We start from the raw sequence: 113,292 nt of genomic DNA, 5'->3' as shown, positions 1-113,292 counted from the left end.
GCGCTGTTGCAGCAACAGGCTGTGCGCGCCACTTTGCTGCCAGGTGTTGGATTGGCCGAGGTCGAGCAGCATCTGCTGCAGTGCGGCCAGTTCGGTATCGCTCACCGGCTTGAACAGCGCCACCAGCAGCACGCCTTGCAACCAATCCACGGTGATCTGTTCCAGCCCCGGCCAGCAGCGGCCTCTGCCGTGAAACAGCCGGCGAGTTTCACTGGGCGGCGCAGTTAGGGCGTCGAGCAGGTGTTGCTGGAGGGTCATGAGTGCGGCTGGTGTCATGGGCTGTGGTCAATTTGGCGAGGCGGCGATTTTAGCAGGCGGCCGCCTAGAATCGTCTGTGTCGATCATTGTTATCGGTAAAGGCGTTTGGCGTTACGCCCGGCAAGTGCCTAGCATTGCTCTCTTTCACACCTGCATATAAGGATCCCCCATGCATATCGACGAAGCCATCCGCAGCCGCCGCGCCGTCAAAGGCTATGACCCGGCATTTACCCTGAGTGATGCCGAGAAGGATGAGCTGCTGCAACTGGCGTTGCTCGCACCTTCAGCGTTCAACCTGCAGCACGTGCGTTTGGTTGAAGTCAGCGATCCCGCACTGCGCCAGCAGCTGCGTGACGTGGCTTGGGGCCAGGCGCAGGTGACTGACGCCTCAATGCTGGTGGTGGTCTGCGCCAAACTCGACAGCTGGCAGCAGGATGTCGGCCGCGTCTGGGAAGGCGCTCCGCAAGAAGTGCAGGCCTATATGGCCGGTGCCATCGACACCTATTACCGCGACAAACCGCAGGTGCAGCGCGATGAAACCATGCGCAGCTGTGGCCTGATGGCGCAGACCCTGATGCTCGCCGCGCGCGGCAAGGGTCTGGATTCCTGCCCGATGGACGGCTTTGATTTCGATGCGGTGGGCAAGTTGATCAACCTGCCTGAAAACCATGTGATCGCTCTGATGGTCGCCGTCGGCAAGAAGACCATCGAGCCCAAGCCGCGTATCGGCAAACTGCCGTACAACGAAGTGGTGTTGCGCGACCGTTTCTGATCGCTGGGCAGGTTGTTGAGCGCTCTGGTCATTCTTCAGCCATAACTGTGGTCAGCCTGCGCCTGATCACACCACTAAAGGTTGGATGACAAACGCGCTATTGGGGGTGAATCTGGCGGGCATTACGGGTCGATCTATCGACCTGCAGCCATAACAAGAAGCCTGAGGAGCCCCCATGTCTGTCGAACACCTGGATGTCTTGATCATTGGTGCCGGCCTGTCCGGCATTGGTGCGGCCTATCACCTGATGAAGCATTGCCCCGGCAAGCGCTTCGCCATCCTCGAAGGCCGGGAAGCGCTGGGCGGTACCTGGGATCTGTTCCGTTACCCGGGCATCCGTTCCGACTCGGACATGTTCACCCTTGGCTACAACTTCAAACCCTGGACCAACCCGCTGGCGATCGCCGACGGTCCGTCGATCCGCAGCTATATCGCAGAAACGGCCGAGGAAAACGGCATCCAGCAGCACATCCGCTTCCAGCACAAGGTACTCAAGGCCGACTGGTGCAGCGAGCGCGCCACCTGGACGCTGCAGGTACAGCGCGGCGATGAGTCCGAACCGATCAAACTGAGCTGTCAGCACCTGCTGATGTGCACCGGCTATTACCGCTATGAGGCGGGCTACACCCCCGAGTTCAAAGGCCGTGAACTGTTCCAGGGCGAATTTATCCACCCGCAGCTGTGGCCGGAAAACTTCGATTACAGCGGCAAGAATGTGGTGGTGATCGGCAGCGGCGCGACAGCTGTCACCCTGGTGCCGGCAATGGCCGATAAGGCCAAGCACGTGACCATGTTGCAACGCTCGCCCACCTATGTGGTGAGCCTGCCGCAGGGCGATCCGATTTCCGACGTGCTGCGTAAGTTCCTGCCGGAAACCTGGGTCTACCGCCTGGCGCGCACGCGCAATGTGGCGGTGCAACTGGGCTTCTACAAACTGTCCAAGGCCTTCCCCAACCTGGTGCGCAAGGCGTTGCTCGGGTTGGCGCGTCATCAGTTGGGCAAGGGCTTCGACATGCGTCACTTCAGCCCGCGCTACAAACCGTGGGACGAGCGTGTGTGCGCAGTGCCCAATGGCGACCTGTTCAAGGTGCTACGCCAGGGCAAGGCCTCGGTGGTGACTGAATTTATCGACGGGTTCACCGCCAAGGGCATCCGCCTAAAGTCGGGCCAGGAGCTGCCAGCGGATGTGATCATCAGTGCCACCGGCCTGGATTTGCAGCTGTTTGGCGGCATGCAAGTGGTGGTGGATGGGCAGCCCTTCGATGCGGCCAAGAGCATGGGTTATCGCGGCATCATGCTGCGTGATCTGCCCAATGCTGCAGTGGTACTGGGGTACACCAATGCCAGCTGGACGCTCAAGGCGGACCTCTCCAGCGAATACTTCTGCCGCCTGATCAACCATATGGATGCCACCGGCATGCGTCAGTGCACCCCGCGTGACAGTAAGCGGCAGGTTAAAGAAGCGCCCTTCCTTGATCTGGCGTCCGGCTATATCCAGCGCGCCGCCGACAAGATTCCCACCCAGGGTGATCGCGCGCCATGGAAGCTCTATCAGAATTATCTGCTGGACTTGGCGCTGCTGCGTTACGGCAAGGTTGAGGACGGTTACCTGGAGTTCAGCTCACCGCATGTCGGCGAAACTGCCGCTGCGGCCACAGCGGTCTAGACTGCACAGTGATGTAAGCCAAACGCTATAGCTGCTTGCTGCGTTATGCCTACAGAGATGTGGCCGTTTGCCGCTTTAGAGACAGGCATTAGGCCACTATGCTTTTGTGACAGCTTTCACGGATGAACGGGCCGGTATACCTGGCTGCTGTCGCAAAGGAGTCCTCTAGAGGATGAAAAGAATGGAATCGCTTCAGCAAGAGCAACGTTACCTGCCAGAGCTGCGGGCGCACATCGACAAACTGCTGGCCAAAGGCTGGGTGATCGCTGAGCGCAGCCCGCTGACTCTGCAGTCCGGGCGTAAGACCTACATGGTTGTGCACGGCATGTTGATTGGCGATAACGCGTTTTAACCTGCGCCCCCACCGTTTTCCCGGGCCGCTGCTGATCAAGATGATCAGCAGCGGCCTTTTTTGTGCGTGTTGCATTGTTCAGGCGCTTACTGGCGACAGGTATGCCTGTATCGCAGCGCTGTTGGCAACGGGCCAAGGCGGGCTATGCCTGAATCTGTAATAACGCCGGACAATCAGACTCTACTGGCCGGATCACTGGAAAAGTCTAAGGGAGCTGTGCATGCGTGCTTTGCTGGGTGTGTTTTTTTTAGCCGCGTTGTTGAGTGGTTGTAGCCGGTCGCACGTTACTCATATGAGCCTGCCGGTGTTGCCGGGTTGGTACAACGGTGAGCAGGTTTACTACCTGACCACCGATATTTCGGACGCGCAGATGGCGACAGTGATGCAGGCCAATTATGTGCCGAGACTGGCCAATGCACTGCCCGATGAGCCCGGCCCGCACCCGTTGGCTACTTATGATCGGGTCTACAAGTTCATGGATGACAGCCAGGCCAGCGTGTTCCCGTCTATCCCGCTGCCGCTCGGAGGGGGTAACCAGGACACGGCCTACAGCCCGTTGTGGCATGTCTATGAGGTGCGTTGGTTGAGTGGCACGCCAGGCGCCACCTTACGTTCGGCCGACGCCGTATTGCAGGCGCAGGAGCAAGGACTGGTCAGTCTGCGAGCCAGCGGAATTATTGTTAACTGCCCGGTAGTCAGGGTTGCTGAGCAGCGCCTTCAGTAGCCATACGCTACGTCTCGTTGTGCCGTGGCAATTGCCACTGGCAGTTTTCCAGCCAGCTGGCAAACGCGGCGGGTGGCAGCGGTTTGCTCAGCAAGTAGCCCTGGGCGATATCGCAACCGAGCTGATCCAGACGGTCGAGAATGGCCTCGGTTTCCACCCCTTCGGCGACGATCTTCAGGCCCATGTTGTGGCCCAACTCGATGGTCGAACGGACGATGATGTCGTCATCGGGGTTGCTCAACAGGTCGAGGACGAAGGACTTGTCGATCTTCAGCTCATGTACCGGCAGGCGCTTGAGTTGGGCCATGCTTGAGTAACCCGTGCCGTAATCGTCGATCGACAGTTTCACGCCCAGTTCGCACAACTCCTGCAATTGCCCCATGGCCAGTTCCGGGTCGGCCATCACCGCGCTTTCAGTGATTTCTACAATCAGGGCGGATGGCGGCACACCATGCGCGGCCAGTTGCGCGGCGATAAAGCCAGCAAAGCCGGGATCAGCCAGATCCAGTGCGGAGATATTGATCGCGGTCTTCAGCGCCAGCCCCTGTTCCTGCCAGGCGCGACTCTGCGCCACGGCGGTATGCACCACCCAGCGGGTCAGGGCGCAAACGTTGCCGGTCTGTTCGGCCAGGGGGATAAATTCGTCCGGCGGAATAAACCCATGCACCGGGTGAATCCAGCGCACCAGGCATTCAACGCCATACAGGCTGCGCGTACGGATATTCAGTTTCGGTTGGAAATACAGGCTGAGTTGGCCGCCTTCCACCGCGCCTTTCAATTCGCTCATCAATGCCAGGCGCAGCAGGCTGTGGCGGTCCAGTTCTGGACGGTATAGGGCATAGGGCGAGCGCTGCTGCTTGCCCAGGTACATCGCCACTTCGGCATGCTGCAGCAGGCTGCCGGCGCTTTCACCGTGATCCGGATACAGGGCGATGCCAACCGTGGCGTTGAGGGTCATGCTGATCCCGCGCACGGCGAATGGCTCGTGCAGAGCGGCGCGGTAATGCTCGGCGGCAGGGATCAGCCAGCCCGGCTGACAGGGGCTGATCAGCAGCGCAAACTCGTCACCACCGAGACGCGCCAGTTGCTCGCCGGGGCGTAGCAGCGCCTGCAGGCGGGCGGCGAGCTGGCAGAGCAGCTGGTCACCGGCGTCGTGGCCGAGGGTGTCGTTAAGGTCTTTGAAGTTGTCCAGGTCCATCAGCAGCACGGCGACGCCTGCGCCTGGCGGACACTGCGTCAGTGCCTGTTGCAGTTCGGCGACAAAACGGTTGCGGTTGGCCAGTTCGGTCAGCGGGTCGCGGTAAGCGAGAAAACTGATTGTGGTTTCGCGCTCGGCAATGCCTTGCTGCATGGCGACGAATTCGCGGGCGAGTAAGCCGACTTCGCCGCTCGCCTGCGTTTCCATTGGTACCTGATAGTCGCCGCTGGCGATGCGCCGCACGTTGTCGACCATCTGACTCAGCGGCCGGCTGACGGTGTTGGCAATCCACAGTGCGCCGAGCCCGGCCAGCAGCAGGGCGATGGTAAAGATGCTTGCCAGCTGCCATTGCAGCGGTTGGTAATCAGCCAGCTCGGCGGCCAGCGAGCGCATCAGCAGCACCTGCAGTTCGCTACTGGTATCCACTAGAGGTGCGCGCAGGGCCACCTGCTCCAGGCCCTGTAAGTCGAAGCGGAACACGCCCTCAGCATTTGGCAGCAGCTGGCTGGCCAGCTCGGCCCGAGGCAACGCCTGCAGGTTGCTGGCCAGTACCCGGTATTGCCCAGGGCGGCCGTCGAGCAGCGCGACGTCGGCGCCGCTGAGACGAGCCAGGTGCGCGGTCGCCTGATCGTCCAGTTCAAAAGCCATCAGCAGCCAGCCCATCAGGTTGGGCCGTGGGGCGAAGATTGGCGTGGCGTTGATATGCAGTACCCGCTCACCGAACACCACCAGGCGTTCTTTGCTCTGGGCATCGTCTGTGTCGAGCAGGTCATTCCAGGGTAATTGCGCGCCCGGCAACAGTTCGCCACTGGTGCCCGCCAGGATCAGCCCCTCGGGCGCACTGACCAGGGCAAAGCTGGCCTGGCTGCGCGAGGCAAACGATTCCAGGGCTGCGGACAGTGATTGCGCTTCCTGCTGGGGGCTGGCGATCAGGTCGGCGATTTCGCCGAGCAGGGTGAAGTCCTTGGCGATCAGATCGGCCATGGCGCTTTGCGCCTGGCGGCGGCTTTGCAGCTCGTTACTCAGCACTGCATGGGCGAAGTTCAGCTGCCCGGCCACCTGGCTCAGGGTGTGTTGATACGTGGAGCGATAAACCAGTGCCAATAGCAGCACCATGACCGCCAGCAGCAACAGCAGGAAGAAGCCGAGAATCTTGCCGCGCAGGGTCATGAGGCGTAGTCATCTTTGGCCATGGGTCGGGCTTTCGGCTCTTTCGGCCGAGGGTCGCGCTTCAGCGCGCCGGTGAGTTGCCAGGTCAACGTGCCGTCGCTGGGTACGGCGCGGCTCATGGCTTCCTGCGGATCGGCGATGCGTGGGTGCCAGATGTGCAGGGTTTGTCCGGCGGCGGCATCGAAGTCCAGGTGGGTTTTGCCCTGGCTGTCGGTCTGGGCGAACCAGGGGGTGTCGAGCACGAGGATAAAGCCGAGCATCCAGTCATGGATATTGCAGCCCAGGGTGACCAGGCCAGGCTGGTCGAAACGCATCTCCTGCGGTGCGGCCTTCTGCTGGTGCAGGCGCAGCTCGAAACGTTTGGCCGGCGAGAAGGAGTAAACGTGATGGTTGATCGGGTCGGCGTTGGGGAAGCTCACCGTAGTGCCGACCTGTACTGGCAGAACATAGGGGGTGAACTGGCGCTTCTGCTGGTCCATCACTGCAGTGGCGGGTTGGCTTTGCGCCGGACCGGGTTCGATCCACAGCACGGCGTCACTCAGCGGTTTGCCCTGATTATCGAGCAGCACGATCTCCAGATTCTGGGCCTGCGCCAGTGTGCCCAGCAGCACCAACAGCAGTGCCAACGCCGATTTCAGCATGATTGATCCCCCACGACCGCACGACAGTAGCCGTCAGTATAGGAAGGCTTTGTCCGACTGCCGGGTGATCAGCGCTGATCGATCTGCTGGATCTGCTCAATCAGCCAATGCAGCGCCGGGTCACGTTGGCGCTGGGCCAGGCTGACGATTTCCAGGTGAAAAGGGCCGAGGGAGAACGGCAGCTCGAACAGTTGCAGCGGCAGCAGGCGGGCAAAGTGGCGCGCCAGCTGGGTCGGCAGCACGGCAGCCAGTTCACTGCTGGCGACGATATGCGCGGCCTGCAGGTAATTGGGCGTTGTATAGCGAATCTCCCTGCACAGGCCCTGTTCGCCCAGCCATTGGTCGACCATGCCGCGCGTCTGACCGCCGTGTACCCACAGGTGGCGCAGCTGCAGAAAGGTCGGCAGGTCCATCGGTTGGTTGCCCAGCGGATGGTCGCGGCGCAGCGCCAGTTGCAGGGTTTCACTCATCCAGTGCTGGCGGGCAAAGCGCGCGGGGATGTCCTCGAAACGCCCCAGCACCAGGTCCAGCTCGCCCTTGTCCAGCGCTTCGGCCGGCAGGCTGGGGCTCAGGTGGCGGATGTCGATGCGCATGCCGGGTGCCTGCTGGCTGAGTTGTTCAAGCAGCCGTGGCATGCAGATCAGCTCGACATAGTCGGTGACGGCGATGCTGAAGTGCTGACGGCTGCTGGCCGGGTCGAACACGTCGCCGGCACTGAGACTCTGTTCCAGTTGCTGCAGGGCCGCGCGGATCGGCGTTTCCAACGCCTGGGCGCGCGGCGTGGGCTGCATGCTGCGGCCCACCCGCATCAGCAGCGGGTCATCGAGCAGTTCGCGCAGGCGATTCAGTGCGTTGCTGACTGCCGGCTGGCTCAGGGCCAGGCGCTCGGCCGCGCGGGAAACGTTCTGCTCGCGCATCAGTGCATCGAACACGCGCAGCAGGTTGAGGTCGAAGGTGGAGAAATTCATCTGCTGAATACGACTTATCACAAGACTAAATTTCAAAAATAGTAGCGCCTTGCTTAAGGTGGCTGGCGAATTTTCTTTGCAGCACAGGCATTTCGTTCGGCACTAATCAGAGGAGTGGGCATGAGCAAGGCATTCGAGGTTCGACAGGCCGCCGTGATCGGCGCGGGCACCATGGGGCGCGGTATCGTCATGAGCCTGGCCAACGCCGGCATTCAAGTGCTGTGGCTGGACAACAACCCGCAGATGCTCGAGCAGGCCATGAAGGTGGTGGCCGAGACCAATGCCCACAACCTCAAACTGGGGCGGATCAGCGCCGAGCAGTCGGACGCGCGACTGGCTTGCGTCACACCGGTGGGCGACTATGCCGCGCTGGCAGATGCCGATCTGGTGATCGAAGCGGTGTACGAGAACCTGGAACTCAAGCAGCAGATTTTCCGCACGCTCGACGCCACCCTGAAGCCAGGCGCCATTCTCGCCAGTAACACCTCGGCGCTGGATATCGACGCCATTGCCGCCGTGACCAAACGCCCGGAGGACGTGCTCGGCCTGCACTTCTTCAGCCCTGCGCACATCATGAAACTGCTGGAAATCGTGCGTGGCGCCAAAACCGCGCCGGCGGTATTGGACGTGGCACTGGCCCTGGGTCAGCGTATCGGCAAGGTCAGCGTGGTGGCGGGTAACTGCGACGGTTTTATCGGCAACCGCATGCTGCACACCTATGTCCGCGAGGCGCGCATGCTGTTGCTCGAAGGGGCTTATCCGCATCAGGTCGATGCCGCACTGCAGGGCTTTGGTTTCGCCATGGGCCCGTTCCGCATGTACGACGTGGTCGGCATTGATCTGGAATGGCGCGCTCGCGAGCTGGCCGGCAAGGGCCAGGATGATCCGGCGGTGCAGGTGGACAACCGCCTCTGCGGCCTCGGCCGTTTCGGCCAGAAGGCGCGCATGGGTTATTACCGCTACGCCGAGGGCAGCCGCCAGGCCGAGCATGACCCTGAAGTGGATGCGCTGGTGCTACAGGTATCCGAGCAGCTGGGCTTCACGCGCCGCGAGATCGGCCCCGAGGAAATCCTCGAACGCTGCCTGCTGGCGCTGGTCAACGAGGGCGCGAAGATTCTCGAAGAGAATATCGCTGCCAATAGTCATGACATCGATCTGGTCTACCTCAACGGCTACGGCTTCCCCGCCGACAAGGGTGGACCGATGAACTGGGCCGATGGCCAGGGTGTGGCGGCGATTCATGATCGTTTGAAAGCGCTGCAGGCGGCGTTCGGTGAGCACTGGTTGCCGGCACGCCTGATTGAAAAACTGGCCAGCAGCGGCCAGCGCTTCGCCGACGTGCGGGTATCCGACGTGCAGGAGGGCCGGGTATGAGTTATCAGGCTCCGCTGCGCGATATGCGCTTTGTGCTGCACGAACTGTTCGATATCAGCGGCCACTGTGAGCTGCTCGGCAACGGCCTTGATCGCGAGCTGATCGACGGCGTGCTGGAGGAGGGCGCACGTTACGCCGCCGAGGTGGTGGCGCCGCTGAATCGCAACAGTGATGAGCAAGGTTGCCAGCTGAGCGAAGGCCAGGTGCGCACGCCGGATGGCTTTGCCGAGGCTTATCAGCAGTATGTCGATAACGGCTGGGCAAGTATGACCGGGCCCAGCGAATACGGCGGCCAGGCGCTGCCGCAGATGCTTGCGTGCAACTTTCACGAGATGCTGATGGGTGCCTCGTTGTCGTTTCGCGTGTATTCCGGGCTGACCGAAGGCGCGGTGCTGGCGCTGTACAAGCACGGCAGCGAGTCGCTGAAAAACACCTACCTGCACAAACTGGTCAGTGGCCAATGGGCCGGCACCATGTGCCTCACCGAGCCGCAGGCCGGTACCGACCTGGCCCTGCTGCGCACCAAGGCTGAGCCGCAGGCGGACGGCAGCTTCAAGGTCAGCGGCAGCAAGATATTTATCAGCGGCGGCGAGCAGGACCTATCGGAAAACATCATCCACTTGGTGCTCGCCCGTCTGCCGGATGCGCCAGCCGGGGTGAAGGGCATCAGCCTGCTGCTGGTGCCGAAATTTATCGCTGCCGCCGATGGCACGCCCGGCGAGCGTAATGCGCTGTCCTGCGGTGCCATCGAGCACAAGATGGGCATCAAGGGTGCGTCCACCTGCGTGATGAACTTCGACGGCGCCACTGGCTGGCTGATCGGTGAAGCCAACCAGGGCCTGGCCTGCATGTTCACCATGATGAACGACGCGCGTTTCCAGGTCGGTTTGCAGGGCCTGGGCATCGGCGAAGCGGCGTTTCAGGGCGCGCTGCGTTATGCCCGCGAGCGCTTGCAGTCGCGCGCGCTGAGCGGCGCGGCCGAGCCGGGCAAGGCGGCCGATCCGATCATCGTGCATCCCGATGTGCGGCGCATGCTGCTGACGCAGAAGAGCCTGGTCGAAGGCAGCCGTATGCTCGCCGTCTACTGCGCGCGCCAGCTCGACCTTGAGCACGGCCATCCGGACGCCGCCGCGCGCAAGGCCGCCGGCAAGCGCGCGGCGCTGCTGATTCCGATCGTCAAAGCCTTCTTTACCGATATGGGCCAGGAAGTCGCCAGCCATGCAGTACAGGTGTACGGCGGCCACGGTTTTATCCGCGAGTGGGGCATCGAGCAGTTGATGCGCGACAGCCGCATTACCCAGCTGTATGAGGGCACCAACGGCATTCAGGCGCTGGACTATATCCGCCGCAAGGTGCTCGGTGACGGCGGTGCCGAACTGTCGGCGTTGCAGGCCGAGTTCAGCGAGCTGTGCGACGCTCAGGTTGGCCGTCCGGCATTGGCCGAGATGGCCAAGAGCGTGCAAGCGCGCCTGGGCGAGTGGCGCGAGCTGAGCAGCGCAGTGATTGCGGCCAGTCAGCGTGATGTGCAGGAGATCGGCGCGGTTTCGGTGGATTTCCTCCAGTATTCAGCCTATGTGCTGCTGGCCGGTTTCTGGCTGCAGGCGGCGGCGCGGGCGCAGGATGCCCTGGAGGCGGGCAGCGGCGAAGCCGCGTTCTACCAAGCCAAGCTGCAGTCCGCCGACTTCTACCTGCGCCGGGTGTTGCCACGGGCCAGCGCCCATCGCGAGTCCCTGCTGGGCGGTGCCGACTGCCTGATGGCCATGGATGAGGCGAGTTTCGCCTTCTGACCGAAGCGCGTAGCGTGGGTGCAAGCCACGCTGCGGCGCGCGCCAATCACTACAACAAGAGGATCACCCCATGCTGCCCTTTAGCTTTGCCACCACGGCGCAGATTCTGTGTGAGATCGGCGCTTCCCGGCGTTTGGCCGAGCTGTGCCGCGAGCGCGGCGCGCAGCGGGTACTGATCGTCACCGATCCGGGCATCAGCAAGCTCGGCATGCTGGATGAGGTGCTGCCAGGTTTTGCCCGTGCCGAGCTGACCGTCGAGGTCTTCGATCAGGTGGTCGCCGACCCGCCCGAGGCCATTCTGCTGGCAGCGGTCGAGCAGGCCCGCGCGCTCAAGGCGCAGCTGATCGTCGGCTTTGGCGGCGGCAGTTCAATGGATGTGGCCAAGCTGGTGGCGCTGCTGGCGCATCCCGAGTGCGGCCAGGAGCTGGCGCAGATTTACGGCGTCGGCAATGCCCGGGGTCAGCGTTTGCCGCTGATTCTGGTGCCGACCACCGCCGGCACCGGTTCGGAAGTCACGCAGATTTCCATCATCACCACCGGCGAAACCACCAAGATGGGCGTGGTCTCGCCGCTGCTGCTGCCGGATCTGGCGCTGCTCGATGCCGAGCTGACCCTTGGCCTGCCGCCGGCTGTGACCGCCGCCACCGGAATCGACGCTATGGTGCATGCCATCGAGGCCTACACCAGCGCGCTGAAAAAGAATCCGTTATCCGACCTGCTGGCCCGCGAAGCGTTGAGCCTGCTGGCGGCGAATCTGGATGAAGTGGTGCATAACGGCGGCAACCGCGAGGCGCGTCAGGCCATGTTGCTGGGCTCCTGTCTGGCCGGCCAGGCATTTGCCAATGCGCCGGTGGCGGCGGTGCATGCGCTGGCTTATCCGCTGGGCGGGCATTTCCATATTCCCCACGGCCTGAGTAACGCCTTGGTGCTGCCACATGTGTTGGGCTTCAACGGCAATGCGGCCGCGCCGTTGTATGCCGAGCTGGCGCCGCTGGTGCTGGGCGATCAGCTGCGCGCCGGCAGTGTTTTGCAGCAGACCGAGCAGTTTATTGGCGCACTGGCCGATTTCAGCGTGCGCAGCGGCCTGCCTACGCGCCTGCGTGATGCCGGTGTGCCGCAAGACATGCTGCCGACCCTGGCCCGCGACGCCATGCAGCAACAGCGCCTACTGGTGAACAACCCACGGGAAATGACCGAGGCCCATGCCCTGGCCATCTACCAGGTGGCCTATTAAGCCGCCTCGCCAACCTCAAGGATTTCCGATGAGCCAACCCCAACACTTGCGCAGCGATTACCGGCACTTCCAGCCGATCACCACGCGCTGGCATGACAACGATGTCTACGGTCACGTCAACAACGTCACCTACTACAGCTTCTTCGACAGCGCGGTGAACACCTACCTGATCGAGGTTGGTGGCCTGGATATCCATCACGGCGAGGTGGTCGGTTTTGTGGTCAGCTCCAGCTGCGATTACTTCGCCTCCATCGCCTTCCCCGAACGCATCGAGATCGGCCTGCGGGTCGGCAAGCTGGGCAATAGTTCGGTGCAGTACGAGCTGGCGGTGTTCAAAGCGGATGAAGACGAGGCCTGTGCGGCCGGGCGCTTTGTGCATGTCTTCGTCGATCGCAGCAGTAACCGCCCGGTGAGCATTCCCGAGAACCTGCGGGCGGCGCTGACGGTGCTACTGATGGAACCGGCTGCGTAGCGGCGCTTGAGCAGCGCGCCGCCAGGCTGGCGTCGCGGCTAAGGCGTTACCACACACAAAAAAAAGCCGCTGATAGGCGGCTTTTTGTTGTCAGCACTCGGCACTTAGTGATGTTTGTGCTTTTTATGCTTCTTGTGTTTCTTGCCGTTGTAGTGGCCGCGATCACGTTCGCTGCCGCCGGCGTATTCATTAGCCAATGCGCCACCGGCCGCGCCGCCCAGGCCGGCGCCGATGGTTGAACCGGTGCTGCCGCCGACCTTGTTACCCAGTACCGAGCCACCGGCTGCGCCCAGGCCGCCGCCCAATGCGGCTTCGGTCTTGTTACCGTCGCGTGCGGTAATGACGCCGCCTGCCGCGCCACCCAGGCCTGCACCAATCGCCGCGCCGGTGCTGCCACCGACTTGTTGACCGATTACGTTGCCCAGGGCGCCACCAATACCGCCGCCGATGGCGACCTTGCCGGTATCGCCCGCCAGGGCCAGGGGTGAAGCCAGGGCGCTGAATACCAGCGCAGAAAATAATGTACGCATACGGCAGACCTTCTCGATTGAACAGGGTGCGGACCTAGGCCTTTGTTTTTAAAGGATGATTACTCCGCGCACAGTCTTAGAGGGCGGTTTGCCGAAAAATTCCCTGCCGCTGGTCGCCGCTGTGATCGCCGCCACAGATTCACTTAAAGAATGCGCGCGCTGGCCTGATGGGCCTGCAAGCGGATGGCTACGTATTTCGAGGTCGGGGTAAAGCTGTCCGCGCCAAAACTCTGCAGCGGCACCAACGGGTTGGCCTCCGGGTAGTAGGCGGCGGCTTGGCCGGCGGGAATGTCGAAAGCCAGCAGGGTAAAGCCAACAACCTTGCGCTCAATGCCGTCATCCCAGATGGACTGGATATCGACCTGCTGTCCCGGCTGGAAACCTAAGCGCAGAATGTCCGCTTCATTGACGAACAGCACCTGGCGCTGGCCTTTGACCCCACGGTAGCGGTCATCCAGACCATAGATGGTGGTGTTGTACTGATCGTGGGAACGCAGCGTCTGCAGGATCAGATCCGGCGTTTTCCCGCTGCTGCGCACCTGCGGTGGCAGCAGATCGGCGGGCAGCGGGTTGGCCTTGAAGTTGGCTTTGTGGCTGGCGGTCAGCCAGCGCCGTTCGGCAGCGGCGTTGCCCAGGTAGAAGCCACCGGGATGTTGCAGGCGCTGGTTGAAGTCACTGAAGCCGGGAATGGTGTCGGCAATCAGCTCGCGGATGCGCCGGTAATCGGCAATCAGCGCGTCCCAGTCCACCGGATGGTTACCCAGCGTAGCCTTGGCGATACCGGCGATGATCGCCGGCTCCGAACGCATTTGCGCCGACAGTGGTTCGAGTTGGCCGTAAGAGGCGTGGATCATGCTGAACGAGTCTTCCACGGTCACCGCCTGCGGGCCGCCGGCCTGGTGGTCGATATCGGTGCGGCCCAGGCACGGCAGAATCAGCGCGTCGGCTCCGGTGGTCAGGTGGCTGCGGTTGAGCTTGGTGCTGATCTGCACGGTCAGTGCACAGCGGCTCAGCGCGGCATGGCTGCGCGGGCTGTCCGGAGTGGCCTGGGCAAAGTTACCGCCCAGGCCGATAAACACCTTGGCCTGACCATCGAGCATGGCGTTGATCGCCTCGACGGTGTTGTGGCCCTGCGCGCGCGGCACTTGGAAGTTAAAGCGTTGTTCAAGCGCATCAAGAAAGGCCGCCGACGGGCGCTCATTGATGCCCATAGTGCGGTCGCCCTGCACGTTGCTGTGGCCGCGCACTGGGCACAGGCCTGCGCCGGGGCGGCCGAGGTTGCCGCGCAGCAGCTGTAGGTTGACGATCTCCTGAATGGTCGCCACCGAGTTGTGGTGCTGGGTGATGCCCATGGCCCAGCAGATGATCACCCGCTCGGCGCGGCGGTAGAGCAGGGCGGCATGCTTAAGCTCGCCAAGGCTCAGGCCGGATTGCTCGACCAGCGAATCCCAACTGCTGGCATCCAGCAGCGCTAAATAGTCGTCCACGCCGTGGGTGTGTTCCGCGATAAAGGCCAAGTCGAACACCGCCGGCTCGCCATTAGTCAGTGCTTCGCGGTGCCATTGCAGGAGGAACTTGGCCATGCCGCGTAGGGCGGCTAAATCGCCGCCCAAGGCCGGGCGGAAGAACGCGGTGTTGAGCGGTTCGGAGCCGTTGCTAAGCATCTCCAGCGCATGTTGCGGGTGCTGAAAACGCTCCAGGCCGCGCTCCTTCAGCGGGTTGAAGCACACCACCTGCGCGCCGCGCTTCACCGCCTCGCGCAGCGGTTCAAGCATGCGCGGGTGGTTGGTGCCGGGGTTCTGCCCGAGCACGAAGATCGCATCGCTGTGCTCGAAGTCGGCGAAGGTCACACTGCCCTTGCCGACGCCCACGCTTTGCCCGAGGGCCACGCCGCTGGCTTCGTGGCACATGTTCGAGCAGTCGGGAAAGTTGTTGCTGCCAAAGGCGCGGACGAACAGCTGATACAGGTAGGCCGCTTCGTTGCTGGCGCGACCGGAGGTGTAGAACTCGGCCTGATTGGGGCTTTGCAGCGCATTCAGGTGCTCGGCGATCAGGGCGAAGGCGGCGTCCCAACTGATCGGTTGGTAATGATCGCTGGCGGCGTCATAGCGCATCGGTTCGGTCAGGCGGCCCTGGTATTCGAGCCAGTAATCGCTTTGCTCGCGCAGCTGGCTGACGCTGTAACGGGCGAAGAAGGCAGCATCCACGCGGCGCTTGGTGGCTTCCCAGTTGACCGCCTTGGCGCCGTTTTCGCAGAACTTGATGCGGCCGTCTTCCGGTGAATCGCCCCAGGCGCAGCCGGGGCAGTCAAAGCCGCCGTGCTGGTTAGTCTTGAGCAGGGCACGCAGGTTCTTGAACGGTTGCTTACTGTCCAGCCAGAAGCGCGTCACGCTGCGCAGCGCGCCCCAACCGGCGGCCGGCCCGCTGTAGGGTTGGTAGCGCGGATTGATCGGTTGCAGGCTCATGGCTGGGCGACTCCGGGGGCGGCCGGGCTGTAAACCCGTGGCGCGCTGTGCTGGGGCAGGTGGATCAGATTGAGGTTGTGCTGGCGCGCCCACTGCACGCTGAGGGTGGTCGGTGCGGACAGGCTGACCAGGGTGCCGATGCCGGCGCGCAGCGCCTTGTGGATCAGCTCCAGGCTGCAACGGCTGGTGACCACGGCAAAGCCCTGGTGCGGGCTTCCCCCTTCGCGATGCAGGGCGCCGAGCAGCTTGTCGAGGGCGTTATGCCGGCCGATATCTTCGCGGCACAGGCGGATCTGCCCCTGGCCATCAACAAACAGCGCGGCATGCACCGCACCGCTGTGGCGGGCCATGGTCTGTACGGTCTGAATGCGCTGACGCAGGCCCTGCAGATGGGCGGCAGCAGGTAGCGGACTGGGCGTGAGGCTGGGCAATTGCGGCAGTGCTTGTTCCAGCGCCTCCACCCCACACAGGCCGCAGCCGCTGTTGCCGGCCAGGGTGCGACGCTGCTGCTTGAGCGCCCAAAAGGCGCGGTTGCTGACCTGCACCTCGGCGCTGATGGCGCTGGCCTGTTGCTGAAGGCGGATATCGTAGATCTCATCGAAGCTATCGATCAGGCCGGCACTCAGGCTGAAACCGTAGATAAAGTCCTCAAGGTCGCTGGGCGAGACCATCATCACGCTGTGGCTGATGCCGTTGTAGCTGATCGCCAGAGCCGTCTCGCTGGCCAGCGCAGCGGCGCCATCTTGCGGTGTATCCGCCAGTTCGACATAGCTGTAGGTGGGCGCTGGCAGCAGTATCGGCGCGGAATCTTTAGCGATGGTCGGGGCGTGACGTGGCATGAGCAGGCTTCCCGGCAGCGAGGCAATAGCGCCAGCCTAGGCCGCTCTAACGGGTGCGTCTAATCGCTGTTGCCGATCTCGTGATCGACAGCATCTATCAAGGCTTCAAGCTTGGGCCTTTCAGCCTGTCGCGCCCGGTAAAAGTTTCTGCGCTTCGGCAAAGCAGGCTTCGGCCAGGGCCGAGCGCGGTGCGCTGCGGCGCAGTATCAGGCCCAGCGGGGCGAGGGTGTGGGCATCCTCAATCGGCGTCAGCGCCAGGTGCTCGGTGAACTCGGCCAGGCCGCTGTTGAGCGGCATGATCGCACAGCACAGCCCAGCGCTGACCGCTTGCAGCAGTTGATGCACGGCATCGGTTTCCAACCGTGGGCTGGGCGTCAGGCCACGGGAGCGAAAGCTGTGGTCGATCGACTGGCGAAAATGCATGCCGGCCGAGAGCAGGCCCAGCGGCAGGTCGATCAGGCTTTCCCAGCGCAGGGCTGGCCGGGTGAACTGAAAGTGCCGGCGGTCATACAGCAGGCCCATGCGCGTTTCCGCCAGCTCCAGGCTGTCAAAATGTTCCGGGTTGAGGCGGTCGAGATACGACAGGCCAAGGTCGAGTTGATTACGCCCCAGGCGCTCGAGAATTTCCTCGCTGCTCAGGGCGAACAACTGAAAGCGCAGCCCGGCATGCTGCTCAGCAAAGAACTGCACCAAGCGCATGGGGTCAAAGCCAGCCAGTGGCACCACGCCCAAACGCAAGGTGCCGACCAGCTGGCCACGGCAGGCCGCTGCTTCGGCATACAGGCCATCGTGGGCGGCCATCAGGCTGCGCGCCCAGGCCAGAATGCGCTCACCCTCGGCACTGAAGCCCTCAAAGCGTTGGCCACGGCGCACCAGCTCCAGGCCCAGTTCGTCTTCCAACTGACGCAGGCGCATCGACAGGGTGGGCTGGGTGATATGGCAACGCGCGGCGGCCTGACCGAAGTGACGGGTTTCATCCAGGGCGATGAGGAACTTCAGCTGTTTAATGTCCATGATGCGTCCTCAACGTCCTGGGGCGGCCAACGGGTGCGAGGTTAAAGCCCCTGCACCAGTGCGCGGTAGTCCTCGACGGCAGCAAATTCCTCGGTGTCCTTCGGCCCCGCCTGACTATCGGGCTGGCGCACGGCGAGCAGGTGGCCGATGCCAAAACGCCCGGCGCTGCGCAGGATTGGCAGGCTGTCATCGATAAACAAACTACGCGCCGGCGTGAAGCTGATGTCCTGCTGCAGGGCGTGCCAGAACTGCTGGTCTTCCTTGGGGAAGCCATAGTCGTGGGAGCTGATCAGCCGGTCGAAGTAGGGCGCCAGCTCGATGCGTTCCAGCTTCAGCGACAGCGAGTCGCGGTGCGCGTTGGTAATCATGACCACCTGCTTACCGGCCTGGCGCAGCGCTTGGATAAAGGTGTCGGCGTCCGGGCGCAGGGCGATCAGGTGCGCGACTTCGCGTTTGAGGTCGCGGATCGACAGGTTCAGCTCGCGGCTCCAGAAATCCGTGCAGTACCAGTTGAGCGTACCGGCATGCTCGCGAAACAGCGGCAGCAGTTCAGCTTCGGCCAGCGCGCGGCTAACGCCGTGGTGCTCGGCATAGCGCTGCGGCAGGTGCTGCAACCAGAAGTGGTTGTCGAAGTGCAGGTCGAGCAGGGTGCCGTCCATATCCAGCAGGACGGTGTCGATGGTGTTCCAGGGCAAGGCAGGCATGCGCAGTTCTTCTGGTAGATGCGCAGGCGGTCGCGATTTGCGCCGCAGGCGTCGTGATCGCGCAATCTCCTACGCAGATAATAGGAAAAGCCGCGCTATGATAACCCGCTATGTCCTGCCCAGGAGCCGCCCCATGCGTCAGAAACCCACCGTACTCGCTCGCGAAATTGTCGCCAGCAGCCGCCTGTTCCGCGTTGAGGAGCTGCAACTGCGCTTCAGCAACGGCGTGGAGCGCACCTATGAGCGGTTGGTGGGCAAGGGGTCCGGCTATGGTGCGGTGATGGTGGTGGCGATGGTCGATGCCGAACACGCACTGCTGGTCGAGGAATACTGCGGCGGCACCGATGATTATCAGCTGTCGCTGCCCAAAGGGCTGATCGAACCGGGTGAGGACGTGCTGGACGCGGCCAACCGCGAGCTGAAAGAAGAAGCTGGCTTTGGCGCGCACAAGCTTGAGTTGCTGGCCGAGCTGAGCCTTTCGCCGGGTTATATGAGCCAGAAGATTCAGGTGGTGCTGGCCTCGGATCTCTATGAAGAACGCCTGCCGGGCGATGAGCCCGAGCCGATGCGCGTCGACCAGACCAGCCTGCGCGAACTGTCGAGCCTGATTCAACACCCGCAATTCACCGAAGGTCGCGCCCTGGCGGCGTTGTACCTGGCCCGTGATGTACTGACTCAGCGTGGGGTCTTTAAGCCATGAGCCATCCGCTGATCCCCGCTGTGATTGAGCTGGTGCGCCAGGCTGGCGCGGCAACATTGCCGCATTGGCGCGCCGATGTAACGGTGAATGAAAAAGCCGATGCGTCGCCGGTCACGGCTGCCGACATGGCCGCGCACCATATTCTGAATGACGGCCTGCTGGCCTTGGCGGCTGACATTCCGGTGCTCTCCGAAGAAGCGGCCGATATTGCCCTGAGCACCCGTACGCAGTGGTCGCGCTGGTGGCTGGTTGACCCGCTGGATGGCACCAAGGAATTTATCGCGGGCTCCGAAGAGTTCACCGTCAACGTCGCGTTGATCGAACAGGGCCGCGTGGTGTTTGGCGTGGTGGGTATTCCGGCCACCGGCCAGTGTTATTACGGTGGTGCAGGCATGGGCGCTTGGCGCGCCGATGCGGCGGGCCAGGCTGAGCCGATTCGTGTGCGTCTGGCCCCGCAGGAGGCGTTTACTCTGGTGGCCAGCCGCCGCCATTCCAGCCCAGCGCAGGAAGCGTTGTTGACCGGGCTGAGCGAGCGCTTTGGTGATCTGCAACTGGCCAATGTCGGCAGCTCGCTGAAGTTCTGCCAGCTGGCAGAAGGCAACGCCGATTGTTACCCGCGTCTGGCCCCCACCTCGCAGTGGGACACCGCGGCGGCGCAGGGCGTGCTGGAAGGTGCGGGTGGTGAAGTGCTGACGCTTAAGGGCGAGGCACTGACCTATGAGGCGCGTGAGTCGCTGCTGAATCCGTATTTTCTGGCGCTGCCGGCCGCCGCCCCCTGGCGCGCCGAGCTGATTCAGCTGGCCCGCGCGCTGGATTAAGCCAAGGCCGTAGGATGGGTTAGCCGCAGGCGTAACCCATCACTGACGTTCAGTCGAGCATATCGCCGTAGCGTTCGTCCTTCTTGAACACCAGCGGCTGGGCAAAGCCCGGCACCTTGATCTGCTCGGCGCTGATCTCGATCTGCTTATCGTCGATCAGGTCGTTGCCGAAGTTGTAGATAATCCCCAAATCCCCCAGCAGCGCCTGCGCGTCGTAGGCCTGAGCGGCGTGGCGCGTGGCTTCGCGTCGCTGCAGGTAGGCGGCAAAGGCCGCTTCGCCATGGCGCTTGCGCAACATACGTTCGGCCACATGCGGCGCCAGCAGCAGGGCGCTGGCGTTGTTGCCGCCAAAACCCTTGGAGTTGATTACGCACAGATCCAGCTGCTCGGGTGCGCGTGAACGATCCTGGGTGGCGAAGCTTAGGTGCTGCTGGTGCACGTCGTCGGCCACGGCGTCGATGGTCTTGATGCCAGGGATGATGCCGTACTTGAAGCTGCCCAGGGCGGAGATCACCTGATCACCACTGGCGGTGGCCAGGGAGTGGCCGACAAAGGCTTTCACTGCGGTGACCGGCCACTGTTTGATGGCGAAGGCGCCGGCGATGCGATCGAGGATTTCTGATTCGGTAACGCGGTTGGCCGGCGTGCTGGAGCCGTGGGCATGCACGAAGCTGCGCTCGCGCACCGCGTCGATGCCCAGCAGTTGCACGGCGCTGGCCACTGCCTTGGCCACGGTCAGGTAGTTGCCAGGGCCGGGGGCGGAAATGGATTTCTTGAAACCGTCGGCGTTGATAAACACATCCGGCACCGCGCCATGGATGTCCGCGCCCAGCTCCAGAGCCAGGGCGTCGTCCATCAGCACCACGAACTGGCAGGCTTCGGCCAGGGTAAAGCCGCAGTTTTCGCCAAACGGGCGGCTGGCGCGGCGGAAGTCGACCGAATCCTTACCTTCGATCTGGCGCAGGCCGTCTTCGGTGGCCAGCGCGCCCATGGCGCCGTAACCCTCGATGCATTCCTGATTGATCGGCGCTTCGCTGTTGCCAACGATGGCCACCCGCGCTTTGCCCGAACTGATCAGCTCGATGCCTTTCTGCAGGTTATAAAGGAAGGTGGCGCAGGCGCCGGTGACGCTGCCGGTGGTGCCGACGCTGCCCAGTACATAGGCGTTGATAAAGTCCGCCGGCATGGTGTTCAGGCCCAGGGCCAGCTGTTTGGCGGTGACGCGACCACCCTTGAGGCGCGACTGCATCAGGCCGCCGAAGCCGTTTTCGTCGAGCTGACTCATGATGCTGCCGGCAAACACCGCGACTTCGTCCGGTGCCACGTGCTGCATGATGGTCTGCCAGTCGATGCCGGTGGCGCGTAGGGCATCGGTGACGCCGACGATGGTCATGGCCAGACCGCGCGGATGGAAGCGTGCGTTGTACAGCTCGCTCGGTTCGAAGCCGCTGGGCAGCTGCCCGGCGGATTTCACCGGCAGGGCGCGGTAGCTGTCGACCTTGAATTCGCAGTTGTCGTGCAGGGTCACCAGTACTTCGCTGGCGTTCAACTCGTCCACCGTCCAGTCGGATGGCAGCGGCTCGGGCAGGTGCTTGCGCAGGGTGATAAAGCTCAGCGGCTGACCGGCTGTGGCACTGATGTCGATGGTCTTCTGCCAGTGCGCCGCGTCGACATCCAGGTGCTGCTTCTCGATACGGCGCACCAAGGTCGAGGCGAGAATCTGCTCGGCGAAGCGGCTGTCGATCTCGGCCAGGCTCAGGGTGTTGCCGGCGTCATCCTGATAGTTGCCATCAACCACCTTGACCAGTTTCATCATCACCGCCAGGCCGGCAAGGGTCTGCTGGCGCGCAGGCGTGTCCATGGACTCGATCACGGTGCGGCGGAAACCATGGTGGAAGGAGCTGCGCCCAGCCGCGTTATAGCCACCAAAACCAACGATCACAGGTAAGCGTGAGGTCACTCGATAACTCCTTGAAAAGATAACGCCAGACAAACCGAGATAAGGCTATGGAGGCTTGTCACTCAGTCTGGAACGCTCTGCGGCGGTTATTGCGCCGCGATCAAGCGCCCAGCATGGCTGTTCGGATGCCTATGCTGACGTGATTGCTGACTTGCGAGTCACGGTTTCGACCAAGGTCGCGCATCGCAAAAACCTTACGGCTGCTATGGTCTCTGCGCACAACGCCCAGCTGGAGAACAACAATGCACAGCGTCAATCCCTACGAATACGGCATGCCCCGTGATGCGGCAAATTTTCAGGCGCTCAGCCCGCTGAGCTTTCTTGAGCGCGCCGCCAGCGTCTACCCGCAGCGCCTGGCGCTGATTAACGGCAGCCTGCGGCAGACCTGGGGCGAAACCTATAGCCGCAGTATTCGTTTGGCCTCGGCCTTGGCTCAGCGCGGCATCGGTTTGGGCGATACCGTGGCAGTGATTGCGCCCAACGGCCCGGCGATGTTCGAGGCGCATTTTGGTGTGCCGATGTGCGGTGCCGTGCTGAATGCCATCAATACCCGCCTGGATGCCGAAGCCATCGCCTTTATCCTGCAGCACGGCGAAGCCAAGGTGTTGCTGGTGGACAAGGAGTTCGGCGAGCTGGCCCAGCGCGTGGTCGGCCACTTGCCACAGCCGCCGCTGGTGATCGGTATCGATGACCCGGAATACGCTGACGGTGTGCTGATCGGCCAGCTGGAGTACGAGGCGCTGCTGGCCGAAGGCGACCCTGACTACGCCTGGCAGCTGCCGGCGGACGAGTGGCAGGCGATCTCCCTCAATTACACCTCCGGCACCACCGGTAATCCCAAGGGCGTGGTCTATCACCACCGCGGTGCGCACCTGAATGCCCTGTCCAACGCCATGTGCTGGGACATGAGCCGCTTTCCGGTGTACCTGTGGACCCTGCCGATGTTCCACTGCAACGGCTGGTGCTTCCCCTGGGCGTTGGCCGCCTATGTCGGGGTCAACGTGTGCCTGCGGCATGTGCGTGCCGAAGCCATCTACCCGTTGCTCGCCGAGCATGACGTCGACCATTTCTGCGGCGCGCCGATCGTGTTGAATATGCTGGCTAACGCCGATGACGCGCTGAAAGCCCTGAAAACCCAGCCGGTAAAAGTGCTCACCGCTGGCGCCGCACCACCCGCAGCGGTGATCGAAGCCATGGAAGCCCTGGAATTTCGCGTGACCCACGTGTACGGCCTGACCGAAACCTACGGCCCCAGCGTGGCCTGCGAATGGAAAAGCGAGTGGGACAGCGAAAGCCCGGAACAGCGTGCGCGCCTGAAATCCCGCCAGGGCGTGCGAGCGCCGCTGCTCGACGGCCTGATGGTGGCCGACCCCGACACCCTGCAACCGGTGCCGAAAGACGGCCAGACCATTGGCGAAATCATGATGCGCGGCAACGTGGTGATGAAGGGCTATTTGAAGAACCCCTCAGCCACTGCCGAAGCATTTGCCGGTGGCTGGTTCCACTCCGGCGACCTGGCGGTGTGGCATGCAGACGGCTATGTGGAGATCAAGGATCGCAGCAAGGACATCATCATTTCCGGCGGCGAGAACATCTCCTCCATCGAGGTGGAAGACGTGCTGTATCGCCATCCGCTTATTTTGGAAGCGGCCGTAGTGGCCATGGCCCACGCCAAATGGGGCGAAACGCCCTGCGCTTTTGTCACCCTCAAGCCAGGTGCAGAGCTGACCGCCGTGGAAGTAATCGCCTTCTGTCAGCAGCGTATGGCGCGCTTCAAGGTGCCGGGCTGTGTGGTGTTTACCAGCCTGCCGAAAACCAGCACCGGCAAGGTGCAGAAGTTTGTGTTGCGTGAGCAGGCCAAGCAGTTGGCCGCACAACAGGCGGTGGCATAAGGAGGATTGAAGGCACTTGTTACAGGTTTAAATAGATAACGAGTTGAGAACCTAAATGTCATTCACTACTATTTGGCACCTTAACTCGTCTATACCAAGAGGCATTACACCATGCAGGTAAGCAAAGGCTTGTTCGCCGCACTCTCCCTCACTGCGCTCGCCAGCACAGCGCAGGCCGCCGATGAAGTGGTGGTGTATTCCTCGCGTATCGACGAGCTGATCAAGCCTGTGTTCGATGCCTACACCGCGAAAACCGGGGTCAAGGTCAAGTTCATCACTGACAAGGAAGCGCCGCTGATCGCGCGTCTGAAGGCTGAAGGTGCCAATACCCCGGCTGACCTGCTGATCACCGTCGACGCCGGCAACCTTTGGCAAGCCGAGCAGGAAGGCGTGCTGCAGCCGACCAAATCTGAGCTTATCAACGCCAATATCCCGGCCCAGTACCGCTCCAGCACCGACAGCTGGACTGGCCTGTCGCTGCGCGCGCGTACCATCTTCTACTCCACCGAGCGGGTTAAACCGAGTGAGCTGAGCACCTACGAAGCCCTGGCTGACAAGAACTGGGAAGGCCGCCTGTGCCTGCGCACCAGCAAGAAGGTCTACAACCAGTCGCTGACCGCCACCTTGATCGAAACCCATGGCGCGGCCAAAACCGAAGAAATCGTCAAGGGCTGGGTCAACAACCTGGCCACCGACGTTTTCGCCGATGACACCGCGCTGCTGCAAGCTATCGACGCCGGCCAGTGCGACGTTGGCATCACCAACACCTACTATTACGGCCGCCTGCACCAGCAGCAGCCTGACCTGAAAGTGAAGCCGTACTGGCCGAACCAGAACGACCGTGGCGTGCACGTCAACCTGGCCGGTGCCGGTGTGACCAAGTACGCGCCAAACGCCGAAGCCGCCCGCAAGCTGCTGGAGTGGATGACCACCGAAGAAGCGCAGACCATCTTCGCCGGCGTTAACCAAGAGTTCCCGGCCAACCCGGCGGTTGCACCGTCCAAGGAAGTCGCCGCGTGGGGCACCTTCAAGGCTGACTCGATCGCCACCGAAGTGGCCGGCAAGCGCCAGGCCGAAGCGACCATGCTGATGGATCGCGCTGGCTGGAACTAAGCCAGGGCTAAGCCGGCAGGTGGAAAAGCCGTCACGGTTTTCCACCCTGCAACGCGCTGGCTTTATACTGCCGACGCCCCGCACTTGCGGGGCGTTGTCTTTTCCGCTGTAGAGGACTCTGCGTGGCCCATCCTGCCCAGCGCCGCTGGTACCCCATCGCCTTTGCCGTTGCCTTGCTGGTGCTGCTGCCGCTGAGCGTGCTGATGTTTAGTTGGCACGAGGTCGACCAGCAGATCTGGGCGCACCTGTGGCAAACCCAGTTGCCGCGTCTGCTCGGTAATACCCTGGTGTTGGTCCTCGGTGTGGGCGTGGGTGTGACGCTGCTTGGCGTGAGCCTGGCCTGGCTTACCAGCCTCTGTGAGTTCCCCGGCAGGCGCTGGCTGGACTGGGCGCTGATGTTGCCATTTGCCATTCCCGCCTATGTGCTGGCGTTCGTGTTTGTCGGTCTGCTGGATTTCGCCGGCCCGCTGCAGACCCTGCTGCGCGAGTGGTTCGGCAGTGACGTGCGCTTTCCCCGGGTGCGTTCCACCGGCGGGGTGATCATCGTGCTGGTGCTGGTGTTCTACCCCTACGTCTACCTGCTCGCGCGCAATGCCTTTCTGGCCCAGGGCAAGGGCTTGATGGAAGCGGCACGGGTGCTTGGTCTGAGCCCCTGGCGAGCGTTCTGGCGCGTAGCCTTGCCGATGGCGCGCCCGGCGATTGGCGCCGGTCTGGCGCTGGCCATCATGGAAACTCTGGCGGATTTCGGCGCGGTCTCGGTGTTCAATTTCGATACATTTACCACGGCCATCTACAAGACCTGGTACAGCTTTTACAGCCTGACCAGCGCCACGCAACTGGCCAGCCTACTACTGCTGGCGGTGATGTTGGTGCTCTACGGCGAGCGCCGCGCCCGCGGTGCGGTGCGTCCGGTGAATGAACGTCCGCGCGGCAAGGCGCTGTATCACCTCAAGGGCGGCCAGGCACTAGCCGCCAGTGCCTGGTGCGGTCTGGTATTCGCCTGCGGCTTTGTTATCCCGGTGCTGCAGCTGATCGTCTGGTTCTGGCAGCGCGGCCGTTTCGATCTGGATGAACGCTACAGCGCATTGATCCTGCACACCTTGTATCTGGGCGCGATGGCGGCGCTGATTACCGTCAGTGTGGCCTTGCTGCTGGCGTTCTCTCGACGTTTAACCCCGACCCGTTTGATGCGCGGCACTGTCGGCGTGGCCAACCTCGGCTATGCCTTGCCGGGTTCAATGCTGGCGGTGGCGATTATGCTGGCCTTCAGCTACCTGGACCGTGAGCTGGTGATCCCGCTGTCCAGTTGGCTGGGGGGCGCAGGCAAGCCGATTCTGCTCGGCAGCCTGTCGGCGCTGTTGCTGGCCTATATGATCCGCTTTATGGCGGTGGCCTACGGGCCGCTGGAAAACAGCCTGGCGCGCATTCGCCCGTCCTTGCCAGAAGCCTCGCGCAGCCTGGGTGTTGGCGGCGTCGGATTGTTCTTCAAGGTCTATCTGCCCCTGCTGGTGCCGGGTGCGCTGTCGGCTGCGCTGCTGGTGTTCGTCGATGTGCTCAAGGAAATGCCTGCCACCCTGCTGATGCGCCCCTTTGGTTGGGACACGCTGTCGGTGCGGGTGTTTGAAATGACCAGTGAAGGCGAGTGGGCACGCGCTGCGCTGCCGGCCCTGACCCTGGTGCTGGTTGGCTTGTTGCCGGTGATTCTGCTGATCCGCCGTTCGGCGCGCCGTCACGGTTAGCCAAACGGGCCTGCGCGACAGGCTGTCACGTTGGGATGACCGCCCCCGGTGTTGCGGCTACAATGCGCGCCATTCGCAGCGGCCGATCATCTTGATAGCCTGTGCCAGTGCCCGATTGTGTGGGCTCAGCCGGGTTGCCGCTGCACTGCCCAGCCCGCAAGGAGACACTTATGGGACAGCGCACACCGCTCTATGACCTGCACCTCGCTCTGGGTGCCAAGATGGTCGACTTCGGCGGTTGGGACATGCCGTTGCACTATGGCTCGCAGGTCGAGGAGCACCATCAGGTGCGTCGCGACTGCGGGGTGTTCGATGTGTCGCACATGACCGTGGTGGATGTCAGTGGCAGCCAGGCCAAGGCCTATCTGCAACACCTGCTGGCCAATGATATCGAGCGCCTGCAAAGTATCGGTAAAGCCCTCTACAGCGGCATGCTCAATGAGCAGGGCGGGGTGGTGGATGATTTGATCGTCTACCTGACCGATTTTGGTTACCGCGTGGTGGTGAATGCCTCGACCCGCGACAAGGACCTGGCCTGGATGCGCCTGCAGAGCGTCGACTTTGACGTGCAGCTGCAAGAGCGCGCCGAGCTGGCGATGCTGGCCATTCAAGGCCCGCATGCGCGCAGCAAGACTGCCGAGCTGGTGAGCCAGTCGCGCGCCAACCTGATTCAGGGCCTCAAGCCGTTCGAAGGCCAGCCTGATGGCGAGTGGTTCATCGCCCGCACCGGTTACACCGGCGAAGACGGCCTGGAAATCATGCTGCCAGCCAGCGAAGTGGTGGCCTTCCTTAATGAGCTGGTCGGTGCCGGTATTTCCCCGATCGGTCTTGGCGCGCGCGATACCCTGCGCCTGGAAGCCGGGATGAACCTTTACGGCCAGGACATGGACGAAAGTGTGACACCACTGGCCGCCAACATGGCCTGGACCATCGCCTGGGAGCCGGCCAGCCGTGGTTTCGTTGGCCGTGTCGCGCTGCAGAAGCAGAAGGCCGAAGGCGTTCCCTCCAAGCTGGTGGGCCTGGTGCTGGAAGAGCGCGGCGTGCTGCGTGCGCATCAGGTGGTGCGGGTTGAGGGCGTGGGCGAAGGTGAGATTACCAGCGGCAGCTTCTCGCCGACCCTGGGTAAATCCATCGCCCTGGCCCGCGTGCCGGCGGCGACTCAGGAGCGCGCCGAGGTTGAGATTCGCGGCAAGTGGTACCCGGTGCGGGTGGTCAAGCCGAGTTTTGTGCGTAACGGCAAGGCGCTTATCTAAGCCTTGAGTTAGCCATGGATGGTCGAGAGCGCCCGTGTTGGAGCGGCTCACTAGGTTTTTAAAGACTTTCTTTCGGTATGGCCAAGGCCTGCTAAATTTCCATGACGGCGTGGTCGCCGTCATGTCAGATGAGGAACGACACATGAGCAATATCCCCGCCGATCTGCGTTACGCCGCCAGCCACGAGTGGGCGCGCCTGGAAGCCGATGGCAGCGTTACCGTAGGCATTTCCGATCACGCGCAGGAAGCCCTGGGTGATGTGGTGTTCATCGAGTTGCCAGAAGTCGGCAAGAGCCTGAATGCTGGCCAGGAAGCCGGGGTGGTGGAATCGGTCAAGGCCGCGTCCGACATCTATGCACCAGTCTCCGGTGAAGTCATCGCGATCAATGACGGCCTGTCCGACAGCCCGGAAAGCGTCAACAGCGATCCGTACGGCAGTTGGTTCTTCAAGCTCAAGCCAAGCGATGCCAGCGAGCTGGACAAGCTGCTGGATGCGGCCGCTTACAAGGCCACAGCCGATAGCGACGCTTAAGCTTCCCGCTTAGCTGCAAAACAAAGCCCCGCCTCGCGGGGCTTTGTTGTTTCTGCGCCTTTGCTCGTGCCTCGTAATGGCACTGTGCCGCTCTAGCACGGCTATTCGTCGCACTCAGCTGTTTGTTCGGTCAGAAAGTTTGCGCGGCCCGCGATGCTGACTAGGCTGTTGATCCATGTCACAAGATGTTTCGCCGCTCGGTGCATAGTGCGTTGAGTGGGCATGCATCAATTCCCCGGTTTCTATGCACTAACCCCCGCACGGTTACTGGATGTCAGGGTATGGGCAGTGCGACTGCGTTTGCGCAAAAGGACGATGGAGGCAGGTTGATGATTGGACGAACCAACAAACCCCTGAAAATGCGCGTGCTGATGGTCGACGATGACCTCGGCAGCCCCACTAGCATGCGTGGGCGCGTACTCAACGAGCTGGTCGACGAATTTGCCAGCCGCAATGCCGAGCTGATCAAGGCCACCTCCTACGAGGATGGGTTGGCGGCGGTGATGTCCGATGCGGCGCTGCATTGCATCTGCGTCGATTGGACCCTGGGCAAAAATGACGACAGCTCCCACGCCCAGGCGCTGGAGTTGCTGCGCAGCATTCGCCAGCGCAACGAAAACGTTCCGGTATTTCTAATGGCCGACCGTAATGCCAAGAAGAGCATCACGGTGGAGGCCATGGGGCTGGCCGACGAGTTTGTCTGGATGCTCGAAGACACCGCGCCCTTTGTCGTCGGTCGGGTGATTGCCGCGATCAACCGCTACCTTGAGCACCTGCTGCCGCCGTTTACCGATGCACTGCTGCGCTACACCATGAAAGATGAGCACTCCTGGGCTGCGCCGGGGCATCAGGGCGGGATTGCCTTTACCAAGTCGCCGGTGGGCCGGGTGTTCTTCGATTTCTTCGGGGAAAACCTGTTTCGCACCGACAGCGGTATCGAGCGCGGCAGCCTTGGTTCAGTGCTCGATCACAGCGGCCCGGTGGCAGACTCCGAAGCCTATGTGGCGCGGATCTTTGGCGCCCACGCCAGCTATTCGGTACTCAACGGCACCTCGGGCTCCAACCGGGCGATCTTTATGGCCTGCGTCGGTGAAAACCAGTTCGCCCTGTGCGACCGCAATTGCCACAAATCCATCGAGCAGGGCCTGGTGCTGACTGGCGGCCTGCCGTTGTATATGACCCCGACACGCAACCGCTACGGGATTATCGGCCCACTGCTGCCCGCGCAGTTCGATGCGCAGCGCATCCAGGCCGCCATCGCCAACCACCCGCTGCGCGCCCAGGCCAAGGGCAGCAAGCCCGTGTATGCCGTGGTCACCAATTGCACCTATGACGGCATGTGCCTGCATGCCGAACGCGCCGAAGGCATGCTGGCGCAGAGCAGTGAGCGCATTCACTTCGATGAGGCCTGGTACGGCTACGCGCGCTTCAATCCGCTGTACCAGGGGCGTTACGCCATGCGTGGCGACCCCGCCAGCCACCCGGCCGATGGCCCTACGGTGTTTGCCACCCACTCGACCCACAAGTTGCTGGCGGCGCTGTCGCAGTCCTCGTTTATCCATATCCGCAACGGCCGCAACCCGGTCGAGCACAGCCGCTTCAATGAATCCTTCGTGATTCAGGCCAGTACCTCGCCGTTGTACGCGCTGTTCGCCTCCAACGAGGTGGGCGCGGCGATGATGGATGGCAACGGCGGCTATAGCCTGACCCAGGATTCGCTGCGCGAGGCGGTGGATTTCCGCCAGGCGCTGGCGCGTACCCACCGCGAGTTTGCCAGCCGTGGCGACTGGTTCTTCCAGCCATGGAACGCGCTGCAGGTCTGCGATAGCAAAACCGGCAAGACGGTTGATTTTGCCGATGCCGATGCCGAACAACTGACCAGCGATCCTGCCTGCTGGGAGCTGGAGCCAGGCGCTGAATGGCATGGCTTTGCTGGCCTGGAAAAAGGCTGGTGCATGCTCGACCCGATCAAGGTCGGCATCATGGTGCCGGGCATGGGCGCCGACGGCCAGCTGTTGGCGGAGGGCATCCCCGCGCCAATCCTCGGTGCCTTTCTCTACCGCAACAACATTGTGCCGTCGCGTATCACCGATTTTATGGTGCTGTGCCTGTTCAGCATTGGCGTAACCAAGGGCAAGTGGGGCACGCTGATCAACGTGCTGCTGGCCTTCAAGCGCCACTATGACGGCAATGTGGCGCTGGAACGAGTGCTGCCTGATCTGGTCGCCCAGGCGCCTGAGCGCTACCGCGGCATGGGCCTGCGTGACCTCAGCAACGAGATGTTCGAGTACATGCGCAGCAGCCGCATGGACGCCCTGCAGGCCGAAGCCTTCGGCAATTTGCCGTTGATCGAAACAACGCCACGTGCCGCGTTCCAGGCGCTGCAAGCCGGCGAGGTCGAGTTGTTGCCGCTGCAACAGGCAGCAGGGCGGGTTACCGGGGTTGGCATCATGCCGTATCCACCAGGCATACCGATTGTCATGCCCGGCGAGAACCTCGGTCCGCTGGATGGCCCATGGATTCGCTACATCCAGGCCCTGCAGGATTGGGGCAACCACTTCCCCGGTTTCGAGAAAGAGGTAGAGGGCGCCGTGCATCAGGACGGCGGTTACCACTTCTGGTGCCTCAAGCGCTAAGGGCTGGCACCCATCAGGTCTTTTATAAGGAGTTCATCATGAGTCACGCCAAAGTGCCGTTGCCGGCATCCCTAGCCCAGCGTTACCCGGTGCTGATTGTGGTCAACACCCTGGAGCACCCGGACAGCATCGTTCTGCGCAGCGCCGAGGAGGTGGGTCGGGCCTTGCAGCAACATGGCCTGGAGGTTGAGCGAGTCAGCTCGCTGGATGACGCGGAAATCGCCTTTCGCGCCGACCCAGCCTATTGCTGCGTCATCCTCGGCTGGGGCTTGTGTGAGGAAAACCTGCCGTTAGCGCTGCACCTGATTCAGCTGATCCGCCAACGCACCGCACAGCTGCCGATCATGCTCGGCATGAGCCAGGCACATCAGAGCCGGGTGCCGCTGGAGTTTGTCGAAAATATCGACGGGTTTATCTGGCAGCCGGAAGACAGCCCGGCGTTTGTCGCCGGACGCATTGAAGCCGCTGCCCGGCGTTATCTGGACAGCATCCTGCCGCCATTTTTTGGCGCCCTGGTGAACTTCGCTGACACCCACGAATACTCCTGGCACACCCCTGGGCATACCGGCGGCACTGCCTTTATGAAGACCGCAGTGGGGCGCAGTTTTCTCGACTTCTACGGCGAACAGATGCTGCGCTCCGACCTCAGCGTATCGGTGGGTGAGCTGGGCTCGTTGAATGATCACTCCGGGCCTATTGCCGAGGCGGAAAAGAATGCCGCGCGGGTGTTTGGCGCCGATTACACCTTCTTCTCTGTCGGTGGTAGTTCAGCCAGCAATGAGATCGTCCTGCACTCGGCGGTCACCGATGGCGATGCGGTGCTGGTTGACCGTAATTGCCACAAGTCGCTGAACTACGCGTTGAATATGTCCGGCGCGGTGCCGCTGTACCTGCGGCCACGGCGTAACGCACGCGGGCTGATCGGCCCGGTGCCGCGCAGCGAGCTGACGCCCGAGGCGGTGGCGCAGAAAATCGTCGAAAGTCCGCTGATGACCGACAAACAGGCCCGTCCAGTACTGGCGGTGCTGACCAATTCGACCTACGACGGCCTCTGCTACAACGTGCAGACCACCACCCGCGAACTGAGCCAGAGCGTCGACCGGATTCACTACGACGAAGCCTGGTATGCCTACGCGCGCTTCAATCCGCTGTATGAAGGCCGCTACGGCATGCACCGTGGCGAACGGCATGCCGATGACGCCACAGTGACCGTCACCCACTCGACCCACAAGCTGCTGGCGGCGCTGTCGCAGGCCTCGATGATCCATATCCGTTCGGGCAAGGTGCCGGTCAAGCCGGCGCTGTTCAACGAAGCTTTCATGATGCACACCTCGACCTCGCCGCAATACAGCATCCTCGCCTCCACCGATGTGTCGGCGAAGATGATGGATGATGCCGGCGAGTACCTCACCGATGAGTCCATCGGCGAAGCCATCGCCTTCCGCCAGGCCATGGTGCGTCTGGGTAATGAGGTGCGTAAGCGCAAGCCGCAGGATTGGTGGTTTGGCGTGTGGCAACCGGATGAGGTCAACGGCGTGCCTTTTGCCGACCTCGACCCGCAGACCTTGCGCCAGGGCGATGCCTGGGTGCTTCAGCCGAGCGCCAGCTGGCATGGCTTTGGCGACCTGGGCCGTGATTACTGCATGCTCGACCCGATCAAGGTCACCGTGCTGACCCCAGGGCAGACCCTGGAAGGGCAGATGGAAGCCAGCGGCATTCCGGCGCCGCTGGTGTCGTCGTTCCTTGCCAGCCGCGGCATCGTGGTGGAAAAGACCGAGCCGTATTCGATTCTGCTGCTGTTCAGCCTGGGCGTAACCAAGGGCAAGTGGGGCTCACTGGTCGCCGGGCTGATGGAGTTCAAGAAGCACTACGACAGCAACGCCTCGCTGGAATTGGTGATGCCTGAGCTGGTCGCTAGCCATGGCGAGCGTTACGCCGGCATGGGCCTCAAGGACCTGGCCGACGCGATGCACCAGGACATGCTCGCCTCCAAGCTGCTGCACAACATGGACGCCGCCTTCAGCCTCTTGCCGGATGTGGTGTCATCACCGCGCGCGACCTTTGCCAAGCTGGTGAAAGGCCAGATCGAGCAGATCGCCGTGCGTGACATGCTGGACCGTACCGTGGCCGTACAGGTTGTGCCGTATCCACCGGGCATCCCGCTGATGATGCCGGGCGAGAAGGCTGGCGCCGACAAGCAGGCGATCATCGATTACCTGCTGGCGATGGAGCTGTTCGACAGCCACTTCCCCGGTTTCGAGCACGACAACCATGGCGTCGAGATTGAGCGCGATGGTCAGGGTGGGCTGACGTACAGGGTCTATGTGGTCAAACAGTAACGCTTAGCCACTCCGGGCCGGCAGCCTTGGCTGCTGGCCGCGCCAGTGCCACGCAAAGAACAAGGAGAGGTCGATGGCTGAGTCAAGCAAGAAGATGAGCCTGGTGGGGCTCACCACCCTGGTGTCGGTCAATATGATGGGCTCCGGCATCATCATGTTGCCGTCGAGCATGGCCCAGTTGGGCGCGGTTTCGTTGCTGTCGTGGATCATCACGGCAGTCGGCTCCATGGCCATTGCCTATTGTTTCGCCCAATGCGGCATCTACTGCCACCGCTCGGGCGGTATGTCGGCCTATACCGAGGAAGCGCACGGCAAGTCGGCGTTCTTTCTCTGTTCGTTTCTGTATTTTCTTTCGCTGGCCATCGGTAACGTGGCCATCGGTATTTCTGCAGTGGGTTATCTCACGCCGTTCTTCCCCTGGCTGGGCAGTGGCGCGATTCCGCTGTTTGTCGGCACAGTCGGGCTGATCTGGCTGACCACAGTGGCCAACTTCGGCGGCCCGCGTATCACCGGCAGAATTGGCGCGATCACTGTCTGGGGCGTGATCATCCCGGTGGCGGGGCTCAGCCTGATCGGCTGGTTCTGGTTTGACCCTGCGGTGCTGAAGGATGCCTGGAACCCGCACAGCCTGAAGATCAGCGACGCGATTGCACAGAGTATTCCGCTGACCCTGTGGGCCTTCCTCGGCATGGAATCGGCGGCGCAAAACTCCGATGCGGTGGAAAATCCCGAGCGCAATGTGCCGCTCGCCTGTCTGTTCGGCACCCTCGGTGCAGCCGTGGTGTATGTGCTGTCGACCACGGTGATTCAGGGCATTGTGCCGAATGCCGAGCTGGCCAACTCCAGCGCGCCATTTGCCTATGTCTATGCGCAGATGTTCAACCCCTTTATCGGCAACATCATCATGGGCCTGGCTGTCATGGCCTGTATCGGCTCGCTGCTGGGTTGGCAGTTCACTTTGGCGCAAACGGCCAAGGTCACGGCGGATCAGGGCATGTTCCTCAAACTGTTCGGCAAAGTGACGGCGGCCAATGCACCGGTGATCGGCATGATCGTGTGCGGGGTGCTGCAAACCCTGTTGGCGCTGTCGACTATCTCGCCGAACGCCAGCGCGCAGTTCAGCAAGCTGGTCAATCTGGCGGCCGTTACCAACCTGATTCCCTATGTCACGGCGCTCTCCGGGTTACTGGTGATCATGTACAAGGCCCGCGTCAGCGCGGCGATCTATACCCGCAACGTGGTGGTGCTGATGGTGGCGATGGTTTATTGCTTCTACGCCCTGTATGCCTCGGGCAAGGATGCGGTGTTCGGCGCGATGCTGGTGCTGGCGTTGGGTTATCTGCTGTACGGTTTTATCGCCAAGCGCTTTGTTGCCGAGCAACCCACGCCCGGTAAGGCGTAATGGCTGGTAAACCCTTTGAATCTGGGGATATGGATATGAATATTCACCTGTGTAATCCGTGCAACCTGCTGCTGGCCTGCCTCCTGGCGCTGTCGCCTGTAACCCACGCCGAGACGTTGCAGCGCATCGAAAGTAGCAACACGCTTAATCTGGGCTACATCGACGACATTGCCCCGTTCAGCAGCCTGCAAAACGGCGAAGTCGGCGGCTATGCGATTGAGCTGTGCGAGAAGGTGGTCGAACAGGTCAAAACCGAACTGAACCTGCCTGCGCTGCAGGTGCGCTATCAGTCTGTGAAGGCGACACAAGGGCTGAGCGCCGTGCGTGACGGTTCGCTCGACCTGCTCTGCTCGCCCAGTGTGGAAAGCCTCAGTCAGCGTAAGCACGTCAGTTTCTCCCTGCCCATCTACACCGCCGGGCTGGCGGTCTTGGTGCGCAAGGATGCGCCCGAGGCTTTGCTCAAGGTGCTCAACGGTGAGGTTGCACACAGCGGACCGACTTGGCGCGCCACGGTCAATCGCGGCTTGGCTAACCATACCTATGCGGTTAAACAGGGCGAAGCGACAGAAGCCTGGATTCGTAAGCAGCAACGCATGCTGGGTGTTGTCGCTACGGTGGTGACCGTCAGCAGCCAGGAGGAGGGTGTGCAGTTGGTGGCCGAGGGTAAGGCCGATGCGTTCTTTTCTGAGCGCATGGTCCTGAAGAATTACCTGGCCAAGCGCGATGATGCCAGTGATATGCAGGTGCTGGAGCGAATCTACGAATTCGCCCCGGTGGCGATGGCCTTAACGCGTGGTGACGAAGACTTCCGCCTGTTAGTCGACACGGCCCTGAGCAAGGCGCAGCGCTCCGGTGAGTTGGAGCAGATTTACGGTCGCTACTTCGGTGAGCCGGGGGATATGGTCAAGGCGCTGTTCAAGGTGTACGCCTTGCCTGAGTGACAGGCAGCTAAGCCGGCACTGAGCATTTTTCGCCAGTGCCGGTTTGCCTGTTAGGCCGATTACTCGGCTTCGACCCGCAGCACTACACCGTCCTGACCCACCACGCGCACCGGCGTGCCCGCTGGTAGATTCGGGCCGCTGACCAACCACAACGAGTCTCCGGCTTTTATCTTGCCACGCCCCTCATGGATGGCTTCATGCAGGGCAAAGGTGCGTCCCATGAATTCGCTGCCACGCTGGTTCAGCCCTGGCTGGTCGGAAGGCTTGGCGGCGCTGCGTTGGCGCTGCCACCAGAACACTGCGGTGAGTATCGACAGTAGGCCGAACAGGATGAACTGCGCAGCCCAGGGCAGGCCCGGAAAGATAAAGGTCAGCAGGCCGACGCTGGCGGCGGCCAGGCCGATCCACAGCAGATAGCCACCTGCACCGAACACTTCGAGGATCAGCAGCAGGGTGCCGAACGCCAGCCAGTTCCAGTACGACAGGTGCTGTAAAAAGTCCCACATGGTTTAACCCTTCTTCTCGCCGAAGGTGGCTTTGACAATTTCGCTGATACCGCCGACTGCACCGATCACCTGGCTGGCTTCCAGCGGCATCAGGATGACTTTGCTGTTATTGGCGCTGGCCAGTTGGCCGAGGGCTTCGATGTATTTCTGCGCAACGAAGTAGTTAACCGCCTGCACGTTGCCCTGGGCGATGGCTTCGGAAACCATGCGCGTGGCTTCAGCTTCTGCCTGGGCGGCACGTTCGCGCGCTTCGGCTTCGAGGAAGGCAGCCTGGCGCTGGCCTTCGGCCTTGAGGATGTCGCCCTGCTTCTGCCCTTCGGCGGTAAGGATGGCGGCAGCGCGCAGGCCTTCGGCTTCGAGAATCTGTGCGCGCTTGATCCGCTCGGCTTTCATCTGCCCGGACATGGCGGCCATCAGGTCGGCGGGTGGGCTGATGTCCTTGATCTCGATGCGGGTGATCTTGATGCCCCAGGGCGCGGTGGCTTCATCAACGGTGCGTAGCAGCTTTTCGTTGATTGCGTCGCGTTGGCCGAGCATGGCATCCAGCTCCATGGAGCCGAGCACGGTACGGATATTGGTCATCACCAGGTTGCGGATGGCGTGTTCGAGGTTGTTCACCTCGTAGGCGGCCTGGGCCGAATTGATGATCTGGAAGAAGCAGATGGCGTCGATCTGCACCGTGGCGTTATCGGCGGTGATCACTTCCTGCGGCGGAATATCCAGCACGTTTTCCATTACGTTGAGCTTGCGGCCGACTTTGTCCATCACCGGGACGATGATGTTCAGGCCCGGCTTAAGGGTGTTGGTGTAGCGACCGAAGCGCTCCACCGTCCATTCAAAACCCTGCGGCACGACCTTGAAACCCATAAAAACGATGGCGACGGCGAGGCCGACAAAGAGAAAGATGACGCTGCCGATTTCCATGTGGTGTAGCTCCTTGGTGGGTTTTAGTCTGCGGATTAGCTGTTCAGCTATCTAAGCACAGTTGGCGTTGGCACTGCTGTCGATGGCGTTGCAGAGTATGCCGATCAACGGTCATGGCGGCCGATCAGTGCACGTTTGGCGCCAGCGCTTTGACCAGGCGCATGTCGCGCGCGTAGATGTCCGGGTAGTAGCGCAGTGCCCCGTCCTTGCTGGCTTCGACCGTCCAATAGGCAATCAGTAGCGGTGCCGGGTGTTGCAGGCGGTATTGCTGGGTTTCGCCGCTGGCGATACGCGTTTGTACGCTGCTCAGCTCATCCGGGGTGAGCAGCCAGGCGAGCAGGGTATCGACCGCCTCGACCCTTACGCAGCCCGAGCTGAAGGCGCGCGGGGCTTTGCTGAACAGCTGCTGGCTGGGAGTGTCGTGCAGGTAGACCGCGAATGGATTGTCGAAGCGCACAGCGACGCGGCCGAGCGGGTTATGGCTGCCGGCCGACTGCCGCAGGCGGATCGCTCCGGGGCTTTCCCAGTCAATGCTCTGCGGGTCGAGCAGATTGCCGTCGCGGTCGAGCACGCTGATCTGGTGGCGTTCCAGGTAGCTGATGTCTTCGCGAATAGCCGGCAATTTGTCTTCACGCAGAATGGTCGGCGGCACGGTCCAGGTCGGATTGAGGGTCAGCCGCACAATGCTGGAGGCTAGCAGCGGCGTTTGCCGTTCGTTACGGCCGACCTGGGTACGGGTGCGCCACAGCAGTTGGTTATCGCGCTGCACCTGGATTTCGGCGGCCGCGACATTGATCAGCACTTCGGCCTTGCCCATAGAGTCGGCCAGCCAGCGCAGGCGCTCAAGGTTAGCGCGCAGCTGTTCGCGGCGCAGCTGTGGGCTGATATTCAGCTCGGTCAGGCTGGCGGGGCCGAGAATACCATCCGGGTTAAGGCCGTGGTCGCGTTGAAAATTCTCAAGTGCACTTTGTGTGGCCAGATCATAGGTGCTGCCCAGTTCTACTAGCGGTGCAGCCAGGTAGCCCTGGGCGATCAGGCGTGTGCGCAATGCTGGCAGTCGCGCATCTTTACCGCCGGGTTTGAGCTGTGGGCCGCTGGCGAGTGTCGTCCACTCCTGCAGCGGCTGTAGGCGTTGTTGCGCATAAGCGCTACGCAGCCGCTGGTATTGCACGGTAGCCGGCCGTGCGTTGGCAAAGGCCAGGGACGGCGTGTGCAGATGCAGCAGGGCCAGTGAGAGGGTCGCCAGTTGCGGGTCCGGGTTGGTTTGCCCTGGCGCCTGCCACAGCGGTTCCAGGCGCTGTTGCAGCAAGCGGCCGCGACGCAGGTGCAGCAGGGCCTGCAGGTAGCTGTGGCTGGTCAGCAGTTCCGCGCAGTCGCGCTGCTTGGCGAAGCTTTCCGCGACCAGGCTTGGAAGCATATAGTCACTGGGCTGCAGGCCGTCATCGTCCAATTGCGCCAGCTGTTCGCGCAATTGCAGCAGTTGTTCGCTGTTCTGCCAGGCTGGTTGGCCGTCGCGTTGCGCATAAAAAGCCTGCAGCAGGCGCTGAGCATTCTCGTCTAGGCTTGTCGGTAATGGGCTGCAGCGCTGCGTCAATTGAGCCAGCAATGGGCGCAGATCGACGCTGGTGGCGAAGGGCGCATCGGTGGCGTTGGCGACCAATGGCAGGGTGAGCAGGACAGCGCTCAGGTAGAGTGTGCGTTTTTTGAACAATCTACTGCTCCAGTCCTTGGCCGAAAAGCGGGTTAGCCAAAACCAGTATAGGCGGGCCAGGGGCGGATTTTGTGACAGGACGTCCGACGGTACTCGAGGTATTTGCGCAATGTTTGGACGTCTTGGCAGGTTCTGCCTGATCGGCTTTTGGCTTTCTTGCATGCCCTTGTCGGCGACTGCAACCGAGCAGGATGGCTTGCTCAGGGACCTGGCGCAGATTGCCCCCGGGCTCAATCAGCAGGCGCTGCAGCATGCGCTGGCGGCCATGCAGTGCGCGGTCAATCATGGTGCTGATCCGGCTCACCGCCTTGCGGTTATCGACTATTCGCGGCCTTCCACCGAGCGGCGCTTGTGGATATTCGATCTGCAGCGCAAGCGTCTGCTATTACGCGATTTCGTCGCCCATGGTCGCAAGTCCGGGGAGAATTTTGCCGAGGCGTTTTCCAATCGTCTGGGCAGCCACCAATCCAGTCTCGGTTTGTTCCGCACGGCTGAAAGCTACCGCGGCAAGCATGGCTATTCCCTGCGTATGGATGGGCTAGAGCCTGGCCTGAATGACCTGGCCCGCGAGCGTGCCATCGTGATTCATGGCGCCGGTTATGTCAGCCCACGCTGGGCACAGAAGCATGGGCGTATCGGCCGCAGCCTGGGTTGCCCGGCGGTGCGTCCGGAAGTGGCACGGATGGTGGTGGATCAGCTCAAGGGCGGGCAGTTTCTCTTCGCCTGGCATTCCAATCAGCGCTGGTTGCAGGCTTCAGCCTACTTGGACTGCAAGCCGCAGCGAATGGCAAGCATCCTCGCCCGTCAGCAGCGTTTGCCGCGCAGCTGAAACGCGTGGGCTAAGGCTATTTCTGCTCGCTCTGCGGAGTGACCCGCAGCACTTCCTCAATGGTGGTCAGGCCGGCGGCGACCTTCTGCGCGCCAGACAGGCGCAGGCTGCGCATGCCTTCCTTGAACGCATGTCGGCGCAGGGCAATCAGGTCGGTATCGGCGGTGATCAGCGGCTTCATCGCATCATTGATCAGCATGATTTCATACACCCCAGCGCGGCCGCGGTAGCCCGTGTCGCGACACTCCAGGCAACCGACGGCGCTGCAGGCTTGAGTCGGCAGAGGCGCGCTCCAGGGTTTGGTCAGGCTCTGCCAGCCGTCTTCATCCAGCGTCTGTGGCGCCTTGCAGTGCGGGCATAGAGTGCGCACCAGGCGCTGGGCCATCACACCGAGCAAGGTGGCCTTGAGCAGGTAATGCGGTACGCCCAGTTCGAGCAGGCGGGTGATGGCGCTGGGCGCGTCGTTGGTGTGCAGGGTTGAGAGTACCAAGTGACCGGTGAGCGCGGCCTGAATCGCCATCTCGGCGGTTTCTAGGTCGCGGATTTCGCCGACCATGATGATGTCCGGGTCCTGGCGCATCAGTGCGCGCACGCCGCTGGCGAAGGTCAGGTCGATATTGCTCTGTACCTGCATCTGGTTGAAGGCGCCCTCAATCATCTCGATCGGGTCTTCGATGGTGCAGACGTTAACCTCAGGCGTGGCCAGTTGCTTGAGCGTGGTGTAGAGCGTGGTGGTTTTGCCGGAGCCGGTGGGGCCGGTGACCAGGATGATGCCGTTGGGCTGCGACGTCATGCTCTGCCAACGTTTCAGGTCATCGGCGGAGAAACCCAGTTGATCGAAGCTTTTCAGCAGCACTTCTGGGTCGAAAATCCGCATTACCATTTTTTCGCCAAAGGCGGTGGGCAGGGTCGACAGGCGCAGCTCCACCTCGCCGCCGTCCGGGGTCTTTGTCTTGACCCTGCCGTCCTGCGGTTTGCGTTTTTCTGCGACGTTCATCCGTCCCAGGCTTTTCAGGCGGCTGACGATGGCCATGGTTACCTGAGGCGGGAATTGGTAGACAGTGTGCAGTACGCCGTCGATACGAAAACGCACGCTGCCCTGTTCGCGGCGCGGCTCAATATGGATATCGCTGGCGCGCTGGGTAAAGGCGTACTGAAACAGCCAGTCGACGATATTAACGATATGCGCGTCGTTGGCGTCGGGTTCCTGATCCTGGGCGCCAAGATTGAGCAGTTGCTCGAAGTTACCGGCCCCGCTGATCTTCATGTCGCCCGCGGAAGCACCAGTGACCGATTTGGCCAGGCGGTAGAATTCTACGGTAAAGCGTTGGATATCCGTTGGGCTGGCCACCACGCGCTTGATCGGACGCTTGAGCACATGGATCAGATTGGCTTCCCAGCTGTGCACCAGGGGCTGGCTGCTGGCGATGGTCACGCTGTCGTTGTCCACCGCCACGGCAAGAATTTTGTGGCGCTGGGCGAAGGCGTAGGACATCAGCGGGGTGATGGCGGCAACATTGATCTTCAGCGGGTCGATGCGCAGAAAGGGCTGGCCGCATTGTTCCGCCAGCCAACTGGTCAGGCCTTCCAGTTCAAGCTTCTTGCCAGGGTTTTTCAGATCGTCCAGTTGCTGCGCGGCAAGAAATTCCAGTGGATGCTGCTGGTTATTAACGGCACTGCGGCGGATCGCCAGGCATTGTTCGGCATTGTCCTGATTGGTCCGCCCCTGGGCGACCAGCTCACGCAGCAGGTCGGCGAGTTCCAACTGGCGATCATGGGTGGACGAGACGAATGCGGACATAAAGCTCCCTGACGATCCTGATTACGGTTTAACGACCTGCTAAGCACTGCTGGCAGCATGTCGCAAAGGACGCAGGCTGTCTGCCGACCTGATCCATTTTTGCACAGCCGCTATGGACTGCCTTAGTGCAGGCGGCGATCAGGCGCGCTTGAGGGTTTTCACGCCTTCTGCGGTGCCGAGCAACAGTAGGTCAGCTGGGCGTGCAGCGAACAGGCCGTTGGTGACCACGCCGACGATGGCGTTGATCTGGCTTTCCAGCTCCACCGGGTTGGTGATCGACAGGTTGAACACGTCGAGGATGATATTGCCGTTGTCGGTCACCACGCCTTCGCGGTACACCGGATCGCCGCCGAGTTTGACCAACTGGCGGGCGACGTGGCTGCGCGCCATCGGGATTACTTCCACCGGCAGTGGGAAGGCGCCGAGGACTGGCACCAGCTTGCTGGCGTCGGCGATGCAAATAAAGGTCTGCGCCACGGCCGCAACGATCTTCTCGCGGGTCAGGGCCGCGCCACCGCCCTTGATCAGGTTGAGGTGCTCGTCGCTTTCATCGGCGCCATCAACATAGAACTCCAGGTCGCTGACGGTGTTCAGCTCATACACCGCAATACCATGGCCCTTGAGGCGTGCGGCGGTGGCTTCGGAACTGGCCACAGCGCCGTCGAACTCCATCTTGTGCTTGGCCAGGGCATCGATAAAACAGTTGGCAGTGGAGCCGGTGCCGACACCGATCACACTCTTGGCGTCGAGTTTGGGGAGAATAAAGTCGACGGCAGCCTGGGCGACGGCTTGCTTGAGTTGATCCTGATTCATCTTTAGGCCTGGAGTGGGAGTGATTGAAAGGCGCGAATTATAGCCTGACTGAAGCGCCAGGGGGCCGCTGGCCGGGAAAACCCTGTGGCTTGTATGGTCGTTCGGCGCGGCGCTGGGGTAGACTCGCTGACTCTCTGAAAAGCCGCCTGCGATCCCGCCATGCTCGAACAGTACGTCAAGAAAATCCTCACCTCGCGCGTCTATGACGTGGCGGTGGAAACCCCGCTGCAAGCCGCTAACCAGCTTTCCGAGCGCCTGGGCAACCAGATTCTGCTCAAGCGTGAAGACCTGCAGCCGGTGTACTCGTTCAAGATTCGCGGTGCCTACAACAAACTGGCGCAGCTTTCGACTGAGGAGCTGGCGCGCGGTGTGGTGACCGCCTCGGCCGGCAACCATGCCCAGGGCCTGGCGCTGGCGGCCAAAGTGCTGGGGGTCAAGGCGACCATCGTGATGCCCAAGACCACCCCGGAAATCAAAGTGCAGGGCGTACGCTCACGCGGCGGCAAGGTGGTGCTGCACGGCGACAGCTTCCCGGAAGCACTGGCTTACTCGCTGAAGCTGGTCGATGAGAAGGGCTACATCTATATCCATCCCTATGATGACCCGCACACCATTGCCGGGCAGGGCACCATTGCGATGGAAATCCTCCGTCAGCAACCGGGGACGATCGACGCGATCTTCGTGCCGGTGGGCGGCGGCGGGCTGATTGCGGGTATCGCCGCCTATGTCAAATACCTGCGTCCAGAGATCAAGGTCATCGGTGTTGAACCGGACGATTCCAATTGCCTGCAGGCCGCGATGGCCGCCGGTGAACGTGTGGTGCTGTCGCAGGTTGGGCTGTTTGCCGATGGCGTGGCCGTGGCGCAGATCGGTCAGCACACCTTTGATGTGTGCAAGGACCATGTTGACGAGGTGATCACCGTCAGCACCGACGAGATCTGTGCGGCGATCAAGGACATCTACGACGACACCCGTTCGATCACCGAACCGGCCGGTGCGCTGAGCGTGGCTGGGATCAAGAAGTATGTGGAGCGCGAGGGCTGCAGTGGGCGCGTGCTGGTGGGCATCGACTCGGGGGCCAACGTCAACTTCGACCGTCTGCGCCACGTTGCTGAACGCGCCGAACTGGGCGAGAAGCGTGAAGCGATCATCGCCGTGACCATCCCCGAGCAACCGGGTAGCTTCAAGGCGTTCTGCGAAGCCATCGGCAAGCGGCAGATCACCGAGTTCAACTACCGCTATCACGAAGATAAGGAGGCGCACATCTTTGTCGGCGTGCAAACCCACCCGGAAAGTGACCCGCGTGCCGCGCTGGTTCAGGGTCTGCGCGACCAGGGCTTCCCGGTATTGGACCTGACTGACAACGAACTGGCCAAGTTGCATATCCGTCATATGGTCGGCGGTCATGCGGCAGCGGTGCCGGATGAGTGCGTTTACCGCTTCGAGTTTCCTGAGCGTCCGGGTGCATTGTTCAATTTCTTACAGAAATTAGGTGGGCGCTGGAACATCTCGATGTTCCACTATCGCAATCACGGCGCGGCCGATGGTCGAGTGGTCGCGGGCCTGCAGGTGCCGCAGACCGAGCGCCATTTGGTGCCAGCGGCGCTGGAAGCCATCGGCTATCCCTACTGGGATGAGAGCGATAACCCGGCGTACAAACTCTTTCTTGGATAAGCCGGAAACCCGGTAGGACTGAAACAATGGAACATTACCCATTGCTGAAAATGCTGCATATGCTGCCCGGCATCCTCTTGCTGGTTGGGGTGCTGGTGCATCTGTTTATGTTATGGAAGGCCTCGCGTGGCGGTGATGCCGCCATCTTGCAGCGCAAGCTGAAACGCACCCGCTTGATCAGCATGCCGGTGCTCGGCCTGCTGGCCCTGAGCCTGCCGGTAACCGGCTGGTTGCTGGTTGACCTGATCGGTTTGCCGCTGAGCCAAACTTGGCTGCTGCTTAGCAGCGTGCTGTTTGGTGTGTTGATGGTTGCTGGGTTGCTGCTGGCGGGCCGCCTGAGCACCTGGCAAGCCCTTAATGGCGCGCCAGCACCCAAGCGCCTGCTGGGGTTCTGCGCGGCCTATGCCGGGCTGATCGTGTTGTTGTTGCTGGTGATCATGGGGTTGATGGGCGCCAAGCCAGCTTGATCAATACCGCAATAAAAAACGCCGCCTGATCAGGCGGCGTTTTTTATTGCAGCCAGTTTAGCGTAGCGAGATCACCGGCCAGCCGCGCTTTTCTGCTTCGGCGCGCAGGTTTGGATCGGGGTCGACGGCGAAGGGGTGAGTGACTTGCTCCAGCAGGGGCAGGTCGTTCATTGAGTCACTGTAGAAGTAACTGTCGTTAAGGTTAAGGCCGCTTTCCGCCAACCAGCGGTTAAGGCGGGTGACCTTGCCTTCCTTGAAGCACGGCACGTCGGTGGTGCGTCCGGTGTAGCGGCCGTCGGCCATTTCACATTCGGTGGCCAGCAGGGTGTCGACCCCAAGGCGCGCAGCAATCGGCGCGGTGACGAAGCGGTTGGTGGCGGTGATGATCAACAGCTTGTCGCCGGCTTCGCGGTGCTCGGCCAGCAGCGCTTCACCTTTGGCAAGGATGATCGGCTCGACGCAGTCGCGCATAAACTCGCGGTGCCACTGCTCCAGCTGCACCATTTCCGTGCGGCCGAGGATTTCCAGGCTGAAGTTCAGGTAGTCGGTGATGTTCAGGCGGCCGGCCAGATAGTCCTGATAGAAGTCATCGTTGCGCGCCTTATAGGCAATCCCGTCGAGGATGCCGCGCTCACACAGGTAGTCCCCCCAGGCGTGATCGCTGTCGCCGCCGAGCAGGGTGTTGTCGAGATCGAATAAAGCCAAACGCACGGGAGCACCTTTGATTGCCAGCTACGAAAGGCGGCCAGAATAACGGCTTTTATAGGTCATTCCTATTACGCGCCCCGCTCGCGTTGCTGCTGCCGCGGCCTTTGTGGAACAATGCCCGCATGTCTTAAATTCAGGCGTTTACGAGGTTGTGTGCCGTGATCGATTCCGATGGTTTTCGCCCGAATGTCGGCATCATTCTGACCAATGATGTCGGCCAGGTGCTGTGGGCGCGTCGGATAAACCAGGATGCTTGGCAGTTCCCGCAGGGCGGGATCAATGACCATGAGTCGCCGGAAGAAGCGCTGTACCGCGAATTGAACGAAGAAGTTGGCCTTGAACAGCAGGATGTGAAAATTCTCGCCTGCACCCGAGGCTGGTTGCGTTATCGTCTGCCTCAGCGCCTGGTGCGCACGCACAGCCAGCCGCTGTGCATCGGGCAGAAACAGAAGTGGTTCCTCCTGCGTTTGACTGGCGCAGAGGATCGGGTGCGCATGGACCTGACCGGTAAGCCGGAGTTCGACGGCTGGCGCTGGGTCAGTTACTGGTACCCGCTGGGCCAGGTGGTGACATTCAAGCGCGAGGTTTACCGTCGCGCCCTCAAGGAACTCGCTCCGCGCCTCTTGGCGCGGGACTGACACAGGCTAGAGCCAAGTATGCTCAATACGCTGCGCAAGATTGTCCAGGAAGTAAATGCCGCCAAGGACCTCAAGGCGGCGCTGGGCATTATCGTGCAGCGAGTGCGCGAGGCTATGGGCAGCCAGGTCTGCTCGGTCTACCTGCTGGACCCTGAAAGCAATCGCTTTGTGCTGATGGCCACCGAGGGCTTGAACAAGAAAGCCATCGGCAAGGTCAGCATGGCCCCCAACGAGGGCTTGGTCGGCCTGGTCGGCACCCGCGAAGAGCCGCTCAACCTCGAACACGCTTCCGAACACCCACGCTACCGCTACTTTGCCGAAACCGGCGAGGAGCGTTACGCCTCATTTCTCGGTGCGCCGATCATTCACCACCGCAAGGTGATGGGTGTATTGGTCATCCAGCAGAAAGAACAGCGCCAGTTCGACGAAGGCGAAGAAGCCTTCCTGGTGACCATGAGCGCCCAGCTCGCCGGGGTTATCGCCCACGCCGAGGCCACCGGTTCGATCCGCGGCCTGGGTCGGCAGGGCAAGGGCATTCAGGAAGCCAAATTCATCGGCGTACCCGGCTCGCCTGGCGCAGCCGTGGGCACCGCAGTGGTGGTCCTGCCGCCGGCTGATCTGGAAGTGGTGCCGGATAAGACCGTCGACGACATCGCCGCCGAGCTGGCCCTGTTCAATGATGCTCTGGAAGGCGTACGCAGCGACATGCGCGCGTTGTCGGCGAGAATGGCCACGCAGCTGCGCCCGGAAGAGCGCGCGCTGTTCGACGTCTACCTGATGATGCTGGAAGACGCCGCCCTGGGTAACGAGGTGGTCAAGGTCATTCGCACCGGCCAGTGGGCCCAGGGCGCACTGCGTCAGGTGATTGGCGAGCACATCAATCGTTTTGAGCTGATGGACGACGCCTACCTGCGTGAGCGCGCCAGCGATGTCAAAGACCTCGGTCGACGCCTGCTCGCCTACCTGCAGCAGGCCCGTCAGCAGACCTTGGTGTACCCGGACAACTGCATTCTGGTCAGCGAAGAGCTGTCGCCGGCGATGCTTGGCGAAGTGCCGGAAGGCAAGCTGGTTGGCCTGGTTTCGGTGCAGGGCTCGGGTAACTCGCATGTGGCCATCTTTGCGCGGGCCATGGGTATTCCCACGGTCATGGGCGTGGTCGACCTGCCGTATTCGAAGATCGACGGCATTCAGCTGATCGTCGACGGCTACCACGGTGAGGTGTTCACCAACCCGAGCGAAGTGTTGCGCAAGCAATACGCCGAAGTGGTCGAGGAAGAGCGCCAGCTGGCGCAGGGTCTTGATGCACTGCGCGCCTTGCCGTGCGAAACCCTTGACGGCCACCGTATGCCGCTGTGGGTCAACACCGGCCTGCTTGCTGATGTAAAGCGCGCCCAGGAGCGCGGTGCCGAAGGCGTTGGTCTGTACCGCACTGAAGTGCCGTTTATGATCAAGGAGCGCTTCCCCAGCGAGAAAGAGCAGCTGGCGATCTATCGCGAGCAGCTGGCCGCCTTCCACCCGCTGCCGGTGACCATGCGCAGCCTGGATATCGGCGGTGACAAGGCGTTGAGCTATTTCCCGATCAAGGAAGACAACCCCTTCCTCGGTTGGCGCGGTATCCGCGTCACCCTCGACCACCCGGAAATCTTCCTGGTGCAGACCCGCGCCATGCTTAAGGCCAGCGAAGGGTTGAATAACCTGCGCATTCTGCTGCCGATGATTTCCGGGATTCAGGAGCTGGAAGAGGCGCTGCACCTTATTCACCGTGCCTGGGGCGAAGTGCGCGATGAAGGCACCGACGTGCCGCTGCCGCCTGTCGGTGTGATGATTGAGATCCCCGCAGCGGTCTATCAGGTGCGCGAACTGGCACGCCAAGTCGATTTCCTCTCGGTCGGCTCGAATGACCTGACCCAATACCTGTTAGCCGTGGACCGTAACAACCCGCGCGTCGCCGACCTCTATGACTTCCTCCACCCGGCAGTCTTGCAGGCGCTGCGCCTGGTAGTGGCCGGAGCCCACGCCGAAGGCAAACCGGTGAGTATCTGTGGCGAAATGGCCGGTGATCCGGCGTGCGCGGTGTTGCTGATGGCGATGGGCTTCGATGGCTTGTCGATGAACGCCACCAACCTGCCCAAGGTGAAATGGCTGCTGCGGCAGATCAGCCTGGGCAAAGCCCAGGAGCTGCTTGGCCAAGTGATGAACATCGACAACCCACAGGTGATTCACAGCACCCTGCAGCTGGCCCTGCGCAACCTCGGCCTGGGTCGGATGATCAATCCGGCGTCAGATATTCAGGCGTGAGTGCTCGCGGCTCATGCTGACGCTCGCCGCAACCCCTATGCAATTGCGCCAACTGGCCACGCTGCGGCTGTCGGCAGCCAGCGCGTTGGTCTGTCAGGGGCATAGTTTCTGGGTGTTGGCCGACGATGCGCTGGTGCTGCAGCGCTACAGCCTGAGCGGCGACTGGCAGGCCGAGCTGACTCTGCTCCCCTGCGAATTACCCAGCGATGCCAAGCTGCGCAAGCGCCTAAAGCCCGACTTCGAAGCCTTGATGTCATTGCCCGCTGACAGCCTGTTGGCGTTAGGTTCCGGTTCCACCGAACGCCGCTGTCGCGGTTGTCTGGTTGAGGCCGGTAATGTGCGCGTGATCGACCTTAATCCCTTGTACCGGGCGCTCGCTGAGCACTTTCAGGACCTGAATATCGAAGGCGGCGTGGTCTATCACCAGCAGGTGCTGCTGGCCCAGCGCGGCAATGGTCGCGGCCGAGAAAACGCCCTGGTGCTGCTCGATTTGCCGCAGGTGCTGCGCGATCTACAGGACGGACAACTGAGTGCCGCTGCATTGCAGCAGATCGTGCCGCTGCAATTACCGGAGCTGGACGGTGTGCAATTGAGCATCACCGATCTCAGCGTGGCGCCCAGTGGCGCGCTGTATTTCACGGCATCGGCGGAAGCTACTGATTCCAGCTACCTGGACGGTGCCTGCGTTGGCAGCGTGCTTGGGCGGCTGGGCGCGCAACTGAATATCGTCGCGCTGAGCCGTTTGGCGCCAGTGGTGAAGATCGAAGGGCTGACCTTTCAGGCCGATGGTCGACCCCTGCTGGTGGCGGATGCCGACGACCCGGCGATTGCCGCGCCGCTGTTTACCTTGGATGAGCTCAGCGAACCTGTACACAGCGACTGAGCGGCCTCAACAGGGAACGAGCACCTCACCCAGATAACTGCCATGGCTGCCGAACGTGCGTTCGGTGAGCGTGCGGCTGCCGTCGGCATTCACAATCAAGGCGGTGCTGGCGCGCGTGCCGTAGCTGGCGCTGGCAATAAACACGCTGGAAAGCAGGCGTTCGCCGGTTAGGCCGATACCGGTTTGCGGCAGCTCTGCGTCCGCCGCACCGGTGGGGTCGGCCAACAGTTTGAGCAATATCTGTGGGTTGGCTTCATGCAGGCCATTGCTCAGGGCCTGCTTGGCCCGCTGCAGCTTGGGCCAGGGCGTATTCAGGTCGGCATTCGACAGGCCGTGTACGCCTTCCGCCAAGGGCGTGGCGTTCCCGGTATGGGAGTTGAAGTGCCAGAGTTGCTGAGGGTCACCCAGCAGCAGGTTAAAGCCGCTGTAGTGGTGCCGCTGCTCGTGCAGGTCTTGTAGAAATGTGTCGATGCTGCGGTCGCCACTGAGAAAGGCCGCCGGTAGCTCGCCACGAGAGCGGCTGCCTAATGCCTGGCCGGGTGCGCGAATATTGGTCAGTGCGGCAAAGCGTCCGCCCGGACCGACACCCAGCCAGGTACCTCCGGCTTGCAGATCGCGCCCGGCAATCAGTCCCGGTCTGTCGGGCCATTCGGCCAGGGGTTGGCTCGGGCGGGCATAGAACTCATCGCGGTTGGCGGCCACCAGCAGCGGTTGGGCATGGCCCGGTCGCCAGGCCAGGACGATCAGGCACATGATCAACTCCCTAATTTCGCCAGCACGCCGGCATTGTCCAGCTCCTGGCCCATGTGCAGGCGTACCTTGCGCGCGCCGCAGCCGAGGCCAAGTTCCAGCAGAATGCGTTCTTCAACCTGAGACAAACCGCCCTCCAGGCGTTCCAGCGGTTGAATCAGCAGTTGCGGTGGTCGGCTCAGACGCAGGAAGCGATGGGGCAACAGGGCCGTGATCCCGCCCAGCAGCAGGTGTTGTGCTGCCGCAAAATCTGCCACCAACAGGCGTGGGTTGCTGAACGCAGGGTCCGCTTGCAAGTGCAGTACGCGGCCACTCTGCAGATGCGTCAGGTGCATCTGGTTACAGCTCAGCTTCAGGTACAGGGTCGGGCGCATGCTGGTCTATTCCACAGGCGATGCAGGCACTTTACGCAAAGCCAGGACGGACATCCATCGCCCAAAGTAGAGTCCGGCCCTGTGCATCCGTTACCATGCCGGATTGTTTGCGGGGGTGCTGATGGAACTGCTGCTGTATTTGGTCCTGGGGGCTGCCGCCGGAACGCTTGCCGGGTTATTCGGGGTGGGCGGCGGCATTATCATCGTGCCGGTGCTGGTGTTGAGTTTTGCTGCGCAGGGCTTTGATCCGATGATTCTGACCCACCTGGCGGTCGGTACGTCGCTTGCGACGATCATCTTCACCTCGATCAACTCGGTGCTGGAACACCAGCGTAAAGGCGCCGTGTTGTGGCCGGTATTTGCCTGGATGACCCTGGGCATTCTGCTCGGTGCCGGGTTGGGCGCAATGACTGCAGCGGCGATTCAGGGGCCCCTGCTACAGAAGATCATCGGCGTGTTTGCGATCATTATTGCCGTGCAAATGGCCCTGGAACTGAAACCCAAAGCCAGCCGCACTGTCCCAGGCAAGCCGGCGCTGACCCTGGCCGGTGGCGTGATTGGCTGGGCCTCGGCGATTTTCGGGATTGGCGGCGGTTCGCTGACTGTGCCATTCCTGACTTGGCGCAGCGTTGCGATGCAGCAGGCGGTGGCCACGTCTTCGGCCTGCGGTTTGCCGATTGCGATAGCCAGCGCCCTGAGTTTTATCTGGCTGGGCTGGGATAAACCCGCGCTGCCAGAGTGGAGCCTGGGCTTTGTCTACCTGCCGGCGTTGGTCGGCATTGCGATCCCCAGCATGTACTTTGCTCGTGTCGGCGCACGCTTGGCGCACAAGCTGTCGCCGCGCCTGCTCAAGCGTCTGTTTGCCCTGCTGCTGTTTAGCGTGGGCCTGAGTTTCCTCGTTTAAGGAGTTTTTGATGCTGCCTTACCCGCAGATCGACCCAGTTGCGCTGGCCCTTGGCCCACTGAAAATCCATTGGTACGGCCTGATGTACCTGATCGGCATCGGCGGCGCTTGGTGGCTGGCCTCGCGCCGGGTCAACGCCTTCGCGCCGACTTGGAGCAAGGAGAAGCTCTCCGATCTGGTGTTCTGGGTCGCCATGGGCGTGATCCTCGGTGGCCGCCTGGGGTACGTGCTGTTCTACGATTTGGCCGCCTATATCGCCGAACCGGTGCGCATGCTGCGTATCTGGGAAGGCGGCATGTCGTTCCACGGCGGGTTGATCGGCGTGATGCTGGCCACCTGGTGGTTCGGCAAGCGCAACAACAAGAGCTTCTTCGAGCTGATGGATTTTATCGCCCCGTTGGTGCCGATTGGCCTGGGGGCCGGGCGTATCGGCAATTTCATCAACGCCGAACTCTGGGGCAAGGCCACCGACGTGCCATGGGCGATGATCTTCCCCACCGACCCGCAGCAACTGGCACGCCACCCCTCGCAGCTGTACCAGTTTGCCTTGGAGGGCGTGGCGCTGTTCACCATCCTCTGGTTCTACTCGCGCAAGCCGCGCCCGACCATGGCCGTTTCCGGCATGTTTGCCATGTGCTACGGAATCTTCCGCTTTATCGTCGAATTCGTCCGCGTGCCGGATGCTCAGCTGGGTTACCTGGCAGGCGGCTGGTTGACCATGGGCCAGGTACTCTGCGTGCCGATGATCCTCGGTGGCCTGGGTCTGATCGCCTATGCCTACAAGCGCCAGGCGGCGCAGGAGGCCGTGCAATGAAACAGTACCTCGACCTGATGCGCCTGGTGCGTGAGAGCGGCACCTTCAAGAGTGACCGTACTGGCACTGGCACCTACAGTATTTTTGCCCATCAGATGCGCTTCAACCTGGCCGACGGCTTCCCGCTGGTGACCACCAAGAAGTGCCACCTGAAATCCATCATCCACGAGCTGCTGTGGTTCCTTCAGGGCGACACCAACATCAAGTACCTGAAGGACAATGGTGTGCGTATCTGGGACGAGTGGGCCGACGAGAACGGCGATCTTGGCCCGGTGTACGGCTACCAGTGGCGCAGCTGGCCGGCGCCGAACGGCGAGTCGATCGACCAGATCAGCAAGTTGATCGAGATGATCAAGAAGAACCCCGACTCGCGCCGCCTGATTGTCTCCGCCTGGAACCCGGCGCTGGTCGAGCAGATGGCCTTGCCGCCATGTCATGCGCTGTTCCAGTTCTATGTGGCCGACGGCAAGTTGAGCTGCCAGCTGTACCAACGCTCCGCGGATATCTTCCTCGGGGTGCCGTTCAATATCGCCAGCTACGCGCTGCTGACCCTGATGGTCGCGCAGGTCTGCGGTCTGCAGCCCGGTGACTTCATCTGGACTGGCGGCGACTGCCACCTGTACGCCAACCATATCGAGCAGACCGACCTGCAGCTGAGCCGTGAGCCGCTGCCGCTGCCGGTGATGAAGCTCAATCCCGAGGTGAAGGACCTGCTGGCGTTCAAGTTTGAGGACTTCGATTTGGTCGGCTACCAGGCGCATCCGCATATTCCGGCGCCTGTCGCGGTCTGATCGTTAATCGCGGCCATGGCCGCGATGTCTCAGAGCTAGAGCAACTCCGCCGCCAACTGCTGCACCTGCTCCTGCCTGTCGCCGTCTTCCAGCGTCGCGCCGGGGTTGAGCGATGACCATTCCGGGTGCGCGCGGGCTTTGTGCAGGGCCTCCGGTAGTTTGCCTTCGCGCCAGCTGGTGTCTTGCGGCGTACTCAGGTTGATGGCCTCGACTGCCGCATGGCCACGGGCTTCCAGTGCTTGCAGTAGCAGCTGTTGACGCAGCGCGAGCAGGCGCAGCACGGCGTCGTCCACGGTCAGCTCGCGTTGGCCCTTGAGTTTGCCTTTCAGCCGCGCGCCATAGCCGCGCAGGGTCTGCGCGCTGCCGCCGAGCACGGCGCCGATCAGCGCCGCCGCGCCGAGGGTAATGCCGCCGACCAACAGATCGACGCCCACCCCGGTGGCCGCGCCCGCCGCCATGCCTCCGCCGATATTGATGCCGAGTTGCTTGAGGGTTTCTGGGTTGAACAGGTCGTCGCCCCAGCGTCCGTCGAGCAAGGGCAGGTCGCCGGCCTTGGCGTCGTCCTGGCGGAAGGCGTACAGGCGCAGCAGGGCTTCCACGCAGCGTTGCTCGCGTTGTCGAATGGTTTGATGCAGTTCGCGGATGGCGCCTTGTTCCAGCACGGCTTGCGCCGCCACGCTACGGCGGCAGGCGGCGCAGTCCAGCAGCAGTTCGGCGATCAGCCGCGCACCGCTGCTTTTGCGCAATTGGCGTTGCGCCAGGTGATCGTCAATTAGCCGTTGCAGTTGCGGGCGGGCTTTTTCCTGCAGCAGCGCCAGGCTGTCGTACAGGCGACGCTCGCCATCCAGCGGCGGCGCCACGCTGTCGAAACACACCAGGGCATGCAGGCCGAGGCGGGCCAGGGCATCGCGCCAATCCTGCTCGCGGTGTTGGCTGCTGCTGACGAAGTTCAGCACCGGCAGCAAGGGCCGGCCGCACATGCTCAGCACCGCTAGCTCATCACGGTATTTGGCCAGCACCGGCTCGCGTGCGTCGATTACATAGAGACCGGCATCCGAGGCCAGCAGCTGGCGCAGTACCTTGGCTTCCTGCTCGAAACGCTGGCGTGCTTCGCTGCCGTCGAGAAAGCGCGCCAGCCTTGCCGGACCGTCCAGGCGTTCGCCGGGGCGATCCAGGCGTTCCAGATAATCGAGCAGGGCAATGGCGTCTTCCAGACCGGGGGTGTCGTACAGCTCCAGCAGCGCCTCGCCGTCCACCGACAGCCGTGCGCCTTCGACGTGGCGGGTGGTGCTGGGGCGATGGGACACCTCGCCGAAGCCGACATCGCGGGTCAGCGTGCGCAGTAGCGAGGTCTTGCCGACATTAGTATGGCCGACCACGGCCAGTTTGAGGGCTTTAGTCATGGCCATGCTCCAGCCAGCTGAACGGTGCACTGTCGCCGTAGCTCAGCTGCAATTGCTCCAGGGCGCGATGCCAGTCGCCCAAACGGGCGCTGTCGAGGGCTTCGCCGGGCGGTGGTGGCAGTAACCAGATCCGTGTGGCGGCTGCGCTGCGCGCCAGTTCGCCGAGCAGTGCCAGGCTGCCGCGATCCGGCGAGCGGCGCGGGTCGCAGGCAATCAGCAGGCGTGCCGGCGGGAAGCGGTTGAGCTGGTCGAGCAGCTGGTTGCGCTGTTCGCGGCTGTCGATCACGCCGGCATCGCCGATGCCCTTGGGTAGCGCGGGTGGCCAGCTGCGTTGCGGGTCCAGCTCGACGGCTACCAGCAACGCGCCCTGGCTGCCTTCGGTAAGGCTGCCGGCCTGCGGCTGATGCAGCTGCGTCGGAGCCTCATCGCATACGCCGAGGCGTTCGCTGCTCGGTTGCAGGCGTTCGCGCAGCAGGCTGTAGCCCGGCAAGCTGAGGTCCAGGCTCAGCGCCGCACAACCGCGGCGCCAGCGCCATAGACAGAGCTGCAGCAGGCCCAGGCGTGGCAGTAGGCCGTAGACCACCAGTACGCCGACCAGCCAGCCGGCCCAGCTAAGCCGAGCGCTTTCGTTGGCCAGAGCGCTGTCGCCGCTGGCGCGAATCAGCTCGGCATCCGGCAGACTAAAACCCACTAGCGCCGGCAGGCTGCCGATGGCTTGGGTCATGGCGATAAAGCTGTCGCCGCCAAGCAGGGTGCTTTCCCAGATAAAGCCATAGCGGCGGGTGGCCAGCAGGGCCAGCAGGGTCAGCAGTGCGGTAAGCAGGGTTAGCAGCCAGAAACCCTGCACCAGCACGCCCAGCCCCCAGCGGCTGAGGCGTTGGCGTTGCAGCATCAACAGCAGGGCGGGGGCCAGTTGTGCGGCTTGGGCGTCGCGGGCGAGCTTGGCGCTCAGCCATAACCACAGATGACCGAGGGCGCCCGCGCTGTCGCGGCTTAGCAGCAGACCCAGCGCCCAGCCCAGCAGCAGAAGCAGGTTCAGCCCGAGCAGGCTGCCCAGGGCCCAGAACACATTGACCGGGCGCAGACCGTCGCCCAGCGCCGCCACTGCCAAGCCGCTGCCGCTGAGGATGGCCAGCAGCACCAGCAACAACCCAGCCAGGCGTGCGCCGTGTAACCAATGCTGCAGCGCCGATACCTGGCCGTCGCGTTCGCCCAGCGACCAGGCACGATTCTGGATGCGCTCAGCGAGTGCCCCACCTTTGGCCTGGGCGCGGCGGTTGGCTTCGCTGTCGTCCAGCGGGCCGGCATGCTCCTCACGCAAGCGAATGGTTTCACTGAGCCAGAGGCGCTGCAGTCGGCTGGGCGTGGGGGGGTTGAGTGGGCTCACGCGGTGTTCCATAGCTGAGTGGAAGCCAGAGCATAACCGTAGCGGCCGGTACATGGCACCGCGGTGCATGCGTGTACTACTGTGGCCAGTCCAGCTAGTCTGTCGTCAGCGGGCGGCTGCATGTATCGATCACCAGCCCCTGAATGCATAACAATAAAAGCGAGTGCCATCGTGAAGTTACCGCATCTGGATTGGGTCAATCAGGATTCGCCCTACCTGCGTCAGCATCAGCAGGGATTTCGTGCGCTGAGTTTTGACGATGAACTTGAGCAGGCGTTCAAGCGCTATCACGCCAATGTGTTCCTACGGCGCATGCGTTGGTCATTGCTGGTGGCGACACTGATGGCGCTGCTGTTTGTGTTGCTGGATGCGATCAACCTGCCGGACCCACTGCGCGGTCGGGTACTTGCCCTACGCCTGGGGGTCATCCAGCCGATGCTGCTCCTGGCCTGGTTGGCCACCTACCGACCGGGTTTGCGTGATCATCTGCAGCTGATCGGCGGCATCGTGGCGTTACTCTCCGGCCTGGCCGTGGCGGGCATCATTGGCCTGGCCCGTTACCACCACTTTGCGCTGCCCTATGAGGGCATCATTCTGGTCACGGTGTTCTTCTACTTCCTCACCGGGTTGCGCTTCACCACTGCGGTGTTGTGTGGCTGGCTGACTTTCTTCGCCTATCTGGCGGTGGAATTGAGCCTGGGGCTGGCAGGCGAATTGCTGCTGAGCAACGCCCTTTTTCTGGCTCTGGCCAACATCATTGGCTCGGTGGGCTGCTATTCCCTCGAGTACGCCACGCGGCAGAACTTCCTGGCCAATGGGCTGCTGCAGGACTTGGCCGAGAAGGATTTCCTCACTGGACTGCTTAACCGTCGCGCTTTCAGTGAGCGTGCCGAGCGCAGCTGGCGTCAGGCGCAGCGCGATAAGCAGGCCCTGGGCGTGGTGATGATGGATGTGGACTTCTTCAAACGTTACAACGACCACTATGGCCACGCGGCCGGCGACGATGCGTTGCGCCAGGTGGCCCGGGTGATCGGCGAGTATGCGCGGCGGCCGCTGGATTGCGCGGCACGTTATGGCGGGGAGGAGTTTGTCGGCGTTTGGTATGGCCTGGAGGAAGCGCAACTGCTGGCGATTCTGCAGGACATTCGCAGCGCCATCGAAGGTCTGGGCCTGACGCATGCTCATTCGGATGCCGCCGGCGTGGTCACGCTGAGCATCGGCATGGCCTACCTGACCCCGCAGCCGCATCAGAGTATGGGCGATGCCTTGCGCCTTGCAGATGTCGCGCTCTACCTGGCCAAGGAGCAGGGACGAAACCGCGTGGTGGGTAAGCGCCAGGATGGTTAAGCGTACTGAGTCTGTTCCGGGGAAGGCTTCAATGATCGCTACGCAGACGGTATTCTCGCGTCTATGAAAAATTCTCTGCCTCTATGCATGATCGCCGCCCTCGCGGAAAACCGCGTCATTGGCCGCGATAACCAACTGCCCTGGCATTTGCCGGCGGATCTCAAGCACTTCAAGGCGCTGACCCTCGGCAAGCCGATCATCATGGGTCGCAAGACCTGGGATTCACTCGGCCGGCCCTTGCCCGGTCGGCTTAATCTGGTGGTCAGCCGTCAGCCCGGCTTGCAGCTGGAAGGTGCAGAAGTGTTCGCCAGCCTCGACGCCGCGCTTGAGCGAGCCGAAGCCTGGGCGCGCGAAGAGGATGCCGAGGAACTGATGCTGATCGGTGGTGCGCAGTTGTACGAACTGGGCCTGGCCCAGGCCGAACGCCTGTACCTGACTCGCGTCGGCATAAGCCCTCAGGGCGATGCCTACTTCCCTGACGTGGATGAGGCTGGCTGGCACCTGTCTTCCGCCATCGAACACCCGGAAGGCCTGGAAACACCGGGCTATGTGTTTGAAGTGTGGGATCGCAAATAGCCCGTTCGGGCTGATTTTTTCAGTGCTGCATTGATCTCCGCCAGGATGGCCGCTGGTCGTGCGTGTCACGCTGCGCATCGTCGTTGTGTCGCGTTAATCCATGCCAGGCGCTGCCTTGCTGGCCGCTACGCTGTCTCTTGTCGTTTGCCCTCTACAGGTTGTTCTCCATGCATGACGCTGATGCCGATCACGCCGAGCCGGATCGTATTGCCGCGCTGTTTATTCGCCACCCGCTCTGGGAAGATGGCCTGGCGCTGCTCCTGGGTACCGCCATGGTGGCGCTGGGCATCACCTTGTACAGCCAGGCCGGGTTGCTCACAGGTGGCACCGTGGGTTTGGCCTTTCTGATGAAGTACCTGTTCGGCTGGCCCTTCGGCCTGATGTTTTTTCTGATCAACCTGCCGTTCTACGCCCTGGCCATCTGGCGCATGGGCTGGCCGTTCACCCAGCGCACCTTCTGTGCGGTGGGGATGGTCTCGCTGTTGGCCGAATTAACCCCGCACTGGATTGGCTTCACCCACCTGAATGTGGTGTATGCCGCGCTTTTCGGCGGTTTCGCCATGGGCCTGGGGCTGCTGATGCTGTTCCGTCACCGCGCCAGCCTCGGTGGGGTGAATATCCTCGCGCTGTACCTGCAGGAGCGTTTCGGTCTGCGTGCCGGTAAGGTGCAGATGGCCATCGATGTGCTGATCGTGCTGGGCGCAGTCATGGTTGTGCCGCTGGACAAGGTGGCGCTGTCGATACTCGGCGCGCTGGCGTTGAATATGGTGCTGGCGATCAACCACCGCGCCGGGCGCTACATGGGCGTCAGCTGAAAACAAAAAGCCCGGCACTAGGCCGGGCTTGTGTCTGCTGCGTGTTGGTTTACGGCACCAGTTTGTCCAGCAGGGCCTTGTCACGCACTGCGCCCTTGTCGGCGCTGGTGGCGAGCAGGGCGTAGGCCTTGAGTGCTGTGGTGACTTTGCGCGGGCGCACTTCCACCGGCTTCCAGCCTTTCTTGTCCTGTTCCACGCGGCGTGCGGCCAACTCTTCATCGCTGATCAGCAGGTTGATGCTGCGCTCGTGGATGTTGATCAGGATCTTGTCGCCTTCGCGCACCAGGCCGATGGCACCACCCGCTGCGGCTTCCGGCGAAGCGTGGCCGATGGACAGGCCCGAGGTACCACCGGAGAAGCGGCCGTCAGTGAGCAGGGCGCAGGCTTTGCCCAGGCCTTTGGATTTCAGGTACGAGGTTGGGTAAAGCATTTCCTGCATACCCGGGCCGCCTTTCGGGCCTTCGTAGCGGATGATGACGATGTCACCAGCCTGCACTTCGTCGGCGAGGATGCCGCGCACGGCGCTGTCCTGGCTCTCGAAGATTTTCGCGGAGCCTTCGAAGACGTGGATGGACTCATCCACACCAGCGGTTTTCACCACGCAGCCGTCGACAGCGATGTTGCCATAGAGCACGGCCAGGCCGCCTTCTTGCGAGTACGCATGCTCGACGCTGCGGATGCAGCCGTTTTCACGGTCATCATCCACGGTGTCCCAGCGGGTGCTCTGGCTAAACGCGGTCTGGGTCGGGATGCCGGCCGGGCCTGCACGGAAGAAGGTATGCACGGCTTCATCGTCGGTCTGGGTGATGTCCCATTTGGCGATGGCTTCGGCCATGGACTTGCTGTGTACGGTCGGCAGGTCGGTGTGCAGCAGGCCGCCACGGGCCAGCGAGCCGAGGATGCTGAAGATGCCGCCGGCGCGGTGCACGTCTTCCATGTGGTACTTCTGGATGTTCGGCGCGACTTTGCACAGCTGCGGCACTTTGCGCGACAGGCGGTCGATATCACGCAGGTCGAAATCGACTTCGCCTTCCTGCGCGGCGGCCAGCAGGTGCAGGATGGTGTTGGTTGAACCACCCATGGCGATGTCGAGGGTCATGGCGTTCTCGAACGCCTTGAAGTTGGCGATGTTGCGCGGCAGCACCGAGGCGTCGCCTTCACCGTAGTAGCGTTTGCACAACTCGACGGCGGTGCGCCCAGCTTGCAGGAACAGCTGCTCGCGGTCGCTGTGGGTGGCCAGGGTCGAACCGTTGCCCGGCAGGGCCAGGCCCAGGGCTTCCATCAGGCAGTTCATCGAGTTGGCGGTAAACATGCCGGAGCAGCTGCCGCAGGTCGGGCAGGCGCTGCGCTCGTATTCGGCGACTTTTTCGTCACTGGCCGTGTCGTCTGCGGCGATCACCATGGCGTCGACCAGGTCCAGACCGTGGCTGGCCAGCTTGGTTTTGCCCGCTTCCATCGGCCCGCCGGACACGAAGATCACCGGGATGTTCAGGCGCAGCGATGCCAGCAGCATGCCGGGGGTGATCTTGTCGCAGTTACTGATGCAGACGATGGCGTCGGCGCAGTGGGCGTTGACCATGTACTCCACGGAGTCGGCGATGATCTCGCGGCTCGGCAGCGAATAGAGCATGCCGTCGTGACCCATGGCGATGCCGTCGTCGACCGCGATGGTGTTGAATTCTTTAGCCACGCCGCCGTGCTTTTCGATCTCGCGGGCGACCAACTGGCCCATGTCCTTCAGGTGCACGTGGCCGGGCACGAACTGGGTGAAGGAGTTGGCAATGGCAATGATCGGCTTCTTGAAGTCTTCGTCCTTCATCCCGGTGGCGCGCCACAGGGCACGGGCGCCGGCCATGTTGCGGCCGTGGGTAGATGTTTTCGAGCGGTAATCAGGCATGGCGGTTTCCTGCGACTAATTCGGGGTATGTGTGCGGTGAGCGTCGTTGGGCGGCAGGTCGCCGCAGGGTTGTGGGGCTGCATGACGAAACGGGATCACCGTTCGGGCAGCCGGAGCTCACGGGTCCGCCGGGGGGTGCCAGGCGATGAATCGCTTGATTCTACGCCCGGCAGGGTATGTGGGGAAAGGCTGCTGGTTAGGGGCGGTCGCTGCGCAGGATGTAGGCGGGGATTTGCTCCAGCGCAATCTCGCGGTTGACCGCGCCGAGCTTCATCGCTTCTCTGGGCATGCCATAGACCACGCAACTGGCCTCGTCCTGGCCGAGGGTGAGGGCGCCGGCGTCGTGCATTTCGCGCAGGCCACGGGCGCCGTCGTCGCCCATGCCGGTCATGATGATGCCGGTGGCATTGGCCCCGGCGGCGCGGGCGGTGGAGCGAAACAGCACGTCGACCGAGGGTTTATGACGGGACACGGGTGGGCCGTCGACCACTTCGACCAGGTATTGCGCACCACTGCGCTTGAGCAGCATATGGCGTCCGCCGGGGGCGATCAGGGCGCGCCCGGGTATAACGCGGTCGCCATTGCGGGCTTCTATTACTTCGATCTGGCAGAGGCCGTTGAGGCGCTCGGCGAACGCTGCGGTGAAGCGTTCGGGCATGTGCTGGACAATGACGATACCCGGGCAGACGCGTGGCAACGCGGTGAGCACGTATTCCAGGGCCTGTGTGCCACCGGTGGAGGTGCCAAGGGCGATGATGCGCTCGGTGGTGCGGGTCATGGCGTTGCCACTGCCGGGGGCAAGTATGGCGTCGGCGTTGAGTTTCGGGGTTGGCTGTACGGGCGGTGATGCGGGCGTGAGGCGCTTGAGCCGCGCCTGGGAGGCGGCACGAATGGCGCTGACCAGCTCCTCGGTGGCCTCCAGCAGGAACTGGCGCAGGCCACCTTGTGGCTTGGTGACGATGGCCACCGCGCCTGCTGCCATGGCTTCCATGGTGGTGGCTGCACCTTTCTCGGTGAGGGTCGAGCAGATCACCACAGGCGTCGGGTGTTCGGCCATCAGCTTCTTGAGGAAGGTGATGCCGTCCATGCGCGGCATTTCCACGTCCAGGACAATCACGTCAGGCCAGTTACGTTGCATCTTGTCCAGGGCGAACAGGGGGTCGGCAGCCGTGCCGATCACTTCGATACCCGCGTGTTCGGACAGGCTCCCGCTCAACACTTGGCGGACGACAGCGGAGTCGTCGACGATCATCACCTTGATGTTCTTCATGATGGTTGCGCCTCATAGCGGCGTGTAGCGATCTGTTGTTGAGAGGGGCAGCGCAGTGCGACGTGGCCGCTCCGTATGTCGAAAATCAGGTTGCGGTAGCCCCGCCCGCCGGCATGCCGAGCGTGGCAACGCAGGCCGTGAGCGGCGAGCAGTTCCAGGCCTGCGCTGACGTTTGTTTCGCCGATGTTGCGCGGCGTCAGGGCGCCAAACATATTGCCGCCGCCGAACAGACTGATGCGGTAGTCCTCGATATGGGTGCCACTGGCATTAACCTCCTTGAGCAGCAGGTGCAGCGCTTCGTCGGCATAGCGGCCATCAAGTTGCTCACCCTGGCGGTTGCGGCTGGGGAGTATGTAATGGCACATGCCACCGAGCCGTTCGTGGGGGTGCCACAGCACCAGTGACACGCACGAGCCCAATAACGTGCGGATGCGCGTGTGGCGGTCACCGAAATAGAGATCCCCTGGTTGCAGGAATATCTCGATAACGCCCTCGGGCTTATGCATGAGGCTTGCGGTAAATGGAGGGGCGCAGGGCCTGCAGCTCGTCGCTGAAGCCGTTAAGGCTTTCCGAGTGACTGACGAAGAAGTAACCCCCCGGCCGCAGCCGTGCACTCAGGCGTTGGACCACCTGGCGTTTAGTGGGTTGGTCGAAATAGATCATCACGTTGCGCAGGAAGATCACGTCGAACAGGCCGACATCAGGCAAGGCATTGTTGAGGTTGATCTGGCGAAAGCTGATCCGCTGCTTGAGGGCCGGCTCCAGGGTGAACAGACCTGTATGCTGGCCGGTGCCTTGCAGGCAGTGGCGATGCAGCAGATCGCGCGGAATGCCACTGGCATCCTCCAGGGGATAGATGCCGGCGCGCGCCTTGTCGAGGATGCGTGTGCTGATATCCGAGGCGAGTATCTCCCATGGCCGCGGGCCCAGGCAGTCGGCCAGGAGCAAGGCGAGGGTGTAGGGTTCCTCGCCACTGGAGCACGCCGCGCTCCAGACGCGCAGCGGTTGGCTTGTGCTGCGCAGTTCGTTTTGCAGGCGCTCGCGGAGAAAGTCGAAATGCTTGGGCTCGCGGAAGAAGTAGGTTTCGTTGGTGGTCAGCAGGTCGACTGCGGTCTGCAACTCGGCCTGGTCCTTGAGCAGCAACTGGAAATAATCGCCGAAACTGTTCAGCTCGTAGTGGCGCAGGCGCTTGCTCAGGCGACCGGCGATCAGCTGGCGTTTGGCCTCACCCATGGCGATGCCGGCGATCTCGTAGATCATGTCGCGAAACTGCTGGAATTCGCGGTTGCTCAGGTTGGTGACACTCATTGCAGGCTCCAGGGCTCAGGCCGATTCGGGCAGTTCGCGACCGGCCAGTAACTGCAGGTCATCGAGCGACAGCACGCGGCCAATGTCGAGCAGCACCACCAGGCGTGTATCGAGCTTGCCCATGCCGATGAGGAAGTCGGTGGGGATTTGGCTGCCGAAGCTGGGCGGCGGTTCGATGTCCTGTTCAGGAATCTCCAGCACGGCATTCACCGCCTCGACGACGATGCCGATGACCTGGTCGATGCCGCTGCGCTGGACTTCCAGGATGACGATGCAGGAGCGCCGGCTGACCTGGGTGGCCCCCTGACCGAAGCGCTGACGCAGATCCAAGATCGGCACTACACCGCCGCGCAGGTTGATCACGCCGAGGATGCTCGGTGGCATCAGCGGTACCGGCGTGAGGTGCCCATATTCGATGATCTCGCGGACATTCAGCGTGCCGACAGCAAAGAGCGCCTCGCCAAGGGTGAAGGTCAGGTATTGCTGGCGGGTGTCCGTGGCGGTCGCTGGGTTGAAGCTGGACATGCGTCGCTCCTGGGGCACCTTTGGGTGCCCGCTGCCAATAGGGTGTCAGTGTTGGAAGCGGATGAAACCGCCAGGCGCAGACTCCAGGGCGAACGAGGTATTGCTGACCTCGCTCTCGTCACGCGTGCGCCTGACCGCCTCACTGCGCTCAGCACGTTTGCTGCCACCGCTGCTGTGGATTTTGAAAAAGTCCATCAACTGCTGCAGCTGTTCGGCCTGGCCACTCATCTCTTCGGCGGTGGCGGCCAGTTCCTCGGACGCGGAGGCCGATTGCTGGGTGATCTCGCTGAGTTGGTTCATGGCCGTGTTGATCTGCCCGACACCGGCGCTCTGCTCCTCGGAAGCGGCGGAGATTTCCTGCACCAAATCGGAGGTTTTGGCGATCGACGGCACCATCTGATCGAGCAGGCTGCCGGCGCGCTCGGCCAGCGAGACGCTGTTCTTGGCCACTTCGCTGATTTCCTGAGCCGCTACCTGGCTGCGCTCGGCCAGCTTGCGCACTTCCGCCGCCACCACGGCGAAGCCTTTGCCGTGCTCGCCGGCGCGGGCCGCTTCGATGGCCGCATTGAGTGCCAGCAGGTTGGTCTGGTAGGCGATGTCGTCGACGATGCCGATCTTGTCGGCGATGGTCTTCATCGCCGCCACGGTGTCCTTCACCGCCTGACCGCCCTCGTCAGCCTCGCGCGCTGCCTTGCTGGCCATGCCATCAGTGACCTTGGCGTTTTCGGTGTTTTGCGCGATGGAGGCGGACATCTGCTCCATCGACGCACTGGTTTCTTCGACCGAAGCGGCTTGTTCCGATGCGCCCTGGCTCATGCTTTGGGCCGTAGAGGAAATCTGCTCGGAGGCGCTGGACAGTGAATCGGCGTTGCTGCGCACCTCGCCGATGATCTGTGCGAGCTTGTCCACCATGCCTTTGATCGCCGCCAGCATGCTGGTGGTGTCACCGGCCTTGGTCTCCACATTGACGGTCAAGTCACCCGCGGCAATGCGGCTCACCATGTCGGCGGCATAGAGCGGTTCACCGCCGAGCTGGCTCAGCAGGTTGCGGGTGATCAGCGTGCCGATCAGGCTGATGACCAGTAGGGTGACCAGCGACACGGCAATGGAGATCAGCGTGGCTTGCTCAAGTGTGCTCTGCGCCGACTGACTGCCCTTGTTGGCGGCATCGATGTTGTAGTCCAGGTGTCTCTGAATGGCTTCAAGCAGCGGATCGATGGCCCCCTGCTGCAAGGCGATGAGGGCGTTGCGAGCGGCCTCGTTCTCGTTCTTGCGTGAAAACTCCAGGACTGCGTCAGCACCCTGCAGGAAGGTGACGATGGCTGTGCGGTCGGCCTCGAGCAACTGCTTGTCCTGTTCGTCGGACAACACCTTGGTGTAGTCCTCAATCGATTGCTGGATTTCGTTGCGATTGCTGGTGATCCTTGGCTCGAGTTCCGCCATGTCGGCGGCATCGGTCGTCAGGATGTGCTGGTAGACCAGTTGGATCTGGACGTTCACCGCGCCGCCCATTTTCTCCAGGGCAACGAGGCTGGGGATTGAATTGATGTTGCCGTGGTTGGCAGCGTTGAACACCTGGTTGATCTGCTGATAGCCCACGCCGGACAGCACAAGGATGCCAAGCACGGCGGAGAGAACCAGAAGAATCATCTTTTTGCTGATGGTCATTTGCTTGCTCCTGCGCGCACGCGCGCATCGGATGAAAAATGGGGGACTTCGCTGAGTTGGCCTGCCATGGCGGCGATCTGGGTGACGGACAGCACCTGCTCCATGCACAGCAGGGTGAGGAAGTGCTCGCCGATACGGGCCATGTCCTCGATAAACTCGCCGCGAATGCGGCTGCCGAACGCCGGCGCCTTACGAATGGCGCTGGGTTCGATTTCCACGACGGCGTTGACGGCGTCGACCAGGGCGCCCATCAAGTGGGTTTCCTCGTCTTCGTGAATCTCCATGATGACGATGCAGGTGCGTACGCCGAGGCGTGTGTGGCCGTGGCCAAAACGCTCTGCCAGATCGATGATCGGTACGATCACACCGCGCAGGTTGATCACGCCGCGCACCACGCTGGGCATCATCGGTACCAGCGTGATCTGGTCGAGTTCGAGAATTTCACGCACCTGACCGGTGGCGACGCCATACAGATCCTGGTCGACCCGGAATGTCAGGTACTGGCGCTGCGGCTCTGTCTGGCCGTGCAGTTCAAGATGGCTCTGCATGGTTCAGCTCCCGACGCGGGTGAATCCGCGCCCACGGCCAGCAACGTTTGCCCGATTGACACACAGTTCACGGGGTTGAAGTGCCTCAGCGCATGGCCGACCCAGGCATCCGTAAATGCCACCGGCAATGGCTGCCAGGCGGGACGCCAAGCCAAGCAGCGCGATGCTGCGAAGGGCGCGGTTCATTGCGCGGTACTCCTCAGTGCATTGGATTGGCCAGCGATGCGCGTATTGGCGTGCTGCGTGACCTGCGTCAGCAGGCCCGGGATGTCGAGGATCAGGGCCACGGCGCCGCTGCCGAGAATGGTGAAGCCGCTCAGTGCGGGCACCTGGCAGAACACTTTGCCCAGGGGTTTGATCACCGTCTGGAACTCGCCGAGCAACTGGTCAACCACCAGCCCGGCACGGATGCCGGCATAGCGCACCACCACCACGTTTTCGCGGCGCGGCGGCTGGCTCTGGTCATCGAACAACTGGCGCAGGCGAATGAAGGGCAATACCTCGCCACGCAAGTCGAGGTGCTGCTGCCCGGCGATCTCGGCACTGGGCAGTTCGATGCATTCCTCGACCATGTCCAGCGGCACCACATAGCTGGACTGGCCGACGCCGATGAGGAAGCCGTCAATGATGGCCAGGGTCAGGGGCAGGCGGATGCGCACGCAGGTGCCCTGGCCCAGCACGCTGTCGAGTTCGACGGTGCCGCGCAGGGCGGTGATGTTGCGCTTGACCACGTCCATGCCGACGCCACGGCCAGAGAGGTTGCTGATCTGTTCGGCGGTGGAGAAGCCGGGCTCGAAGATCAGGTTGAGCAGGTCTTTGTCGCTGAGCTGCTGGCCCTCGCTGACCAGGCCGCGCTGGGTCGCTTTGGCGAGAATCTTTTGCGGGTTGAGACCGCCGCCGTCATCGGACACTTCGATGACGATGCCGCCCGCCTCGTGGTAAGCGTTCAGGCGCACGACGCCCTGCAAGGGCTTGCCGGCGCTGTGCCGTGCTTCGGCCGGTTCGATGCCGTGATCCATGGCGTTGCGCACCAGGTGGGTGAGCGGATCGCCAATTTTTTCCACCACGGTTTTGTCCAGCTCGGTATCGCCGCCGCTGATCTGCAGGACGATGTCTTTGCCTATCTCGCGGGAGACATCACGCACCACGCGCTGGAAGCGGTTGAAGGTGGCGCCGATCTGCACCATGCGCAGGGTCAGGGCGCTGTCGCGCACTTCTTCGACCAGGCGCGAGAGGGTCTCGGCGGACTCGCACATATCAGCCAGATTGCTGCGCTGGGCCAGCATGCGGGTGTTGGCGCCCGCGATGATCAGTTCGCCGACCAGGTTGATCAGTTGGTCGAGCTTGTCGGCGTCGACGCGGATCAGGTTGGCGTCCTTGCTGGTGCGGTTGTTGTCCTTGGCGGCGCGTTCTGGGGTGTCGGCGGCGCGGGTGGTGGCGGTTTCGTGTGCGCTGTCGTTGTGCTGCGCCGCCTGCTCGAAGGCGTCAGCGGCCAGGCTGCCACAACGCACCAGGCGCTCGACCTGGGCGCTGCCTTCGGCGGCGCGTTCTGCGATCAGCTCGCGGAAGGCGGACAAGGGCGCCTGAGGCGGCAGTATGCGAATGCTGCCTTCCTCGCGGACGAATTCAAATGCACCTTCTATGGCGCTCTGGTCAGCCTGGGATTCGAACGCCACTTCCAGGCCGAGGTAGCAGCTCTCCGGGTCAAGCGCCTCAAGGGGCGGCAGGTGGTCGAGCACCGGTTCCACATGCAGGATGCTGCCCAGGGTGCCGAGGTAGCGTAAGAACGCCAGGGGATCCATGCCGTTGCGCAGGGTGTCGACACCGAAGCGCAGTGACAGGTGCCAGTGCCCAGCTCCGGCAATCTGTACGCGGGCATCGGGCGCGGCGGCAGGTGTCGTATTGGCCGGCTGCGGTTCGAGGTAGTGGCTCAGTTCACGGGTCAACGCCGCTTCGGTTACCCGTGTGGTCTCTGGCAGGTCGCTCAGGTCATGGCCGCTGGCGAGCTGGCTGATCAGCCCGGCGAGGTGGTCGCCCACGTTGAGCATCAGCGCGATGAGGTCGCCATTGAAACGCACATCGCCGGCGCGTACCCGGTCGAGCACGCTTTCGGCGACGTGGGTGAACGCTACGATTGAGTCGAAGCCGAACAGACCCGCGGAGCCTTTGATGGTGTGCGCGGTGCGGAAGATCGCATTGATCCGCTCAGCGTCATCGGGCGCGTGCTCAATCTGCAGCAAGGCGTCTTCCATCTGCTGCAGCAACTCTTGGCTTTCGGCGATGAAGGTGCCGATCACGCTGTCGAGGTTCATGCGCAGGCCTCCTCTATGGGCAGTTGCCCGGCCAGGCCGCTCAGGTGCAGCAGCTCGACAATGGGTGCGCTGGCACCGATAAAGCGCAGGCTGATGTCCATCCGCTGCGCGTGCGCCTGGGTCGCCAGCAGCAGCTGCAGCCCGGCGCAGTCAAATTCTTCAACCTGGCTCAGGTCGATCTGCAGAGCAATTGCACCCTGCAGGGCAGTGGTCAGTTGCGGCTTGGTGTCGGCGGCGGTGTAGATGCTCAGGGCGCCGTCGAGTGCCAGGTGACGGGTGTCGTCGGCGAGCGAAGTAGCAGGCATGGCGTCGCTCCTGGCCTAAGGCAGAATCAGTTTGGAGACGGCCGTCAGCATTTGTGCCGGCTGGAAGGGTTTGACGACCCAGGCCTTGGCGCCAGCGGCTTGGCCTTCGCCTTTTTTGCCGTCGCCCGCTTCAGTGGTCAGCATGATCACGGGGGTGAATTTGTAGTTGGGCAGTTGCTTGACGTTTTTCAGGAAGGTGATGCCGTCCATGTTCGGCATGTTCACGTCGCTGATGATCAGGTGAACCTTGCGCCCGTCGAGCTTGGTCAGCGCGTCTTTGCCGTCGACACCTTCGATGACGTCGTACCCGGCACCTTTTAGGGTCATGCCGACGACCTGGCGGATGGAGGCGGAGTCGTCGACGATGAGAATGGTCTTGGCCATGGTTTTTCCTCAGAAAAAAGTGATGTCGGCAGCGCTGCTGGCGGCGGGGGTGCTACGGCCATGGTGGATGGCGTGCTGTTCGGGGGTGGTGTAGGTGTGGGACAGGTCATCCAGCCAGTCGCGCGCGTCGATGTGCTGAGTGGTCTCGCCCAAGCGCAGGCCCAGCTTCTCGATGTCATCACGCATGTGACCAAGCATCTGGCTGACCCGGTCCTGGAATTGCAGCGCCACCAGGACTTCAGAAATCTCGTCACCCACCGCCTGGTTCTGGGTGTGCAGCGCGTTGCCATGCGCAACCAGCCGGGTGACCCCGTTGCGGAAGTCTTCAATGACCTGGCGGATCACCTCACTGGCGTTGCCCAGGGTGTTGGCATCGCGGCTGGCGTGCTCGTTGGAGACGTGCAGGGTGCGTTCAATGGCGGAGCTGACGGTTTCGATGGTTTCGCCGATGCGCCGCCCGGTTTCTTCCGACAGCGTGGAGAGCTTGCGCACTTCGTCGGCGACCACGGCAAAACCGCGCCCAGCTTCGCCGGCCCGCGCGGCTTCGATGGCGGCGTTCAGTGCGAGCAGGTTGGTTTGCTTGGCGACGTCGCCGACGTCCTTGGCCATGGCCCTGAGCTGAGCGGTGTGGCTGTTGAGGCTGATTACCTCGGCGAGCAGTGTTTCTTTGCTGGTGAGCGCCTGGCGCAGCTGGCTGACGATGTCCTCCAGCTCGCGCTCACTGCTGGCCAGCAAGTTGAGCAGAGTGTCGTTGTCGTGTTGCGCGCCGGTGCCCACTGCCGCGCTGATGCGCTGCGCCAGGTGGGTGAAACGCTCGCTGAGGGCGTCGATGGCTGTCTGGGTGTGCTGACGGGCGGCGTCGATCTGCTGCGACCAGATCGGGGTAATGGTGCGGCAGAGTTCGGGGAGGCCTGCGACGTGGCGTGCGGCCTCTTCGGCCTGGCCGTGCTCGACGCCCTGCTGCTGCGCCTGCAGCAGTGCGGTGGCCTGGATGCCGGCGGCGTGGCGCTGACACAGGTAAACCAGTGCACCCGGCAGCAGTGCGCTGGTCAGCCAATACGTGGAGGGCACCTGTGCGGCGAGCCCGAGCAACACGAAGCAGCTGAGGCTCGAGAGGGCCGTTGGAAGCCAAAGGGCTGAAGAGGTCGGATTGGTCACGTGCGCGCTCCATTGGACACCAGGGCCGCGCATGCCGGGCTGCGGGGCTGGTGTCAGAATGGAGTCAGGCGGCGGGTTGAACTATCGGAGGATTCCGATGATGGCGTCGGGACATCCTGCTTTTTTGTAGGGTTTTCCCTACTCGGTCAGGCCCTGGGCCATGGCGTACTTGATGATTTCGGCGTTGCAGCTGAAGCCCATTTTTTCCATCAGTCGGGCCTTGTGGGTGCTGACGGTCTTGTTGCTGATCACCAGGTGTTCGGCGATCTGGTTGACGCTCAGGCCTTGGGCGAGCATACGCAGGATCTGGTATTCGCGGTCCGAGAGGTCCTTGAGGGTGCTCTCGCCGGTTGCAGTGCCGGCAAAGGCGAGTTGTTCGGCGATGCGTGGGTCCAGGTAGCGTCCCCCGGCCGCCGTGCGGTGGATCACCGCGAGCAGGGTTTCCGGGTTGTGATCCTTGGTCAGGTAGCCAGCCGCACCGGCCTTGAGTGCGCGCTGGGCGATCTGCGGTTCGTTGTGCATGCTCAGCACCAGAATAGGCAGCTTGGCGTGATGGGTACGTATGCGGGCGATCAGGTCTTCGCCGCTCAGGCCAGGCATGCTCATGTCCAGCAGCAGCAGGTCGACCGCTGTGTCGCGCAGCCGCTCGAGCACCTGGCTGCCGTTCTCCGCCTCCGCAACGACCTGCAGGTGTCGATCGAATTCGATCAGTTGTTTGAGCCCGCCCCGCATGATTGCGTGGTCGTCAGCGATGAGAATACGGATCACGGTGCCTCCTCGGGCGGCGTAGCGGGAAAGGTGGCTTGCACGGTGGTGCCCTGTCCCGGGTGGCTGAAAATCACGACCTCGCCGCCCAGGCTGATCCCCCGTTCGCGCATGCCCGCCAGGCCTAATGAGCGTTTATTGACCCGGTCGGTGTCGAACCCGCGCCCGTTATCGGTGATGTCCAGCCGATAGACGTCATCGAGTTGCTCAAGGCTGATCTGGGCGCGGCTGGCGCCGGAATGCCGGGCAATGTTGTTGAGGGCTTCCTGGACCACGCGGAAGGCTTTCGTCGCTTGTTCGTCGCTAAGCCGCGGCTCGCCGGTATGGGTGGTGAAATCGCAATGGATTTGGCTGTGCTGGCGGAACTCGCCAATCAGCCACTCCAGCGCCGGGTACAACCCCATGTTAAGCGCGGCGGGGCGCAGGCTGGTGGCGATGGAGCGGACCACCTGGATGGTGCGATCGCACAGGCCCATCAGGTGCAAGACTTTATCGTTCAGGCCAGGAGCCTGCTCGCCGAACTGCAAGCGCAGCATTGAGATGCCCATGCGCAGGGCGGTGAGATGCTGGCCCAGCTCGTCATGGATTTCCTGGGCGATCAGTTTGCGCTCTTCCTCGCGTGCCGATTCGCGTCGGCTGGTCAGCTCACGCAATTGCTGGTTACTTTCCGAGAGGCGCCGCTCGGTCTTGCGGATGCCGGTGATGTCGCGGGCCATCGACAGCACGCTATTCACCTCGCCGTCGGAGTTGAGTTCCGGGACCAGTTGCACGAGGTAATGATGTTGCTGGTCGGGCGGGCCGTCGATGCCGTGGATCAGTTCCTGCTCGATCGAGGTGGCGCTGTTGGCCACCTCGCGCACCATGTCAGCGAGGATGTCGACCTGCGAGTTGTCGCCGAAGGCCTCCCGTGCCGGACGGCCACGGGCCTCGACCAACGGCAGCTGGCAGAGCGCTTCCAGCGCCGGGTTGGCATAGATCAAGCGAAAGTCTGGGGTGAGCCGGCCAATCGCGTCGTGGGTGTTTTCAATCAGCACACGGAACTGGCGTTCGCTCTGACGCAAGGTTGCTGCCATGCGTTGCTGGTCAGTGACATCGTGAATAAGCGCCAGGCTGTAGTCTCGTCGGTCATAGAGAAACCGGTTGAACTGGACCGAGATGTTGTGATGGCTGTTGTCCGCCGGATGGACCAGGTCCAGAGAGAGCGCGTGCCGCCTGTCGATGACATCGTGCAGCTCCTCGTCACTGTGTCGGGCGAGCGGTGCCAATGCCTGGCCAATGGCCTGGCCCAGCAAGTACGGCCTGGCTTGACCGAGCAGGCGGCTGGCGGCCTCGTTGATATAACGGATGCATAGCTGATCATCCAGTAACAGCACGCCGTCCGTGATGTAATCCAGGGCAAAGCTGAGCAGGTAGATCTGTTCGGCGCGTTCCTGGGTGGTGCGGGGCAGCTCCACGCGAATCAGGTAATGGCTGGTGGGGCTGTCGCCGGTCGACACGGGGCAGAGGCTGAGCCGGGACCACAGATAATCGTCCTCGCCGCGCTGGAGGCGTACTTCTCCGCAGGGTGTATCCGTTTGCTTACGCCTCGCCTGCTCGCGGGCATAGCGACAAACGCCGCGGTCCTGCGGGTGCAGCAGGTCTTCCAGGGTCATCCCCAGCAGCGCCTGCGACGAACACTGAAGCAGCTGCGCCAGTGCCGTATTGATGTGCTGCAGTCGTCCGTTCGAGTCGATCAGCGCCATACCCAGTGGCGCTGATTCGAAGATCTTGCTGAACAGTGCCTCGTCCTGTGTGCAATCGCTCACGCTCACCCCCTTGGCCCAAGCTTGTCCAGTATGGGTCAAGTTGTGTAAGGCTGCTGGATCAGCTGTTGGGCAGCAGACGCACCGTAAGACTCTTGATGTAACGGGTCTCGGCGATGGCTGGGTGCACCGGGTGGTCTGGGCCTTGAGCGCCGCGTTCGAGCAGCTGGATATTGCGGTCCAGATGGCGCGCGCTGGTCAGCAGGATGTTCTGCAGGTTGTCTTCTTCCAGGTGCATGGAGCAGCTGGCGCTGATCAGGATGCCGTCCTTGTTGAGCAGGCGCATCGCCTGTTCATTAAGACGGCGGTAGGCGCCTTCGCCGTTCTTCTGGTCTTTCTTGCGTTTGATAAAGGCGGGTGGGTCGGCGACGATCACGTCGAAGCGCTCTTCCGAGGCCTTGAGCTGTTTCAGCGCTTCAAACACATCGCCTTCGACGCAGGCAACCTGGTCGGTCAAACCATTCAGTGCAGCGTTGCGCTCCACGCCGTCGAGGGCGAAACCGGAGGCGTCCACGCACATCACGTCGCTAGCACCGAAGGCGGCAGCCTGCACGCCCCAGCCGCCGATATAGCTGAACAGGTCGAGTACGCGCTTGCCTTTGACGTAAGGCGCCAGGCGCGCGCGGTTCATGCGGTGGTCGTAGAACCAGCCGGTCTTCTGTCCTTCGATCACTGGCGCTTCAAACTTCACACCGTTCTCTTCCAGGGCAACCCATTCCGGCACCACTCCGAATGGGGTTTCCACATAACGCGCGAGGCCTTCGGCATCGCGGGCAGCGGAGTCGTTCTTGAGCAGGATGCCGCTGGGTTTGCACACCTGGATCAGGGCGGCGAGCACGTCGTCCTTGTGGCGTTCCATGGTGGCGGAAGCCAGTTGCACCACCAGAATGTCAAAGAAACGGTCGACCACCAGGCCCGGCAGCAGATCGGAATCGCCGTACACCAGGCGGTAGCAGGGTTTATCGAACAGCCGCTCACGCAGCGACAGGGCGACGTTCAGGCGATGCACCAGCAGGGATTTGTCCAACACGTGCTTGACGTCACGCGAGAGCAGGCGCGCGCAGATGAGGTTGTTCGGGCTCATTGCGACAATACCCAGCGGCTTACCCCCTGCGGCTTCGAGCACGGCTTGATCGCCAGCGGCAAAACCGCTCAACGGCGTGGCGGCAACGTCAATTTCGTTGCTGTACACCCACAAATGGCCGGCGCGCAGGCGTCGATCGGCGTTGGCTTTCAGGCGCAGGCTGGGCATGGACATGCTGGGAACTCCGAAAAAAGATCGGAATTATAGCGGGTTGCGCCGCCTTAGGTCGGTTACAAAAGTCGTCTGTGGAAGTGTTGTGGGTTTAGCTAGACTGTCTACTACCTCTCATACCGGTTGTGCCCGTCATGTCTCAAGAGCTCTCCGCCGAATATATCCAGCAGGTGCTGCAGGGCATCAGCGTGCCACCGCAGCCGCAGATCATGGTGGACTTGCAGATGGAGCAGGTGATGCCGAACCCGGATCTGCGGACGATCGCCAAATTGATCAGCCACGACCCGGGGCTGTCCGGTGCGCTACTGAAACTGGTGAACTCACCGTTCTTCGGCCTGACCAATCGCATTGCCTCGATCCAACAGGCGGTCAATCTGCTGGGCTGCAACACGGTGATCAACCTGATCAACGCGCAGTCGATCCGTGGTGAGTTGACGGATGAGGCCATCGTCACCCTCAACCGGTTCTGGGACACCGCTCAGGATGTGGCCATGACCTGCCTGACGCTGGCCAAGCGCATCGGTTATCACTCCCCCGATGAGGCCTACACCCTCGGCTTGTTCCACAACTGTGGCATCCCGCTGATGATCAAGCGCTTCCCCAATTACATGACCGTACTTGAAGAAGCCTACGCCAGTGCGACCGATGAGCGCCGTGTGGTGGATACCGAGAACCGCCTGCTGAACACCAACCATGCGGTAGTGGGGTACTTCACGGCGAAATCATGGAACTTGCCTCTGCACCTGTGTGAAGCGATTGCCAGTCACCATAACGCGTTGGCGATTTTTACCGAGGACTCCAGTCGTGATGCGCAGCTGAAAACCCTGTTGGCGATTCTCAAAATGGCCGAGCACATTTGCTCGAGCTATCGCGTCTTGGGTAACCAGCCCGATGACTTTGAATGGCAGAGCATCGAACAGCTGGTGCTGGAATATGTCGGGTTGTCGGAGTATGACTTCGAGAACCTGCGCGAGAGCATCCGTGACATGGGTGCAAGTTAGCCCGGGCTGCCTGACTCGTTGCTTTTACCCATTCCTGCTAAGGTGAGCGCCCGTTTTTTCGGCTCACCTGACGACCTGCCATGCCCGAACTTCCAGAAGTAGAAACCACCCGCCGTGGCATCGCCCCCTACCTTGAGGGCCAGCGCGTCAGTCGTGTCATCGTGCGCGAGCGGCGCTTGCGCTGGCCGATTCCCGAAGATTTGGATATCCAGCTGTCCGGGCAACGCATCGAGTGTGTCGAGCGGCGTGCCAAGTACCTGCTGATCAGGGCCGAGACCGGGAGTTTGATCAGCCACCTGGGCATGTCTGGCAGCCTGCGTCTGGTCGAAGTGGGCCTGCCGGCGGCCAAGCATGAGCATGTGGATATCGAACTGGAGTCCGGTTTGGCCTTGCGCTACACCGATCCGCGGCGCTTCGGTGCGCTGCTTTGGAGCAGTGATCCGCTTAGCCATGTGCTGCTCAGCAAGCTGGGACCGGAACCGTTGACCGATCTGTTTGACGGCGAGCGGCTGTTTCAACTGTCTCGTGGCCGGGCCATGGCGATCAAGCCCTTCATCATGGACAACGCCGTGGTGGTCGGGGTGGGCAATATCTACGCGAGCGAGGCGCTGTTTGCTGCCGGTATCGACCCGCGCCGCGAGGCCGGCTCAGTGTCGCGGGCGCGTTATCTGAAACTGGCGGATGAGATCAAACGCATCCTCGCTTATGCCATCGAGCGCGGTGGTACCACGCTACGGGATTTTGTCGGTGGTGATGGGCAGCCCGGTTATTTTCAGCAGGAGCTGTTTGTGTACGGGCGTGGCGGTGAGTTTTGCAAGACTTGTGGTAGCACGTTACGTGAAGTCAAGCTGGGCCAGCGCGCCAGCGTGTATTGTCCGCGCTGCCAACGCTAAGACTTTTTTGCCGGGCTAACTTTGGCCGCTGGCACCTGTGTTTGAGCTGAACAACACAACAATAAGAATGACCGAGGTAGTGATGTCCGGTAACTATTTACCCCGTAACCCTCTGGCCGAGTGGGTCGGGCGTCTGGCGCTGAAGCTGATGGGGTGGCGCATCGAAGGTGAACTGCCGAAGCTCGATAAATTTGTGGTGATCGGCGCGCACCATACGTCCAATTGGGACTTTGTGATCTTTATCGCGGTGAAGTTCGTGCTGCGTCTGAATGCCCGTTGGTTTGGCAAGCACACGATCTTTCGTTGGCCCTTTGGCGCGCTGATGCGGTTGTGGGGCGGCATTGCCATTCGCCGTGAGCGTCAGGGCAATACAGTCGAGCAGGCGGTGCGGGCCTTTAGCGAGCATCAGCAATTTATGCTGATCCTTTCACCCGAAGGGACGCGCAAAAAGGTTGAGCGCTGGAAGATGGGCTTTTACCACATCGCCCTCGGCGCTGGCGTACCGATTGTGCTCGGGGCGTTGGACTATCAAAATCGCCGCGTCTTTATTGGTCCGACTTTTGTGCCGAGCGGGGATGAAGCAGCCGATCTCGAGAAAATACTGGCGTTTTATCGGCCCTTTATTCCGAAAAAACCTGAATATGCCTTTTATGGCGATTGACGGCCGTCACGCTGACAATTACCAATGCACTGTTATAGTTAGTCTCACCGCCTCCTAATAGCTGAAGGATCGCCCCATGAAACTGTTCCGCTCAACCGCTGCTGCTCTGGCGCTGACCACTGGCCTGCTGGCGCTGCCGGCTTATGCTGACGTAGCGCAGCAGAACAGCAGTGGCGACCCTATGTATACCACTGAATATCCGCCAGCTTTTTCCATGGTTGGAGATCTACTCATTGCACGTCCGTTGTTAATTGCCGCCACTGTAATTGGGGCTGGTGTGTTTGTAGTGAGCCTGCCATTTACGGCCGCGGGCGGTAATATTGGTGAGGCAGGCAAAGCGCTGGTTGTTGAGCCTGGCGAAGCAGCATTTGTGCGCTGCCTGGGTTGTACCACCAACGGTTACAAGAAAAACTGATAACGTTCCCGGCTTCTGGGCTGCTGCAGTGTTTGCTTTGGCGGCCCTAGTAGGTTCTCTGCCCGCCTTTTAGTAACCGGTATTAGCGTGGCTCAACGGGCGTGATCACCGCCGTACCGATCCCGCGCGGATCGCTTGCCGCTGAAACTTCCCCGTCTTTTTTGTGCCAGTACAGCACCTGTTGATTGCCGTATTGCCTGCCTGTGGATTTCAATTGATGCCCGAGCGCTTCTAGTGCCGTGGTTTCTGCTGTGCTGAAGGCGTTCGGCTCATGTTCGATCAGGTCTGGGCGGAACTGGTGGTGGAAGCGCACAGCTGCCGGCCACTGTTCAATCGGCTGATGATCCAGGTACTCCAGCATGGCTAACAAAACCATGCTGGGAATTCGGCTGCCGCCTGGCGTGCCGAAGCTGGCGAAATCCTCGGTACTTTCGATAAAACTTGGGCTCATGCTCGATAACGGCCGTTTGCCGGCGGCGATGCTGTTGGCCTGGCTACCGCGCAGGCCGTAGGCATTGCTGCCTTGGACGTCGGCGGCAAAGTCATCCATCTCGTTGTTCAACAATACGCCGGTTCCGGGCGCGGTGAAGGCTGCGCCAAAAGGCAGGTTGACCGACAGGGTGGCGGCCACGGCATTGCCTTCGGTGTCGAGCACCGAGAAGTGGGTGGTGTGGTCGCCTTCATGCCAGGTGTTGCTGGGCGATAGGTTGTCACTTGGGGTAGCGCGTTGCGGGTCGATGCTGCTGACTAGCTGCTTTAGATAAGCAGGTGCCAGCAGGTGCTGCGTCGGGTTATGAACAAAGTCCGGATCACCCAGCAGGCCGCGATCCCGATAGGCGCGGCGCAGTACTTCGACGATCAGGTGTGTGCGTTGCACGCGGTCGGTTGTCTGCCAGGGCAGCTGCTGCAGCATCAGCAGGCTTTGTCCTAGGGCGATGCCACCGGCAGAAGGCGGAGGTGCGCTGATCAGTTCGCGGCCCTTACTCAATGAGACACGCAGGGGTTGGCGTTCAACGATGCGATAGTCGGCCAGGTCCTTGAGCGTCCAGATGCCACCCGCATCCCTTACGGCCTTGACCAGCTGCTCCGCGACCGTGCCGGCGTAGAAGCCTGGACGGCCCTGGCTGCCGAGCTGTTCGAGGGTGCGCGCCAGCTCCGGTTGGCGCAGCAGGTCGAATTCGTCAGGTATTTCGCCTTTGTCGAGGAAGATCCGCGCTGTTTCCCCGTCCTGGCGCATGGCCTCGATGCGCCAGCCCGCGCGTTCGCGATAGACCCGGTCGATGCTGACGCCGCTGCTGGCGAGTCGGATTGCCGGGGCCAGTGAATCGCGCAATGGCAGGCGGCCGAAGCGCTCGGCCAGTTCGACCAGTGCGGCCGGCAGGCCGGGGATAGCAGCAGCCAGTGCGCCATTCAGCGAAAGGTCTTTGCGGATTTCCCCGTCGACCCGGTACAGATCGGCGTGGGCGGCTTGCGGGGCGCGTTCGCGAGCATCGAGAAAGCGGTAGGTAGGCGATTCCCCGGCTTCGCGCAGCAGAAAGAAACCGCCTCCACCCAGGCCCGAGCCGTAAGGTTCAACTACCGCCAGGGCGGCGCTGATTGCCACCGCTGCGTCAAAAGCATTGCCACCCAGCGCTAAGGTTTCTTGCCCGGCCACGGTGGCGGCAGGGTGTGCGCTGGCAATGGCGATATGTTGAGGCTGAGCGGCGGCCTGCAGCTCAAAGGCACACAGTAAGGCAAGCGCACCGAGCAGAGGGCGCCAGGGGAGCAGGCCGCGGATCAGGCGGCCGGTCTTCATGCTTTACCGGTAATGATCAGGTACTTCTGCATCAACTCATCCTTGCTCTCGACGTTGTTTTCATCGAGCGGGATGCAATCGACTGGGCAGACCTGCTGGCATTGTGGTTCGTCGTAGTGGCCGACGCATTCGGTGCACAGGTTGGGGTCGATCTCGTAGATTTCCTCACCCTGGGAGATCGCCGCATTCGGGCATTCGGGTTCGCAGACGTCGCAGTTGATGCAGTCGTCGGTGATGATCAAGGACATGACAGAACAACTCCTGCTGCAGCCCGCAGGCGCAGCCTAGATGTGTGCAAAAGACTATGAGAGGAATTGTGCCGCATCAGGGCCGCGCATGCACGCGCCTTGCCCACGATCTGGAGTGCGCCACCCTAGTTGGATAACAACAGCGTTTCAGTCGTGAACAGAGGCTTCAGTGGTCAGCGCTTGAAACGTTCAGTCAGTGCGGCAGCCACGGCTGGGTGCACGAAGTTAGTGATATCACCGCCCAGCGCGGCGATTTCGCGCACCAGGGTCGAGGAGATAAATGAGTACTTCTCCGACGGCGTGAGGAACAAGCTTTCTACATTGGGGGCCAGTTGGCGGTTCATGTTGGCCAGCTGGAACTCGTATTCGAAGTCGGAGACCGCGCGCAGGCCGCGTAGGAATACATTCGCGCCCTGTTCCTTGGCGAAGTGTGCCAGAAGAGTAGAAAACCCCACGACCTCAACGTTCGGCAGGTGCTTGGTGACTTCGCGTGCCAGCTCAACGCGTTGCTCCAGGCTGAACAGTGGGTTCTTCTTCGGGCTGGCCGCGACCGCAATGATCACGCTGTCGAACAGCCGTGCGGCACGCTCGACCAGGTCGCCGTGCCCCTTGGTGATGGGGTCGAAGGTGCCTGGGTATAACACTCGATTCATCGTGACGTCCTGGCGGGTCCGTTGGGGAGTCGGATGGTAGCGCAGCGTTTCCCCGTGGCCAAGTCAGGTGCCACCGATCCAGACGATTCACGGGCTGGCAAGGGCCCGTGAATACCTCGCCATCAGGCGGACTTGAGGCGTTCGGCGAGTTTGCTCGCAAGTTTGGCGGTCAGCCCATAGACCGACAGTTGCGGGTTGGCGCCGATACTGGTGGGGAACAGCGAGCCGTCATGGATCGACAGGTTGCTCAGCTGGTGGTGGCGGCCCAGGCTGTCTGTGACGGCCTGCTGCGGGTTCTCACCCATGGCGCAGCCGCCCATCACGTGTGCGCTGCCCAGGCGGGTGCGGTACAGCTCCAGGCTGAGGTTATCGATCAGGCTCTTGGCTTCGGCCAGGGTTTTCACGTAACCGGCATCGGCATGCAGCGGCAGCACTGCCTTGGCACCGGCGGCGAACTGGATTTCGGCCATGGTATGGAAGGCGCGGCGTACACCATCCCAGGTGTAGTCGGTCATTTGGTAGTCGAGCACCGGGCTGCCGTCACCGCGCAGTTCCACGCGGCCTTCGGCGCTCTCCGGGTGGAAGCCGTCGCGCAGCAGGGCGAGCATCACGTTGGTGTTGGGCAGCTGTTCCATGCGCATGGCATTGTCGATGCCGAAGCGCCCGAGCAGGGTCGCTGTCAGCGCCGGTTGCAGCGGTGGCACTTCGAGCTTGTAAGAGAGGCGCCCGGCGGTGCCGTCGTCCCACTGGAAATGGTCGGAGTAGATCGACTGCGGTGCGCCGTAGAACGGGTTGATCACCTGCTCGAACAAGGCTGCAGAGAAGTTCACCAGGTGCAGGTAAGTGCGTTTGCCGGTGCGCTGATGTGGGTCTGGCGCATTCGAGCGCAGCAGCAAGCCGGGGGTGTTGATGCCGCCGCCCGACAAGACATAGTGTTTGGCTTTGACCGTGATTTTGCGGCCATTGGGCGCGACGCTGCGCTCATCCATGCCGAGGCATTCGATCCCGGTAACGTGATCGCCGTCGATCAGCAATTTATCGGCGCGGGCGAGATAGAGCAGCTCGCCGCCCTTTTCCAGGGTGGCGGGGATGGTGGTGACCAGCATCGATTGCTTGGCGTTGGTCGGGCAGCCCATGCCGCAGTAGCCGAGGTTCCAGCAGCCGCGTACGTTGCGCGGTATGACTTTCCACTCATAGCCCAACTTTTCACAGCCGCTGCTGATCACCGCGTTATTGGCATTTGGCGGTACAGCCCAGGGCGCTACACCGAGGCGCTGTTCCATTTGCTCGAACCATGGCGCCATTTCTTCAGGGCTATGGCCTTTGACGCCATGTTCCGTGGCCCAGTGCTCCAGCGTTGGAGCAGGGGTGCGGAAGCTCGAGGTCCAGTTGATTAGCGTGGTGCCTCCCACCGCGCGGCCTTGCATGATGGTGATGGCGCCGTCCTTGCTCATGCGGCCGATGCCTTCCTGATAGAGGCTGGCGTAGGCCTTGTCTTCGAGCATCTTGAAGTCGTCGCTGGTCTTCAGCGGGCCTTCTTCAATCAGCAGCACTTTGAATCCGGCAGCGCTGAGAATCTCCGCTGTGGTGCCGCCACCGGCTCCGCTACCAACGATGGCCACGTCGGCTTCCAGGGTCAGGTCGTTGTCCAGCCGTGAGCCGTTGTAGGTTTTCCAACCACGGGCCAAGCCTTCTTTGAAACTGTCGGGTACAGGCATTTAGGGTGCTCTCAGGCGAATTCTTATTAGAGATGCCGCAAGTTCAAACTGTCGGCGGGCCGGGGTAGCCGCAATGCGCCCATGACTCTGGGCGGCTGTACCAGCTCATCATCACCAGTTGCAGCAGCGACGCGTGGCCCATTTTCAGCAGGCCGATTGAGCTGTTCTGCCAGCGGTCGAGGAAGGCCTGTACATCGGCGCTTGAGGCGTTCTCCCAGCTACCCCAAATCCCGGTCAGCGGGCCGCGGGTGATCGGCAGTGCCAGTACATCGAACAGCTGCACGGTCAGTTTGAGCAGTTCCGGTGATAGGTGGTTCAGGCTGTAATCAAGGTTCGCGAGGGTGTTTGATACCGCTTGCGGCAGCTGTTCCGCGGTTACGGCGCCGGCCAGCATCACCGGGATTAAGGCATTCAGAAAGGCCAGGTCAGACTCGCGGATCACCGCAAAACCGGCTTTTGGCGTGCTGGCTGAACAGCCGCTCAGGCTGGCAGTCAGCCCCGCTGTCGCAAGCAGGGCTGAGCCCATCAAGCCAACCTTAAGCAGGCTGCGTCGGCTCAGGTTGGGCGTTTCAAGGGTGGTGTCAGGCATTATTGTTTTCACCGAGCAGGCCATGGCCCTGAGTAACCAGGGCGCGATGGAGTTAGCGAACGAAGAATTTGTACACCAGCTTCTGGATCGACTTGCCGTAAGGCGGGTAGATCATCTTGGCGGCGTTGAAGCGCTGTTTGATAAACACGCCCTTGGCCTTGCTGAAGGTGAGAAAGCCTTCATGGCCGTGGTAGTGACCCATGCCAGATGGGCCGACGCCGCCGAAGGGCATGTCATCCTGAGCCACGTGCAACAAGGTGTCGTTGATGCATACGCCGCCTGAGTGGGTTTCATGCAGCACGCGCTGTTGCTCGCCCTTGTCGTAGCCGAAGTAGTAGAGCGCCAGCGGTCGGTCGCGCTCGTTGATAAAGCTGAACGCGTCGTCCAGCTTGTCGTAGGGGATGATCGGCAGCAGCGGGCCGAAGATCTCGTCCTGCATCACCTTCATGTCATCCGTCACGTTCAGCAATACGGCATAGGGCATGCGTCGGCCCTGAGCCGCGGGATAAAGCGGGACAATGGTTGCGCCCTTGCCTTCGGCGTCCTGCAGGTAGCTGTTCAGGCGTTGCTGCTGGCGCTCGTTGATAATCGCGGTGTAGTCGGGGTTGTCGGCAAGTGTTGGGTAGAAGCCCAGCACAGCATTGCGGTAAGCCTCGACAAAGCCCTCCACGCGGTCTTTCGGCACCAACACATAATCCGGGGCCACGCAGGTCTGGCCGGCGTTCATAGTTTTGCCGAAGGCGATGCGCTCGGCAGCGTCACTCAGCGGCACATCAGCACTGACGATGGCAGGCGATTTACCGCCCAGTTCCAGCGTCACAGGGGTCAGGTTGTCAGCGGCGGCGCGCATTACGTGCTTGCCGATGCTGGTAGCGCCGGTGAACAGCAGGTGATCAAAGGGCAGCTTGGAGAAGGCCATGCCGACTTCCGCTTCGCCCAGCACCACGGTGACCAGGTCTTCGGGGAACACCTTGGCCAAAAGGTCTTTGACCAGTTGCGAGGTGGCGGGTGTCGACTCGCTCATCTTGATCATCACCCGGTTACCGGCCGACAGCGCGCCAACCAGCGGCCCGATGGCGAGGAACAGCGGGTAGTTCCACGGCACGATCACACCAACCACGCCCAGTGGCTGGTAGATGACCTTGGCGGCGGCGGGCATAAACTGCATGCCGACGCTGCGGCGTGAAGGCTTCATCCATTTCTTGATGCGTTTAGTCGCGTAGTGAATGCCATGCAAGCTAGGCATCAGCTCGGCGAGCAGGGTTTCGTCAGCGCTGCGGTTGCTGAAATCCTGGGAGATAGCGCGGATTAGCGCATCACGTTCGTTGCTGAGCAGATCGCGCAGCACGTTGAGCCACTGGATGCGCTGCTCGGCCGAAGGCATCGGGTTTGCCTTGAACGCCTCACGCTGCCGGGCAAAGCCGTTCTCCAGCTGACTGAGCTGTTGTTGGCTGTTGTGCAGGCTTTGTTCAAGGTAAGCGACGTCGGCGACCATGGTATTGCTCCTCGGCATTCCAGCAGTGCAGTGCTTCAGAGGGTCTGAGCCGCTGCAGAAAAGGTGTGCTGGATTTTTAGAGCAATTGCTCTAATCTGTCAAATAGGATGCCGGGGTCAGTCGACGGACGCAGCCCATCGAACAGTTGGTGCCGTATGCCAGTTGGTGTGCGGGTAACACTTTGGCTGTTTCTGCGTGTACCTTTGCCGGGCTTTTGAGTCGAGATCGAGCCGCTATGTCCGTCCCACTGAAAACCCGCGAACGCATCATTCAGGAAAGCCTGGCGCTGTTTAATGCGCAGGGTGAGCGCAGTGTCACCACCAACCATATCGCGGCGCACCTGGGGATTTCGCCGGGTAACCTGTACTACCACTTCCGTAACAAGCAGGCGATCATCGCCGAGTTGTTTGCCCTCTATGAAAGTCAGGTAGATACCTTTCTGCGCCGTCCTGAAGGCCGTGCGCTGACGGTGCAGGACAAGACCTTTTACCTCGAAGCGCTGTTGGCGGCGATGTGGCATTACCGCTTTCTGCACCGCGACCTGGAGCACCTGCTCGACAGCGACCCTGAGCTGGCTGAACGTTACAAGCTGTTCTCGCAGCGCTGCCTACAGCGCGCGCAGGGTATTTATCAGGGCTTTGTCGAGGCCGGCATCCTGCTCATGGATGCGGCGCAAATCGAGGCGCTGACCCTCAACAGTTGGATAATCATGACCTCCTGGGTGCGCTTTCTCTGCACCACCCGTGGCAATCCTGGCGATCTGAGTCAAGAGATGCTGCGTCGAGGTATCTATCAGGTATTGGCGCTGGAAGGTGGCTATATAGCGCCGCAGGCGCGTGATGCCGTAGAGGCTCTTTACTCCAAGTTATATGTGCCGTTGCAGCGAGTAGTGAGTTGATTTATTGATGCGGGGCTGGTGGTTTGCGCGTTTTATTAGAAATGAGGGTCTTTACTGGCGATGCGTCGTCGGGGTCGCTGCTGCACAGCTAGCTTGAGTGTAAATTTAAAGTTACTTGAGTGTTTTAAGCGTTAGTGAATTAAAAATAATATTAACTTTATATCTTATGAGTGGCTTGTCTTTGCTATAAGTTTGGCGTCATTTGTATGGCGCTGGTGTATTAACTTGCGCTGCTTGTGTCTGTTGTGAATAATGGCTTTGCATTTTATTGCGCTCTATTATATTCGAGTGTTTTTTAAGGTTAAACAAGGTCGGTTTTAGTTAATTCGTATGGCTATTAGATTTAACCGTTTTTGGAGTCGCCAGCTGCTTAATGTTTTGGGCGCTTGGGTGGCCTGTTCAGGCTGTCTTTCTTCCGCTTATGCATCCTCTGATGTGCCGCAGAGTGTCGCGTTCTGGTACGCCGCCAATCCGCCATTTAGCGAGCTTGCTCAGTTCGATTGGAGCGTGCTCGAGCCCGAGCACGTCCAGAAAAAAGATGTGGAGTTGCTGAGGGCTCAGGGCAGTCAGCCGTTTGCCTACTTATCCGTTGGTGAGTTTCACGGCGACTTGGCCGTGGTCGGTGAGGGTGCGCAGGCTTCGACTGAGAAGAATGTGCGCAACCAAGCCTGGAATAGCCAGGTGATGCGGTTGACATCCCCGGTGTGGCGGGCGCATTTGCTAAAGCGCGCGGCTGAGCTTCGCGCCGCAGGGTATTCAGGCCTGTTCCTCGACACCCTTGATAGCTTTCAGTTGCTGCCTGAAGATGAACGAGAGGCTCAGCGCCTTGCCCTGCGAGATTTTCTTGTTGAGTTGCACCGTCGCGAACCCAGCTTGAAACTGTTTTTCAATCGCGGCTTTGAGGTGTTGTCCGAGTTGCCGGGTGTTGCTGCTGCCGTGGCGGTTGAGTCAATTCATGCCGGCTGGGATGCTTCAAGGCGCTCATACCGCGTCGTGCCTCAGGACGATCGTGATTGGCTTGAGCTACACCTACAGCCATTGCGCGCTCAGGGTATTCCGCTCGTTGCGATTGATTATTTGCCGCCAGAGCGTCGCGATGAGGCTCGCGAGCTGGCGCGGAAGCTGCAGTCTGAGGGCTTTATTCCTTATGTCACCCTGCCTGACCTGAATTACCTGGGAGTCAGCTCGATCGAGGTGCAGCCGCGTCGAATTGCGTTGATCTATGATCCCCGTGAAGGGCCTATGGAGGACAATCCAGGCCATATCTCGTTGGGTGGATTACTCGAGTACCTGGGTTATAGGGTGGATTACCTGCCCTCAGATGCATTGCCTGTCGGGCCAATGAGTGGGTTGTATGCAGGCGTTATTACCTGGATGACCAGTGGCTCGCCCGCCAATGCCCAGGCCTTTAATCAGTGGCTCATTGCACGCATGGACGAGCATATCCCCCTGGCGATTTTTGCGGGGTTGCCGACTGAGAACGATGGCGTACTCAAACGCCTGGGGCTGCGCTTCATGTCCGCGACCTTGAGCGGAGCGGCGGAAGTGGTCGAGCACGATGCTAAATTGTTGGGTAGCTTCGAGGCGCCGCTGGTTGCGCGCAGCCGCGATTTGCCTGCGTTGACTGTGCTTGATGGAGATACTCAGCCAGTGCTGGCGCTGAAGGGGCGTGAGCCGGGTGTTTATACGCCAGTGGCTATAGGGGCGTGGGGCGGGATTGCACTGTCACCTTATGTGTTCGAAGAGGCGCAGGGGCAACGCCGCTGGATTCTCGACCCCTTTGCCTTCTTGCAGCGTGCATTGCAATTGCAGGTCATGCCCAGGCCCGATGCCACCACTGAGAATGGTCGCCGCATCGCCACTGTGCACATTGATGGTGATGGGTTCGTATCTCGCGCCGAGATCCCCGGTACGCCTTATTCCGGCGTTGCCGTCCTCAAGGAGTTCATCCGGCCCAATCCCTTTTTGACTTCTGTCTCGGTGATTGAGGGCGAGGTCGGGCCGCGGGGGAAGTACCCTCACCTTGCTCGTGAACTTGAGCCGGTTGCCCGGGAAATCCTGGCTGACGACAAAGTAGAAGTGGCTACACATACCTTCAGCCATCCTTTTTTCTGGCAACCTGAGTTGGCAGCAAAGCGTGAGGGCTTCAACCCGGAATATGGCTACATGATGGCGATTCCGGGGTATGACAAGCTGGATTTCACGCGTGAAATTGTCGGGTCTCGAGACTACATCAATCAGCGCCTCACCACGGCTAAAAAACCAGTGAAAATGGTGTTCTGGTCGGGTGATGCCATGCCGGATGCTGACACCATCAAGCTGGCTTACGACAGCGGTCTGGCCAACGTCAATGGCGGCAATACGGCATTGACCAATGCCTACCCATCGCTCACAGGTCTCTATCCGCTGATTCGGCCGACTGCGGGGGGGCTTCACTACTACGCGCCGGTGATTAACGAGAACGTCTACACCAACTTGTGGACAGGTCCTTATTACGGTTTCCGCGGGGTGATGGAAACCTTCGCGCTGACCGATAAACCTCGCAGATTGCGCGGGCTTCACCTGTACTACCACTTCTACTCAGGCACTAAACAAGCCTCCATCAAGGTGATGCACGATATTTACCGTGATATGCAGGATCAGCAGCCCATCTCGCTGTGGATGAGCGATTACATTCCACGCATGCATGGTCTCTATCAAGCCAGCTTGGCTAAGCGCAGTGATGGGAGTTGGCAAATCCGCGCGATGGACGGGTTGCGTACCGTGCGACTTGACCCTGCAATGGGTTGGCCCGATCTGCGTCGTTCTGAGGGTATTGCTGGTGTACGTGATCTGCCTCAAGGCCGCTATGTTCATTTAAGCCGTGACCACGCTGTGCTGGTCTTGCGTGATCAGCGCGATCCGCGTCCATCGCTTGAACAAGCCAGCCTGCCATTGCTGGCGTGGGATTATTTGGATGAGCAACGCGTGCGTCTGTCGTTCGCGGGCAACCTGCCGTTGAGCTTCAGTGTTCGCGCAACTGGCAGTTGCAGCCTGGTCGTGGCGGGGAAAACATACGCTGGACTTCAGCGGCAGGGGTTATGGCATTTTGATGTGCCACTGAAGCAGGTGCTTGATGCCCAACTCACCTGCCGTTAAAACCAGGCGTTTGCTGAGCCCATGGACCCTGTTGCTGGTTGCTCTACTCGTCGGTGGCCTGCTGGTGCTGGTCTATAAAGGCGAGGATGCATTTCTGCCAGACGGCAAGCAGCCAGATGCCGTATCGATCAACTATTCGGAACTGCTGCTTGAGGCGCACCCTCAAGACCAGGCGCTGCGCCTCAGCCTGATTGAGCAATTGATTGCCTTGGGTGATTACCCACGCGCACGCAGCCATCTGCTCAAACTCAGCCCCGCGGGAGTAGACAGCCTCCCTTTTTACCGTGCTGAGCTTGATGCTTTGCAGGCATTGGCCGATCCGCAAGGTATTGAGCCTTCCCTCAAGAAACAGCTGATTGAAAGCTTTGCTGCGCTCGATCGTTCGGTGTTGTCCGATGCTCAACGATTACGTATGGCGAAATATGCCTTGGCGTTGGGTGCGCCAGCGCTGGCGGCACCAGTTTATGCTGAATTGGCAGCGCGTGACCCCGCGCGTCAAGTGGAATGGCTTGGCGAGGCCGCGAAATGGTACCTCGCCAGTGGTAACGCTCAGTTAGCCGCTGATTTGTACTTGGAGTTGATGGCGTCCGCAGCCACCCCAGATGCGCGTATGGACTTTCTTGAGCAGGCTTTCTACAGCCTGTTGTCCGCTGAGCGCGGCGAGCGTGCGGTGGAGTTGCTCAGTCAGCACATGCTTGAGCTGGACGGAACAGACACTGTTCTGTTGGAGGCAGCGGTGAGGGCCTCTGTCGGCAGTCATCGTTATGATTTGGCCGAATTGTTCGTGGAGCGCTGGCGTTCCCAGCGTCCCTCAGATCCTGAGGCGTTAGCCGTGGAAATGCGGCTACACCTGGCCGCCGGTGACCTTGAACGTGCGTGGGCGACCGGGCAGGTGTTGCTCCACGATAGACCTGATGATCTTGAGCTGTTGTCGCAAATGGCCAAGCTGGCGGAGTGGACCGCACGGCCCCAGGACGCACTGCGTTATTGGGTGATGGCCTTACAGCTCACAGAGGATGCCTCCATGCGCGAGCATGCCTGGCGCCTGGCTGCCCAGCTGTTTGACTTTGATCAAGCAATTCCCTTGTTGGCACAGTTGGCGCAACAGCGCCGGCTAACCGATGAAGAGCTGGATGCATTGGTTTACAGCCACCAATCGCGGGGTACACCTGAGCAGGGTGAGGCTTGGTTGCGCAGCTATGTGCGGCAGTACCCCGAGCAGAAGATCGCCTGGGTGCGTCTGCAGCAGATTCTCGAGCATACCTTGCAATATGAGCAGGAATCCCACTTGTGGGCCGAGATAGATAAACGCTTCGGTTTGACCATCGAACAGCGGGTACGGTGGGCGGAAGTGGATTGGGCGCGGTTTGATGCGCCTGCGGCCTGGGCTGTGCTGGATGCTATCGATAATACTCAGGTGGAAAGCAGCGATTACTGGTTTCTGCGCGGTAACCTCGCCTGGGAGCTGGAGCGCGACGATGATGTGCGTGCTGCATACGAGCGGCTCTTGGCGCTGGATGGAACGCTAGGCAGTAATGCCGAAGAGCGTTTGATCCATATTTATACCCAGCAAGCCCCCGAAAAGGCCTTGGCTCTGCTGATTCAGAGTTGGCAGCGTAATGCGGATCCAAGACGGTTGAGCAGTGCGCTAAGCCTGGCGGAACAATTGGGGGAGTGGCAGCAACTGCAGGCGCTGGTCGACCAAGCCAGCCGCTCGCCTAGTGGTGCTCGGCAAGCCTCGGTGTTGAGCGCGCGTGGCGTGCTCGCCAGCCGGAGCGGGCGAATGGATGAGGCCGAACGTATTTATCGCCTGGGGTTGAGCCTATACCCGGATCAGAACGTATTTCGTCAGCGCTTGCTTTGGCTGTTTATTGATCAGGGTCGCCGAGATGAACTGCCGGTTTTGCTGCAACAATGGCGGGCTTTAGCTGCCAATGACGGTGAACTGTGGCTGCCATTCGCCAGTGCCAATATGCTGTTAAACCGCACGGGGCCGGCACTGGGCTGGTTCAGAATGTACCTAAAGTTGCGCCCTGGTGACTGGCTGGTTCAGTCCGCCTATGCCGATGCCTTAGAAGGGGCGGGCTATGCGGATAAGGCCTTGCGCCTACGTACCTTTCTACTGTCGCGCATTAAGCCTGGGCAATTGGCAGGCAATCCTGAACGTTACAGCATGTACTTGCGCCTGTTGGGCGGTACGCAGTCTATGCGCAGTGCCGAGCGCCAGGCGCTGATGTGGCAGGACGGCTCGTTGCCAATGTTGCAAGTCTGGTTCACTCAGTTTCTCACCCAACTTGATGCTAGCAATCAGGCAGCGTTGAAAGATCAATGGCTGGCCTGGGCGCGCAGTCAAGGGTTGAGCATCAGTCGCTATGAGCAGCTGCAAGAAGCGCTGCGTGCGCAGAACCGCCAACAGCTTGAGCATCTGCTTGCGGAGGGTGGGCTTGACCCCTCTCAGCGTGTCGAGGCGCTTACTCGCTTGGGTCGCAGTGGTGCGGCTTTAGGTGAAGGCTTGGCCAGTCTGTCGGATGAACAGGTCTCCGGTGTGCGCCAGCAGTTGCTGCGTCAGACTGTGGAACTGCACGAGCGCATGCCGCAGGGCATGCAGCTTGGCTGGATGCAGCGTGACTTTGGCGGTATTGACCTGTACGGCCCGTCTCTGCAAATAGCCCGGCACGTAGGCAACGACTGGTATGCCGACGTGAGGCTCAGCCAGGCGCAGTATGACGGTGAGACGCTCGACAGTGATGTGCTGGGTCGCGAGAGAAATGCCAAGTTGATGTTGCAGCGTGAACTGAGCGATGGCGCTTTTGCCCTGACTTTTGATGGCAGTTTACGCACTGATGAGGATCGCCTGGGGTTTGGTGTTTTGCGTTCGTGGCAGGTGTCCTCGCGTGATGAACTGCAGCTAGGGCTGGACTGGCATCGGGAAACTGATCAGGGTGGACTGCTGCGGGCATTGGGCATGCGTGATGGCCTGAATGTCAGTGGACGGCACAGCTTCTCAGCGCGTGATCAACTCAACTGGTCGCTGGGGCATCAGCGGTTTGCGACGCGTCAGGGCGATGCGATTGGCAATGGTGAAGAGTTCAACCTCGAACTCACGCATGCAGTTTTTTTTGAGGGGCCCGCCTGGTTACTTCGTAGCGGTGTGAACTACCAGAACAACCGTTTAGAAAGTGGTATTGATCCCGATCTTCTGAGCACACGGCAGGAGATTGACGAGCAAGGTGACACCATCAGTGTGCCCAATGGCGGGCCATTGAATATTGAAGGTGCCGTGGCGAGTGACCTGCTGCAGGAGCGTTTCGGCCAGTTGTATGTCGGCAGCACTTGGCGGCGTGGTTTTCCCGGTGCACTGAACCGTGGGCGCGCTCAGTACACCTGGTTGGTCGACGTACTCGCAGGTTGGCAGTGGACCGAGCAAGAGTTCAATTACGCAATCAATACCGGCTTGGGTGTGGAAGTGTTGGGTGATGACGAGCTAGCCGTGACCTTCGGTTACCAATCGGCACCGCGCAGTGGTGGTGGCGAGGCGGGTGGGACTTTTGGTTTGACCTATAGCGCCCGTTTTGGGCGTTGATCAGAGATTTAACAGGAGAAATACACGATGTTATCCATTCGCTGCCTGGCCCTGATGGCCGTTGCACTTTTGGTCACGGGCTGTTCAAGCTTCACCCGCGAAGCGAGTGAAGCGCTGCCGCGTGACGCACAGTGGGGGCTGTTGCCGCTGATCAATTATTCCCAAGCACCGCAAGCGGGTGAGCGCAGCGAGCACATTTTGCTCAGTGTGATGGCCGAGGAGGGATTGCGCCCACGGCTGTACCCCGTCGTTACGCAAGATGAAATGCCCCTGCTGGATGATCGTGAGCGCTTTAATCAGGCATTGGCGTGGGCGCGTCAGGAAAACCTTGATTACGTTGTCAGCGGCAGTGTTGATGAATGGCAATACAAAAGCGGTCTCGATGGCGAGCCAGCCGTGGGTATCAGCCTGCAGATCATCGAACCGAACAGTGGCCGTGTAGTGTGGAGCAGCAGTGGCGCTCGCGCCGGCTGGTCACGCGAAAGCCTGGCAGGGACTGCGCAAAAAGTGTTGCGTGAGCTTATTGGCGATTTGTCGCTCGAGTAATTGTTATGGACTCGGCGCACAAGGATTTCACGCTAGCCCCACGTGCCAGTTCGCACGTTTCGTGGCTGGAAACACTGATACTGACTGGGCTGGGACTGGGCCTGGGGTATTGGCTGTCACCTCATGATCCAATGTTGGTACACAACACTTTCCCGTGGTTGGTGTTGGCGCCCCTGTTGCTGGGTATGCGCTATGGCTTTATGCATGGCCTGATCAGTGCGGTGCTGCTGGTGTTGGTTTTGTTTGCCTACCGCGCGAGCGGTTATGTGGTGTATCAGGACATACCGGAGTCGTTCATCGTTGGCGTGCTGATTACCGGCATGCTAGTGGGGGAGTTTCGCGACATCTGGGAGCGTCGTCTGGAACGCCTGGACATGGCCAACGACTATCGGCAGCTGCGCTTGGATGCGTTTACGCGCACGCACTACATGCTACGCATCTCTCACGACCGCCTTGAGCAGCGGGTGGCAGGTAATGACCGCAGCTTGCGCAGCTCGCTGTTAGGCTTGCGCAGCCAATTGCGTGCGTTACCCCGTGGTGACGATGCGTTGGCCGCGCTCGCTGAGTCGATCATGAACTTGCTGGCACAATATGGCTCGTTCCATGTGGCGGGGTTGTACCGTGTAGCTCCCAGTGGTCAGCTTGAATTGCAACCACTGAATAGCTTGGGTGCGGGCAAACCCATGCGGGCAGATGATTTGCTCGTCAAGCTTTGCCTGGAACGCGGTGAGTTGCTAAGTGTGCGGGAAGACCTGTTAGAGCGTGGTGAGAGTCGCGAGCATTCCCAGTACCAAGCGTGCATTCCCTTGGTCGACACCGAAGGTCGGATCCTGGCGCTGCTGGCTGTTGAGCAGATGCCGTTTTTCTCCTTCAACGACAGAACCTTGAGCCTTTTGGCGATTCTAGCCGGACACATTGCCGACTTGTTGTTGAGTGATCCGCAGGCGCTTCAGCTCGAGGACAGTGATGCCCAGGTGTTCAGTCAGAACCTCAAGCGTTGTTTACACGATGCCCAGCAGCATGGCCTTGATGCCTATTTGTTGGGTTTCACCGTGGGCCCGTCAGCGCACCGTGAGGAATTGTTGAACCTGCTCGAAAGCAGTCAGCGCGGACTGGACCTGCAGCTCAAGTCTGTTGATCAGTCGAATCCCTGCGTGTTGGTGTTGCTGCCACTGACATCGGCTGAAGGCTCCAAGGGTTACCTGCAGCGTCTGCACAGCATGCTCACTGAGCGTTTTGGACTGGGGCAGACGCTGGAAAGTCTCGGTGTACGCACCCACCACTATGACATCGGCGTCGGGCGTGAGCGCGAAGCATTGCGTCACTTCCTATTCAATGAGTGTGGGTTCGATGATAAGCAAGTGGCTGTTTAGCGGCGCCTTTGTATTTGAGTTAGGCAGTTGGGGGGCGTTGTTCCAAGAGATGCCTATCGGCGCGGCCGCGCTGCTGTTCGTTTCTGCCCATGGCATCAGCAGCGCGCTGCTGGCGGCCGGTGTCTGGCTGCTACTGCCAAATCGCTACAAATTTCCATTGCCGTGGAGCCCGCTGTTTATCTTCAGCCTGTCTTTCTTTGTCCCGGTACTGGGCGCTATTGGGGTGGCCATCGCGGTCTTTCCGGCGCTGTACATGCCGCGCACGCAAAAAGAACAGGCCTGGGATGCGATCGGCGTCCCTGATCTGCCGTTTCGTCCGCAAGAACGCAGCCGTGACTTGATGTTCCAGGACGGTGGTTTACAGGACGTATTGCGCCATGCGCCCAGTGCGCAAAAGCGCGTGAGTGCCTTGTTTGCCACCCGACGGATGCCCAGCAAGGACTCGATCCCCATTCTCAAGCTGGCGCTGCGCGACCCTGCGGATGATGTGCGATTACTGGCCTACTCGATGCTTGATCGGCAAGAAAGCGAGATCAATCACCGTATCCAAGTGTCACTGCAGCAACTGGCCGATGCGACCGGTACTCACAAAGCCGCTGTGCATGCCACGCTGGCGCGCTGGTATTGGGAGCTGGCCTACCTGGGGCTGGCTCAGGGCAGTGTGTTGGAGCATGTACTCAAGCAGGCGCGTGAGCATGTCAACAGTGCCCTGGAGCAAGGTGCGGGCGACGACAGTCATCTTTTGGCTGCACGGATCTCCATGGAAATGGGCGATCTTGAAAGGGCGGAGCAGCATTTGCTGGACGCTCAAGCAGCAGGCATTGATTTAGAAAAGCTGCTGCCGTTTATGGCTGAAATTGCGTTCTCCCGCGGCGATTACACCGCGATTGCGCAGCTGCTACGACAGCTCCCCGAGGACATGCTGACGCGGCCGCCCTTTGCGGCCCTGGCGAGATACTGGTTATGAAAACTCCTGCAGTTGAGGCACCTATTGCAGATATCTGCCTATTGCTGGAAGGGACTTGGCCGTATGTCCGTGGCGGGGTATCTAGCTGGGTCAACCAACTGATTCTCGGCCTGCCTGAGCTGACCTTTTCGGTATTTTTTATTGGCGGTCAAAGCGGTGCGTATGGCAAACGCCAATACGCTATTCCGGCGAATGTCGTGCATATCGAGGAACACTTCCTCGAAAATGCCTGGAAGCCCGGTGATGCAGTCGTTGCCGCCAAGCGTGAGGGGCCGCGTCAGCTGATGCGCGACATGCACGTCTTTCTCCACCATCCAGACGAGCCCAGCCTGGAGCAAGGTCAGGCCATGTTGGAAAACCTCGCCAATGGCGCGATGAGTCTGGACGATGTGCTGCACAGCCGCGCTAACTGGGAGGCCATCACCGAAGGCTATGTGCGCCACTGCAGCGACCCTTCGTTTGTGAATTACTTCTGGACACTGCGAACCATGCAGGCGCCGCTGGTGATGCTGGCTGAGGCTGCGCGCAAGCTGCCGCGTGCGCGCATGTTGCACTCGATCTCAACGGGCTATGCGGGTCTGCTGGGCAGTATCCTGCAGCACCGCTGGAAGTGTTCGTACGTGATCAGTGAGCACGGCATTTACACCAAGGAACGTAAAATCGACCTGGCTCAGGCGAATTGGATTTCCGAAAGCCCGGATGAAATGCTGCGCACCGGCCTGGATGCCGAGGTCAACTATATCCGTCGGTTGTGGATCCGTTTTTTCGAGCGAATTGGTTTGCTGGCCTATCGGTCAGCCGATCCCATCATCGCGTTGTATGGAGGTAATCGCACTCAGCAGATTAATGATGGCGCTGACCCCGCTCGCACGCGGGTCATTCCTAATGGCATCTCGATGGAAGCCTGGAAAGACGCCATGCAACAGCGTCCTGAAGGCATTCCCAAGGTGGTTGGGCTGATTGGTCGGGTCGTGCCGATCAAGGACGTTAAAACCTTTATCCGTGCCATGCGGGGCGTGATCAGTGCCATTCCAGAGGCCGAAGCGTGGGTCGTCGGGCCTGAAGAGGAGGACCCGGAATACGCGCAGGAATGCCACAACTTGGTCCTGAGCCTGGGGTTGGAGGGTAAGGTCAAGTTTCTCGGCTTCCGCCGAATACACGAATTGCTGCCTTCTCTGGGCATGATGGTGTTGACGTCCATCAGCGAAGCGCAGCCATTGGTTATCCTCGAAGCATGGGCCGCAGGTACACCGGTTGTGAGCAGCGACGTGGGCTCGTGCCGTGAACTGATCGAAGGTGCGCCGGGTGAGGATCGCGAGCTTGGTATCGCCGGTGAGGTGGTGGCCATCGCAGATCCGCAGGCTACTGCGCGCGCGATTGTCGAACTGCTCAATAACCCGCAGCGCTGGCATGCCGCCCAGGCGGTCGGGCTGGAACGCGTCAATCGGTTCTACACCGAAACCCTTATGCTAGAGCGCTATCGCACCCTGTACCGCGAAGCCATGGAGGCTGTTTGATATGGCTGGTATTGGTTTTGAGCTGCGCAAGATACTGTCGCGTGATTCTTATTCGGCAACGCTACGGGCATACCTCTATGCGGGCTTGATCAGTTCCGGACCCTGGGTGCTGTCGATCATCAGTGTGATGTTGATCGGGGTGATCAGCCTTGGGGTGGTTGTGCCGGACAATACCGTGCGGCAGTTCTTGGTCACGGTGACTTACCTGATGGCCAGTTCGCTGATTTATACCGGCGGCGCGCAGCTGTTTTTTACCCGCTTCATTTCTGACAGGCTGTTTGAGAAGAAGAACGACCGTATCCTGCCCAATCTGCTGGGCATCATGCTGATCGTCACGCTGTCCTCGGGTGTGCTGGCCAGCCTGGTCATGGGCTTTATGTTCGACGAGCCCTTTGCGTATCGCCTCTTGGTACTGGCCAACTTCGTAACGCTCTGCAACCTGTGGTTGGTGATCATTTTTCTATCGGGCATGAAAGCCTATAACCGCATTCTGCTGGTTATGCTTGTGGGCTATTCATTGATGGTTTTGTGCGCTTTTTTTCTGCGCTTTTTGCACATGAATGGTCTGCTGCTGGCCTTGCTGATCGGTCATGGCAGCCTGCTGTTTATGTTTCTGTTCGATATCTTGCGTGAGTACCCCGCCAAGCAACTCGTTGCGTTCGACTTTCTCCAGCGTCGTCAGGTTTTTATCAGCCTGCTGGTCACGGGCTTTTGTTACAACCTGGGCATCTGGATCGATAAGTTCATCTTCTGGTTCAACCCGCAGACGTCCAGCGAGGTTATCGGCCCGCTGCGCGCCTCGATGCTCTACGACTTGCCAATCTTCCTGGCGTACCTGGCCATTATTCCGGGGATGGCGGTGTTTCTGGTGCGCATCGAAACCGATTTTGCCGAGTGGTATGAGCGGGTCTACTCGGCGATTCGCGGCGGGCAGACGCTGCAGCATATTGGCGTACTCAAAGAACAGATGATTTTGGCCATCCGCCAAGGCTTGCTAGAAATCTGCAAGGTGCAAGGCTTGACCGTGGTCCTGCTGTTCCTCCTGGCACCGGCAATGTTGGAGTGGCTGGGTATTTCAGCGTATTACCTGCAGCTGTTCTACGTTGACCTGATTGGGGTGAGTATTCAGGTGGTGTTCATGGCGTTGCTGAACGTGTTTTTCTACCTCGATAAGCGCGCCATTGTGCTGGAGCTTTGTGTGCTGTTTGTGGTGCTCAACGCTGCTCTCACATTGCTGAGCCAGTATATGGGGCCGACGTTCTATGGTTATGGCTTCACCCTGTCGTTGCTGGTGTGCGTATTACTCGGTCTGACGCGTCTCTCCAGTTCGCTTGAAGACCTGGAATACGAGACGTTTATGCTAAGCCGCTAAGCCGCTAAGCCGCTAAGCCACTGCGGAATGCGCCGTTCCAGGTAGTAACCTGGTTTGGTCAGGCTGCCTTCGACAAAACCGACATGACCGCCATTAGCGTGCAGTTCGAAGTCGATGCTGGGTGATAGCTCGCTGGCTTCGGGCAGGCTGTGGGGGAAGACGAAGGGATCGTCCGCGGCCTGGATAATCAGCGTCGGTGTCTCGATCTGGCCGAGAAAGTAGCGGCTGGAAGCGCGGCGGTAGTAGTCCTCGGCATCGGCATAACCGTGCAGCGGCGCGGTGATACGCCCGTCGAAATCCCAGAAGGTGCGCATATTGTCCAGCGGGCCGAGTTTCTCCAGGGTGGACAGTCGGTCGGCCATGCCCTGGTGGGCAAACAGGCGCTGCTTGTCTTTCACGTAGGCCACCATCTCGCGCATAAAGTGGCTCTGGTAAACCCTGGAAAAGCCCATGCCGATGCGGTCGGCGCACTGATCCAGACGAAACGGCACCGACACCGCCGCTGCGCCCTGCAGCTGGCTGTCGGCCCCGGTTTCACCCAGGTACTTGAGCAGCACATTACCGCCCAGGGAATAACCCACGGCATAGATCGGTGCCATCGGCCGTTGGGCGCGCAGGTGGCGCACGGTTTCCGCCAGGTCCTCGCTGGCGCCGGAGTGGTAACCACGGGCCAGCAGGTTCGGCTCGCCGGAGCAGCCGCGCCAGTTCAGCGCCACGCTGGCCCAGCCCTGAGCTGCCAGTTGCTGCTGCAGCCCCAGTACGTACAGTGAGTCGGATGAGCCGGTCAGACCATGTAGCACCAACACCAGCGGTGCGTCGGCCTGGTGTGGGCCGTGCCAGTCCATATCGAGAAAGTCGCCATCCTCCAGCCACAACCGTTCGCGCGTGCGCTCAAGTTTCGCCGGTTGGCGACACATCGGGTTCCACAGGGTTTGCAGATGCGGGCCGGGTAGCCACCAGGCGGGTTTGAAGGGCGTGGTCATGGACTGGTATCGCTAGGGAAAGCGCCCAGGCTAGGGCCTTGGGCGGTGAAACGGAAGCGCTATGACTGGGGCGAATAACAGAACCTGACTTAGGGTGGGCTTGTTCTGCTTCCTGGTGGGTTGTGCCACATCCCGCTGGGGATTAAACCCTGCTGATCTGCTCCGGCTCACCCACCCTGCAAAAGCCCTACGCGGCTGTGCGCTGCCACAACGCGTAATACACCTGCCCCGCCTTCTGCTCACGGTGCAGGCGCCAGTTGCCAGGCATGCCGAGGCTGGAGGGCGGGTTCTCGCTTTCGGTGTAGACCCAGGCGTCGGCCGCCAGCCAGCCGTTCTGCTCGAGCAGGGTGCAGGCGGGCAGCAGCAGGTTCTGATTGAACGGTGGGTCGAGAAACACCAGATCGAACGGCATGGCTGCTGGGCTCTGCAGGTAGAGCAGGGCGTCGGTCTGCTGCAGCTGGCCGTTGTCGCATTTCAGCGTTTGCAGGTGCCCGCGCAGGCTGTTGATGGCGGCTGGGTTGAGGTCCAGCGCTAGGGCGCTGCCGGCACCGCGCGACAGCGCTTCGAGGAACAGTGCGCCGCTACCGGCGAACAGGTCGAGCACCTTGGCCCCTTCAACGTAGGGCGCCAGCCAGTTGAACAGGGTCTCGCGCACACGGTTCGGTGTTGGCCGCAGCCCGGCAGCCATGGGGAAGTTGAACTGGCGCGAGCGCCATTGCCCGCCGATGATCCGCAGCTGGCCATCGCCGCTGTGGGCGGGGTTGGCTTTTGGCGGTTTGGGTCGCTTGCTCATCAGTGCTCCGGGACGCCAGTGGGTTGCTCGGCAGGGTTGTCGGTGGGCGGTGGCAGTTCTTTCTGCGCCACGCTTGGGCCGGCGGTGACGATCACCAGGGCGTCCGGGTTGAGGTGCTTGGCCATGGCCGCTTTAACCTGCTCGACACTCAGCGCGTCGACGTCGCGCATAAAGTCTTCCAGGTAGCTCAGCGGCAGGTCATAGAAACCCATTGAGCCGAGCTGGCCGACGATCGCCGCGTTGCTCGCGGTGGACAGCGGGAAGCTGCCGGCCAGTTCGCGTTTGGCGTTGTTCAGCTCTTCTGCAGTCGGGCCGTTCTTGATGAAGTCGGCTAGCATGCTTTTGACCAGTTGCAGGGTGCCGTCGCTGAGTTCGGCGCGGGTCTGCAGGTTGATCATAAAGGGGCCACGCGCCTGCATGGCGCTGAAGCCGGAGTAGACGCCATAGGTCAGGCCGCGCTTCTCGCGTACTTCAGTCATCAAACGGGTGCCGAAGCCACCGCCGCCGAATACCTGGTTGCCCAGGTAGAGCGCGGCGTAGTCCGGGTCGCGGCGGTCGATGCCGAGCTGGGCAATCATCAGGTGGGTCTGGTTCGAAGGGAACTCGATATGTTGCAGGCCCGGCTTGGGCTCTTCCGGTTGGGCGATACGCGGCAACGCCGGGCCTTTCGGCAGGGCGGCGGACACCTGGCTGGCCAGGGCTTCGGCATCGCCGCGCGAAAGGTCGCCGACCAGCGCGATAATCGCGTTATTGGCGGTGTAGGCCTTGGCGTGGAAGGCCTGCAGCTGCTCACGGCTGATGGTCGGGATCGACTCGGCATTGCCGTCGCTGGAGTGCGCGTAGGGATGCATGCCGTACAGGCGCTCGAACAGCGCCAGGCTGGCCAGCTTGCCGGGGTTCTGCTTCTGGTATTCGAAGCCGGCCAGCAGCTGGTTTTTGATCCGCGCCAGTGCGTCTTCCGGGAAGGTCGGCTGGCCGAGCACCTGATTGAACAGCTGCATGGCCGGCTCGCGCTTGTCCGCAGCACTGAGGCTGCGCAGGCTGGCGATGGCCATGTCGCGGAATGCGCCGTTACCGAAGTTGGCGCCGAGATCTTCGAAACCTGCTGCGATTGCGCCGACATCCTTGCCCGGTACGCCTTCATTGAGCATGGCGTTGGTCAGCATGGCCAGGCCCGGAACGCCATCATCATGGCTGCTGCCGGCGGCAAAGGTCAGTTGCAGGTCGAACATCGGCAGCTCGCGGGCTTCGACGAACAGCACCTTGGCGCCTTCAGCGGTCTGCCAGGTCTGGATGTCCAGATCGCGGCGGCTGGGCGGCTGATCGCCAAGGGCGGCCAGGGATTCGATGCTGGTCGATTCGGCGGCCGCAGCCGGGGTTGGGCTGCTATCCGGGCGGTTGATCACCAGGGCCAGCAGCGCCATCAATATCAGTAGCGCCAGGCCGAGCAGGCCGTAGCGCAGGCCATTGCGCTCACTCATTGCGCTTCTCCTCAGGCAGAACATGGGCGACGCTCAGGCGGTCGCGGGTAAAGAAGGTGCTGGCGGCTTGCTGGATATCGGCCGGGGTGACGGCCTCCAATTCGGCCAGTTCCTGATCAATCAGCTTCCACGACAGGCCGACGGTTTCCAGCTGGCCGATGGCGGTGGCCTGGCTGGTGATCGAGTCACGCTCGTAAACCAGGCCGGCGATCACTTGCGCACGTACGCGGGCCAGTTCCTCGGCGCTTGGCGGGGTGTTTTTCAAGTCCTCCAGCTCACGCCACAGACCGGCTTCGACCTGCTGCAGCGTCTTGCCGGTCTGCACGTTGGGTGTGGCGGAGAGGATGAACAGGCTGTCGCCACGGGAGAACCCGTCGTACCAAGCTGAGGCGCCGGATACCAGCTCCTCGCCGCGCTCCAGGCGGGTCGGCAGGCGGGCGCTGTAGCCGCCATCGAGCAGGGCGGCAGCCAGACGCAGGGCATGCACCTGGCGCGGTTGTTCAGCGGTGGCCAGGCCTGGCACGTTAAAGCCCATCATCAGGCTCGGCAGCTGGGTTTTCAGGTGCAGGGTGATACGGCGCTCGCCCGGTGCGGCCAGCTCACGCGGCGCTTTCGCGGTGGGCACAGTGCGCTTGGGAATGGCGCCGAAGTAGCGCTCGGCAAGGATCTTCACCTCGGCGACGCTGACGTCACCGACCACCACCAGGGTGGCGTTGTTCGGCGCGTACCAGGCTTCGTACCAGGCGCGCAGCTCCTCGACGGTCATGCGCTCAAGGTCGGCCATCCAGCCGATGGTCGGGGTGTGGTAACCGCTGGCGGGGTAGGCCATGGCCTTGAAGCGTTCGTAGGCCAGGCTCGACGGTTTGTCGTCGGTGCGCAGGCGGCGCTCTTCCTTGATGACTTCGATTTCCTTGGCGAACTCATCGGCCGGCAGCTTGAGGCTGGCCAGACGGTCGGCTTCCAGTTCCAGGGCGATGGCCAGGCGGTCGCGGGCCAGCACCTGGTAGTAGGCGGTGTAATCGTCACTGGTGAAGGCGTTTTCCTCGGCGCCCAGTTCACGCAGGATGCGCGAGGCTTCGCCGGGGCCGAGCTTGCGGCTGCCCTTGAACATCATGTGTTCGAGGGCGTGGGACAGGCCAGTCTGGCCGGGTGTCTCGTAGCTGGAGCCGACCTTGTACCAGAGCTGGCTGACCACCACCGGCGCACGGTGGTCTTCACGGACGATGACCTTGAGGCCGTTGTCCAGGCTGAATTCGTGGGTCGGCTGGGTTTCTGCGGCGAAGGCCAGCAGGGGTGTGCAGAGCACGCCGAGCAGCAGGGCTGCAGTGCGTTGGGCAATCATATGCATAGGTTATCGACCTGTCGGACGGGCCCGCTTGGTCTTAGCGTCGGCGGGCGCGGAGGTGCTAGGATACGCATCCGTTTTACTGGCGACCACGCCTGCTAAGGCTTCTGATTGTTTCCGCGTGCACTCTTCAGCTTTTAATGCCGCGTGAGCAGTGCTTTCAGAGGCCATGGTCTGCGCGTCGCACCTTTGAGATAGCCGTCCTCCATGTTTGGTTCCAACGACGACAAGAACACGCCCGCGCCCTCTACGCCGCCCTCTGCCGAAAAACCCGCAGAGAAGAAAGACCTGTTCGGCTGGCTGCGTAAAAAGCCGCAAGCGCCGGTCACGCCCGAACCGCCATCAGCTACGGTGAACGAGCAGCCTGTTACTCCGGCTGTCGTTGCGGCTGAGGTCACTGAAACTGCTCCTGTGCCTGCTGCGCCGATCAGCGAAGTGGCCGCGCCAGTTGAATCGCCGGTTAATACGCCCGAGCCTCAGCCGGCTCCAGTGGCTCCCGTTGAGCAAGCTGCCGTCGTCCTGCCTACGCCGGCTGACACCAGTGGCTTAAACCCGGCGCCACGTCCCTCGCGTTTTCGGATCAACGCGGGCAGCGAAGTCCTGCATGCGCACATTGAGGTACCGGTGGTTGAACCGGTCGTCGAGCCACCGGTGGCCGCACCTGCTGTCGTAGAACCTGTCGCAGCGCCGGCTAAAAGCGCTGAGGAGAGCCGTACCGGTTTCCTTGAGCGCCTCAAGCAGGGCCTGTCGAAAACCAGCGCCAGCCTTGGCGAGGGCATGGCCAGCCTGTTTCTGGGCAAGAAAGTCATCGACGATGACCTGCTCGAAGACCTGGAAACCCGCCTGCTGACGGCGGATGTGGGCGTTGAAGCCACCACGGCGATCATCGGTAACCTGACCAAACGCGTGGCGCGCAAGGAACTGGCCGACAGCGGCGCGTTGTACAAGGCCCTGCAGGACGAGCTGGTTGCGCTGCTAAAACCGGTCGAACAGCCGCTGAAAATCGACAGCAGCAAACAGCCCTATGTGATTCTGGTGGTCGGTGTAAACGGCGCTGGCAAGACCACCACCATCGGTAAGCTGGCGAAGAAGCTCCAGCAGGATGGCAAGAAAGTCATGCTCGCCGCCGGCGACACCTTCCGCGCCGCTGCCGTTGAGCAGCTGCAGGTGTGGGGCGAGCGCAACCAGATTGCGGTAATCGCCCAGCACACTGGGGCCGACTCCGCTTCGGTGATCTTCGATGCGGTGCAGGCCGCCAAGTCGCGCGGCATGGATGTGCTGATCGCTGACACCGCCGGGCGTCTACACACCAAAGACAACCTGATGGAAGAGCTGAAGAAGGTCCGTCGGGTGATTGGTAAGCTCGATGACACCGCACCACACGAAGTGCTGCTGGTGCTGGATGCTGGTACTGGGCAGAACGCGATCAATCAGGCCAAGCAGTTCAACCAGACGGTCAACCTGACCGGCCTGGCGCTGACCAAGCTGGACGGTACGGCGAAAGGCGGGGTGATCTTTGCCCTGGCCAAGCAGTTTGTATTGCCGATTCGCTATATCGGGGTGGGTGAGGGCATTGATGACCTGCGCACCTTCGAGGCCGAAGCCTTTGTTCAGGCGCTGTTCGCGGAGAAATAGGATGATCAAGTTCGAACAGGTCGGTAAACGCTATGCCAACGGCCACATCGGGCTGCATGAGCTGAGCTTCCATGTGCGCCGTGGCGAGTTCCTGTTCGTCACCGGTCACTCCGGTGCTGGCAAGAGCACTTTGCTGCGCTTACTGCTGGCGATGGAGCGGCCGAGCAGCGGCAAATTGCTGCTGGCCGGGCAGGATTTGTCGCATATCACCAATGCACAAATTCCGTTCCTGCGTCGGCAGATCGGTGTGGTGTTCCAGAACCATCAGCTGCTGTTCGATCGCAGTGTGTTCGACAATGTGGCGCTGCCGCTGCAGATTCTTGGTCTGTCCAAGGATGAGATCGGCACCCGTGTGCGTACTGCGCTGGAGCGGGTTTCCCTGGCCGACAAGGCCGAGCAATCGCCTGGCGACCTGTCCACCGGTCAACAGCAGCGCGTCGGCATTGCCCGCGCCATCGTGCATCGGCCGGCCCTGCTGCTGGCGGATGAGCCCACCGGTAACCTCGATCCGCGCCTGGCCGCCGAGATCATGGGTGTATTCGAGGACATTAACCGGTTGGGCACTACCGTGCTGATCGCCAGTCACGACCTAGCCCTGATCGCGCGCATGCGCCACCGCATGTTAACCCTGCAGCGCGGCCGCCTGATCGGCGATGGGGAGGCCGCATGAGCGCCACTCGTATGCCGCCTCCGCAGCCCGCGCAGCGCGTCGGTGCCGCACCGAAGAAATCCGAGTCGCCAACGCCGGGCGACGATGGCCCAAGCTTTACCCACCAGTTGCACGCCTGGCTGGAAAACCACCGCGCCAGCCTGGTCGACAGCCTGCGCCGTCTGGCTAAACAGCCGATTGGCAGCTTCTTTACCTGCCTGGTGATGGCCGTGGCCCTCAGTCTGCCGATGGGCTTGGCCTTGCTGCTGGATAACGTTGAGCGCCTGGGGGTGTCCTGGCAGCGTGCGGCGCAGATTTCCCTGTTTATGCAGATCGATGCCACGGACGCCCAAGGTCAGGCACTGCGTGAGCAGATCGCCGCGATGGACGATGTGGAAGAGGCCGAGTGGATCAGCCGCGAACAGGCTTTGAGCGAGTTTCAGCAGCAATCCGGGCTGGGTGAAGCGCTGAAGGAACTGCCGGATAACCCGTTGCCTGGGGTGATTGTGGTGACGCCGCAGCAGGTCGATAAGGTTGCTCTGGAGGCCCTAAGGCTGCGGTTGGCCGAACTACCACGGGTGCAGCAGGCGCAACTGGACCTACTTTGGGTCGAACGCCTGAGCGCCATGCTCAAGCTGGGTGAGCGCTTCGTCTTTGGCCTGACCTTACTGCTGGTGATGGCGTTGCTGCTGGTGATCGGTAACACCATTCGCCTGCATATCGAGAACCGCCGCACCGAAATCGAAGTGATCAAGCTGGTTGGCGGTACCGACAGCTATGTGCGTCGCCCCTTCCTCTACATGGGCACGCTGTATGGTTTGGGCGCTGGGCTGCTGGCCTGGCTGCTGCTGGCCTATGGCCTTGGCTGGCTGAACGACGCTGTGGTGCGCTTGGCCGGTTTGTACGGCAGCGACTTCGCCCTGGCGGGTGTGCCGATAGCCGATGGTCTATCCCTGCTGCTCGGCGCGGTCCTGTTGGGCTATATTGGCGCCTGGCTGGCGGTCGCAAGGCACTTGAGCGAGCTGGCCCCTAGATAGTAAGTTATTGTTTTGCTTGATATTGACTATGTGTAAGGGAACTTGTACCTCGGTATAAAGTCCCAAGGAGCAGTGCTAGACTGCTCCACGATTCGTAAGTCGGAGGATTCAAATGTCCACTTCTTTGCAACCTGTTCATGCTCTGGTTCCGGGTGCCAACCTAGAAGCATACGTGCATGCGGTAAACGGCATCCCGCTGTTGACCCCCGAGCAGGAGCGTGAACTGGCGGAAAGTCTCTTCTACAAACAAGACCTCGAAGCCGCCCGGCAAATGGTGCTGGCTCACCTGCGTTTTGTTGTGCATATCGCCCGTAGCTACTCCGGTTATGGCCTGGCTCAGGCCGACCTGATTCAGGAAGGTAATGTCGGCCTGATGAAGGCGGTTAAGCGTTTCAACCCGGAAATGGGTGTGCGCCTGGTGTCGTTTGCCGTGCACTGGATTCGCGCCGAGATCCACGAGTTCATCCTGAAAAACTGGCGCATCGTCAAAGTCGCCACCACCAAGGCGCAGCGTAAGCTGTTCTTCAACCTGCGCAGCCAGAAGAAGCGTCTGGCCTGGCTGAACAACGACGAAGTGCATGCAGTTGCCGCAAGCCTCGGTGTTGAACCGCGTGAAGTGCGCGAAATGGAAAGCCGCCTGACCGGCCATGACATGGCCTTCGACCCAGCAGCCGAAGCGGACGACGAAAGCGCCTTCCAGTCGCCGGCGCATTATCTGGAAGACCATCGCTACGATCCGGCGCGTCAGCTGGAAGATTCCGACTGGAGCGACAGCTCCACCGCCAATCTGCACGAGGCGCTGGAAGGTTTGGATGAGCGCAGCCGTGACATCCTCTACCAGCGCTGGTTGGCTGAAGAGAAAGCCACACTGCATGACCTGGCCGCCAAGTACAACGTATCGGCCGAGCGCATTCGTCAGTTGGAGAAGAACGCGATGAATAAGCTCAAGGGCTCAATCGCTGCGTAAATCGCGCTACTGTCAAAAGCCGCACCCAGGTGCGGCTTTTTTATGGCTTGCCATAGCTGGTGGCCACCCTTCGGGCAGCCGCTGCTCGGTGTTAAAAATCGCGGCCGGCGATTTTTCTGATCAAGGAATAACTCGATGAAATTGCCGCCCATACGCCTGCAGCACTGGTTGATCTTTGCCGTGGTCGCCGCCCTATTCTTTGCCTGGGGCGCGTGGCTGATGAGTCGGCAGTCCGCAGCGCAACCGGTGTCTTGGCTGGCGCAATGGCAAACCAAGGTGCTCACGCCGCTGGCCGATGATCGGCTGAGCCTGGTCCACCTGAACGATGCGCTGGAAGGCGAACTTTGGCTGCAGCCAAACCTGGATGGCGCACGCCTGCTGTATCGCGGTGAGCTGCCGGACGGCGATGAAAAGTGGTCGCTGGAGGCGGAAGTCGGTCTGGATAAGGCCGAACGCGAAAGCTTGCTGGCCGCTGCAGGGTTAAAACCAACGGACAAGGAGCAGCCGCTGGGCAGCCAGTTGCTGGTGCCCTTGGCCAATCGTCCGATCATTGCCTTGACCCTGTTACCACCGGAGCCGCTGGACGTTGCGCGGTTGGCTGCCAGCATCGGTCAGCCGCGTCTGACTCTGGAGCTGGCCGAGGGGCAGGCCTGGGTGTATCCCGAGCTGGGCATGACCGCTCACCTGCAGGACGACGAGCTGTACTTCCTCTATGCCGTGCCGCGCCATTTGCTGAAACAGCGTTGAGCTAAACGCCCTTCAACTAGCCCGGCCACCAATCGGGGCGGCTGGATTTGAGGCGGTTGAGGTAGTGGCTGCCGCCCAGTTGCCACATCTGCTGGCGAATCCAGTTGGCCCGGCGGCTGATGTGTGCACTCGGGCGACTGGCGCTCCACTCGCGTGGGTTGGGCAGCATGGCGGCCAGCAGGCTGCTCTGCTGGCGTGACAGGTAGGGCGCGCCGACCTTGAAATGATGCCTCGCGGCTGCTTCGGCACCGAATACGCCATCGCCCCACTCGACGCTGTTGAGGTACACCTCAAGAATCCGTTGCTTGGGCCAGAGCAGTTCGATCAGGCCGGTAAACCACACTTCCATACCTTTGCGCAGCCAGCTGCGCCCAGACCAGAGAAACAGGTTCTTCGCCACTTGCTGACTGAGGGTACTGGCGCCGCGCAGAGAACCGCCTTGCTGGTTGTGTTCCAGAGCGGCCTGGATAGCCGCGACATCGAAGCCCCAGTGTTCGGCGAACTTCTGATCCTCGCCGGCAATCACTGCCATCTTCAGGTCATCCGGCAGTTCGCTCCAGGGGCGCCAGCTGCGCTGCAGGTCGATGGGTTGATCATCGATCCAGGACTCGATCTTGCGCTCGACCATCAGCGCGGTGCCGGGTGGCGGCACCCAACGGAATAACAACACCAGTAGAACCGAGGCGAGCATCAGCCAAAGCAGGAGTTTGAGCAGTCGACGGGAGAGGGATCGAAACATGCGTGCTTGGCCGGGATGAATTTGCCGGCCATTATAGCCAGCCCTGTTTCTATAGCTGGAGTGATGCATGGCTCGTCTGTGGTTATTGCTGTCCGCCTGTGCCGGTTTTAGCGGTGTCGCTTTGGGCGCCTTTGCTGCGCATGGCCTGAAGCATCAGCTGACGCCGGCCTATCTCGCGGTATTCCAGACCGGTGCTCACTACCAACTGATTCACGCGCTGGCGCTGTTCGGCGTTGGCCTGCTGGTCTTGCTACGGCCGGCGCCACTGGTCAATTGCGCCGGTGCGTTGTTTGCCCTGGGCATCGTGCTGTTCTCCGGCAGCCTGTATGCCCTGACCTTGAGCGGCATCGGTGCGTTGGGCGTGGTCACGCCTTTCGGTGGCCTGGCGTTTCTCGCGGGCTGGCTATGCCTAGGCATAGCGGCCTGGAAGCTGGGCGCGCGCGGTATCGCCTGACCCATAAGTCAGAAAGTAGGGCGAGCGGTACCCTTCAGCCTTGGTCAACGCCCATGATCAGGCTAGAATGCCCGCCCTTTTCTCAGTTGTGACCGAGCCGTCATGCGTATTCAGTTAAACGGTGAAGCATTCGAATTGCCCGACGGGGAAACCGTCTTCGGGTTGATCGAGCGTCTGGACCTGGCCGGACGGCGCGTGGCGGTCGAACTCAATCTGGATATCGTGCCGCGCAGCCAGCATGCCACCACCGCCTTGCGCGAGGGTGACCAGGTTGAGGTGGTCCACGCCATTGGCGGTGGTTGATCCCCGCTCATCGGTTTATCGCGTTCAGACAGCCGCCCACTTTCACGAGGATTACCCATGAGCCATGCGCCCAGTGACAAGCCCTTTACCCTGGCCGGTCGTACCTACCAGTCGCGTCTGCTGGTCGGTACCGGCAAGTACAAGGACCTCGAAGAAACCCGCCTGGCCATTGAGGCTTCGGGTGCCGAGATCGTTACCGTGGCGGTGCGCCGGACCAATATCGGGCAGAACCCGGGCGAGCCGAACTTGCTGGATGTGATCTCTCCGGACACGTACACCATCCTGCCGAACACCGCCGGCTGCTATGACGCCGTCGAGGCGGTACGTACCTGCCGCCTGGCCCGTGAGCTGCTCGACGGCCACAAGCTGGTCAAGCTGGAAGTGCTGGCGGACCAGAAGACCCTGTTCCCCAACGTCATCGAAACCCTCAAAGCTGCCGAAGTGCTGGTTAAAGACGGTTTCGACGTGATGGTGTACACCAGCGATGACCCGATCATCGCCCGCGAGCTGGCGGCCATGGGCTGTATCGCGGTGATGCCGCTGGCCGGCCTGATTGGCACCGGACTGGGTATCTGCAACCCGTACAACCTGCGCATCATCCTGGAAGAGGCTACCGTTCCGGTATTGGTCGATGCCGGCGTGGGCACCGCGTCCGATGCCACCATCGCCATGGAACTGGGCTGCGAGGCGGTGCTGATGAACAGCGCGATTGCCCACGCGCAGAACCCGATTCTGATGGGCGAAGCGATGAAGCACGCGATCATCGCCGGGCGCATGGCCTACCTGGCCGGGCGCATGCCGAAAAAACTCTATGCCAGCGCTTCTTCGCCGCTGGATGGCCTAATCAAGTAAGGACTACGATTTGCTGCGCGTCGGCCCTGCTGCGTTAGAAACAGGCTGGGAATGCTCATGTACAAAAGTACACTCCGCTTCCTCGCCTGTTTCTGCCTTGCATAGCTCTAGCTCGCGAAATCGTAAAAGCACTTTAAGAGCACAGCATGACTGAATTGCAGCAACAGCCTGAGCCGGCTGAAGACACCTCCAAGCACCGTGCGATCAAGAGTTTTGTGATGCGTGCCGGGCGTATGACCGAAGGCCAGCAGCGCGGCCTCGATCAGGGCTGGCCGAAGTTCGGCCTGCAACTGGAGGACGGCCTGCGTGACTTCGATCAGGTATTCGGCCGCACGGCGCCGCGCACCTTCGAGATCGGCTTCGGTATGGGCCACTCCACCCTGGAAATGGCCGCGGCCTCGCCCGAGCAGGACTTTATCGGGGTGGAAGTACACCGTCCTGGTGTTGGCGCACTGCTCAACGGTCTGATGACGCAGAACCTCAGCAATATGCGCGTCTACAGCTGCGATGCGATGGACGTACTGCGCAACTGTGTGGCCGACGCCAGCCTGGATCGGGTGCTGCTATTCTTCCCGGACCCCTGGCATAAGGCCAAGCACAACAAGCGGCGTATCGTGCAGCCGGCGTTTGCAGAGCTGGTGCGACAGAAACTTAAGGTCGGCGGCGTGTTGCACATGGCCACCGATTGGCAACCTTACGCCGAGTACATGCTGGAAGTGATGAATGTCGCGCCCGGTTACCAGAATCAGGCCGAAGACGGCCAGTATGTGCCGCGGCCAACGGAGCGTCCGACCACTAAGTTCGAGCGTCGTGGCGAGCGTCTGGGACATGGCGTATGGGATCTGAAGTTCCAACGCATCGATTGATTGATTCGCGCGCTGAGGTATCGGCGCAGCAAAACCATAAGCACAAGGACGATTGCACAAGATCGGAATAATCCGACGCCCGCCAGGACGGCTCCTCACCAAGACGGCACATAAACCCGGGCAGCACTGCCCCGGTCATAAAAACAGCAGCCCTGCCTCAGGCCAGGCTGCGAGGAGATCGCTGTGTTGAGAACGCTTTCAATTCTGCTGCTGGCTACGTGCGCGCTACAGGCACAGGCCAAAGTCGATAGTGCCCAGGCTGCGCGCCTGGGCCAGGACCTGACGCCACTGGGCGGTGAGCGCGCGGGCAATGCCGCCGGCACCATTCCAGCCTGGGACGGTGGCCTGGCGCAACCGCCAGCCAACTACCAGCCCGGCATGCATCACCCCGACCCTTACAGCGCAGATGCACCCTTGTACCAGGTCAACAGCCAAAACCTGGCACAGTACCAGGCGCAGCTGCCGGCGGGCCTGAAGGCGTTGCTGGAGAAAAATCCGGATTACTTTCTGCGGGTATTCCCGACCCGTCGCAGCGCCGCAGCGCCGCAGCGCATCTATGACGCTACGCGCTTCAACGCGCAGACCGCTGAGCTGATTTCCGGCGGTAACGGTGTTGACGGTGCTGCTGCTGGTATCCCCTTCCCGCTGCCGAAAACCGGCCAGGAAGTTATCTGGAACCACATCATGCGTTACCGTGGCGATCAGATCAGCTTTGTCACCAACCAGGCAGCGGTACTGAGCAATGGTGCCTATAACCTGCTCAAACTGGAACGTGACATCTACTTCCTCTACGGCCGTGAAGGTGTCAGCCCGCAGGACCTGGACAACACCCTGTTCTACTACAAGTACAAGGTGGTCGCGCCGGCCAAGCTGGCCGGTTCGGCGCTGGTGGTGCAGGAGACCCTCGATCAAGTGTTGGCGATTCGCAAGGCCTGGCGCTTCAACCGTGGCGAGCGCCGCGTGCGCCGTCTGCCGATGCTGGCCTACGACACCCTGCAGCCGGACACCAACGGCATGGCCACCGCCGACGTGGTCGACTCCTACAACGGTGCACCTGACCGCTATGAGTGGAACCTGGTCGGCAAGCAGGAAATGCTGGTGCCTTACAACAGCTACGCCGTGCACCAGAAAGGCATCCCATACGACAACATTCTGCGTAGCAATACCGTGAATCCGGAACTTCTGCGGTATGAGCTGCACCGCGTCTGGGTTGTCGATGCTGAGCTGCGCAAGGGCTTCAGCCACCCGTATGCCAAGCGTCGCTTCTATATCGATGAAGACAGCTGGCAGATCCTTGCCGCCGACCTATACGACAAGAGCGGCGAGTTGAGCGGTGTGCAGGAAAGCCATCCGATCAGCTACTACGACGTGCCGATGTTCGGCAGCACCCTGGAGACCATCTATGACTTCAAGGGCAAGCGTTACTTTGTCGACGGCCTGGATAACAACGAGCCGATGTACAACTTCAACGCCAAGCTGACGCCGCGCGATTTCACCCCGCAGGCGCTGCGTCGCGAAGGCAACTGAGCCTCGTCGCACTGAAAAAACCGCCTCTTGCAGGCGGTTTTTTTATGCCCGGCGATTGAGGCTGTGTGGCCTTGGAGCATTACGCGAACTGCGCCGGCCGTTGATGCAGGACAAGTAGCCGAGCTGTCATCACGCTACAGTCAGGGCTCTGTGCTAGCGCATACAAGGAGCCTGACCATGAGCATGATGAAAGCAGCGGTGTTTATCGAGCCTGGACGCATCGAGCTGGTGGACAAGCCCATCCCGCCCGTTGGGCCCAATGATGCGCTGGTACGGATTACCACCACGACCATCTGCGGCACCGATGTGCACATCCTCAAGGGTGAATACCCAGTGGCCAAGGGGCTGACCATCGGTCACGAACCGGTTGGCATCATCGAGAAGCTGGGGAGCAACGTACAGGGTTACCACGAGGGGCAGCGGGTGATCGCCGGAGCCATCTGCCCAAGCTTCAGCTCCTACGCTAGTCAGGACGGTTATTCCTCTCAGGATGGCGGCTGCAGCTGCCATGGCTATAAACCCATGGGCGGCTGGCGCTTCGGCAACAGCATCGACGGCACCCAGGCCGAATACGTGCTGGTACCCGACGCTCAGGGCAACCTGGCCCCAGTGCCGGATGGCCTGACTGACGAGCAGGTGCTGATGTGTCCGGACATCATGTCCACTGGGTTTGCCGGTGCAGAAGCCGCGAATATCAAGATCGGTGATGTGGTCGCCGTCTTCGCCCAGGGGCCGATTGGCTTGTGCGCCACGGCCGGGGCCAAGCTGCGTGGGGCGAGCACCATCATCGTGGTCGATGGTGTCGAGCAGCGCTTGCAGATTGCCCGGCAGATGGGCGCGGACATCACCCTTAACTTCAATCAGGTCGATGTGGTCGAAGAGATCCTGCGCCTGACCGGTGGCCGTGGTGTGGATGCGGCCATCGAAGCATTGGGCCTGCAATCCACTTTCGAAAGTGCGCTTCGCGTGCTCAAGCCGGGTGGCACGTTGTCCAGCCTGGGGGTGTATTCAACGGATCTGGTGATTCCCCTGGCGGCGTTTCATGCCGGTTTGGGTGACCACAAGATCGTTACCTCACTGTGCCCGGGCGGTAAGGAACGCATGCGCCGGCTGATCAATGTGGTGGCATCCGGGCGCGTCGATTTCGGCGCGCTGGTGACGCACCAGTATGCGCTGGATGACATCGTTGCGGCCTACGATCTCTTTGCTCACCAGCGCGATGGCGTGCTCAAGGTGGCGATCAAGCCGTTTGCGTAAGTGCTGAGTCAGCTGCGGTCGGCGAGGATGCCGATGATAAAGAACACCAGAATCAGCACCGGGGCCAGGGTGAAGTTGTTGAAGAAGCCCAGGCCTTTGGCCAGATACGGTGTGGCGAAGACGATCAGCAGGCCGTAGCCGACCGCGCAGAGCAGCACGAAGATCAGCGTGCGGAAGATGAAGTTCATGCTGCTGGTGTTGCGCTGCACCCAGGCATTGATGCCGGGGCCGAAGAGCACCAGCAGGGTGGCCATGATCGCCAGGGAAATATCGTAGAGGTGGCTGCGGCTCCAGCGCGACAGGGTGACGATCAGGTCGAGTAGCAGGTCCATCCGGTGTCCTTAGCCGTGGCGGCGTGTGCGTCAGGGTAGAAAATACTGCAGCAGGTCGTTGAGAAACAGCTGGCCTTCGCGGGTGGCGCACAGGCGTGTCGGATCGCTATGCAGCAGACCGCGCTTTTGCGCTTCAATGCGCGCTGCGGCGAGCTGGCTGAGCGGCAGGCCGGTGCGCTGAGTGAACAGTTCGCTGGCGACGCCGTCCGTGAGGCGCAGCACATTCATCAGAAATTCGAAGGGCAGCTCATCAGCACCCAGGACGCGTTCGCCGGCGCTGAAGCGTTTGCTGCGGTCTAGATAGTCTTTGGGCAGGCGGGTTTTCCAGCTACGGCTGATGCGCCCGTCCGGCTGGCTGAGTTTGGCGTGAGCGCCGGCGCCGATGCCGAGAAAATCGCCGAAGGTCCAGTAGTTAAGGTTGTGCCGCGCGGCCTTGCCGGCCTGGGCGTAGGCCGACACTTCGTACTGCGCATAACCTTCAGCGGCCAGCAGGGCCTGTCCGGCTTCCTGAATGTCCCAGAGAATATCGTCCTCGGGCATCACTGGCGGCTGGTTCCAGAACACCGTGTTCGGCTCCACCGTCAGTTGATACCAGGACAGGTGCGTCGGCCCTTGAGCAATGGCGGTGCGCAGATCGCTGAGGGCATCCTCGATGGACTGATTTGGCAGGCCGTGCATCAGGTCGAGGTTGAAATTGTCGAAGCCGGCGGCGCGTGCCATATCGGCTGCATGCACCGCTTCGTCGCCGTCGTGGATTCGGCCCAGGGCGATCAGTTTGGGTGCCTGGAAACTCTGCACGCCAATCGACAGGCGATTGATGCCCAGGCGGCGATAGTCCTTGAACTTGGCCTGTTCGAAGGTACCGGGGTTGGCTTCCAGGGTGATTTCGATATCGGCGGCAAACGGCACGCGCCGCTCCACGCCTTCAAGCAGACGGCCGAGGGCTTTGGCCGAGAACAAGCTGGGTGTGCCGCCGCCAAAGAAAATCGAACTCAACGCTCGGTCATGTACCTGCGCCAGATCAGCATCGAGATCGGCCAGCAGGGCATCGACGTACTCTTCTTCCGGCAGGTTGGGCCCGGCGGTGTGGGAGTTGAAGTCGCAATACGGGCACTTCTTCACGCACCAAGGAATGTGCACATAGAGTGCGAGTGGCGGCAGCTCGAAGCTGCCGCCGGACGCCGTGGTCATGCCAGGCCCAGCCGCTGTTTCAGCAGGGCCATGGCGCGTGCGCGGTGGCTGATCTGGTTTTTCTCGGCCGCCGGCAGTTCGGCGCTGGAGCAGTCGCGCTCGGGCACCCAGAACAGCGGGTCATAGCCGAAACCTTCCACGCCTTGCGCGGCGTGCAGGATGCGCCCGT

Annotated in this window: 102 protein-coding genes (2 of these 102 cut by a window edge); 54 read left to right on the top strand and 48 right to left on the bottom strand. The window is 61.5% G+C overall.

The window, feature by feature from the left end; all coding sequences use genetic code 11:
- Positions 1-276, bottom strand: the 5' end (the start) of a protein-coding gene (locus HCI85_RS07430) for a class I SAM-dependent methyltransferase (protein WP_167143644.1). The gene continues 663 nt to the left of window position 1, outside the view; the window shows 276 of its 939 coding nt (coding positions 1-276); its start codon is at positions 274-276; the stop codon falls past the left edge of the window.
- Positions 277-427: 151 nt separating this feature from the next.
- On the opposite strand from HCI85_RS07430, the gene HCI85_RS07425 reads away from it, so the two are divergent.
- From HCI85_RS07425 to HCI85_RS07410, 4 genes are all read left to right on the top strand, one after another.
- Positions 428-1,030: a nitroreductase family protein gene (locus HCI85_RS07425; RefSeq protein ID WP_160085886.1), complete on the top strand. Its 603-nt coding sequence runs from the start codon at positions 428-430 to the stop codon at positions 1,028-1,030.
- A 175-nt stretch (positions 1,031-1,205) separates the two neighbouring features.
- Positions 1,206-2,696, top strand: coding sequence for a flavin-containing monooxygenase (locus HCI85_RS07420; RefSeq protein ID WP_167143641.1), 1,491 nt, complete (start codon positions 1,206-1,208; stop codon positions 2,694-2,696).
- 181 nt (positions 2,697-2,877) lie between these two features.
- Complete coding sequence (locus HCI85_RS07415; protein ID WP_167143638.1) at positions 2,878-3,048, top strand: hypothetical protein; 171 nt, start codon at positions 2,878-2,880, stop codon at positions 3,046-3,048.
- 220 nt (positions 3,049-3,268) lie between these two features.
- Positions 3,269-3,772 carry a DUF7482 domain-containing protein gene (locus HCI85_RS07410; protein ID WP_167143631.1) on the top strand — a complete coding sequence of 168 codons (504 nt, stop codon included), beginning with the start codon at positions 3,269-3,271 and terminating at the stop codon, positions 3,770-3,772.
- 7 nt (positions 3,773-3,779) lie between these two features.
- Here the strand turns inward: HCI85_RS07410 and HCI85_RS07405 are convergent, their stop codons facing one another.
- The 3 genes from HCI85_RS07405 to HCI85_RS07395 all read right to left on the bottom strand — a co-directional run bounded on the left by HCI85_RS07405 (position 3,780) and on the right by HCI85_RS07395 (position 7,749).
- A complete protein-coding gene (locus HCI85_RS07405) occupies positions 3,780-6,140 on the bottom strand; it encodes a putative bifunctional diguanylate cyclase/phosphodiesterase (RefSeq protein WP_167143628.1) in 2,361 nt (786 codons plus the stop codon).
- Positions 6,137-6,781, bottom strand: a complete 645-nt coding sequence (locus HCI85_RS07400; RefSeq protein WP_167143625.1) for a methylamine utilization protein — start codon at positions 6,779-6,781, stop codon at positions 6,137-6,139. The genes HCI85_RS07405 and HCI85_RS07400 overlap by 4 nt, the downstream gene beginning before the upstream one ends.
- 68 nt (positions 6,782-6,849) lie before the next feature.
- A complete protein-coding gene (locus HCI85_RS07395; RefSeq protein ID WP_167144316.1) occupies positions 6,850-7,749 on the bottom strand; it encodes a LysR family transcriptional regulator in 900 nt (299 codons plus the stop codon).
- Positions 7,750-7,869: 120 nt separating this feature from the next.
- On the opposite strand from HCI85_RS07395, the gene HCI85_RS07390 reads away from it, so the two are divergent.
- The 4 genes from HCI85_RS07390 to HCI85_RS07375 all read left to right on the top strand — a co-directional run bounded on the left by HCI85_RS07390 (position 7,870) and on the right by HCI85_RS07375 (position 12,616).
- Positions 7,870-9,123, top strand: a complete 1,254-nt coding sequence (locus tag HCI85_RS07390) for a 3-hydroxyacyl-CoA dehydrogenase (RefSeq protein ID WP_167143622.1) — start codon at positions 7,870-7,872, stop codon at positions 9,121-9,123.
- Positions 9,120-10,910: an acyl-CoA dehydrogenase C-terminal domain-containing protein gene (locus tag HCI85_RS07385; RefSeq protein ID WP_167143619.1), complete on the top strand. Its 1,791-nt coding sequence runs from the start codon at positions 9,120-9,122 to the stop codon at positions 10,908-10,910. The genes HCI85_RS07390 and HCI85_RS07385 overlap by 4 nt, the downstream gene beginning before the upstream one ends.
- Before the next feature lie 70 nt (positions 10,911-10,980).
- Complete coding sequence (locus HCI85_RS07380) at positions 10,981-12,144, top strand: iron-containing alcohol dehydrogenase (RefSeq protein WP_167143616.1); 1,164 nt, start codon at positions 10,981-10,983, stop codon at positions 12,142-12,144.
- Between the two features lie 28 nt (positions 12,145-12,172).
- On the top strand, positions 12,173-12,616 hold the full coding sequence (locus HCI85_RS07375; protein WP_167143613.1) for an acyl-CoA thioesterase: 444 nt from the start codon (positions 12,173-12,175) through the stop codon (positions 12,614-12,616).
- Positions 12,617-12,720: 104 nt separating this feature from the next.
- Here the strand turns inward: HCI85_RS07375 and HCI85_RS07370 are convergent, their stop codons facing one another.
- The 5 genes from HCI85_RS07370 to yrfG all read right to left on the bottom strand — a co-directional run bounded on the left by HCI85_RS07370 (position 12,721) and on the right by yrfG (position 18,168).
- Positions 12,721-13,146, bottom strand: coding sequence for a glycine zipper domain-containing protein (locus tag HCI85_RS07370; RefSeq protein ID WP_090250346.1), 426 nt, complete (start codon positions 13,144-13,146; stop codon positions 12,721-12,723).
- A 143-nt stretch (positions 13,147-13,289) separates the two neighbouring features.
- On the bottom strand, positions 13,290-15,611 hold the full coding sequence (locus tag HCI85_RS07365; RefSeq protein WP_167143610.1) for an FdhF/YdeP family oxidoreductase: 2,322 nt from the start codon (positions 15,609-15,611) through the stop codon (positions 13,290-13,292).
- Entirely contained in the window at positions 15,608-16,450 is an 843-nt protein-coding gene (fdhD, locus tag HCI85_RS07360) for a formate dehydrogenase accessory sulfurtransferase FdhD (protein ID WP_167143607.1), read from the bottom strand. Before fdhD ends, HCI85_RS07365 begins: the two co-directional genes overlap by 4 nt.
- A 120-nt stretch (positions 16,451-16,570) precedes the next feature.
- Positions 16,571-17,464: a LysR family transcriptional regulator gene (locus tag HCI85_RS07355; RefSeq protein WP_167143604.1), complete on the bottom strand. Its 894-nt coding sequence runs from the start codon at positions 17,462-17,464 to the stop codon at positions 16,571-16,573.
- A 41-nt stretch (positions 17,465-17,505) separates the two neighbouring features.
- Positions 17,506-18,168 carry a GMP/IMP nucleotidase gene (gene yrfG, locus HCI85_RS07350; RefSeq protein ID WP_167143602.1) on the bottom strand — a complete coding sequence of 221 codons (663 nt, stop codon included), beginning with the start codon at positions 18,166-18,168 and terminating at the stop codon, positions 17,506-17,508.
- A gap of 133 nt (positions 18,169-18,301) precedes the next feature.
- Here yrfG and nudE point away from each other — a divergent pair, with 133 nt between their 5' ends.
- Both nudE and cysQ read left to right on the top strand, forming a co-directional pair.
- On the top strand, positions 18,302-18,868 hold the full coding sequence (gene nudE / locus HCI85_RS07345; RefSeq protein ID WP_167143600.1) for an ADP compounds hydrolase NudE: 567 nt from the start codon (positions 18,302-18,304) through the stop codon (positions 18,866-18,868).
- On the top strand, positions 18,865-19,686 hold the full coding sequence (gene cysQ / locus HCI85_RS07340) for a 3'(2'),5'-bisphosphate nucleotidase CysQ (protein ID WP_167143597.1): 822 nt from the start codon (positions 18,865-18,867) through the stop codon (positions 19,684-19,686). Before nudE ends, cysQ begins: the two co-directional genes overlap by 4 nt.
- 49 nt (positions 19,687-19,735) lie before the next feature.
- Here the strand turns inward: cysQ and HCI85_RS07335 are convergent, their stop codons facing one another.
- Positions 19,736-21,646: a beta-ketoacyl synthase gene (locus HCI85_RS07335; RefSeq protein ID WP_167143595.1), complete on the bottom strand. Its 1,911-nt coding sequence runs from the start codon at positions 21,644-21,646 to the stop codon at positions 19,736-19,738.
- 242 nt (positions 21,647-21,888) lie between these two features.
- Here HCI85_RS07335 and HCI85_RS07330 point away from each other — a divergent pair, with 242 nt between their 5' ends.
- From HCI85_RS07330 to HCI85_RS07290, 9 genes are all read left to right on the top strand, one after another.
- Positions 21,889-23,538 carry an acyl-CoA synthetase gene (locus tag HCI85_RS07330; RefSeq protein WP_167143593.1) on the top strand — a complete coding sequence of 550 codons (1,650 nt, stop codon included), beginning with the start codon at positions 21,889-21,891 and terminating at the stop codon, positions 23,536-23,538.
- Positions 23,539-23,649: 111 nt separating this feature from the next.
- Complete coding sequence (locus HCI85_RS07325) at positions 23,650-24,651, top strand: extracellular solute-binding protein (RefSeq protein ID WP_167143591.1); 1,002 nt, start codon at positions 23,650-23,652, stop codon at positions 24,649-24,651.
- A gap of 122 nt (positions 24,652-24,773) precedes the next feature.
- On the top strand, positions 24,774-26,390 hold the full coding sequence (locus tag HCI85_RS07320) for an ABC transporter permease (RefSeq protein ID WP_160085861.1): 1,617 nt from the start codon (positions 24,774-24,776) through the stop codon (positions 26,388-26,390).
- Between the two features lie 170 nt (positions 26,391-26,560).
- Complete coding sequence (gene gcvT / locus HCI85_RS07315) at positions 26,561-27,643, top strand: glycine cleavage system aminomethyltransferase GcvT (RefSeq protein WP_167143583.1); 1,083 nt, start codon at positions 26,561-26,563, stop codon at positions 27,641-27,643.
- 142 nt (positions 27,644-27,785) lie between these two features.
- Complete coding sequence (gene gcvH / locus HCI85_RS07310; RefSeq protein ID WP_167143580.1) at positions 27,786-28,175, top strand: glycine cleavage system protein GcvH; 390 nt, start codon at positions 27,786-27,788, stop codon at positions 28,173-28,175.
- A gap of 329 nt (positions 28,176-28,504) precedes the next feature.
- On the top strand, positions 28,505-30,811 hold the full coding sequence (locus HCI85_RS07305; protein WP_167143577.1) for an Orn/Lys/Arg family decarboxylase: 2,307 nt from the start codon (positions 28,505-28,507) through the stop codon (positions 30,809-30,811).
- A 38-nt stretch (positions 30,812-30,849) separates the two neighbouring features.
- Complete coding sequence (locus tag HCI85_RS07300; protein ID WP_167143574.1) at positions 30,850-33,150, top strand: Orn/Lys/Arg family decarboxylase; 2,301 nt, start codon at positions 30,850-30,852, stop codon at positions 33,148-33,150.
- Positions 33,151-33,223: 73 nt separating this feature from the next.
- Positions 33,224-34,552, top strand: a complete 1,329-nt coding sequence (potE, locus tag HCI85_RS07295; protein ID WP_167143571.1) for a putrescine-ornithine antiporter — start codon at positions 33,224-33,226, stop codon at positions 34,550-34,552.
- 35 nt (positions 34,553-34,587) lie between these two features.
- A complete protein-coding gene (locus tag HCI85_RS07290; RefSeq protein ID WP_167143568.1) occupies positions 34,588-35,493 on the top strand; it encodes an amino acid ABC transporter substrate-binding protein in 906 nt (301 codons plus the stop codon).
- 59 nt (positions 35,494-35,552) lie between these two features.
- Here the strand turns inward: HCI85_RS07290 and HCI85_RS07285 are convergent, their stop codons facing one another.
- The 3 genes from HCI85_RS07285 to HCI85_RS07275 form a co-directional block, all read right to left on the bottom strand.
- Positions 35,553-35,999 carry an NfeD family protein gene (locus tag HCI85_RS07285; protein WP_090250308.1) on the bottom strand — a complete coding sequence of 149 codons (447 nt, stop codon included), beginning with the start codon at positions 35,997-35,999 and terminating at the stop codon, positions 35,553-35,555.
- A 3-nt stretch (positions 36,000-36,002) separates the two neighbouring features.
- Positions 36,003-36,923: an SPFH domain-containing protein gene (locus tag HCI85_RS07280; protein WP_090250305.1), complete on the bottom strand. Its 921-nt coding sequence runs from the start codon at positions 36,921-36,923 to the stop codon at positions 36,003-36,005.
- Between the two features lie 124 nt (positions 36,924-37,047).
- A complete protein-coding gene (locus tag HCI85_RS07275; protein ID WP_167143565.1) occupies positions 37,048-38,634 on the bottom strand; it encodes a L,D-transpeptidase family protein in 1,587 nt (528 codons plus the stop codon).
- A gap of 160 nt (positions 38,635-38,794) precedes the next feature.
- On the opposite strand from HCI85_RS07275, the gene HCI85_RS07270 reads away from it, so the two are divergent.
- Entirely contained in the window at positions 38,795-39,463 is a 669-nt protein-coding gene (locus HCI85_RS07270; RefSeq protein WP_241693738.1) for a murein L,D-transpeptidase catalytic domain family protein, read from the top strand.
- Positions 39,464-39,479: 16 nt separating this feature from the next.
- On the opposite strand, the gene HCI85_RS07265 is transcribed toward HCI85_RS07270, so the two are convergent.
- Entirely contained in the window at positions 39,480-41,264 is a 1,785-nt protein-coding gene (locus HCI85_RS07265) for a GspE/PulE family protein (RefSeq protein WP_167143559.1), read from the bottom strand.
- Positions 41,265-41,402: 138 nt separating this feature from the next.
- Positions 41,403-42,077 carry a ribose-5-phosphate isomerase RpiA gene (rpiA, locus tag HCI85_RS07260; protein WP_167143555.1) on the bottom strand — a complete coding sequence of 225 codons (675 nt, stop codon included), beginning with the start codon at positions 42,075-42,077 and terminating at the stop codon, positions 41,403-41,405.
- Positions 42,078-42,236: 159 nt separating this feature from the next.
- Between rpiA and ilvA the strand changes: the two genes are divergently transcribed.
- Positions 42,237-43,751 (top strand): threonine ammonia-lyase, biosynthetic, encoded by a 1,515-nt coding sequence (gene ilvA / locus HCI85_RS07255; protein WP_167143552.1) that lies wholly within the window; start codon positions 42,237-42,239, stop codon positions 43,749-43,751.
- A 26-nt stretch (positions 43,752-43,777) separates the two neighbouring features.
- A complete protein-coding gene (locus HCI85_RS07250; protein ID WP_160085849.1) occupies positions 43,778-44,218 on the top strand; it encodes a DUF2269 family protein in 441 nt (146 codons plus the stop codon).
- Positions 44,219-44,275: 57 nt separating this feature from the next.
- Here HCI85_RS07250 and HCI85_RS07245 read toward each other — a convergent pair whose 3' ends face one another.
- A complete protein-coding gene (locus HCI85_RS07245) occupies positions 44,276-44,929 on the bottom strand; it encodes a histidinol-phosphatase (protein WP_167143549.1) in 654 nt (217 codons plus the stop codon).
- A 155-nt stretch (positions 44,930-45,084) separates the two neighbouring features.
- On the opposite strand from HCI85_RS07245, the gene HCI85_RS07240 reads away from it, so the two are divergent.
- From HCI85_RS07240 to HCI85_RS07230, 3 genes are read left to right on the top strand one after another with little or no spacing between them, the layout of a single operon-like run.
- Positions 45,085-45,564, top strand: a complete 480-nt coding sequence (locus HCI85_RS07240) for an RNA pyrophosphohydrolase (RefSeq protein WP_090251327.1) — start codon at positions 45,085-45,087, stop codon at positions 45,562-45,564.
- Positions 45,565-45,582: 18 nt separating this feature from the next.
- Entirely contained in the window at positions 45,583-47,862 is a 2,280-nt protein-coding gene (gene ptsP, locus HCI85_RS07235) for a phosphoenolpyruvate--protein phosphotransferase (RefSeq protein WP_090250284.1), read from the top strand.
- 37 nt (positions 47,863-47,899) lie between these two features.
- Entirely contained in the window at positions 47,900-48,745 is an 846-nt protein-coding gene (locus tag HCI85_RS07230) for a DUF6929 family protein (RefSeq protein WP_167143546.1), read from the top strand.
- Positions 48,746-48,751: 6 nt separating this feature from the next.
- On the opposite strand, the gene HCI85_RS07225 is transcribed toward HCI85_RS07230, so the two are convergent.
- Both HCI85_RS07225 and HCI85_RS07220 read right to left on the bottom strand, forming a co-directional pair.
- Positions 48,752-49,498, bottom strand: coding sequence for an NRDE family protein (locus HCI85_RS07225; RefSeq protein ID WP_167143543.1), 747 nt, complete (start codon positions 49,496-49,498; stop codon positions 48,752-48,754).
- 2 nt (positions 49,499-49,500) lie between these two features.
- Positions 49,501-49,869 (bottom strand): hypothetical protein, encoded by a 369-nt coding sequence (locus tag HCI85_RS07220; RefSeq protein WP_167143540.1) that lies wholly within the window; start codon positions 49,867-49,869, stop codon positions 49,501-49,503.
- Positions 49,870-49,990: 121 nt separating this feature from the next.
- Between HCI85_RS07220 and HCI85_RS07215 the strand changes: the two genes are divergently transcribed.
- From HCI85_RS07215 to HCI85_RS07205, 3 genes are read left to right on the top strand one after another with little or no spacing between them, the layout of a single operon-like run.
- On the top strand, positions 49,991-50,773 hold the full coding sequence (locus HCI85_RS07215) for a sulfite exporter TauE/SafE family protein (RefSeq protein ID WP_167143537.1): 783 nt from the start codon (positions 49,991-49,993) through the stop codon (positions 50,771-50,773).
- A gap of 10 nt (positions 50,774-50,783) precedes the next feature.
- A complete protein-coding gene (gene lgt / locus HCI85_RS07210) occupies positions 50,784-51,587 on the top strand; it encodes a prolipoprotein diacylglyceryl transferase (protein WP_167143534.1) in 804 nt (267 codons plus the stop codon).
- Complete coding sequence (locus HCI85_RS07205) at positions 51,584-52,378, top strand: thymidylate synthase (protein ID WP_167143531.1); 795 nt, start codon at positions 51,584-51,586, stop codon at positions 52,376-52,378. Before lgt ends, HCI85_RS07205 begins: the two co-directional genes overlap by 4 nt.
- Positions 52,379-52,413: 35 nt before the next feature.
- On the opposite strand, the gene HCI85_RS07200 is transcribed toward HCI85_RS07205, so the two are convergent.
- Positions 52,414-53,781 (bottom strand): DUF3482 domain-containing protein, encoded by a 1,368-nt coding sequence (locus tag HCI85_RS07200; RefSeq protein WP_167143528.1) that lies wholly within the window; start codon positions 53,779-53,781, stop codon positions 52,414-52,416.
- Entirely contained in the window at positions 53,774-55,180 is a 1,407-nt protein-coding gene (locus HCI85_RS07195; RefSeq protein ID WP_167143525.1) for a DUF2868 domain-containing protein, read from the bottom strand. The genes HCI85_RS07200 and HCI85_RS07195 overlap by 8 nt, the downstream gene beginning before the upstream one ends.
- A 159-nt stretch (positions 55,181-55,339) precedes the next feature.
- Between HCI85_RS07195 and HCI85_RS07190 the strand changes: the two genes are divergently transcribed.
- From HCI85_RS07190 to HCI85_RS07180, 3 genes are all read left to right on the top strand, one after another.
- Positions 55,340-56,515, top strand: a complete 1,176-nt coding sequence (locus HCI85_RS07190; RefSeq protein WP_167143522.1) for a GGDEF domain-containing protein — start codon at positions 55,340-55,342, stop codon at positions 56,513-56,515.
- Between the two features lie 63 nt (positions 56,516-56,578).
- Positions 56,579-57,091, top strand: a complete 513-nt coding sequence (locus tag HCI85_RS07185; RefSeq protein WP_160085840.1) for a dihydrofolate reductase — start codon at positions 56,579-56,581, stop codon at positions 57,089-57,091.
- A gap of 167 nt (positions 57,092-57,258) precedes the next feature.
- Entirely contained in the window at positions 57,259-57,906 is a 648-nt protein-coding gene (locus HCI85_RS07180; protein ID WP_167143519.1) for a YitT family protein, read from the top strand.
- A 49-nt stretch (positions 57,907-57,955) separates the two neighbouring features.
- On the opposite strand, the gene ilvD is transcribed toward HCI85_RS07180, so the two are convergent.
- The 14 genes from ilvD to HCI85_RS07110 all read right to left on the bottom strand — a co-directional run bounded on the left by ilvD (position 57,956) and on the right by HCI85_RS07110 (position 73,106).
- Positions 57,956-59,803, bottom strand: a complete 1,848-nt coding sequence (gene ilvD, locus HCI85_RS07175) for a dihydroxy-acid dehydratase (RefSeq protein ID WP_167143516.1) — start codon at positions 59,801-59,803, stop codon at positions 57,956-57,958.
- A gap of 196 nt (positions 59,804-59,999) precedes the next feature.
- Positions 60,000-61,073 (bottom strand): protein-glutamate methylesterase/protein-glutamine glutaminase, encoded by a 1,074-nt coding sequence (locus tag HCI85_RS07170; protein WP_090250255.1) that lies wholly within the window; start codon positions 61,071-61,073, stop codon positions 60,000-60,002.
- Entirely contained in the window at positions 61,070-61,579 is a 510-nt protein-coding gene (locus HCI85_RS07165; protein ID WP_167143513.1) for a chemotaxis protein CheD, read from the bottom strand. Before HCI85_RS07165 ends, HCI85_RS07170 begins: the two co-directional genes overlap by 4 nt.
- Complete coding sequence (locus tag HCI85_RS07160; protein ID WP_167143510.1) at positions 61,572-62,381, bottom strand: CheR family methyltransferase; 810 nt, start codon at positions 62,379-62,381, stop codon at positions 61,572-61,574. Before HCI85_RS07160 ends, HCI85_RS07165 begins: the two co-directional genes overlap by 8 nt.
- 15 nt (positions 62,382-62,396) lie before the next feature.
- Positions 62,397-62,906, bottom strand: a complete 510-nt coding sequence (locus tag HCI85_RS07155; protein WP_090250247.1) for a chemotaxis protein CheW — start codon at positions 62,904-62,906, stop codon at positions 62,397-62,399.
- Between the two features lie 45 nt (positions 62,907-62,951).
- Entirely contained in the window at positions 62,952-64,574 is a 1,623-nt protein-coding gene (locus HCI85_RS07150) for a methyl-accepting chemotaxis protein (RefSeq protein ID WP_167143507.1), read from the bottom strand.
- Positions 64,571-65,122 (bottom strand): chemotaxis protein CheW, encoded by a 552-nt coding sequence (locus HCI85_RS07145; RefSeq protein WP_167143504.1) that lies wholly within the window; start codon positions 65,120-65,122, stop codon positions 64,571-64,573. Before HCI85_RS07145 ends, HCI85_RS07150 begins: the two co-directional genes overlap by 4 nt.
- 182 nt (positions 65,123-65,304) lie before the next feature.
- Positions 65,305-67,434 (bottom strand): chemotaxis protein CheA, encoded by a 2,130-nt coding sequence (locus tag HCI85_RS07140; RefSeq protein ID WP_167143501.1) that lies wholly within the window; start codon positions 67,432-67,434, stop codon positions 65,305-65,307.
- Positions 67,431-67,739, bottom strand: a complete 309-nt coding sequence (locus HCI85_RS07135) for an STAS domain-containing protein (RefSeq protein WP_167143498.1) — start codon at positions 67,737-67,739, stop codon at positions 67,431-67,433. The genes HCI85_RS07140 and HCI85_RS07135 overlap by 4 nt, the downstream gene beginning before the upstream one ends.
- 15 nt (positions 67,740-67,754) lie before the next feature.
- Positions 67,755-68,123, bottom strand: coding sequence for a response regulator (locus tag HCI85_RS07130; protein WP_090250236.1), 369 nt, complete (start codon positions 68,121-68,123; stop codon positions 67,755-67,757).
- 9 nt (positions 68,124-68,132) lie between these two features.
- The gene (locus HCI85_RS07125; protein WP_167143495.1) at positions 68,133-69,314 is read right to left on the bottom strand and encodes a methyl-accepting chemotaxis protein; all 1,182 of its coding nucleotides are present in this window, start codon (positions 69,312-69,314) and stop codon (positions 68,133-68,135) included.
- A gap of 105 nt (positions 69,315-69,419) precedes the next feature.
- Positions 69,420-70,049 carry a response regulator gene (locus HCI85_RS07120; protein ID WP_167143492.1) on the bottom strand — a complete coding sequence of 210 codons (630 nt, stop codon included), beginning with the start codon at positions 70,047-70,049 and terminating at the stop codon, positions 69,420-69,422.
- Positions 70,046-71,851, bottom strand: a complete 1,806-nt coding sequence (locus tag HCI85_RS07115) for a PAS domain-containing sensor histidine kinase (protein WP_241693737.1) — start codon at positions 71,849-71,851, stop codon at positions 70,046-70,048. Before HCI85_RS07115 ends, HCI85_RS07120 begins: the two co-directional genes overlap by 4 nt.
- Positions 71,852-71,909: 58 nt before the next feature.
- Positions 71,910-73,106 (bottom strand): class I SAM-dependent rRNA methyltransferase, encoded by a 1,197-nt coding sequence (locus HCI85_RS07110; RefSeq protein ID WP_090250228.1) that lies wholly within the window; start codon positions 73,104-73,106, stop codon positions 71,910-71,912.
- A gap of 185 nt (positions 73,107-73,291) precedes the next feature.
- Between HCI85_RS07110 and HCI85_RS07105 the strand changes: the two genes are divergently transcribed.
- The 4 genes from HCI85_RS07105 to HCI85_RS07090 all read left to right on the top strand — a co-directional run bounded on the left by HCI85_RS07105 (position 73,292) and on the right by HCI85_RS07090 (position 76,073).
- Positions 73,292-74,104 (top strand): HDOD domain-containing protein, encoded by an 813-nt coding sequence (locus HCI85_RS07105; protein ID WP_167144312.1) that lies wholly within the window; start codon positions 73,292-73,294, stop codon positions 74,102-74,104.
- Between the two features lie 80 nt (positions 74,105-74,184).
- The gene (mutM, locus tag HCI85_RS07100) at positions 74,185-74,997 is read left to right on the top strand and encodes a bifunctional DNA-formamidopyrimidine glycosylase/DNA-(apurinic or apyrimidinic site) lyase (RefSeq protein ID WP_167143489.1); all 813 of its coding nucleotides are present in this window, start codon (positions 74,185-74,187) and stop codon (positions 74,995-74,997) included.
- Positions 74,998-75,079: 82 nt separating this feature from the next.
- Positions 75,080-75,658, top strand: a complete 579-nt coding sequence (locus tag HCI85_RS07095; RefSeq protein ID WP_090251322.1) for a lysophospholipid acyltransferase family protein — start codon at positions 75,080-75,082, stop codon at positions 75,656-75,658.
- A gap of 76 nt (positions 75,659-75,734) precedes the next feature.
- Positions 75,735-76,073 (top strand): multidrug transporter, encoded by a 339-nt coding sequence (locus HCI85_RS07090; protein ID WP_167143486.1) that lies wholly within the window; start codon positions 75,735-75,737, stop codon positions 76,071-76,073.
- An 82-nt stretch (positions 76,074-76,155) separates the two neighbouring features.
- On the opposite strand, the gene ggt is transcribed toward HCI85_RS07090, so the two are convergent.
- From ggt to HCI85_RS07060, 6 genes are all read right to left on the bottom strand, one after another.
- Positions 76,156-77,868, bottom strand: coding sequence for a gamma-glutamyltransferase (gene ggt / locus HCI85_RS07085; protein WP_167143483.1), 1,713 nt, complete (start codon positions 77,866-77,868; stop codon positions 76,156-76,158).
- On the bottom strand, positions 77,865-78,116 hold the full coding sequence (locus HCI85_RS07080) for a YfhL family 4Fe-4S dicluster ferredoxin (RefSeq protein WP_090250215.1): 252 nt from the start codon (positions 78,114-78,116) through the stop codon (positions 77,865-77,867). Before HCI85_RS07080 ends, ggt begins: the two co-directional genes overlap by 4 nt.
- Before the next feature lie 173 nt (positions 78,117-78,289).
- A complete protein-coding gene (coaD, locus tag HCI85_RS07075; protein ID WP_090250212.1) occupies positions 78,290-78,769 on the bottom strand; it encodes a pantetheine-phosphate adenylyltransferase in 480 nt (159 codons plus the stop codon).
- A gap of 122 nt (positions 78,770-78,891) precedes the next feature.
- On the bottom strand, positions 78,892-80,487 hold the full coding sequence (locus HCI85_RS07070; RefSeq protein ID WP_167143480.1) for a GMC family oxidoreductase: 1,596 nt from the start codon (positions 80,485-80,487) through the stop codon (positions 78,892-78,894).
- A gap of 43 nt (positions 80,488-80,530) precedes the next feature.
- Complete coding sequence (locus tag HCI85_RS07065; protein WP_167143477.1) at positions 80,531-81,076, bottom strand: twin-arginine translocation pathway signal protein; 546 nt, start codon at positions 81,074-81,076, stop codon at positions 80,531-80,533.
- A 52-nt stretch (positions 81,077-81,128) separates the two neighbouring features.
- Positions 81,129-82,571, bottom strand: a complete 1,443-nt coding sequence (locus HCI85_RS07060; protein ID WP_167143474.1) for a coniferyl aldehyde dehydrogenase — start codon at positions 82,569-82,571, stop codon at positions 81,129-81,131.
- 235 nt (positions 82,572-82,806) lie between these two features.
- On the opposite strand from HCI85_RS07060, the gene HCI85_RS07055 reads away from it, so the two are divergent.
- The 8 genes from HCI85_RS07055 (at position 82,807) to pelG (ending at position 95,965) form a co-directional block, all read left to right on the top strand.
- On the top strand, positions 82,807-83,469 hold the full coding sequence (locus tag HCI85_RS07055; protein WP_167143471.1) for a TetR/AcrR family transcriptional regulator: 663 nt from the start codon (positions 82,807-82,809) through the stop codon (positions 83,467-83,469).
- Between the two features lie 330 nt (positions 83,470-83,799).
- Complete coding sequence (locus HCI85_RS07050; RefSeq protein ID WP_167143468.1) at positions 83,800-86,607, top strand: bifunctional glycoside hydrolase 114/ polysaccharide deacetylase family protein; 2,808 nt, start codon at positions 83,800-83,802, stop codon at positions 86,605-86,607.
- The gene (locus HCI85_RS07045) at positions 86,585-90,190 is read left to right on the top strand and encodes a tetratricopeptide repeat protein (RefSeq protein WP_167143465.1); all 3,606 of its coding nucleotides are present in this window, start codon (positions 86,585-86,587) and stop codon (positions 90,188-90,190) included. Before HCI85_RS07050 ends, HCI85_RS07045 begins: the two co-directional genes overlap by 23 nt.
- A gap of 27 nt (positions 90,191-90,217) precedes the next feature.
- Positions 90,218-90,736, top strand: a complete 519-nt coding sequence (locus tag HCI85_RS07040; RefSeq protein ID WP_167143462.1) for a penicillin-binding protein activator LpoB — start codon at positions 90,218-90,220, stop codon at positions 90,734-90,736.
- Positions 90,737-90,741: 5 nt separating this feature from the next.
- Positions 90,742-92,109: a PelD GGDEF domain-containing protein gene (locus tag HCI85_RS07035; RefSeq protein WP_160085819.1), complete on the top strand. Its 1,368-nt coding sequence runs from the start codon at positions 90,742-90,744 to the stop codon at positions 92,107-92,109.
- Positions 92,087-93,076: a tetratricopeptide repeat protein gene (locus tag HCI85_RS07030; RefSeq protein ID WP_167143459.1), complete on the top strand. Its 990-nt coding sequence runs from the start codon at positions 92,087-92,089 to the stop codon at positions 93,074-93,076. The genes HCI85_RS07035 and HCI85_RS07030 overlap by 23 nt, the downstream gene beginning before the upstream one ends.
- Positions 93,073-94,593 (top strand): GT4 family glycosyltransferase PelF, encoded by a 1,521-nt coding sequence (pelF, locus tag HCI85_RS07025; protein ID WP_090250189.1) that lies wholly within the window; start codon positions 93,073-93,075, stop codon positions 94,591-94,593. The genes HCI85_RS07030 and pelF overlap by 4 nt, the downstream gene beginning before the upstream one ends.
- A gap of 1 nt (position 94,594) precedes the next feature.
- Positions 94,595-95,965: an exopolysaccharide Pel transporter PelG gene (gene pelG / locus HCI85_RS07020; RefSeq protein ID WP_167143456.1), complete on the top strand. Its 1,371-nt coding sequence runs from the start codon at positions 94,595-94,597 to the stop codon at positions 95,963-95,965.
- Here pelG and HCI85_RS07015 read toward each other — a convergent pair.
- The 4 genes from HCI85_RS07015 to HCI85_RS07000 all read right to left on the bottom strand — a co-directional run bounded on the left by HCI85_RS07015 (position 95,962) and on the right by HCI85_RS07000 (position 100,570).
- Entirely contained in the window at positions 95,962-96,948 is a 987-nt protein-coding gene (locus HCI85_RS07015) for a hydrolase (protein WP_167143453.1), read from the bottom strand. The two genes, pelG and HCI85_RS07015, sit on opposite strands and share 4 nt — an antisense overlap.
- 187 nt (positions 96,949-97,135) lie before the next feature.
- Positions 97,136-97,741, bottom strand: coding sequence for a 16S rRNA (guanine(966)-N(2))-methyltransferase RsmD (gene rsmD / locus HCI85_RS07010; RefSeq protein WP_167143450.1), 606 nt, complete (start codon positions 97,739-97,741; stop codon positions 97,136-97,138).
- The gene (locus tag HCI85_RS07005) at positions 97,741-99,222 is read right to left on the bottom strand and encodes a M16 family metallopeptidase (protein WP_167143447.1); all 1,482 of its coding nucleotides are present in this window, start codon (positions 99,220-99,222) and stop codon (positions 97,741-97,743) included. Before HCI85_RS07005 ends, rsmD begins: the two co-directional genes overlap by 1 nt.
- On the bottom strand, positions 99,215-100,570 hold the full coding sequence (locus tag HCI85_RS07000; protein ID WP_167143444.1) for a M16 family metallopeptidase: 1,356 nt from the start codon (positions 100,568-100,570) through the stop codon (positions 99,215-99,217). Before HCI85_RS07000 ends, HCI85_RS07005 begins: the two co-directional genes overlap by 8 nt.
- A gap of 204 nt (positions 100,571-100,774) precedes the next feature.
- Here HCI85_RS07000 and ftsY point away from each other — a divergent pair, with 204 nt between their 5' ends.
- From ftsY to HCI85_RS06975, 5 genes are all read left to right on the top strand, one after another.
- Positions 100,775-102,202 (top strand): signal recognition particle-docking protein FtsY, encoded by a 1,428-nt coding sequence (gene ftsY, locus HCI85_RS06995; RefSeq protein ID WP_167143441.1) that lies wholly within the window; start codon positions 100,775-100,777, stop codon positions 102,200-102,202.
- A gap of 1 nt (position 102,203) precedes the next feature.
- A complete protein-coding gene (ftsE, locus tag HCI85_RS06990) occupies positions 102,204-102,872 on the top strand; it encodes a cell division ATP-binding protein FtsE (RefSeq protein WP_090250172.1) in 669 nt (222 codons plus the stop codon).
- A complete protein-coding gene (gene ftsX, locus HCI85_RS06985) occupies positions 102,869-103,888 on the top strand; it encodes a permease-like cell division protein FtsX (RefSeq protein WP_090250169.1) in 1,020 nt (339 codons plus the stop codon). The genes ftsE and ftsX overlap by 4 nt, the downstream gene beginning before the upstream one ends.
- 112 nt (positions 103,889-104,000) lie before the next feature.
- Positions 104,001-104,855: an RNA polymerase sigma factor RpoH gene (gene rpoH, locus HCI85_RS06980; RefSeq protein WP_167143438.1), complete on the top strand. Its 855-nt coding sequence runs from the start codon at positions 104,001-104,003 to the stop codon at positions 104,853-104,855.
- A gap of 135 nt (positions 104,856-104,990) precedes the next feature.
- The gene (locus HCI85_RS06975) at positions 104,991-105,602 is read left to right on the top strand and encodes a hypothetical protein (protein WP_167143433.1); all 612 of its coding nucleotides are present in this window, start codon (positions 104,991-104,993) and stop codon (positions 105,600-105,602) included.
- A gap of 16 nt (positions 105,603-105,618) precedes the next feature.
- Here the strand turns inward: HCI85_RS06975 and mtgA are convergent, their stop codons facing one another.
- The gene (gene mtgA, locus HCI85_RS06970) at positions 105,619-106,341 is read right to left on the bottom strand and encodes a monofunctional biosynthetic peptidoglycan transglycosylase (protein WP_167143429.1); all 723 of its coding nucleotides are present in this window, start codon (positions 106,339-106,341) and stop codon (positions 105,619-105,621) included.
- Positions 106,342-106,408: 67 nt separating this feature from the next.
- Between mtgA and HCI85_RS06965 the strand changes: the two genes are divergently transcribed.
- The 6 genes from HCI85_RS06965 to HCI85_RS06940 all read left to right on the top strand — a co-directional run bounded on the left by HCI85_RS06965 (position 106,409) and on the right by HCI85_RS06940 (position 111,600).
- The gene (locus HCI85_RS06965) at positions 106,409-106,795 is read left to right on the top strand and encodes a DUF423 domain-containing protein (RefSeq protein WP_167143426.1); all 387 of its coding nucleotides are present in this window, start codon (positions 106,409-106,411) and stop codon (positions 106,793-106,795) included.
- A gap of 102 nt (positions 106,796-106,897) precedes the next feature.
- Positions 106,898-107,098, top strand: a complete 201-nt coding sequence (gene thiS / locus HCI85_RS06960) for a sulfur carrier protein ThiS (protein WP_167143423.1) — start codon at positions 106,898-106,900, stop codon at positions 107,096-107,098.
- Positions 107,099-107,155: 57 nt separating this feature from the next.
- Complete coding sequence (locus tag HCI85_RS06955) at positions 107,156-107,950, top strand: thiazole synthase (RefSeq protein WP_160085806.1); 795 nt, start codon at positions 107,156-107,158, stop codon at positions 107,948-107,950.
- A gap of 146 nt (positions 107,951-108,096) precedes the next feature.
- Positions 108,097-108,816: a tRNA (guanosine(46)-N7)-methyltransferase TrmB gene (trmB, locus tag HCI85_RS06950; protein ID WP_167143420.1), complete on the top strand. Its 720-nt coding sequence runs from the start codon at positions 108,097-108,099 to the stop codon at positions 108,814-108,816.
- Between the two features lie 183 nt (positions 108,817-108,999).
- Entirely contained in the window at positions 109,000-110,343 is a 1,344-nt protein-coding gene (locus HCI85_RS06945; protein ID WP_090250154.1) for a DUF1329 domain-containing protein, read from the top strand.
- 177 nt (positions 110,344-110,520) lie between these two features.
- Positions 110,521-111,600, top strand: a complete 1,080-nt coding sequence (locus HCI85_RS06940) for an NAD(P)-dependent alcohol dehydrogenase (protein ID WP_160085804.1) — start codon at positions 110,521-110,523, stop codon at positions 111,598-111,600.
- An 8-nt stretch (positions 111,601-111,608) separates the two neighbouring features.
- Here HCI85_RS06940 and HCI85_RS06935 read toward each other — a convergent pair whose 3' ends face one another.
- The 3 genes in view from HCI85_RS06935 to rdgB are tightly spaced (at most 30 nt apart) and all read right to left on the bottom strand, a layout consistent with a single transcriptional unit that may run on beyond the window.
- Positions 111,609-111,932 carry a DUF3392 domain-containing protein gene (locus tag HCI85_RS06935; RefSeq protein WP_090380340.1) on the bottom strand — a complete coding sequence of 108 codons (324 nt, stop codon included), beginning with the start codon at positions 111,930-111,932 and terminating at the stop codon, positions 111,609-111,611.
- 30 nt (positions 111,933-111,962) lie between these two features.
- Positions 111,963-113,123 (bottom strand): radical SAM family heme chaperone HemW, encoded by a 1,161-nt coding sequence (gene hemW, locus HCI85_RS06930; protein ID WP_167143417.1) that lies wholly within the window; start codon positions 113,121-113,123, stop codon positions 111,963-111,965.
- Positions 113,120-113,292: the 3' end of an RdgB/HAM1 family non-canonical purine NTP pyrophosphatase gene (rdgB, locus tag HCI85_RS06925; protein ID WP_090250142.1), read on the bottom strand. It continues 424 nt past the right edge of the window; only the last 173 of its 597 coding nucleotides appear in the window; its start codon lies off the right edge, out of view; the stop codon is at positions 113,120-113,122. Before rdgB ends, hemW begins: the two co-directional genes overlap by 4 nt.

Source organism: Pseudomonas sp. OTU750018 (assembly GCF_011636575.1).
Lineage (GTDB): Bacteria > Pseudomonadota > Gammaproteobacteria > Pseudomonadales > Pseudomonadaceae > Aquipseudomonas > Aquipseudomonas peli.
Note: the sequence above shows the minus strand (reverse complement) of the source record. Positions and strands in the feature narration are given on the sequence as shown.

Bases quoted from the DNA above. Each gene is read 5' to 3' on its own strand.
- HCI85_RS07425 (WP_160085886.1), top strand. From the start codon at position 428: ATGCATATCGACGAAGCCATCCGCAGCCGCCGCGCCGTCAAAGGCTAT.
- HCI85_RS07420 (WP_167143641.1), top strand. From the start codon at position 1,206: ATGTCTGTCGAACACCTGGATGTCTTGATCATTGGTGCCGGCCTGTCC.
- HCI85_RS07415 (WP_167143638.1), top strand. From the start codon at position 2,878: ATGGAATCGCTTCAGCAAGAGCAACGTTACCTGCCAGAGCTGCGGGCG.
- HCI85_RS07410 (WP_167143631.1), top strand. From the start codon at position 3,269: ATGCGTGCTTTGCTGGGTGTGTTTTTTTTAGCCGCGTTGTTGAGTGGT.
- HCI85_RS07405 (WP_167143628.1), bottom strand. From the start codon at position 6,140: ATGACCCTGCGCGGCAAGATTCTCGGCTTCTTCCTGCTGTTGCTGCTG.
- HCI85_RS07400 (WP_167143625.1), bottom strand. From the start codon at position 6,781: ATGCTGAAATCGGCGTTGGCACTGCTGTTGGTGCTGCTGGGCACACTG.
- HCI85_RS07395 (WP_167144316.1), bottom strand. From the start codon at position 7,749: ATGAATTTCTCCACCTTCGACCTCAACCTGCTGCGCGTGTTCGATGCA.
- HCI85_RS07390 (WP_167143622.1), top strand. From the start codon at position 7,870: ATGAGCAAGGCATTCGAGGTTCGACAGGCCGCCGTGATCGGCGCGGGC.
- HCI85_RS07385 (WP_167143619.1), top strand. From the start codon at position 9,120: ATGAGTTATCAGGCTCCGCTGCGCGATATGCGCTTTGTGCTGCACGAA.
- HCI85_RS07380 (WP_167143616.1), top strand. From the start codon at position 10,981: ATGCTGCCCTTTAGCTTTGCCACCACGGCGCAGATTCTGTGTGAGATC.
- HCI85_RS07375 (WP_167143613.1), top strand. From the start codon at position 12,173: ATGAGCCAACCCCAACACTTGCGCAGCGATTACCGGCACTTCCAGCCG.
- HCI85_RS07370 (WP_090250346.1), bottom strand. From the start codon at position 13,146: ATGCGTACATTATTTTCTGCGCTGGTATTCAGCGCCCTGGCTTCACCC.
- HCI85_RS07365 (WP_167143610.1), bottom strand. From the start codon at position 15,611: ATGAGCCTGCAACCGATCAATCCGCGCTACCAACCCTACAGCGGGCCG.
- fdhD (WP_167143607.1), bottom strand. From the start codon at position 16,450: ATGCCACGTCACGCCCCGACCATCGCTAAAGATTCCGCGCCGATACTG.
- HCI85_RS07355 (WP_167143604.1), bottom strand. From the start codon at position 17,464: ATGGACATTAAACAGCTGAAGTTCCTCATCGCCCTGGATGAAACCCGT.
- yrfG (WP_167143602.1), bottom strand. From the start codon at position 18,168: ATGCCTGCCTTGCCCTGGAACACCATCGACACCGTCCTGCTGGATATG.
- nudE (WP_167143600.1), top strand. From the start codon at position 18,302: ATGCGTCAGAAACCCACCGTACTCGCTCGCGAAATTGTCGCCAGCAGC.
- cysQ (WP_167143597.1), top strand. From the start codon at position 18,865: ATGAGCCATCCGCTGATCCCCGCTGTGATTGAGCTGGTGCGCCAGGCT.
- HCI85_RS07330 (WP_167143593.1), top strand. From the start codon at position 21,889: ATGCACAGCGTCAATCCCTACGAATACGGCATGCCCCGTGATGCGGCA.
- HCI85_RS07325 (WP_167143591.1), top strand. From the start codon at position 23,650: ATGCAGGTAAGCAAAGGCTTGTTCGCCGCACTCTCCCTCACTGCGCTC.
- gcvT (WP_167143583.1), top strand. From the start codon at position 26,561: ATGGGACAGCGCACACCGCTCTATGACCTGCACCTCGCTCTGGGTGCC.
- gcvH (WP_167143580.1), top strand. From the start codon at position 27,786: ATGAGCAATATCCCCGCCGATCTGCGTTACGCCGCCAGCCACGAGTGG.
- HCI85_RS07305 (WP_167143577.1), top strand. From the start codon at position 28,505: ATGATTGGACGAACCAACAAACCCCTGAAAATGCGCGTGCTGATGGTC.
- HCI85_RS07300 (WP_167143574.1), top strand. From the start codon at position 30,850: ATGAGTCACGCCAAAGTGCCGTTGCCGGCATCCCTAGCCCAGCGTTAC.
- potE (WP_167143571.1), top strand. From the start codon at position 33,224: ATGGCTGAGTCAAGCAAGAAGATGAGCCTGGTGGGGCTCACCACCCTG.
- HCI85_RS07290 (WP_167143568.1), top strand. From the start codon at position 34,588: ATGAATATTCACCTGTGTAATCCGTGCAACCTGCTGCTGGCCTGCCTC.
- HCI85_RS07285 (WP_090250308.1), bottom strand. From the start codon at position 35,999: ATGTGGGACTTTTTACAGCACCTGTCGTACTGGAACTGGCTGGCGTTC.
- HCI85_RS07280 (WP_090250305.1), bottom strand. From the start codon at position 36,923: ATGGAAATCGGCAGCGTCATCTTTCTCTTTGTCGGCCTCGCCGTCGCC.
- HCI85_RS07270 (WP_241693738.1), top strand. From the start codon at position 38,795: ATGCCCTTGTCGGCGACTGCAACCGAGCAGGATGGCTTGCTCAGGGAC.
- HCI85_RS07265 (WP_167143559.1), bottom strand. From the start codon at position 41,264: ATGTCCGCATTCGTCTCGTCCACCCATGATCGCCAGTTGGAACTCGCC.
- rpiA (WP_167143555.1), bottom strand. From the start codon at position 42,077: ATGAATCAGGATCAACTCAAGCAAGCCGTCGCCCAGGCTGCCGTCGAC.
- ilvA (WP_167143552.1), top strand. From the start codon at position 42,237: ATGCTCGAACAGTACGTCAAGAAAATCCTCACCTCGCGCGTCTATGAC.
- HCI85_RS07250 (WP_160085849.1), top strand. From the start codon at position 43,778: ATGGAACATTACCCATTGCTGAAAATGCTGCATATGCTGCCCGGCATC.
- ptsP (WP_090250284.1), top strand. From the start codon at position 45,583: ATGCTCAATACGCTGCGCAAGATTGTCCAGGAAGTAAATGCCGCCAAG.
- HCI85_RS07230 (WP_167143546.1), top strand. From the start codon at position 47,900: ATGCAATTGCGCCAACTGGCCACGCTGCGGCTGTCGGCAGCCAGCGCG.
- HCI85_RS07225 (WP_167143543.1), bottom strand. From the start codon at position 49,498: ATGTGCCTGATCGTCCTGGCCTGGCGACCGGGCCATGCCCAACCGCTG.
- HCI85_RS07220 (WP_167143540.1), bottom strand. From the start codon at position 49,869: ATGCGCCCGACCCTGTACCTGAAGCTGAGCTGTAACCAGATGCACCTG.
- HCI85_RS07215 (WP_167143537.1), top strand. From the start codon at position 49,991: ATGGAACTGCTGCTGTATTTGGTCCTGGGGGCTGCCGCCGGAACGCTT.
- lgt (WP_167143534.1), top strand. From the start codon at position 50,784: ATGCTGCCTTACCCGCAGATCGACCCAGTTGCGCTGGCCCTTGGCCCA.
- HCI85_RS07205 (WP_167143531.1), top strand. From the start codon at position 51,584: ATGAAACAGTACCTCGACCTGATGCGCCTGGTGCGTGAGAGCGGCACC.
- HCI85_RS07200 (WP_167143528.1), bottom strand. From the start codon at position 53,781: ATGACTAAAGCCCTCAAACTGGCCGTGGTCGGCCATACTAATGTCGGC.
- HCI85_RS07195 (WP_167143525.1), bottom strand. From the start codon at position 55,180: ATGGAACACCGCGTGAGCCCACTCAACCCCCCCACGCCCAGCCGACTG.
- HCI85_RS07185 (WP_160085840.1), top strand. From the start codon at position 56,579: ATGAAAAATTCTCTGCCTCTATGCATGATCGCCGCCCTCGCGGAAAAC.
- HCI85_RS07180 (WP_167143519.1), top strand. From the start codon at position 57,259: ATGCATGACGCTGATGCCGATCACGCCGAGCCGGATCGTATTGCCGCG.
- ilvD (WP_167143516.1), bottom strand. From the start codon at position 59,803: ATGCCTGATTACCGCTCGAAAACATCTACCCACGGCCGCAACATGGCC.
- HCI85_RS07170 (WP_090250255.1), bottom strand. From the start codon at position 61,073: ATGAAGAACATCAAGGTGATGATCGTCGACGACTCCGCTGTCGTCCGC.
- HCI85_RS07165 (WP_167143513.1), bottom strand. From the start codon at position 61,579: ATGCATAAGCCCGAGGGCGTTATCGAGATATTCCTGCAACCAGGGGAT.
- HCI85_RS07160 (WP_167143510.1), bottom strand. From the start codon at position 62,381: ATGAGTGTCACCAACCTGAGCAACCGCGAATTCCAGCAGTTTCGCGAC.
- HCI85_RS07155 (WP_090250247.1), bottom strand. From the start codon at position 62,906: ATGTCCAGCTTCAACCCAGCGACCGCCACGGACACCCGCCAGCAATAC.
- HCI85_RS07150 (WP_167143507.1), bottom strand. From the start codon at position 64,574: ATGACCATCAGCAAAAAGATGATTCTTCTGGTTCTCTCCGCCGTGCTT.
- HCI85_RS07145 (WP_167143504.1), bottom strand. From the start codon at position 65,122: ATGCAGAGCCATCTTGAACTGCACGGCCAGACAGAGCCGCAGCGCCAG.
- HCI85_RS07140 (WP_167143501.1), bottom strand. From the start codon at position 67,434: ATGAACCTCGACAGCGTGATCGGCACCTTCATCGCCGAAAGCCAAGAG.
- HCI85_RS07135 (WP_167143498.1), bottom strand. From the start codon at position 67,739: ATGCCTGCTACTTCGCTCGCCGACGACACCCGTCACCTGGCACTCGAC.
- HCI85_RS07130 (WP_090250236.1), bottom strand. From the start codon at position 68,123: ATGGCCAAGACCATTCTCATCGTCGACGACTCCGCCTCCATCCGCCAG.
- HCI85_RS07125 (WP_167143495.1), bottom strand. From the start codon at position 69,314: ATGCGCGGCCCTGGTGTCCAATGGAGCGCGCACGTGACCAATCCGACC.
- HCI85_RS07110 (WP_090250228.1), bottom strand. From the start codon at position 73,106: ATGTCCATGCCCAGCCTGCGCCTGAAAGCCAACGCCGATCGACGCCTG.
- mutM (WP_167143489.1), top strand. From the start codon at position 74,185: ATGCCCGAACTTCCAGAAGTAGAAACCACCCGCCGTGGCATCGCCCCC.
- HCI85_RS07095 (WP_090251322.1), top strand. From the start codon at position 75,080: ATGTCCGGTAACTATTTACCCCGTAACCCTCTGGCCGAGTGGGTCGGG.
- HCI85_RS07090 (WP_167143486.1), top strand. From the start codon at position 75,735: ATGAAACTGTTCCGCTCAACCGCTGCTGCTCTGGCGCTGACCACTGGC.
- ggt (WP_167143483.1), bottom strand. From the start codon at position 77,868: ATGAAGACCGGCCGCCTGATCCGCGGCCTGCTCCCCTGGCGCCCTCTG.
- HCI85_RS07080 (WP_090250215.1), bottom strand. From the start codon at position 78,116: ATGTCCTTGATCATCACCGACGACTGCATCAACTGCGACGTCTGCGAA.
- coaD (WP_090250212.1), bottom strand. From the start codon at position 78,769: ATGAATCGAGTGTTATACCCAGGCACCTTCGACCCCATCACCAAGGGG.
- HCI85_RS07070 (WP_167143480.1), bottom strand. From the start codon at position 80,487: ATGCCTGTACCCGACAGTTTCAAAGAAGGCTTGGCCCGTGGTTGGAAA.
- HCI85_RS07065 (WP_167143477.1), bottom strand. From the start codon at position 81,076: ATGCCTGACACCACCCTTGAAACGCCCAACCTGAGCCGACGCAGCCTG.
- HCI85_RS07060 (WP_167143474.1), bottom strand. From the start codon at position 82,571: ATGGTCGCCGACGTCGCTTACCTTGAACAAAGCCTGCACAACAGCCAA.
- HCI85_RS07055 (WP_167143471.1), top strand. From the start codon at position 82,807: ATGTCCGTCCCACTGAAAACCCGCGAACGCATCATTCAGGAAAGCCTG.
- HCI85_RS07050 (WP_167143468.1), top strand. From the start codon at position 83,800: ATGGCTATTAGATTTAACCGTTTTTGGAGTCGCCAGCTGCTTAATGTT.
- HCI85_RS07045 (WP_167143465.1), top strand. From the start codon at position 86,585: ATGCCCAACTCACCTGCCGTTAAAACCAGGCGTTTGCTGAGCCCATGG.
- HCI85_RS07040 (WP_167143462.1), top strand. From the start codon at position 90,218: ATGTTATCCATTCGCTGCCTGGCCCTGATGGCCGTTGCACTTTTGGTC.
- HCI85_RS07035 (WP_160085819.1), top strand. From the start codon at position 90,742: ATGGACTCGGCGCACAAGGATTTCACGCTAGCCCCACGTGCCAGTTCG.
- HCI85_RS07030 (WP_167143459.1), top strand. From the start codon at position 92,087: ATGATAAGCAAGTGGCTGTTTAGCGGCGCCTTTGTATTTGAGTTAGGC.
- pelF (WP_090250189.1), top strand. From the start codon at position 93,073: ATGAAAACTCCTGCAGTTGAGGCACCTATTGCAGATATCTGCCTATTG.
- pelG (WP_167143456.1), top strand. From the start codon at position 94,595: ATGGCTGGTATTGGTTTTGAGCTGCGCAAGATACTGTCGCGTGATTCT.
- HCI85_RS07015 (WP_167143453.1), bottom strand. From the start codon at position 96,948: ATGACCACGCCCTTCAAACCCGCCTGGTGGCTACCCGGCCCGCATCTG.
- rsmD (WP_167143450.1), bottom strand. From the start codon at position 97,741: ATGAGCAAGCGACCCAAACCGCCAAAAGCCAACCCCGCCCACAGCGGC.
- HCI85_RS07005 (WP_167143447.1), bottom strand. From the start codon at position 99,222: ATGAGTGAGCGCAATGGCCTGCGCTACGGCCTGCTCGGCCTGGCGCTA.
- HCI85_RS07000 (WP_167143444.1), bottom strand. From the start codon at position 100,570: ATGCATATGATTGCCCAACGCACTGCAGCCCTGCTGCTCGGCGTGCTC.
- ftsY (WP_167143441.1), top strand. From the start codon at position 100,775: ATGTTTGGTTCCAACGACGACAAGAACACGCCCGCGCCCTCTACGCCG.
- ftsE (WP_090250172.1), top strand. From the start codon at position 102,204: ATGATCAAGTTCGAACAGGTCGGTAAACGCTATGCCAACGGCCACATC.
- ftsX (WP_090250169.1), top strand. From the start codon at position 102,869: ATGAGCGCCACTCGTATGCCGCCTCCGCAGCCCGCGCAGCGCGTCGGT.
- rpoH (WP_167143438.1), top strand. From the start codon at position 104,001: ATGTCCACTTCTTTGCAACCTGTTCATGCTCTGGTTCCGGGTGCCAAC.
- HCI85_RS06975 (WP_167143433.1), top strand. From the start codon at position 104,991: ATGAAATTGCCGCCCATACGCCTGCAGCACTGGTTGATCTTTGCCGTG.
- mtgA (WP_167143429.1), bottom strand. From the start codon at position 106,341: ATGTTTCGATCCCTCTCCCGTCGACTGCTCAAACTCCTGCTTTGGCTG.
- HCI85_RS06965 (WP_167143426.1), top strand. From the start codon at position 106,409: ATGGCTCGTCTGTGGTTATTGCTGTCCGCCTGTGCCGGTTTTAGCGGT.
- thiS (WP_167143423.1), top strand. From the start codon at position 106,898: ATGCGTATTCAGTTAAACGGTGAAGCATTCGAATTGCCCGACGGGGAA.
- HCI85_RS06955 (WP_160085806.1), top strand. From the start codon at position 107,156: ATGAGCCATGCGCCCAGTGACAAGCCCTTTACCCTGGCCGGTCGTACC.
- trmB (WP_167143420.1), top strand. From the start codon at position 108,097: ATGACTGAATTGCAGCAACAGCCTGAGCCGGCTGAAGACACCTCCAAG.
- HCI85_RS06940 (WP_160085804.1), top strand. From the start codon at position 110,521: ATGAGCATGATGAAAGCAGCGGTGTTTATCGAGCCTGGACGCATCGAG.
- HCI85_RS06935 (WP_090380340.1), bottom strand. From the start codon at position 111,932: ATGGACCTGCTACTCGACCTGATCGTCACCCTGTCGCGCTGGAGCCGC.
- hemW (WP_167143417.1), bottom strand. From the start codon at position 113,123: ATGACCACGGCGTCCGGCGGCAGCTTCGAGCTGCCGCCACTCGCACTC.